We start from the raw sequence: 113006 nt of genomic DNA on the forward strand, positions 1-113006 counted from the left end.
CCCGGGTCATCGGGTACGCCTCATCGTGACCGCGACGTCCCGGAAGGCGTGCGGGATCGGGGCCTCCGGCTTGTGCACGGTCACCGTCGCGGCGGCCACCAGCGGCTCGGCCAGGCAGACCGCGAGCAGCCGGTCGGCGAGTGTCTCGATGAGGTTCACCGGCTCGCCGGTGATCACCGCGACCAGACGTTCGGCGAGTTCGCCGTAGTGCACGGTGTCGGTCACCTCGTCCGAGCGCGCGGCCGGGCCCAGGTCCAGTTCGAGCACCGCGTCGACCACGAACTCCTGCCCCTGGGCGCGCTCGAAGTCGTAGACGCCGTGGCGGCCATGCGCGCGCAGGCCGGTCAGCTCGATCCGGTCGCTCATCTGTCGCCTCCGCTCGTGCCGGTGGCCGCTTCCGCCGGCCGGGTGCCGGTCGCGGTGGCGAGCCGGGGGCTGCCGGTGGCGCGCCAGACGGCGAGCACGTCGGCGGTGGCGCGGACGTCGTGCACGCGTACCCCCCAGGCGCCGGCCGCGACGGCGAGCACGCTCGTCGCGACGGTCGCGGCCTCCCGCCCGGCGGTGGGGCGTGGTTCGCCGGCCGGGTCGGCGAGCAACCGGCCCAGGTAGGACTTGCGGCTCGCCCCGAACAGCACCGGGAAGCCCAGGTCGACCAGCTCGGGCAGGCGGGCGCTCAGCGCCCAGTTGTGCGCGGCGGTCTTCGCGAAGCCCAGGCCCGGGTCCACGATGATCCGGTCGGCGGCCACCCCGGCGGCGAGCGCGGCGTCGACGCGCCGGCTCAGCTCGTCCCGGACCTCGGCCACCACGTCGGTGTACGTCGCCAGCTCCCGCATCCCCCGCGAGTGACCCCGCCAGTGCATGAGCACCCAGGGGCAGCCGGCGTCGCGAACCACCCGGGCCATGTCCGGGTCGGCGAGGCCGCCGGAGACGTCGTTCACCACGTACGCGCCGGCGGCGAGGACCGCCTCGGCGACCCGGGCGCGGCTGGTGTCGATGCTGACGAGGATGCCGGCGGCGCTCAGCTCGCGGACCACGGGCAGCACCCGGGCGGTCTCCGTCTCCGCGTCGACCCGCTCGGCGCCGGGCCGGGTGGACTCGCCACCCACGTCGATCAGGTCGGCGCCGTCCCCCCGCAGTCGCACCCCGTGTGCGACTGCCGCGCCCAGATCGGCGTATCTGCCGCCGTCGGAGAAGGAGTCGGGCGTGACGTTGAGGACGCCCATCACCACCGGGGCCTCCGCCCGTACCAGATCGGTCACGGACCCGACAGTACCGTTCGCCGGCAGGGCTTCCGGCCACCGGGCGAGCGCGCGACGCGGCACCCCTGACGTGCGCATTGGAACAGGTGTACGATCGGTCATCCGGGCCGTCGGAGGTCGACTCTTCACGGCTTGTCGCAAAGGTGGCCGGGCCGTACGCTTTGGAATTGCCCAGCATCGAGATGGCGAAGCCTGGAGGGAGGGCCGAAGCGGGAAGAATCCCCCCAAAACTCACCACTCTGCGTGGTGGGTGACGGACTCAGCGTTGACGGCGCTGTCTCTGACGAGCACCATCCCGCCAGGCTTGCCTACTTGCACCAACGCGGCGCCGCCGGCCGCGACCTTGGGGAGGTTTCCAGTGATCGCCATCGAGCTCATGGCAACGGCGTCCAGTGCCGTCGACCACGCGCTCCACACCCTGGCGTCGACTCCACTCGCCGAGCCGGCACCGAAGGGCATCGACACCGACAACGTCGTCACCTTCTTCGCCAGCAAGATCGCGCCGATCCTGCTCGCGGTCCTCGGGGTGATCTTCATCGGCCGGGCCAGCCGGGGTGAGATCTCCAAGGTGCTGACCAGCTCGGCCATCGCCATCATCGGCCTGGCCTTCATCGCCGGAGCGGCAACACTCTTCTTCGTCGGCGACTACCTGATCAACCTGATCTTCGAGTAGGGCGCTGGGCGACGATGCGGCTGCGCACCGACGACGACATCTACCGGGCACGCCTCGTCTACCTGGGGCCGCCCGGGTACACCCTTCCCGTCCACCTGCCGTACGCCCAGTACGGCCTGTTCATGCTGCTCGTACCCCTCTACATGTTCATCCACTGGCTGTTCACGCTCCAGGTCGAGCTGTTCCCCGCATGGGAGATCTCGCTGGCGATCGTGACGACCTCGTTCATCTTCCGGTACGTCGACCCGGACCGGCCCGCGCGCATGGTCATCCGGACCGCGCTGACCGACTGGCGACGCACCCGGGAACCGGCCACCGAGCAGCGGGATCCGCGGCTCGTCGCGAGCCGGATCAGGATCCGGGAGGAACTGGCATGACCGGGCGTACGACAACCGTGCAGACGAACGACGCGGGTGAGGCGGTCGCATGAGTCGCTCTTCCACGCCGGGTTCCCCGGCCGGGCGCCCGGCCGGGCCCAACGGTAACCGTGCGCGATCGTTCGACTACCCGCCGGACGAGGATCTGGACGAGGTCGTCCTCGACAGCGCGCTCGTCACCAGCCCCGGGCACAGCCGCGTCGGCGTGTTCCAGCCGCCGCGACCGATGACCCCGCGCGAGCCGGTACGCCCCGAAGGCGACATCGACTCCCCCTTCCTCGACCTGTTCGGCGGCGCGCAGCCCCGGCGGCGGCCCGCCGCGTCCACACCGCTCCCGCCGGTCGAGCCGGTGGTGGCGCCGCCGCGCCGTGGCGTCGGCCGGGAGCCCCTGCCGATCCCGCACCAGCCCGCCGTGCCGGTCGAGCCGGCGCCCCGGGCCGAACCGGAACCGCCGGTCCGCGAGCGGGCCCCTGGGGTACGCGCGGTCGGCCGCCCCCGGCCCGAACCCGCACCGCCGCCGGTCGAGCCCTCCCTGCCCGACCCGCCCGCCGCGCTCGCCCCGCCGCCGCCGTCCCGGAGCCGGGTGCCGCAGCAGGCCGGTGACCGGCTGCCCGCGCTCCGGCCCCCGGCCGAGCCCGAGCCGGCGCTCCCGCCGCCCCCGCAGATCCACGCCCCCGCGCCTGTCCCCGCCGACCACCGGGAGCCGGATCTCGCTCCCGCCGACCCGCTCACGGCCGCGGCGGCACCGTCGCGGGAGGTCGGCCGCTCGGCGCACCGCGAGGTGGCGCCGCCCCGGCAGCGCGCGCCGGAGCGCCGCAACCGGCCGACCAAGCCGGTCCGGGTCCGCGCCCCGAAGATCAAGTTCGGTGACCGGGACCCGTCGGTCGAGCTGGCCATCACCGAGATCGCCGGCCACCTGACCTTCACCCCGAACACAGTCACCGCCTGGTACTGGCTGCCCGAGGTGCGATGGGCGTTCCGGCCGGACGCCGAACGCGAGGCGCTGCTCTCGGCGATCTCCGAGCAGTACGCCGGACTCGCCGGGTTCCGGCTGCACCTGCGCCGCACCACCCGGCCCTTCCCGGCCGACGAGTGGGCCCGCACCATCGACGCGCACACCGCCGCCCCGCTGCCCGACGTACCGGGCACCACCGGCTGGGCCGACCACCTGGTCGCCGCCCAGCGGCACCTGATGGCGGTCAACCACGCCGAGGGCCAGACCTACCTCGGTGTCACGTTCGCCCGCCGGTCGCTCGGCGACTCGCTCACCGAACGACTCCTGCGCACGTTCGGCCGGGGCACCGCCGACGGCGAGCGCCGCCGGCTGAGCCGTACCGTCGAGCAGTTCGACGAGGTCCTCGGCGCGTTCGGCATGCGCGGACGCCGGGTCACCGCACCCGAACTGGAATGGCTGCTCTACCGCTCGGTGGCACTGTGCATGGCGCCACCCGGCGTCCTGTCCCCGATCACCAACGGCCGGTGGGAACGCGGCGACCTGCTGGCCCTCACCGAGCAGGTCGAGCGCTACCGCACCCCGTACGGCTCGACGGTGAAGCTGGTCAACCGGATGACCGGCGAGGAACGCCACGTCGCCGTGCTCGCGGTCGGCCGGATGGAGCCGCTGGAGATCCCCGAACGGCACGAGCCCTGGCTGCACTTCCACGAGCGGCTCCCGTGGCCGATGGAGCTGTCCACCCGGGTCGACATCCTCGGCCCCAACGACTCCTTCCGGAACCTCGAACACCGGCTCCGGATGATCCGTTCCCAGCAGCTCGACTACGCCGAGCACGGCATCGACGCCCCACCCGAGCTGGAACGGCTGGCCAAGCGCGCGCTGGTGATCGGCGACGAGATGACCACCGGCCTGCCCGTGGACTCGGCCCGGGCACACGGCTGGCACCGGATCGCGGTCGGCGGGCGTACCCGGGAAGAGTGCCTGGAACGGGCCCGGCGGCTCATCCAGCTCTACTCCCGCGAGCTGCGGATCTCGCTCCAGCACCCGAAGAACCAGGACTGGCTGGCCCGCGAGTTCATCCCCGGCGAGCCGATCGCCAACACCGGCTACGTCCGGCGGATGCCGGTCAACCTGCTCGCCGCCGCGCTGCCGCAGGCCGCGTCCACGGTCGGCGACCGGCGCGGCGACCTCATCGGGCGCACCGCCGGCACCTGCCGCCGGCCGGTCTTCCTCGACCTGCACTTCCCGATGGAGGTACGCGAGCGCTCCGGCCTCGCCGTCTTCGTCGCCGAACCGGGCGGTGGCAAGTCCACGCTGCTCGGCGCGCTCGGCTACCTGGCCGCGCGCCGCGGCGTGCAGGTGACGCTGCTCGACCCGTCCGGCCCGCTGGCCCGGCTCTGCGCCATGCCCGAACTGGCGCCGTACTCGCGGGTGCTCAACCTGACCGGCTCGGAGCAGGGCACGCTCGCGCCGTACGCGCTGATCCCGACGCCGCTGCGCAGCGAGTTCGGCGCCGGCCCGGCGGGCGACCGCGAGTTCGAGATCGCCGTGTCGAACGCCCGCGCCGAGCGCCGGATGCTGGTGCAGGACATCTGCATGATGCTGGTGCCGCCGCAGGTTGCCCGGGAGGCGTCCACCGCCACGCTGTTCCGGCACGCCGTACGCCAGGTCCCCGCCGAGGAGACCTCCACGCTCGACGACGTGGTGACCTGCCTCCAGGGGCTCGACGACGACGCCGGGCGCGAACTGGCGCACCTTCTCCTCGACACCGCCGAGATGCCGCTGGCCATGCTCTTCTTCGGCCGGCCGCCGGAGGGACTGCTCGGCGCCGACGCGGCGCTCACCGTCATCACCATGGCCGGTCTGCGACTCCCCGACCTCAAGATCGAGCGGGAGTACTGGTCGGCCGAGGAGGCGCTCGCGCTGCCGATGCTGCACACCGCGCACCGGCTCGCCGTACGCCGCTGCTACGGCGGCTCGATGTCCTCCCGGAAGCTGGTCGGCCTCGACGAGGCGCACTTCATGGAGGGCTGGCGGTCCGGGCGCTCGTTCCTGGTCCGGCTCGCCCGCGACTCCCGCAAGTGGAACCTCGCCGCGCTCGTCGCCTCGCAGAACCCCAAGGACATCCTCGGCCTCGACGTGCAGAACCTCGTCTCCACCGTCTTCGTCGGCCGGATCGCCGAGGACAGCGAGATCGCCTCCGAGGCGCTGCGCCTGCTGCGGGTTCCTGTCGACGACGGTTACGAAGCGACACTCGCCTCGCTCTCCCAGGCGGACAGCGGATCGGCCAACCGGCTCGGCTTCCGCGAGTTCGTCATGCGCGACGTCGACGGGCGCGTGCAGAAGGTCCGGGTCGACGTGTCGTACGTCGACGGGCTGCTGGAACACCTGGACACCACCCCCGCCGCGGTCGCCCAGGCCGCCGGGATACTGCCGACCGTCCTGGCTGATCTGGAGGCGTGACATGGCGAGGGCCCGGGCACGGATCGCGGCGCTCCTCCTCGCGCTCGGCGTACTCGCCGGGGCCACGATCTCCTGGCCGGTGATCGGGGCGGCCACACCCGCATACGCCGCCGCGCCGGTCACCCAGGCGCGCGCCGAGCTGTGCAGCACCAAGGAGTGGCAGGCCGACTTCCGGTCCTGCGTCGGCAAGCTCAAGGCGGTCAGCGAGGACCAGGTCGAGTGCCGCAACGCGCCGGTGCCCGCCGCGCCGGACTCGGGACTGGCCGGCTGGTTCGCGTCCCGGCCCGACTCGGCGAAGGAGCCCGGCCCGAAGGGCCTCTACAGCGACTACGGGTACGCCGGGTACAGCTACAACACGTACGACGTGGACGGCGGCTGTGCCTCCTCGGTGCTGCATCCGGACTACCGCTTCACGACGATGGTCGCCAACGGCGAGTTCATGTTCGCCAACGCGGTGATCGGCGCCTCGAACGCGTTGCGCGAGCGCGCCTGGGATCCGCGCACGATGTGGAGCTGGGCCGACCCGCTGGTGGAGCAGGCCACGAAGGCCGTCTACCAGAAGGTGTTCAGCGTCTTCGGCATCATCACCGTCTGCGTGGTCGGCCTCTACCTGCTCTGGCGGTCCCGCCAGTCGGACATGAGCAACGCGATGACCACTGCCGGCTGGGCGCTGCTGGTGATGGTGGCGGTGACCGCGCTGGCCGCCTGGCCGGTGAAGTCCGCGAACATCGCCGACAACACGCTGATCACCACGCTGGGCGTCGTGCACGACGCGGTCGGCCCCTCCTCCAAGACCGTCCCGCCGGACAAGTGCGCGCTGCCGAACCCGAGCGCCTGTGTCGACAAGCGGCCGCCCGCCGTGCGCGCCAGCGACACGGCGACCGAGACGATGCTCTACCGGAACTGGCTGCGCGGTGTGCTCGGCTCGGCGGACAGCGAGACCGCTAAGAAGTACGGCCCGGCCCTGTACGACGCCAAGTCCCTGACCTGGGAGGAGTCGGAGAAGCTCCGCCAGAACCCGGCCACCCGCGAGGGCACGATCAAGGCCAAGCAACAGCAGTGGGCCCGTGTCGCCGAGCAGATCAAGACCGAGGATCCGGAGGCGTACGAGTACCTCAAGGGCACCAAGGACATGGACCGGATCGGTGCCGGGTTCATCGCGGTGCTGGCCTCGGTGCTGTTCGCCATGTTCGACCTCACCGCGTCACTGCTGGTGCTGCTCGGCTTCCTGATCTTCCGCTGGGCGGTGATCGCCGCGCCGATCCTCGGCACCGTCGGCCTGATGCGCCCGGCCAGCGCCGGGCTCCGGCGCCTGGCGAACGCGGTGGTCGCCGCCGTCTTCAACATCGCCATCTTCGGCACCGGCGCGGCCATCTACCTCTTCGCCGTCGACCTGATCATGAACACCGCCACGCTGCCCGGCTGGCTCCAGGTGGTCCTGGTCTGGCTCTGCGGGGTCGTCGGCTGGTTGCTGTTGCGGCCGTACCGCCGGATCACCCAGCTCGGCGGCAAGGACAGCAGCGAGGCGGTCAGCTCGGCCGGCTCCTGGCACCGCCGGTTCTTCCGGGACATGCGGATCGCCGCGCGGCTGGACGTGGCCGAGCCCGGCGGGACCAACGAGCCGGCGATCGGCAAGCGCCGCACCGTCACGGCGGACCAGCGCAGTCTCCGGCCGGAGGCCCGGCACGAGGATCCGGCGCACAGCGCCACACCCGCCGAGCGGGAAAGGCCGGACGGACGGGAACGGCCGGAGGAGGCGCCCGCGAGCGGACGGCCCGGTGAGCGTCCCGGCGCCACTCCCCGCCCCCGGCGCGCAGCGTCGACCTGGACCGAGCCGGATGTGCCGGAGGAAGCGCCCTCCTACGCCGTCTACCGGCCGGACTCGGCGGACCGCGGCACCGCCCCGGCCCGGCCGGCGCCGCGCATCCGCTCCGAGGCCCGGTGAGTCCGGTGCGACGCGCGCTGGAATTCCTCTTCACCCGGGTCCTCCGGTCCCGGATCGGTGTCGCCCTCATGATCGCCGTGCTGGTCTTCGGGGTGATCGGCGCGGCCCGCCTCGTCGCCGGCCCCGGCGATCCGGGCCTCGGCCTGACCAGCCGCCCCACCCAGCCGATCAGCACCACGGACCCGGAGGCCGGTGACGACGGCGTGCTCGCCAGCCCGCCGACCGCGGTCGCACCGAAGACCCGGCCGGGCGAGGACACGCCGGAGGAGGTCGCCGGCCGCTTCGCCACCGCTTGGTTGAGCGGCCCGGGCAGCAGCGGCGACGCGTGGCAGGCCCGCCTGCGGCCGCTCTCCACGCCGGCGCTGGCCGAGAAGATGACTGATGCCGACCCGGAGACAGTGCCCGCACGGAGGACCGCCGGCACCCCGACGCTCCGGCCCCGTACCGAGTCCTTCGTGGAGGCGGTGGTTCCGCTGGACAACGGCACGCTCCGGCTCGAACTCGTCGCACCGGACGGACCCTGGCTGGTGGACGCGATCGACTGGGAGCGGTCGTGACCGCCGGCCCGGCCGTCGCCGGGCAGGTCCGCCGGAAGCTGCGCCTGGGCGTGGTCGCCACCGCCGTCACGAGTGTGCTCGCCCTGCTCTGCTGCGTCGGCGGCGCCGGCGCCTTCCTTCTCACCGAACTCGGCGGCGACGAGGACGACCCGAAGCTCGCGGCCCTGAACTGCGACCCCACCTACCAGGTGAACCTGACCGGCGACATGCCGCGCTTCGCCGAGTACGGCGAGCGCCAACTGCGCAACGCCGCGGTCATCATCAAGGTCGGCCAGGACATGAAGCTCCCCGCGCGCGGCTGGGTGATCGCGCTCGCCACCGCGATGCAGGAATCAGCGCTGCGCAACCTCGCCAACAGCACGGTGCCGGCATCGCTGGCGCTGCCGCACGAAGGGGTCGGCGCCGACCACGACTCGCTGGGTCTGTTCCAGCAGCGGCCCGGATGGGGCAGCGTCGAGCAGCGGATGACGCCCTCGTACGCGGCCCGCAAGTTCTACCAGAAGATGGAGAAGGTGCCGAACTGGCAGCAGCGCCCGCTCACTGTGGTCGCCCAGAAAGTCCAGGTCAGCGCCTACCCCGACGCCTACGCCAAGCACGAGGAACTGGCCGGAGCCATCGTCGACGCGCTGGCCGGCGGCGCCGCCCGGACCGTGGAGATCGCCGGCAAGGCCGTGTGCGACGCCGCGGCCGGAGACCGGATCGCCGCCTCCGGCTGGACCGCGCCGCTGCCCGGCGGTGTGGTCTCCGGTTTCCGCACCACGGCCCGGCCCAGCCACCACGGCGTGGACCTGGCCGCCTCGAAGGGCACGCCGATCCACGCCGCCTCGGCCGGCCGGGTGCTGGTGGCCCGCTGCGACCCCGACCGCTCCGGGCGGCGGGACTGCGACCGGGACGGCTGGCCGAACAAGGGCGGCTGCGGATGGTTCGTGGACATCCTGCACGCCGGCGGATTCATCACCCGCTACTGCCACATGGTCGAGCGACCTCGCGTGGTGCCTGGTCAGGCGGTCGAGGCGGGCGAGGTCATCGGCCTCTCCGGCAGCAGCGGCAACTCGTCCGGTCCGCACCTGCACTTCGAGGTGCACCGCAATGGCGACCGGTCCAGCAACGGGGCGGAGAACCCGGTGCCCTTCATGCGCAAGCGGGGCGCGCCCCTCGGCGAGACCGGGTGAGGCCGGGCGGATGAGCAACCCCCTGCCCGACCCGTTCGCCGACCGGCCCGACTGGGCACCGCTGCCGCCCCGGCCGGTGGAGACCGTGCCCGCCACCGGCGGCACCGAGCTGCGCGGCCGCCGCGTCCTGGTCGGCCTGCCCGGCCTCGGCTGGCGTGGCGACCTGCGGGCCGACGAGCGGGTGGTGCAGGGCAGCCGCACCTACGTACCGGTGATCCCGGAACACGAGTGGTACCGGGCCGAGGCCGAGCAGGTGGAGGTGTTCGCGCCGCTGGTGCCTGTGGAACGGGTCTGGGTGGAGACCATCGGCGAGCGGCGTCCGGCGACCGGAGGAAGCGCCCCGGGACTCCGGCTGGTCTCGCTGGACGTGCCGAAGCGCCGGCCGCCGACGCCGGTGTTCGAGGCCGACGCGGTGACCGGGCGGCGCGTGGTACACGTGGACAACGGCGTGGAACGGCGCGACCTGCGTGCCGTCACCGAGACCTACTCCGGGGCGGACGGCGACATCTGCGTGCGGGTGGCCCCGGAACTGGAGTGGTACCGGTGGGCCTGGCGCGGCCAGGCACCGACCACGTTGGAGGTGCCGGTGCACCTGCTCTGGCTGGAATAGCCGGGAGTCAGTCGGCGCGCTGCGCCGAGCAGACGCCCCACCCGTCGTCGCGTCTCGTATCGAACCGCCACCTCTGCCGCTCACTCTGCGTGATGCCCTCAACTGAGGCGGAGATGATGAGGTCGACCTCGACCACCGCGACCTCGCCGGACTCCTGAACGGCCAGCGGACCCCAGCTCACCGAGATCGTCGTGTTGAAGCGCTGCTCCCGGGCCGCGAGGTCGTCGCGAAGCGCACGCAAGGCGTCAGCATCCGCCCTTCCGGCGCAGTCGAACTCCTCGGCTCTCGTGTCGTTACGGTTGACGAGGAAAGCTCGGAGGTAGTTGTCCACCACGACGTCGGGGGCGCTTCGGTCTGGGGCGGTTGCGCGGTCGTACAGCACGAACCCGACCACTCCGCCGACGGTGCACAACAGCGCCAGCACCCCCGCGACGACAGCGAGCACTGTGCGCACCGGACGCTTGGGGCGTACCGGTGCGGGAGCGGGCGCGGGGGGCGCCAGCTGCTCCGGCGGGGTTCGCTGCGCCGGTACTCGGGACACCTGGGAACCGGCGGGGGGCTGCACTGATTCCACCTCCTGAGGCTATCGGCTGCGCCGCGCGTACCCAATGCCTGGAACCGGCGGATCGTGGCGAACCGCCGGGCGGGCACCGACCGGCGGCGGGGTGAGGCTGCTCACCGCCGACCAGCTCACCGCGCCGACCGACATCCCGGTGGACGGCCGCCGCCTGGGTTACCGTCACACCTCGGGGAGGACATGTCGGCCTCGGAAAGAGAGGTGGACGCGGTGGTGACTCCGAAGGCGCGCGCCGGCCGGGCCGCCGCGCTGCACCGCCGGGCCGAGGCCGCCGCGACGGCGGCGGCGGGCATCCTCGACGAGATCCGGCCCGCGCCGGCCGACCATCATCGGCAGTACGAACTGGCCGAGCGCCTGCGGGCGGCGGCAGAGCTGGCGGCGCCCGGTTGGGCCGGCGCGCCACTGGACGCGCTGACCGCGACGACTCCACCGGGTGACGGTCTGCCGCCGCTGGTCCGGGTCGGTACCGCGTCGCCGCTCGACGACGCCCGCTTCCCCGCGCTGGTGCCGCTGCTCGGCAGCGGCCATGTGAGCCTCGACGCCGACGCCTCGGACGCCCGGGTGGCCGGGCTGCTCCGCGCGCTGCTGCTGCGCGTCTTCGCTGCCACGCCGGCAGGGGCGCTGCTGGCCCGCGCGGTGGACGGCGGTTCCGGTGCGACGTTCGCCGGGTACGCGCCGCTCGCCGACGCCGGCCTGCTGCCCCCGCCCGCCACCGACCTCGCCGGGATGCGCGCGGTGCTGGCCGAGGCGGAGCAGTGGGTGGCCGCCGGGACGGCCCGGCAGCGCGGGCACGACCGAACGCTGCTGCTCGTGGTTGCGGCGCTGCCCGAGGGTACGACCACCGCCGACCTGGACCGGCTCGCCGGGCTGGCCGAGGGCGGGCCGCGCGCAGGGCTGCATCTGGTGCTCGCCGGCTGGCCGGACGGCAGCCCGCTGCCGCGCGCCACAGCGGTCACCGTTCGCACCGCGTACGCGCTGGTCGGTGACCCGCCCGGCGCCGGCTTCAGCAGTCCGGGCGCCGAGCCGCCGGGCGGGTTGAACTCGCCGGTGTTCCTCGACGAGGATCCACCCGCCGACCTGGTCGCCGCTGTTTGTGCGCGGTTGGCCCAGCAGATCGAGGACGGCTCCCGTCTCTCCCTTCGTGACCTGCTGCCTGCCGACGGCTTCTGGACGACCGGCTCGGCCGACGGGCTGAGCACAACTGTGGGTGACGCCGCCGGGCGTCCGGTCAGCCTGGGCTTCACCGAGCTGACGCCACACTGGCTGGTCAGCGGCCGAGGTCAGGCGGGGCGGTCGGCGTTCCTGACCGACGCGTTGTTCGGCCTCGCCGCCCGGTACGGCCCGGACGAGCTGGCGCTCTACCTGGCCGACCTGGCCGACGGCGAGTCGTTCGTGGAGTTCCTCCAGACCGAGCGGGACCGCTCCTGGGTGCCGCAGGTGCGTGCCGCCGGGATGGCCGCCGACCGGGAGTACGTGGCCGACCTGTTCGGTGAGCTGGAGGCGGAGCTGCGCCGCCGCGAGGAGGCGTCCCGGCGGGCCGGCGGGCAGCGCTACGCCGAGCTGCGCCAGCACCAGCCGCTGCCCCGGATCGTCTGCGTGGTCGACAACTTCCCGCTGGCGCTGCGCGAGCGGGACCGGCTCGCCGCCGACCTGCTGGCCCGGCTGGACGCGCTCGCCCGCGCCGGCCGGTCGTACGGGATCCACCTGGTGCTGGCCGGCGAGGGTGACCTGGGCATCGGCGGTCCGCGTGACCCGCTGCTCGGCCAGTTCCCGGTGCGGGTGGCGCTGCCCGGCGGCTCGGCGGTGCTGGAACCGGCGAACGACTCGGCGGCCGGGCTGCCGGTGGGCAGCGCTGTGGTGAACACGGCGGGTGGCCTGGGCGGTCCGCGCGGCGCGACCCGGGGGCACGAGCGGATGATCCGTTTCCCGGATCCGTACGAGGATCCCGAGGTCCTGTCCGACCTGCGGCGACGGCTCTGGGAGGCGCGGGGCGAGTCGGCGACACCGCCCGTGGTGTTCGCCGGGTACGCCCGCCCGCTGCTCGCCAACGACCCCCGGCACCGGGCCGCGCTGGCCGGGCGGACCCACGCGCCCGCCGCGTTGCTGGGCCGGGCGGTGGACGTGCGGCGGTCCACGGTGACGGTGCCGCTGGGGCCGGGCGCGGGGCGGAACCTGGCCGTCCTGGGCCGGGACGAGGAGGCTGAGCGCCTGCTGGTGACTGCGGTGCGCAGCGCGGCGGCAGCGCATCCGGGCTCGGCCCGGTTCGTGCTGGCGCCGCTGGCGAACGGGTCTGCCGAGCCGGCCGGGGTGCTCGCCGCCGAGCTGGCCGGACGGCACCGGGTGGAGACCGTCGACGCGGCCGGGCTGCGGACCGCGATGGAGTCGGACGAGCCGGGTTATCTCGTCGTGTTCGGGCTGGACGTGCCGGACGCCACCGAACTGCCGCCGGACCTGCTGCGGACGCTGCTGCTGGAGGGCCCGCCGGCCGGGCGGCACCTGCTCGGCTGGTGGCGGACACCGGCGCCGCTGGCCGGGCTGCTCGGTCCCGAGGGCGAGGTGGACAAGCTCACCGCCGTGGCGGTCACCGACGTGCCGGGCGGCCGGCTGGAGCAACTCTTCGACCGTCCGGTCTGGTGGCGGCCCCGCCCCTGTCGCGCGGTGCTCTGGGACGGCCCGGACGAGCAGGGCACCGTCTTCGTCCCGTTCGGCACGACCGAAGTGGCGACCGCGCGGGTCGAACCGGACCCGCGGGCGACGGAGCGCACCGGGGAGGGGGCCGCATGAGCGAGACCGGCACGACCGTACCGGGGCCCCGCGCGGGTGGCCCGACAACCGTGGCGGACCCCGCCGAGTCGGCCTGGGCGGAGTACGTCGCCGCCGCGCGGGCGCTCGACGGCGTACGCCGGGCGGCGGCCACCGCCGCCGGGGAGCAGGCGCGGTCGGTGGCTGCGGCCCGCGAGGAGCTGACAGCGGTACGGGAACGGCTGGCGCCGCAGCAGTCCCGGCTGCGTGAGCTGGGCGTACCGGCGATGTCGCTGGTCCCGACGCCGCCGGAGGTGACCGAGGCGGCCCGGTCGATGGCGGGCGGGCCGTCGGCGGTGCTGGCGGCGCTGCGCGCCGCCGGGGACTGGGCGGACGCGGCGGACGACACTCTGAGCGCGCGCGGCCTGCCGCGGCTGGCTAGGTGGCCGGCCCGTCCGCGCAACCTGCTCGTGTACGGGCCGCTGGCGCTCGTGGTGCCGCTGCTCCAGCTCGTGCTGTACGCGGTCGCCGGCCCGGGGCCGGTGACAGTGCTGGCGCTGCTCGTGGGGCTGCCGCTGCCGGCTGTCGCGTTCATGCTGGGCTGGCTCGCGGTGGGGCGCGTCTTCCGCCCGCGTCCGACCGATCGGGTGGACCGGACGCCCCGATTCGGCGCCCTGGTCTGCCTGGTCCCGGCGGTGCTCACCGCCGCCGGACTGCTGCTCGCCATGCTGCCCGACTGACGACGGCCGCGCCTCCGGGCGGGAGTACGCGGCCGTCGGTGCCGGTCGAGGGTCAGCGGGCCATGATCAGTGCCATCGCCTCGGCCCGCGACTTCGCGTCGTTCTGGAGGCCGCCGCGCACGGCGGACGTGATGGTCTTCGCGCCGGACTTCTGGATGCCGCGCATCGCCATGCACATGTGCTCGCACTCCAGCACCACGATCACGCCGCGCGGGGCGAGGCTGGACATCAGCAGGTCGGCGATCTGCGAGGTGAGCCGCTCCTGCACCTGCGGCCGGCGGGCGAACACCTCGACCAGCCGGGCCAGCTTCGACAGGCCGGTGATCCGGCCGTCCGGGCCGGGGATGTAGCCGATGTGCGCGCTGCCCCGGAACGGCAGCAGGTGGTGCTCGCAGAGGCTCATCACGTCGATGTCCCGGACGAGCACCAGTTCCTCGTGGTTGGCCTCGAACGTGGTGCGGAGCACCTGGGCCGGGTCGACCCGCAGGCCGGCGAAGAGTTCGGCGTACGCGCGGGCGACCCGGGCCGGCGTCTGCTGGAGGCCGTCGCGGTCCGGGTTCTCGCCGACCGCGATGAGGATCTCACGGACCGCCTTCTCGATCCGGGCGAGGTCGACGCTGTCCTCCACCGGGCCGCCGGTGAGCTTGCCGCTGATCAGGCGTGCGGCCACGTAGTCGAGCGCGTCGTCGCCGTCGGGCTCGGTCGCGGAGACGGCCGACTCCCTGTGGTGGGAGCCGGCCGTCGTCGGATCGCTGTTCAGTGCGTACCGTCCGAGTTGTTGCTGGAACCACCGATCGAGGCGGCGGCGTCGGCGCGGGCCTGTGCGGCCAGCGCCTCCTTCTCGGCCGGGGTGAGCACCGGCGGCTCGGTGGAGGGCTGACGCTTGCCGAAGCCGTGGTACGGGGCCATCGGCGGGCGCTTGACCACCCGCGCACAGATGCGGGCCATGTCGGCGGTGGAGAGGGTCTCCTTCTCCATCAGCTCCAGGACCATGTTGTCCAGGACGTCCCGGTATTCCACCAGGATCTCCCAGGCCTCGTCGTGGGCCAGCTCGATCAGCGCACGCATTTCGCCGTCGATCTCGGCCGCCACCGCGTCGGAGTAGTCCCGCTCGTGGCCCATGTTGCGGCCGAGGAACGGCTCGTCGCCGCTGGTGCCGTACTTGATCGCACCGAGCTTGGAGCTCATGCCGTACTGCGTGATCATCGCGCGGGCCAGCTGCGTGGCCTTCTCGATGTCGTTGCCGGCACCGGTGGTCGGCTCGTGGAAGACCAGCTCCTCGGCCGCCCGGCCGCCCAGCGCGTACGCCAGGGTGTCGATCATCTCAGCCCGGGTCTGGGTGTACTTGTCCTCCGTGGGGAGCACGAGCGTGTGACCCAGCGAGCGACCCCGGGACAGGATGGTCACCTTGTGCACCGGCGCGGCGTGCGGCAGCGCCCAGGCGACCAGCGCGTGCCCACCCTCGTGGTACGCGGTGATCTTCTTCTCCTGGTCGCTCATCACCCGGGTCCGGCGCTGCGGGCCGGCGATCACCCGGTCGATCGACTCCTCCAGGGAGTCGTTGGTGATCGCCCGCTGCTCCTTACGAGCGGTGAGCAGCGCGGCCTCGTTGATCACGTTGGCCAGGTCGGCGCCGCTGAAACCCGGGGTACGCCGGGCGACCGCGTCGAGGTCGACGTCGGGCGTGAACGGCTTGCCCTTGGCGTGCACCCGCAGGATGGCCTTGCGGCCCTCCATGTCGGGGGCGTCGACCGGGATCTGCCTGTCGAACCGGCCCGGGCGCAGCAGCGCCGGGTCGAGGATGTCCGGCCGGTTGGTGGCGGCGATCAGGATGACCCCGCCCTTGGTGTCGAAGCCGTCCATCTCGACAAGCAGCTGGTTGAGCGTCTGCTCCCGCTCGTCGTGACCGCCGCCCATACCGGCGCCGCGGTGGCGGCCGACGGCGTCGATCTCGTCCACGAAGACGATCGCCGGAGCGTTCGACTTGGCCTGCTCGAACAGGTCGCGGACGCGGCTGGCGCCGACACCGACGAACATCTCGACGAAGTCGGAGCCGGAAATGGAGTAGAAGGGCACCCCGGCCTCGCCGGCGACCGCGCGGGCCAGCAGCGTCTTGCCGGTACCGGGCGGGCCGAACAGCAGCACGCCCTTCGGGATCTTGGCGCCCAGGGCCTGGTATTTCGCCGGGTTCTGCAGGAAGTCCTTGATCTCGTGCAGTTCCTCGACGGCCTCGTCCGCACCCGCGACGTCAGCGAAGGTGGTCTTCGGCGTGTCCTTGGTGATCATCTTCGCCTTGGACTTGCCGAAGTTGAGCACCCGGGAACCGCCACCCTGCATCTGCGACATGAAGAACAGCAGCAGGAGCACGAGCAGCGCGATGGGAAGCAGGTTGACCAGCAGGCTGACCCAGATGCTGTCCGACGACACCTTGGTGTCGACCGGGCCGGTGATGCGGTCCGCCGCCTCGGCCTCGCGTACCTGGTTCCAGACCTGGCCGCCGACCTCGTACGGGAACTGCGCCTCGATCTTGTCAGTGGTGGTGTCGCCGTCGAACTTGGCCTTGTCCTTCAGGTCGAGCTGGAGCGTCTGCTCCTTGTCCTGGAAGACGACCTTCTCGATGCCACCCTTGTTGAGCTGGTCGAGCGCGACGGACGTGTCCACCCGGTGGTAGCTGGGACCAGCGGTGAACAGTTGACTGAGCACAACGGCGCCGAGGATGACCAGGATGATCCAGACCACCGGTCGGCGGAAGAAACGCGTACGTTCCATGCTGTAGTCGGGTGCCGAGGCGCCCGCATCCTCCTGATCGACGTCCTGACCGTCTGAATGGTGTCGCCGCCTTGAGCGGCGGCCGGGGCCGCCGTGCGGGCCGGCCCGACCCCCGGGGCACGCAAACTGCCGCACCACGGTCATTCGACGGTACACCGTTCGGGCGACGCGTGAGCTTGCGAGCCCGGCACTTACGCGTAGGGCGAACCCGGGTTTGGAGCCGGCGTGGCGGGGAGCTCCCACCCGGCCCGCCCACACCGCACGGTCACGCGGTTCGAGGGGCCGGGCGTGGAGGGTGCCTCCACGTCACCGGCTCCTACCGTAGACCGGAAGACTGAGAGCCCGCTGAATGTCAGCTGACGAAGGGCTCGGCAGAGCCTCAGGCCCGCGCGTACACCTCGGGCTTGAGCACCCCGACGTAGGGCACCTCGCGGTACCGCTCGCCGAAGTCGAGCCCGTAGCCCACGACGAACTCGGTGGGGATGTCGAACCCGACGTACTTGACCGGGACCTGCACCTTGACCGCGTCCGGCTTGCGGAACAGCGCGACCACCTCGACGCTCGCCGCGGAGCGCGACTCCAGGTAGCGCAGCAGCCAGGACAGCGTCAGACCGGAGTCGACGATGTCCTCGACGACCACCACGTGGCGGCCGGCGATGTCCCGGTCCAGGTCCTTGAGGATGCGGACCACGCCGGACGAGGTGGTGCCCTGGCCGTAGGACGAGACGGCCATGAACTCCAGTTCGGCGGGCGGACCCTGGCGGCCCAGCGCGCGGGCGAAGTCGGCCATGAACATGACCGCTCCCTTGAGCACACACACGAGCAGCAGGCCGTCCTCGACGTGGGCGTAGTCCGCCGAGACCTGCTTGGCCAGCTCCGCGGTCTTGTCGCGGATCTGCGCCTCCGAGATGATCACGTGGTCGATGTCGGCGTCGTACCAGGAGCCGTCAGCCATGCTCCTAGCCTGCCGTACGCCCCCGCGCCGCCGTCGGCGGGGCCGCCCCTTTTGGCGCGGTCCCGCCGGGGATTTTCGGCGCGAACTGAATAAATCACCTCAGCAGGTACGGGAGCGCCAGCGTTGCCCGTCGTCGCTCGGCTTCCAGTCGGCCGAGTCGCGGGTGTCGGCGGTGAACCCGAGGGCGCTGGCGCCGACGAGGAGGAGCAGGAAGAGCAGGAGCAGCAGAACGGTCATGGCGGCGCTCACTTTCGCATGGTTGAGACTGTTTTCGCCGCCGGTGCGCACCGGACACCATTGATTCTGCGGCCCACCGACCGATCCGGACAGTGGCAGGAATGTCACCGGGCATCGATTTCCTGCCAGATGTCGGGTTACCCTCGTCACATGCTCCGCTCGGTCGCCGTCATCGTCATGGACCAGGTCGCCGCGTTCGAACTCGGCGTGCTCGCGGAGGTCTTCGGCACCGACCGCACCGCCGACGGCTTTCCCGAATACCGGTTCGACGTGTGCACCGCCGACGGCAGCGCGGTCCGCAGCCGGTCCGGGTTCCTGCTCACCCCCACCGCCGACCTGGGCGCGGTCGAGGACGCCGATCTGGTGGCGGTGCCCGCGCACGCCGACGGCACCCCGGTACCCGAACCGGTGCTCGCCGCGCTGCGCCGCGCCGCCGACCGGGGCGCCTGGCTGCTCAGCGTCTGCGCCGGCGCGTTCGTCCTCGGCGAGGCGGGCGTGCTCGACGGGCGCGACTGCACCACCCACTGGCGGTACACCGACGAGTTGCAGCGGCGCTTCCCGGCCGCCCGGGTCCAGTGCGATTCGCTCTACGTGCAGGACGACCGCCTGCTCACCAGCGCCGGCACCGCCGCCGGCATCGACGCCTGCCTGCATCTGGTACGCCAGGAGCACGGCTCCGCGGTGGCGACCCGGCTGGCCCGCCGGATGGTCGTCCCGCCGCACCGCGACGGCGGCCAGTCGCAGTACGTCGAGGCGCCGATCCCCAAGGCGCCCGAGGCGGCCACCCTGGAACCGGTGCTGGAGTGGCTGATGGGACACCTGCGCCGGCAGGTGACTGTGGACGAACTCGCGGCACGCGCCGGCATGGCCCCGCGGACGTTCGCCCGCCGGTTCCGCGCCGAGACCGGCACCACCCCGCACGACTGGGTGACCAACCAGCGGGTGCTGCTGGCCCGGCACCTGCTGGAGGACACAACGCTCAGCGTGGAGGGCGTGGCCGAGCAGGCCGGCTTCGGCGACGCGGCGGCCCTGCGGCACCACTTCACCCGCCGGGTGGGCACCACCCCGCTGGCCTACCGCACGACTTTCCGAGACCGCCAGACCACCTGACCCCCCACCCCCACCCCCACCCCCGCCCCGCCCGGGTCTGCCCCGTCGATCATGAAGTTGACCGCAATTTGCGCCTGTTTTCTCCCCGTCAACCTCATGATCGACGCCCCCGGGCGCACCCCTGGAGCGGTGATCAAGGAGTTTGCGGGCTCGAGAGGGGCGGATCGGGACCAGAAGTCCTTGATCAACGGGGCGGGGATGAGTGGGCAGGGCGGGGCGGAGGGTGCGCGGGTCAGGGCAGGAGTTGGCCTGCGTGGCGGCGTACCTGGTGGTTGCCGGGTAGGTGCACCGGGCCCTGTCCGTGCCAGGCCGTGACCAGGGCGTCCAGCGCCGCCACGTGACTGTGGGACAGCGCGGCCGGCGTCGCGCCCAGCTCACGGGCCCAGGCGTGCAGCACCCGGGTACGGACGGCGGCCGGCAACTCGGCGAGTCCGGCTACGGACAGCCCACCGTCAGCGGTCCGGACGTCGGCGAGCGCGGCGTCGGCGAGCGCGGCGAGTGCGGCGTTGTCGGCCGCGAGCAGCCCGGCGGTACGGGCCAGGTTCGCCACCACCCCCGGCCCGAGCGCGTCGACGAGTGCCGGCAGCGCGTCGGACCGGACCCGCGCCCGGGCGTACGCGGGGTCGGCGTTGTGCGGGTCCGCCCACGGGTCGAGCCCGAGCGCGGCGCAGGCGGCCCGGGTGTCGGCGCGCGTGACGTCGAGCAGCGGGCGGAGCAGGGATACCCCGTCGACGTCGCGCCGCTCCGGCATCCCGGACAGCCCGCGCGGTCCGGCGCCCCGGGCCAGCGCCAGCAGGACGGTCTCGGCCTGGTCGTCGCGCGTGTGCCCGAGCAGCACCCCGGCTGCGTCGTAGCGGCGGGCTGCCGCGATCAGCGCCTCGTACCGGGCCTCGCGGGCGGCCGCCTCGGGTCCGCCGGGCCGGCCGTCCACCCGTACCGGAAGCACCTCGACCGGGTCGAGCCCTTCGGCGCGGGCCCAGCCGGCGACCGCCTCCGCCCGGTCGGCGGACCCGGCTTGCAGGCCGTGGTCGACCGTCACCAGGCCGGCCTGCCGCCCGAGCCGGGGGGCCACGAACGCGGTGGCGGCGGCGAGCGCGAGCGAGTCGGCCCCGCCGGAACAGGCCACCAGCACCGGGCCGGCGCCGGACAGACCCGTCAGCATCCGGCGGACCGCGAGCCGCACCGCGGCAACGGCGGGAGCGGGCGACGGCGAGCGGCGCGACCGAACGCCGGAATCAGCCCGGCCCGCGGAAGAAGCCGAACCGAGCGGACCAACGGAATCAGCCGGACCGGCCGGATCAGCCGAGCCGGCGGGACCGCCCGGCACGACCGGGCCGGCCGGATCAGCCGACGGGCGGGGTGGCACCGGCGGGACCGTGTACGCGGGACACCCAGGCGTCCGGGTCGCCCAACTCGTCGAGGCGGGGCAGCGTCAGCGGGGACGAGAAGATCTTGTTGAAGCCCGCCATCCCCACCCGGTCGACGACGCCGTGCACGAACTTGCGGCCCTCGGCGTACTGGCGCATCTTGACCTCGATGCCGAGCAACCGCCGGATCGCCTTCTCCAGCGGGTTGCCGGACTCGCGGCGCCGGTTGAACGCCGCCCGGATCGACTCGACGCTGGGGATGACCTGCGGGCCGACGCCGTCCATGACGAACTCGGCGTGGCCCTCCAGCAGCGTCATCAGCGCGGTCAGCCGGTCCAGCACGGCGCGCTGGGCCGGGGTCTGCACGATGTCCAGCACGCTGGCCCGGCTCTCCGGGTCCTTCACCGCGTCGGAGAGCGTGGCGACACCCCGGCGGAGCCGCTCCAGCAGGTGCTCGCCGCCCTGGGAGGCGTCCACGAACGCCTGCACCTCGCCGAGGAAGTACGCGCGCATCCACGGCACGGCGGTGAACTGGGTGCGGTGGGTGACCTCGTGCAGGCACACCCAGAGCCGGAAGTCGCGCGAGTCGGCACCGAGCTTCCGCTCGACCTCGAGGATGTTCGGCGCCACCAGCAGCAGCTGGCCGGGGTCCCCGGCGAAGACCTCGTACTGGCCGAGCACGCGGCCGGAGAGGTACGCCAGCACGGTGCCGGCCTGCACACCTGTCACCCGGGAGCCGATCGCCTCGGTGAGCGCGCCCGGCCGCTTGTCGCCGGAGAGGCGCTCGACCAGCGGGGAGACCACCTCACGCAGCCCGGCGATGTTCGCCGCCGCCCAGTCCCGGCGGTCGACCACGCGTACCGGCGGGTGCGCGACCTGCGCGCGCAGGCCGGTGTAGTCGGCGACGTGACCGGCCGCCTCGTCGGTCAGCCGGCGCAGGTCGCCGACCACGTCGGTGGCCTCGGCGTACGACACCCGGGGGCCCGACTTGCTCAGCGCCCCCGCTGTCGCGGCGGCCAGATCCCAGTCCACGAACTGCGCCATGAACCCACCGTACCCGCGCCGGAACACCCCTACCCGGGCTCGCGCCGACCGATCGACGCCCGTCGGTCAGCGGCAGCCGCACCCGGCCAGCGCGGAACTGATCCGGTCCAGCGCCGCCCGGGTGTCGTCCAGCGAGCCCTGCGTCCGGTCGGTGAGCACGGCGAACGTGAGCAGCCGGCCGTCGGCGGTGGTCACCGTGCCGGCGATCGCGTTGACGCCGCTCAGCGTGCCGGTCTTGGCCCGGACGACGCCCGCTCCGGCGCGGGTCGCCGCCGCCCGGTAGCGCTCGTCGAGCGTGCCGGACCAGCCGCCGACCGGCAGTCCGCCGAAGATCGCCGCGAGTTCGGGGTGGCTGCCGTTGCCGGCGAGCGTGATCAGGTCGGTGAGCAGCGAGGGGCTGATCCGGTTGGTGCGGGACAGCCCGCTGCCGTCGGCCAGGCTGATCTCACCGGCCGGCAGGCCCAGCTCGCCGAGCACCTGGTCGGTCGCGGCCGCGCCGCCGACGAACGAGCCGGGCTTGCCCTTGGCGAGCGCCACCTGGCGGGCCATCGCCTCGGCGATCACGTTGTCGCTGTCGCTGATCATGATGTCGACCAGCCGGATCATCGGCAGGGACTCGACAGTGCCCAGCTCGGCGCCGGGGGCCGTACCCGTGGCGCCGGAGGCGGCCGGCGCGGTGCCCCGGGTGACCTGGGCGGCGCCGCCGGTCAGGCCGAGCAGCTTGGCGAACTGGCGGCCGGCGGTCAGGTCGGGCTGCGGCACCCGCTCGGCGGCGTGGTTCGTCTGCTCGGCGGTGCGCCGCGCCTCCGCCGGGTTCTTCCGGGCGCCGTCGGTCATCAGCGCGGTGATCGCCGCGCCGAAGCCGCCGGTGGGGATGTCGGAGTCCCAGCCGGGCTCGAAGACGGGGCCGCTGAACAGCGACGAGTCGACGATCACCTTGGTCGGGGCGGTGCCGCCGAGCGCGTCGCGCACCTGGGCGGCGAGGTCGTCCAGCCGGGCCGCGCCCGGGTAGAAGCCGTTCTTGTCCACGGCGAGCGTGGGGTCACCGCCGCCGACCAGGACCACCTCGCCCGGGTTGGCGCCGGCCACGGCCCGGGTCGGGATCCGGTAGGCGGGACCGCGCGCCGCGAGCACCGCCACCCCGGTCGCCAGCTTGGTCACCGAGGCGGGCACGGTGGGTGTGTCCTGGCCGCTGCCGTAGAGCCCCTGGCCGGTGCTCACGTCGGCCACCGAAACGTGCACCCGGTCGCCGAGCGCGGCAGCGCGGACCAGCGGGTCCAGGGCGGCGCGGATGCCGGCCTCGGTGGGCAGCGGGGCGTTGCCGTCCGGCCCGGCCAGCACGGCCGGCGGGGAGGGCTCGGGCGGCGCGGCGACCGCCGTACCCGTGCTGTCGTCGTCGCCCAGCCACCCGGCGACCGGGCCGGGGCGCAGCACGGCGAGCCCGGCCACCGCCAGGGCCAGCACGAGCACGCAGGCGAGCGCCGCGACGAGCCGCAGGCTACGTCGCGGCCGGCCCGGGGGCGGCCCGGAGGGTGCGGGCGGCGCGGCGCCGACCGGCGGGACCGGCGGGCTGACCGGGATCGAGTCCGGCGCGCCGGGCCGGTTCAGCGCAGCCGTGGGATCGTGCGGCGGCCCGACGCGGGCCGAGCCGCTCGCCGGGCCGGAGCCGTGATGCAGCGGGCCGGGGCCGTGGTGGGGCGGGCCGACGCGGGCGGACCCGGTGGCCGGAGAGGGACGATGAGGGACGTTGGCCCCCGGGACGGACACCCGTCCGGTGGCCCCGCCGGAACCGGAACCGGCGGACCCGCGCCCGTCAACCCTCTCGGGGCGGTAGTGTGAATCTTCCCTCCCCACGGCCCCCTCCTCCCCGCTCGAAATCGCCTTGGGCGACACTACTTCGGTCCGAACACTATGCGGCGGCCGGAGCCGACGGGGGGCGTTCACCCCGCGCCGGGGGTGAGCCGCTGGTTTCCGTTAGCCAGCGTGGGCAAACGAGGGAGCGTGGAAGATGGATTTCGACGTCACGGTTGAGATCCCCAAGGGTCACCGGAACAAGTACGAGGTAGACCACGCGACCGGCCGCATCCGGCTGGACCGCACCCTCTTCACCTCCACGCAGTACCCGGCCGACTACGGGTTCATCGAGGGCACCCTGGGCGAGGACGGCGACCCGCTGGACGCGCTGGTGCTGGTGCCGGAGCCGACGTTCCCGGGCTGCCTGATCCGCTGCCGCACCATCGGCATGTTCCGGATGACGGACGAGAAGGGCGGCGACGACAAGGTCCTCTGCGTGCCCTACGAGGACCCGCGTCAGGAGCACCTGCGCGACATCCACCACCTGGGCGAGTTCGACCGGCTGGAGATCCAGCACTTCTTCGAGGTCTACAAGGACCTGGAGCCGGGCAAGTCGGTCGAGGGCGCGACCTGGGTGGGCCGGGTCGAGGCTGAGGCGGAGATCGCCGCGTCGTACCGGCGCGCCAAGGAGGCCGAGGAGCGCGGCGAGACGCTGCACTGACGATCATGCTTGCCGGGGGCCCGGGTCGCGCTTCGCGACCCGGGCCTCCGCGTGTTCAGGCGAGCAGGTCGCGGGCCCGGTCGTAGAGGCCGAGCACCGCGCAGGCCACCGGCACGACAGCGACGACGAGCGCGGTGTCGGTCAGGTCGGCCAGCCGGCCGAGGTACGGGGAGACGGGCCGCCGGGCATACGTGGCGCCGGCGGTGACCGCCGTCAGGGCCAGGGCCAGCCCGCCCACAGTCAGCGCGAGCCGGGCACCCGGACCGGCTCGGCCGGCCAGCACCACCCCCAGCAGCGCGAACCCGGTCAACCCGGCGACGATCGCCGGCACCCGGTGCCGTACCGCCACGAACAGGCGGGAGCGCAGCAGCAGCACCCCGCAGGCGACGGCGGCGAGCAGCAGCCCGGCGGTCCGGCCGACGCAGACGAGCACCGCGACCGCGCCGACGGCGAGCACCGCGTGGCCGAGCAGCATTCCGGTGAGCACCTCCTCGGCGCGCGCCACTGCCGCGTGCACCCGGCCCCGGTCCGGCAGGTCCCGGGTGCCGGCCGGGCTGGGCAGGGTGAGCGGCGGCAGCGGCAGCTTGCCGACCCGGATGGCCAGCAGCGGCAGCCCGCCGAGCGCGAACACCAGCACGGCGAGCAGGACCGCGGCGGTGCCCTCCGGGTCGAGCAGCAGCCCGCCGAGCGCTGCCGCCACGCCCGCCACGCCGACAGTCACCCCGGCCACGAAGACGCGGGACCGGCTGGCCACGCCGAGCAGGCCGAGCACCGCCACCAGCAGCAGCGCCACCGAGCCGACCAGCAGTTCGGGGGCGCCCACCCAGCGCAGGCCGGGGATCGGGCCGACCGGATCGCCGGAGGCGACCGCGAGCGCACCGGCCACCGCGGCCCAGGGCAGCGCGTACCCGCCGAGCGTGGCGCCGACCGGGCCGTCGCCGTACGCCCGGGACGCCGCGGTGGCGGTGAGCACCAGGATCAGGGCGACCGCCGCGGCGACCGGCCAGCCGCGCGCGCCCGGCCCGGCCGCGACCACGGCGACCAGGCCGACGGCCAGGGGTACGGCGGCACCGGCGAGCGCCGCGGCCCGGGTGGCCCGGCCGGACCAGGCGGCACCCCGGCGCCGGGCGCCGTCCACTATCGCCTCGACCACGTCGTCGTACTCCAACTCGGGCCACTGCGCGCGAGCCGGCACCAGGTGCAGGACCTCGCCGTCGCGCACGCCCTGCGGCAGCAGCGCCTGGGCGGTGGTGAGCACCGCCCCGTCGGTCCGGCGCAGCACCCACCCGCCGTGCCGTTCCCCGTCGTCGGCCAGTCCCTCCCCGGCGTGCCGGAGCACCTCGGGCAGCAGCTCGGCCAGGGGCACCTGCTCCGGTAGGGCCACGTCGACCCGCCGCCTGGGCGCGCTGATCGTGACCCGGGCGAGCCCGCTTGTCATCGAGGCATCTCCATATCGGGCGGAAGGAGTGGGCTGACGGACGAGAGGACTTTACCTACGATGAGCCAGGCTCGGGTTACCCAGAGCCACTTCCGGGGAGGGTGAGTGTCCACTGTCGTCATCAAGCGGCCGCCACGCCGCCCGGCACCGGAGATCCCGGTCGGTGAGCTGCCCGTCGAGGCGCCGCCGGAGATCCCCGCCGCTGCGGGCGGGCGCTGGCAGCAGGCGCTGATGGTGCTGCCGATGCTCGGCGGGACGGTGGCCATGGCGATGATGTTCGGCCGCGGCGGCGGTGCCTACTCGTACGTGGTGGGCGGCATGTTCGGCCTCTCCTCGCTGGCGATGCTGGTGACCACCTGGGGCAGCGCCGGGCCGAAGAAGTCCGAGCTGATGGCCGCCCGCCGGGAATACCTGCGCCACCTGGCCACGCTCCGGCGCCGGGTGCGGGAGACGGCCGGGGCCCAGCGGGCCGGGCTGTCCTACCGCCATCCCGAGCCGGGGCGGCTCTGGTCGACAGTCGACAGTCACCGGGTCTGGGAGCGCCGGCCGGCCGACCCGGACTTCGCGGTGGTCCGGGTCGGTGTGGGCCCGCAGACGCTCGCCACCCCGCTGGTCCCGCCGGTCACCCGCCCGCTGGAGGAACTGGAGCCGATGACGGCCGGGGCGCTGCGGCGCTTCCTGGACGCGTACTCGGTGGTGCCGGACCTGCCGGTGGCGCTGTCGCTGCGCAGTTTCGCCCGGGTCTTCGTGCGCGGCCCGGCCGGCCAGGTACGCGGCGCCGGCTCGCCCGCCGGGCAGGCGCTGGCCCGGGCGGTGCTCACCCAGCTCGCCGTCTTCCACGCGCCGGACGAGCTGCTGATCGCGGTCTGCGCCGGGCCGGAACGCCGCAGCGCCTGGGAGTGGGTGAAGTGGCTGCCGCACGCCCACCATCCGGCGCGCACCGACGCGCTGGGCCCGGTGCGGCTGGTCACCAGCTCCGCCGCCGACCTGGAACGGCTGCTCGACGACGTACTCGGCGCCCGGTCCCGGTTCAGCCCGCACGGCACCGCGACCGACGGGCCGCACGTCGTGGTGGTGCTCGACGGCGGTGACCTGACCGGCGCGACCGACCTGGCCGGCGACGGCGGCATCGACGCCGTCACCGTGCTCGACCTGGACACTCCGCCGCCCCGGCTGCTCGACCGGTACGCGCTCCTGCTCGACCTGGTCGACGGCCGGCTGCACTCGCACTCCGCGGAGGGGCACGCCGAGGTGGGTGCCGCCGACGCGCTGGCGCCCGCCGACGCGGAGGCGGTGGCCCGGCGGCTCGCGCCACTACGGCTGGCCGGCACGGTACGCGGACCGGATGCGCCGCCCGGCACCGAGCTGGGCCTGCCCGAGCTACTGGGTCTGGGCGACCCGGAGAGCTTCACCGCCGAGCAGGGCTGGGCGCCCCGGGCCGCGCGGGACCGGCTGCGGGTGCCGATCGGGGTGGGCGCCGACGGCGGGGCGATCGACCTGGATCTGAAGGAGTCGGCGCAGGACGGCATGGGCCCGCACGGCCTGTTGATCGGCGCGACCGGCTCGGGCAAGTCGGAGCTGCTGCGCACACTGGTGCTCGGGCTGGCCGCCACGCACAGCTCGGAGCAGCTCAACTTCGTGCTCGTCGACTTCAAGGGCGGCGCCACGTTCGCGTCGTTCGAGCGGCTGCCGCACACCGCCGCCGTGATCACCAACCTGGCCGACGCGCTGCCGCTCGTGGACCGGATGGTGGACGCGATAAACGGGGAGCTGATGCGCCGGCAGGAGTTGCTGCGCCGGGCCGGCAACTTCGCGAGCGTGCGCGACTACGAGCGGGCCCGGGCGGCCGGATCCCCGCTGGCCCCGCTGCCGTCGCTGCTGCTGATCTGCGACGAGTTCTCCGAGCTGCTGTCCGCCAAGCCCGACTTCATCGACCTGTTCGTGCAGATCGGCCGGCTGGGCCGGTCGCTGGGTGTGCACCTGCTGCTGGCGAGCCAGCGGCTGGAGGAGGGACGGCTGCGCGGGCTGGACACGCACCTGTCGTACCGGATCGGGTTGCGGACGTTCTCGGCGCTGGAGTCCCGGACTGTGCTGGGCGTGCCGGACGCGCACGAGCTGCCGCGCAGTCCGGGGCACGGCTACCTGCGCTCGGGCACCGACCCGCTGGTCCGGTTCCGGGCCGCGTACGTCTCCGGGGCGGTCCGCCGGCGCGGCGGGGCGGCGGGCGCGTCCGGCGCCGGCGAGGCACGGGTGCTCGCGTTCTCCACCCACCTGGTCCCGGTGCCCGAGCCGCCCGCGCCCGTCGCCCCGCCCGCCGAGGACGACAGCGGCGAGACGCTGCTGGACCTGCTCGTGGACCGGCTGGCCGGGCAGGGCCCGCCCGCGCACCAGGTGTGGCTGCCGCCGCTGGACGCCTCGCCCGCCCTGGACGAGCTGCTCGGCCCGGTCGGCGCCGCCCCGGTACGCGGGCTCACTGTCGCGAATCCGGAGCTGCACGGGGCGCTGCAGGTGCCGGTGGCGGTGGTCGACAAGCCGTTCGAGCAGCGGCGCGACCTGCTCTGGCTGGCGCTGGACGGCGCGGCCGGGCACGTCGCGGTGGTCGGCACCACCCGCAGTGGCCGGTCCAGTCTGCTGCGCACCCTGGTCTGCGCGCTCGCACTCACCCACACCCCGGCCGAGGTGCAGGTCTACTGCCTCGACTTCGGCAGCGGGACGCTCGGCACGCTGCGCGACCTGCCGCACGTGGGCGGTGTCAGCGGGCGCACCGACGGCACCGCGGTGCGCCGTACCGTCGGCGAGGTCGCCGGTCTGCTGGCCGAACGGGAGCGGCGTTTCGCCGAGGCCGGTGTGGAGTCGATGGCCGCGTGGCGACGGCGGCGGGCGGCGGGCGCGCCGGACCCGTTCGGGGACGTGTTCCTGGTGGTCGACGGCTGGAACACGCTGCGCGGCGAGTACGAGGACCTGGAACCCCTGGTCACCGAGCTCGCCACCCGGGGCCTGGCGTACGGGGTGCACGTGGTGGCGAGCGCGCTGCGCTGGTCGGACTTCCGCCCGGCGATCCGCGACCTGTTCGGCTCCCGGCTGGAGTTGCGTCTCGGCGACCCGGCCGACTCGGTGGTGGTCAAGCGCGCGCTGGCGGCCACCGTGCCGGAGGAGCGGCCGGGCCGCGGCATCACCGCCGGCGGCCTGCACTTCCTCACCGCCGAGCCGCGCGTCGAGGCGCTCGGCGCGGAGACCGCCGACCTGGTCAAGGCGGTAGCCGGCGCGTGGAGCGGTCCGCCCGCGCCCCAGGTACGGCTGCTCCCGCCGGTGCTGCCGTACGCCGAGCTGGACCAGAGCGCGACGAGCGGGCCGGCGTTCCCGATCGGCGTGGCCGAGGCGGACCTGTCCCAGGTGGTGCTGGACTTCGCGACCGAGCCGAACTTCCTGGTCTTCGGCGACGCCGAGTGCGGCAAGTCGTCGTTCCTGCGGGCGCTCGCCACCTCGATCGTCAACCGGTTCACCCCGGAGCAGGCCCGGGTGATGCTCGTGGACTACCGGCGCAGCCTGATGGGCGTGATCGAGACGCCGCACCTGATCGGGTACGGCACCGCCGCGCCGCACACCGCCGAGCTGATCGAGTCGGCCGCCGGTTATCTCCAGGGGCGGCAGCCGGGGCCGGAGGTGACACCGGCACAGTTGCGCAGCCGGTCGTGGTGGACGGGACCGGAGCTGTTCGTGCTCGTGGACGACTACGACCTGGTGGCGGGCGGGCCGACGAACCCGTTGCGGGCGCTGGAGGACCACCTGCCGCACGCGCGGGACGTCGGGCTGCACCTGGTGCTGGCGCGGCGCACCGGCGGCGCCGGGCGGACCGCGTACGAGCCGATCGTGCAGCGGCTGCGCGAGCTGTCCACGGCCGGGCTGGTGATGTCGGGCGGGCCGGAGGAGGGCACGCTCGTCGGCCAGGTGAAGGCCGGGCCGCTGCCGCCGGGGCGGGCGCGTCTGGTCACCCGCCGGGAGGGGGTGCGCCTGGTGCAGCTGGCGTATCTCCCGCCCGGGTGATCAGGCTGGCCGAGTTGCCCCGTGACGGCCGGGGCAACCGGTAATCTCCGTGCAGCATGTGTCTGACGCGACCGAACGGCTGGGGAATGTGACAGGGGATCGGCAGGGACTGCCCGGTGGGCCGCCCCGGCGTCTCGCCGGACGCGCGCTGCTCGCCGCCGCCTCGGCACTGGTCACCGTGGCCGGTCCGCTGGCACCGTCGGCACACGCCGCGCCCGCCGCCTCGACCGCCGTGGCGCGGCCCTGGTCGGCCCCCGACCGTCCGCTGCGCACCGACCAGGTACGCGACGAGCAGTGGCAGCTGGAGGAGCTGCGGGCGAAGACCGCGTGGCGCACGTCGACCGGGCGCGGCGTGGTGGTCGCCGTGATCGACTCCGGTGTGGACGGCTCTCACCCCGACCTGGCCGGGCAGGTGCTGCCCGGCCTGGATCTGGTGACGCCGGACGGCTCGGACGGCGCGGACCCGGTGGGGCACGGCACCACTGTGGCGGGGCTGATCGCCGGGCGGTCCGACGACGACCGGGGCGTGGTGGGGCTCGCGCCGGACGCCAAGATCCTCCCGGTCCGGGTCCTCGACGCCGAGAACCGCTACGACGACGCGCTGATCATCGCCAAGGCGGTGCGCTGGGCGGTGGACAACGGCGCCCAGGTGGTCAACCTGTCGCTCGGCGGCAGCAGCGACAACCCGGCCCTGGCCGCGGCGCTCGACTACGCGTTCGCCCGGGACGTGGTGGTGGTCGCCTGCACCGGCAACCTGGCCACCTCGACGACCACCGAGGTCTGGTACCCGGCCCGGGAACCGGGCGTGCTCGCGGTCACCGGGCTGGAGCGGACCAGCGAGAACCTCTGGTCCGGCTCGATCACGGGTCACGAGACGGTGCTCAGCGCCCCGGCCACCGGGCTCTACGGCGCCCGCCCGGAGGGCTACTGGCGGGTGCAGGGGACGAGCTTCGCCGCGCCGCTCGTCGCCGCGACGGCGGCCCTGGTCCGCTCGCGGTATCCGAAGATGTCGGCCGGGGACGTGGTCAACCGGCTGATCAGCACCGCCCGGGATCTGGGCCCGACCGGGCGGGACGACCGGTTCGGCTACGGCCTGGTCGACCCGGTGGCCGCGCTCACCGGTGACGTGCCGCCGGTGGTCCACAACCCGCTCGACGACAACGCCTCCCCCGGCGTGGTGGGCTTCGGGCCGGCACCCGGCGACGGACCGGACACCCGGGCCGCTGCGGCGGGCCGCGGCGGCGACCCACTCGGGCGTACGGCGGAGGGCTGGACCGCCCGGCCGGCCGGGCAGACGGACGTCTCCGCCCCGGAGCGGCTCTGGACCGGCCTGGCCCTGTTCGTCGCGCTCGTCACCGGCACCGCGCTGATGGTTCGCCGGTTCCGGCAGACCCGGCGCTGAACCGGTCTGATCCCGCCCCTGGGTGGGTAGGGGAAGCCCCATGGACACCACCGAGGCGACGATCACGCACCGGTCGTGGCGGCACCGCCGCCTCGACCGCGATCACTCGCTGGGGCTGCGGCTCACCCTGACAGTGGTGGCGGCGTTCCTGGTGCTGGTGCCGTTCGCGCTGATCGCGCTGCTGGTGCTCGGCGCCTGGCCGCCCCTGCTGCGGCTGGACGCCTCGATCACCGACGCGTTCCACGGGTACGCGCAGGACCATCCCGCCTGGGTGGCGGTGATGACGGTCTGGACGCACGTGTTCGGGCCCGGCCCGCTGCGGGTGGCAGCGGTAGTGGTGGTGGTCTGGCTGGTCCGGCGCGGCGCGCCCCGGCTCGCGGTCTGGGTGGTGGTCACCGTGGTCGCCGGCGGCCTGCTCGGCGCGCTGCTCAAGCTGCTCGTCGGCCGGGACCGGCCGGATCTGCTCGACCCGGTGGCCCGGGCCGCCGGCTACTCCTTCCCGTCCGGCCATGCGCTCAACGCCACGCTCGCCGCGGGTGTGCTGCTGCTGGTGTTCCTGCCGTTCGTGCGGGACAGCCGCCCGGGCCGGATCGCGCTGTGGACCGCCGCCCTGCTGGTGACGGTGGTGACCGGGATCAGCCGGATCGCGCTCGGCGTGCACTGGACCAGCGACGTGGTGGGCGGCTGGGTGCTCGGGACCGCCGTGGTGGCCGCGACAGCGGCGGCGTTCGCCACCTGGCGCAGCGGGTCCGGACGGCCGTCCGCGCGTCCGCTGCGCGAGGGGGTCGAGCCGGAGCTGGCCGACCAGCGGCCGGAGTGCGGCCGGGCGTAGCCGGGCCCGCATCGGGGTACAGGCGAGCCCATGTCCGATGTCGTGATCCGAGTCACCCGGCGCGTCCTGCTGCCGCTGGCCCTGCTCTTCGCGCTGATGGTGGGCCTGGGCCTGCTGGTGACCCGGGTACTGGCGCACACCTGGCCGTTCACCGTGGAGGACACGGTGAACCGGGAGCTGGCCGGCGACCGGACGCCGGGGTGGAACGACGTCTCGCTGGTGTTCAGCACGCTCGCCAGCACCCAGATGATCGTCGTGGTCACCGTGCTGGCGGCGCTGGTGTTGCGGCTGGTGCTGCACCGCTGGCGGGAGCCGCTTTTCCTGTGCGCGGCGGTGACCGCGCAGGCGCTGATCTTCCTGTTCACCACGATGGTCATCGACCGGAACCGCCCGGCCGTTGCGCACATGGACGCCTCGCCGCCCACGTCCAGCTTCCCGTCCGGGCACACCTCGGCGGCCACGGCGCTCTACGTCGGCCTCGCGGTGCTGCTGGCGCTGCGGGCGCGCAGCACCCCGGCCAAGATCGGCTGGTGGACGCTGCTGGTGCTGGTGCCGATCGGCGTGGCCCTCACCCGGATGTATCGGGGCATGCACCACCCCAGCGACGTGGTCGCCTCGTTCCTCAACGGCGGCGTCTGCGTGGCGATCATGGCCCGGGCGGTCCTCGACCGCACGCTCACCTGGGGCCGCGCCCATCTGCCGCTGTCCCGCTCCGGTGACGAGGCGACACCGGCGGGAGCGTCCGCGGGCGGCTGAGCGCCGCCGGCCGGCTCAGGTGCAGTCGCCGGTCTCCACTCCCCGGGTACGCTCCGCGCCCGCCAGCGCCACCGGTCGCGCCTCGGCCGCGGTCACCGCGAAGCCGGTGTTGGGGTCGTCCGCCGCCGCCGCGAAGATCACGCCGAGCACCAGACCGTTCGAGGAGACCAGCGGGCCGCCGGAGTTGCCGCTGCGTACCAGCGCCCGGATCGTGTAGATCTCCCGGTTGACGTCACCGGCCGAGTAGATGTCCGGGCCGGTGATCCGGTCGACGTCGCGGATCCGGGCCGGGCGGGCGTCGTACGGGCCGTCGAGCGGGAAGCCGAGCACGATCGCGTCGGCGCCGGTGGCGGCCGGTCCGGCGGCGAAGCGCAGCGACGGCCCGGGCAGCCCCGGTACGTAGAGCACCGCCAGGTCCCGGTCCGGGTCGTAGACGACGACCTCGCCGTCGTACCGCTCGCCGCGCAACTCCACCGCCACCGAGCGGGTGCCGGCCACCACGTGCGCGTTCGTCATCACCCGGTCGTCGGCGTACACGAAACCGGAGCCCTCGATGCGGCGTGAGCAGCTCGGCGCGGAGCCGAGCACCTTCACCACCGACCGCCTGCTGTTCTGCACCACCTGGGAGTTGGCCAGGGCCGGGTCGGGCGGTGCGACCTGCCGGGCCCGGGTCGGCGCGAGGTCGCCGAACACGTCCGGGAAGCCGTTGGTGTCGACCGTGTCGCGCAGCGCGGTGGACAGGTCCTGCGCCTTGTCCGGCAGCACCTGGTCGACGACGGTGAGCAGCGCGCTGTTGCGGACCGAGGAGGCCAGCCACGGCACCGAGGAGGAGCCGAGCGGCACGGCGACCAGCCACGCCACGAGCATGACCGCGATGACCGAGATGAACGCGCCGCCGACGTCGTCGATCTTCCGGCCGGCCGGGCCGGTGATGGCTGCCCGCAGGTTGGAGCCGAGCCAGCCGGCCAGCGCCTGCCCCAGGACCGCGAGCCCGAAGATCGCCACCAGGGAGATCAGCACGCGTGTGCCGCTCGCCGCGAACTGCTGTGCGATCAGCGGCCCGACCTGGAGGCCGAGCAGCGCTCCGAGGAAGAAGCCGGAGAACGACAGGGCCCCGATGACGAAACCCTGGCGGTATCCGCTGATCGCGAACACGAGCATGAGCAGGAGAAGGACGAGATCCACGGCGGACACGCCCCAAGGGTACGGGCACGAGGCCCGTGCTCGGCTCAGCGCTCGCGGAACGTGACCCGGGGATGCGTACGGGTGATCACCGCACCGGGCTCTCGTCGGCCGCCTCGGTGCCCGCCGACGGAGCGGGCGTGGCGTCGACAGGCGGCAGGTCCACCACCCGCGAGTGCGGCCAGGGCCGGGACCAGCCGCCCATCTCCAGCAGCCGGTCGATCACGCCCGCGGTGAAGCCCCAGACGAGCATGCCGCGTGCGGAGAAGGCGGGACCGATCCAGCCGCTCGGGTGGCGTACCCGCATGCGGTTGTCCGGGTCGACCAGCTCGGTGACCGGCAGCCGGGCCACGTGGGCGACCTCGGCCGGCTCGCGCGGGTGCACCGGGTGCGGGTCGTGCCACCAGGCGAGCACCGGGGTGACGACGAAGTCGCTGACCGGGATCCACAGCCGGGGCAGCTCGGCCAGCACTGTGACGCTGCCGGGGTCGAGGCCGACCTCCTCGTTCGCCTCGCGCAGCGCGGTGGCGCGGGCGTCCGCGTCCTCCGGGTCGGCCGCCCCGCCCGGGAAGGCCGGCTGCCCGGCGTGGTTGCGCAGCGTCGCGGCGCGCTGGAGGACGAGCACGTCCGGCCCGGCACCGGGCTCCTCGCCGAGCAGCACCAGCACGGCGCTCTCCCGGCCGCCGCTTTCCGGCGTGACGATGCGGGTGAAGTCCTCCGCCCGCGCGGTGCCGAGCCGGCCCAGCAGCGGGTCGAACCACCCCGGCGGCCGTCGGGTCATACCCGCACCCCGAGGTGACGTTCGAGCAGCGCGGCGAGGCGGGCGTCGTCGAGCGCGCCGGTCGCGTCGGTGTGCCGGATCCGGCCGTCGGCGTCGACGAGCACTGTGAGCGGGAACGCGTTGCGTTCCAGCGCGCGCTGGAACGCGTCGCCCTGGTCGAGCAGCATCGGGAAGTCGACGCCGTAGTCCTCGCCGATGGACTGCGCGCCGCCGCGGCTGTCCCGGCTGTTCACGCCGATCACCTGGAACCGGCCGTCGGCCCGCTCGCTGAGCCGCTGGAACGCGGGCAGCTCCTTGCGGCACGGCGGGCACCAGGACGCCCACACGTTGATCACCGCCGGGCCCTTGACGTCGCGCAGGTTCACCGGCGCGCCGCCGGTGAAGCAGTTCAGCGTCAGGTCGGGGAGTTGGTCCCCGGCCTTCCCGGCGGGAGTCGGGGACGCGGCGGCGGGCGCGACGGTCAGCGGGGCGCAGTCGGCGAACGGCGAGGGGCGCTCGGCCCGGGTCGCCGGCGCCGGACGTTCCGGCGCCTCGGTCGTGGCGGTGCAGCCCGCTGCCGCCAGCAGCAGCGGGACGAGCACGTACGCGAACCGGCGCATCACGGCACGTCCGCCGCTGCCGCCTGCTGCGGCACCAGGTCGGGATCGAGGCCGACTGCGACCGCCAGGTCACGGGCCCGGGGGCCCTTCAGCAGCTTGGCCGCGGCGGCCGGCTCGGTCGGCCCGGTGCCGTACGCGGGACACAGCTTCGCCAGCGTGCACGCGCCGCAGGCGGGCTTGCGGGCGTGGCAGACCCGGCGGCCGTGGAAGATCACCCGGTGCGACAGCATCGTCCAGTCGCGCTTCGGGTAGAGCGCGCCGATCGCGTGCTCGATCTTCACCGGGTCGGTCTCGGTGGTGAGCTGCCACCGCTGCACCAGCCGCTGGAAGTGGGTGTCGACGGTGATGCCGGGGACGCCGAAGGCGTTGCCGAGGATGACGTTCGCGGTCTTGCGGCCGATCCCCGGCAGGGTCACCAGGTCGTCGAGCCGCCCCGGCACCTCGCCGTCGTACCGCTCGCAGAGCGCCCGCCCCAGGTTGATCAGGGAGCTGGTCTTGTTGCGGTAGAACCCGGTGGGCCGGATCAGCTCCTCCAGCTCGGCGCGGTCCGCCGCGGCGTAGTCGGCCGCGGTGCGGTAGCGGGCGAACAGCTTCGGCGTGACCTCGTTGACCTTCTTGTCGGTGCACTGGGCGGACAGGATCGTCGCCACCGCGAGCTCCAGCGCGTTGCCGTGGTCGAGCTCACAGTGCGCGTCGGGGTGCGTCTCGGTCAGCACGCGGCCGATGCGCCGGGCGCGGCGCGTACGGCCGAGGTCGGTCTCGGGGGAACGCGTGGTCACGTCGGCCAGCCTACGTCGCGGGGCCGACGCTCCGGCGGCTCGGCGCGGCCGGGGTGCGCTCAGCCACCCGCCGGTGCGGTGATCTTGCCGGTCCCGTCGAGCTTCGCGCCGGTGTCCGGGAAGTCGGACCGGTTCAGGTCACGGACCAGTCCGAGGCCGCGGTCCTGCCGGTCCACCGACGGACGGCCCACGCCGTTCATCACGGTGGAGGTGAACGTGCCGCCGACGAACGTCCCCTCGGCGGTGAGCGACACCTTGAGCACGCCGCCCCAGCCGAGCCGGCCCGAGCTGTTCAGCGACTTCCCGCCGCCGGCGAAGTTGCCCAGGCTGTATGCGATCAGCCGCCCCTTGTAGAACTCCATCCCGCGCAGCACGTGCGGGCCGTGCCCGATGACCAGGTCGGCGCCGGCGTCGATGACGGTGCGGGAGAAGCGGATCGGGTCGCCGCGGTTCTCGCCGAAGAACATCTCCGTGCCCGGCTTGACCCGGGTCTTGTCCGCCCCCTCGGCGCCCATGTGCACCTGCACCACCACGAGCTGGGCCTGCTCCTTGGCCATCTCGACCACCTGCTTGGCGGCGTTCAGGTCGACCAGGCTGTTGGACCAGGGGTACGACGAGAAGCCCACCACGGCGACCTTGATGCCCTTGACGTCCACCACGGTGATCTCGCCCGGCGCGCCGGTGTGCTTGAGCCCGTGCGCCTCCAGCGCCGACTGGGTGTTCTCGTAGCCCTGCCGGCCGTAGTCGTAGCCGTGGTTGTTTGCCTGGTTGAGCAGCTGGAACCCGGCCGAGCGCAGGTGCGCGGCGTAGCCGGGCGGCGCGCGGAACTGGTAGCAGTTCTTCGGCTCCGGGCCGCACTTGCCGGCGCCGGTGTCGTCGGTGAGCGGCTCCTCCAGGTTGCCCATCACCAGGTCGCCCTTGAGCGCCGACTTCACGTCGTCGAAGAAGCCCTTGCCGCCGTTGGGCGGCAGCCGGTCCGGCGCGTTGCCCATGATCACGTCACCGGTCGCGGTGAGCGAGATCGACGGCTCCTTCGACGCGCCCGGCGCGGCCGGCTGGTCACCCGTCTCGGGCCCGGCCGAGCCGGTCGACCCGCCGCCCTGTCCCGCCTGCCACCGGGGGTCGCCGCCGGACCCGCCGGCGTCGCCGCCGCAGCCGGCGACGAACAGGACGGCGACGAGCGCGGCGAACACGGCCAGGCGCCGGCCGAGCACCGCGCGACGCGGGCCGGGCACGGCGGCGGGCGGTCCGGCGACGGCGGCGCGGAGGGTACGGGGCACAGAGCGGGCGGAAGCGTACATCGTCGGCGACGCTACCGTCCCCGGAACGCCGCGACGAGGGCCGATCGGTCGGAAAACCCGGCGTGTCGCGTGTGCCGGGCCCACGTCAGCCCGCCCGCCGGTCGGACCAGGGCACCACGGTCCCGGCGCCGCCCGAGCGCACGGCGGCGTGCACGGCCCGGGCCAGCGGCGCACCCCAGGCCGACCGGGGACCGCCGTACGGGGCCGGATCGCCGTCGGCCGGGCAGAGCACCGTCACCGCGTCGGTGGGCGTGCCGGTGGCGGGCAGGCCGAGTTCCCAGATCGCCTGGGCCTTCGCCTCGGTGGCGGTGGCCACGGCGTTGACCAGGGCGGCGTCGCCGAGCCGCACCGGGACGTACACGACGATGTTGACGGTGCCTACGTGCTGCGCGGGCCGGGCCGGCTCGCTCGCGGCCGACGGCGCCGGCCCGGGGGCGGCGGCCCAGACCGGCGTGCCGAGGCCGACAGTCGCCCAGACCCGGACGCCGCCGTCGGTGCGGCGGACCACCTCGCTCACGTCCACGCCGGTCAGCAGCCCGACCCCGGGCCCGTCCAGGTCGAGGCCGTGCGCCAGCTCGGCCAGGTGCGCGGCGGGGTCGTCCCGGTCGTACGACATGGGGACCGTCGCGTTCAGCACCCACCGGCGGACGCCGATCCCCCCGCCCAGCGGCGCGGAGCCGACCGCCAGCAGCGGCGACTCGGCCCGCCAGGCCAGCAGCGGGATGTCCCAGCCGGATTCGGACCGGCTGGTCAGGAACGGCTCACACAGCACGCCGGTCACCCTACGATCACAGGTGGGAACGGGTGGCGCCGGCCCGGGCCGGAGGCGGGATCTTAGCCGCTCCCCAGGTCGGGTGGGTTACGCCCAACGATCAAGATTCCAGGGGTGCACCTCTGATTCCTGCTCATGTGCGCCTAGACTGGCGGCGCGCGAGGGATCAGCGGACGGCAGACCCGGCCGACGGACGGCACGCGCAGGCGGAGGTGCGCGATGGACGAGGTACTGGCCCGCAGCGGGATCTTCCAGGGTGTCGACCCGGAGGCTGCCGAGGCGCTCGCCAAGGAGATGGAGACGATCGAGGTCCGCAAGGGCGAGATCGTGTTCAACGAGGGCGAGCCCGGCGACAGTCTCTACATCCTCCTGTCCGGCAAGATCAAGGTGGGTCGCCGCGCGGCGGACGGCCGGCAGAACCTGATCGCCGTGATGGGCCCGTCGGACATGGTGGGTGAGCTGTCGCTCTTCGACCCCGGTCCGCGTACGGCGACGGCCACGGCGGTCACCGACACCCGCCTGGTCCGGCTGCGCAAGCAGGCGTTGCGGCCGTGGCTGAACAACCGGCCCGAGATCGCCGAGCAGTTGCTGCGGGTACTGGCCCGCCGGCTGCGGCGGACCAACGACTCGCTCGCCGACCTGATCTTCACCGACGTGCCGGGGCGGGTCGCCAAGAACCTGCTCCAGATGGCCGGCCGGTTCGGCACCCGTGACGGCGGCGTGCTGCGCGTGACGCACGACCTCACCCAGGAGGAGATCGCCCAGCTCGTCGGCGCCTCCCGGGAGACCGTCAACAAGGCACTGGCCGACTTCGCCTCGCGTGGCTGGCTGCGGCTGGACGGCAAGAGCATCATCATCCTCGACCCGGAGCGCCTGGCCCGCCGCGCGCGGGTCTGATCCTCCGTACCGGCTTCCCGGCCCGGCCCGCCACCGCGCGGAGCCGGGCCGATGCCGTCTTCTGCGCAGGCCGGGCCGGTCGCCTCTGAGCAAGCCGGCTCTGCCCGCCGCAGAATCGCTTGGTGCTCCCGCGCCGGTGCCGCCAGGCTGGGACGATGCCCGATCGCGTCGCCGTCCTCTCCGACATCCACGGTGTGCTGCCCGCGCTGGAAGCAGTGCTGGCCGAGCCGGACGTGGCAGCCGCCGACCTGATCGTCCTCACCGGTGACCTGGCGGCCGGTCCGCAGCCGGTCGAGGTGCTGGACCGGCTGACCGCGCTCGGTGACCGGGCCTGCTGGGTCGGCGGGAACGCCGACCGGGAGCTGGTGCAGGCGCGGGCCGGCAGGTCATCCCCGATCGCCGTCTCCAACTGGGCCGCCGGGCAGCTCCGCGACGACCAGGTGGCCCGGCTGGCCGCGCTGCCGCCGTCCGTCACGCTGCCGGTCACCGGTCTGGGCGACGTGCTGTTCTGCCACGCCACCCCGCGCGACGACGAGGAGGTAGTGCTCGTCGACTCGCGGCTCGACCGCTGGGCCGAGGTCTTCGCCGGCCTGCCGGTCGAGGTCGGCACGGTGGTCTGCGGGCACACGCACATGCCGTTCACCCGGCTGGTCGACAGTCGCCTGGTGGTGAACCCGGGCAGCGTCGGCATGCCGTACGGGGGCGCGGGCGCCTGGTGGGCGCTGCTCGGCCCGGGCGTGCAGATGCGCCGGACGCGCTTCGACGTGGACGCCGCCTGCGCCCGGATCGCCGCCGAGTCCACGTTCCCGGATGCGGCGGCCTGGGCCGACGAGTACGTCCGCTCCCGTCACTCCGACGCCGACGCGCTCACGGTCTTCGCTCCGCGCGACGGCCGCTGAGGCGTCACAAAGGGGCCGTTCCTCTACCGCAGGCGTCAACAAGGGCCCCCTCCTAAAAAAAGTCAGGCTTGACTGTTTGTTTTGGGCGGGGCACGCTGTCTGCGTGTCGAGCCGAGTTCCGCAGCAGGAGCGCAGCCGTGCCACCCAGGCCCGGCTGCTGGAGGCGACCGTCGAGTGCCTGGTGGAGCACGGCTGGTCCGGCACCACCACGACTGTGGTGGCGGCCCACGCCGGCGTCTCCCGGGGCGCCCAGCTGCACCACTACCCCACAAAGGCCGCGCTGGTGACCGCCGCCGTCACCCACCTGACCGAGCGCCGGGCGGCCGAGCTGCGCGCCGAGGCGGCGCACCTGCCGGTCGGCCCGAAGCGGCTCGACGGCGTGGTCGACCTGCTCGCCGCCTCGTTCACCGGCCCGCTGTTCGTGGCCGCGCTGGAGCTGTGGGTGGCCGCGCGTACCGACGCCGAGCTGCGCGCCGCGCTGGTACCGCTGGAGGCGCGGATCGGCCGCGAGATGCACCGGCTCACCGTCGAGCTGCTCGGTGTGGACGAGCGCAGGCCGGGCGTACGCGAGTCGGTGCAGGCCACCCTCGACCTGCTGCGCGGCCTCGGCGTGGCCAACCTGCTCAGCGACGACTCGCCCCGCCGCGCCGCCCTGCTGCACACCTGGAAACGCCAGCTCGCCGCGCTGCTCACCCCCGAGAGCGAGCGGCACTGATCCCCTGACGCCCCACCCCCGCCCGGAGGCACAATGGTCGACCTGACAGCCCTGCTCGCGGATCTGGCCGCCGAGTCCGAACAGCTCGACGCGCTCGTCGCGGATCTGCCGCCGGACGGATGGGAGCAGCAGACACCGGCCCCGGGCTGGACCGTCGCACACCAGGTCGCGCACCTGGCCTGGACCGACCACGTGGCCTACCTGGCGGCCACCGACGAGTCCGCGTTCTTCGCCTCGGTGATGGCCGCGCCGGACCCGTCGCGCCTGGTCGAGGACGGCGCCGAGTCCTTCCTCGCACCCCCGGCAGCGCTGCTGACCCGCTGGCGTACCGGCCGGTCGGCGCTCGCCGGGGCGCTCGCCGCCGTCCCGGCCGGGCAGAAGATCCCCTGGTACGGCACCAGCATGTCGCCCACCTCGATGGCGACGGCCCGGCTGATGGAGACGTGGGCGCACGGCGAGGACGTGGCCGACGCGCTGGGCGTCAGCCGTACCCCGACGCAGCGCCTGCGGCACATCGCGCACCTCGGCTTCCGTACCCTCGGGCACGGCTTCTCGGCCCACGGCCGCGACGTGCCCACGGTGCCGGTGCGGGTCGAGCTGACCGCACCCGCGGACGGCGAGGTGTGGGAGTTCGGACCGGCCGACGCGGCCGACCGGGTGACCGGCCCGGCGCTCGACTTCTGCCTGCTCGTCACGCAGCGCCGGCACCGCGCGGACCTGGCCCTGACCGCCACCGGGCCGGTGGCCGACGAGTGGCTGGACGTGGCCCAGGCGTTCGCCGGCCCGCCCGGCGGCAAGCGGGAACCGGCGAACGGAACCCCCTCATGAGCGTGCTGCGGATCGGGAACGCGTCGGGCTTCTACGGCGACCGTTTCGCCGCCTGGCGGGAGATGCTCGACGGCGGCGAGCTGGACGTGCTGACCGGTGACTACCTGGCCGAGCTGACCATGCTCATCCTCGGCCGGGACCGGATGCGCGACCCGTCGCTCGGCTACGCCAAGACGTTCCTGCGTCAGGCGGAGGGCGTGCTCGGCACCGCGCTGGAGCGCGGCGTCACGCTGGTCACCAACGCCGGCGGTCTCAACCCGGCCGGGCTGGCCGACGCGATCCGGTCGCTCGGCGACCGGCTCGGCCTTCAGGTCCGGGTCGGGTACGTCGAGGGCGACGCGATCCAGCGGCCGGACGCGCTGACCGCGAACGCCTACCTGGGCGCGTTCGGGATCGCGGCCTGCCTCGACGCGGGCGCGGACGTGGTGGTCACCGGGCGGGTCACCGACGCCTCGCTGGCCGTCGGACCGGCGATCGCCCGCTTCGGGTGGACCCGCGACGACCCCGACGCGCTGGCCGGCGCGACGGTGGCCGGGCACCTGATCGAGTGCGGCGCGCAGGTCACCGGCGGCAACTTCAGCTTCTTCACCGAGCTGCCGGACGGCGGGCACCGGCCCGGCTTCCCGATCGCGGAGCTGCACGCGGACGGCTCGTCGGTGCTCACCAAGCACCCCGGCACCGGCGGCGCGGTGACAGTCGAGACGGTCACCGCCCAGCTGCTGTACGAGGTGGGCGGGCCGGACTACCTCGGGCCGGACGTGGTGACCCGGCTGGACACCGTGCGGCTGGAGCAGGAGGGCCCGGACCGGGTACGCGTCTCCGGGGTGCGCGGCACGCCGCCGCCGGACACGCTCAAGGTGGGCGTCAACAACCTGGGCGGCTTCCGCAACTCGATGACGTTCGTGCTGTGCGGGCTGGACATCCCGGCCAAGGCGGCGCTGGTCCGGGGGCAGATCGAGGAGTCGGTCGGCACGGAAGGGCTGGAGTTCACGCTGGCCCGTACCGACCACCCGGACACCGGCGACACCGAGGCGGCCAGCGCGCTGCTGCACGTACACCTGCGCGACGGCGACAAGTCGCGGGCCGGGCGGGCGTTCTCGGCGGCGGCGGTGGAGCTGGCGCTGGCCTCGTACCCGGGCTGCACGCTCACCACGCTGCCCGGCGACGCGACGCCGTACGGGGTGTTCACCGCCGACGCGATCGCGCAGGACGCGGTCGAGCACGTCGCGGTGCTCCCGTCCGGCGAGCGGGTGCCGATCCCGCCGCCGACGGTGACCGGCGGTTTGCAGGGGGCCCCTGTACAACACGAGGCGTTGACAGGGGGCCCGTCCTTACCCGCAACCCGGCGGGGGCCGCTCGGTGAGCTGGTCGGGGCGCGGTCGGGCGACAAGGGCGGCGACGCCAACCTGGGCGTCTGGGCCCGTACCGACGCGACCTGGCCCTGGCTGCGCGACTGGCTGACCGTGGAGCGGCTGGCCGAGCTGCTGCCGGAGACCGCGGCGCTCACCGTCGAGCGGTACGAGCTGCCGAACCTGCGCGCTGTCAACTTCGTGATCCGTGGGCTGCTCGGGCAGGGCGTGGCCGCGTCCACCCGGTTCGACCCCCAGGCCAAGGCGCTCGGCGAGCTGCTGCGCTCCCGGGTGGTCGACCTACCGACGGAGGTTCCGGCATGACCATCGTGGACACGCCGGAACGCCGGCAACTGCGCGAGCTGACCCGCTCGTTCGTCACCCGGGAGGTGCTGCCGCACCTGTCCGACTGGGAGCGGGCGGGCGAGGTGCCCCGGTCGCTGCACGAGACCGCCGCCAAGATCGGTCTGCTCGGCATCGGCTTCCCGGAGTCGGTCGGCGGCAGCGGCGGTGACCTGCTCGACTCGATGGTCGTGACCGAGGAGATCATCCGCTCGGGCGGGTCGTCCGGGCTGGTGGCCGCGCTGTTCACGCACGGGATCGCGCTGCCGCACATGGTCGAGACCCAGGACGAGGCGCTGATCGACAGGTACGTCCGGCCGGCGCTGGCCGGGACGATGATCGGCGCGCTGGCGATCACCGAGCCGGACGGCGGCTCGGACGTGGCGGGCATCCGCACCTGCGCGGTACGCGACGGCGACCACTACGTCGTAAACGGCTCCAAGACGTACATCACCAGCGGGGTCCGCGCCGACTTCGTCACCACTGCGGTCTGCACCGACTTCCCCGGCTCGGGCTCGGTCAGCCTGCTCGTCATCGACAAGGGCACGCCCGGGTTCACAGTGGGCCGGCGGCTGGAGAAGCTGGGCTGGCACTGCTCCGACACCGCCGAGCTGTCCTTCGTCGACGTGCGGGTGCCGGTGACGAACCGGGTCGGCCCGGAGGACACCGGATTCCTCGCCATCATGCAGCAGTTCGCCAACGAGCGGCTGTCGCTCGCCACCCAGGCGTACGCGACCGCGCAGCGCTGCGTGGACCTGTCGGTGCAGTGGTGCCGGGACCGCTCCACGTTCGGCCGGCCGCTCGTCGGTCGCCAGGTCGTCCGGCACAAGCTGGCCGAGATGCACAGCCGCACCGACGCGGCGCGGGCGTACGTGCACGACGTCGCCGAGCGGGTGGCCGCCGGGCAACCGGTGGTGACCGAGGTGGCGATGGCGAAGAACGTGGCGGTGGCCACCTGCGACTGGGTGGTCGACGCGGCGCTGCAACTGCACGGCGGCTTCGGCTACATGCGCGACGCCGAGGTGGAGCGGCACTACCGGGACGCCCGTCTGCTCGGCATCGGCGGCGGCACCACCGAGATCATGAACGAGATCATCGCGAAGGGCATGGGCCTATGAGCACGACTGTCCTGCAGAGCACCATCGACCCGTCCGCGCCCGCCTTCACCGCGAACCGGGAGGCGCTGCTGGAACGCCTGGCCGAGCTGGAGTCGGCGCTCGACCAGGCCCGGGGCGGTGGCGGCGAGAAGTACGTGACCCGGCACCACAACCGCGGCAAGCTGCTCCCCCGCGAGCGGATCGAGCTGCTTCTCGACCCGGACAGCCCGTTCCTGGAGTTGTCGTCGGTGGCCGCGTACGGCACCGACTTTCCGGTCGGCGCCAGCACCGTGACCGGCATCGGCGTGGTCGAGGGCGTCGAGTGCCTGATCGTGGCGAACGACCCGACCGTACGCGGCGGTGCGATCAACCCGTGGTCGCTGGCGAAGACCCGCCGGGCGGGTGAGATCGCGGCGGCCAACCGGCTGCCGATGGTGAACCTGGTCGAGTCGGCCGGCGCGGACCTGCCCACCCAGGCGGAGATCTTCATTCCCGGCGGCCGGGTGTTCCGCGACCTGACCCGGCTTTCCGCGCAGCGGATCCCGACCGTGAGCGTGGTCTTCGGCAACGCCACCGCCGGTGGCGCGTACGTGCCGGGCATGTCGGACTTCACCATCATGATCCGGGACCGGTCGCAGGTCTACCTGGCCGGGCCGCCGCTGGTGAAGATGGCCACCGGTGAGGTCACCGACGACGAGTCACTCGGCGGCGCGGCGATGCACGCCACCACGTCCGGCCTGGCCGACTTCCTCGCCGAGGACGAGCGCGACGGCATCCGGCTGGCCCGGCAGTGCGTCCGCCGGCTCAACTGGCGCAAGCACGGCCCGCCGCCGCGCAACCCCCACCCGCTGCCACCCCGGTACGACCCGGAGGAGCTGCTCGGCATCGCCAGCGCCGACCTGAAGGTGCCGTTCGACCCGCGCGAGGTGCTGGCCCGGCTGCTCGACGACAGCGCGTTCGACGAGTTCAAGCCCGGCTACGGCACCGCGCTGGTGACCGGCTGGGGTGAGCTGCACGGCTACCCGGTCGGCGTGCTGGCGAACGCCCGGGGCGTGCTGTTCAGCGAGGAGGCGCAGAAGGCGGCCCAGTTCATCCAGCTCGCCAACGCGGCGGACACACCGCTGGTCTTCCTCCAGAACACCACCGGCTACATGGTCGGTACCGAGTACGAGCAGCGCGGCATCATCAAGCACGGCGCCTTCATGATCAACGCGGTGTCGAACTCGAAGGTGCCGCATCTGACCGTCAACCTGGGCGCCTCCTACGGCGCCGGCAACTACGGCATGTGCGGCCGGGCGTACGAGCCCCGGTTCCTGTTCACCTGGCCGAACGCGAAGTCGGCGGTGATGGGTCCGGCACAGCTCGCCGGGGTGCTGTCCATCGTGGCCCGGCAGGCCGCCGCCGCGCGGGGACGCGAGTACGACGAGGACACCGACGCCGCCATGCGAATGATGGTCGAGCAGCAGATCGAGTCGCAGTCCGGCGCGCTGTTCCTGTCCGGGCGGCTCTACGACGACGGGGTGATCGACCCCCGGGACACCCGTACCGTCCTCGGGCTGTGCCTGTCGGCGATCCACAACGGACCGGTGAAGGGCGCCGACGGTTTCGGCGTCTTCCGGATGTGACCTGTGAGCGCGAGGAACGCAGCGAAGCGGAGTCCCGCAGTCGCGAACGAAAGGCAGGCTCAGCGCCAATGATCACGAAGCTTCTGGTTGCGAACCGGGGCGAGATCGCCCGCCGGGTCTTCGCCACCTGCCGCGCCCTCGGCGTGGCCACCGTCGCCGTGCACTCCGACGCGGACGCCGACGCGCCGTTCGTCGCGGACGCCGACCAGGCCGTCCGGCTGCCGGGCAACACGCCGGCCGAGACGTACCTGCGCATCGACGCCATCCTGGACGCGGCCCGGCGTTCCGGCGCGGACGCCGTCCACCCCGGCTACGGGTTCCTGGCCGAGAACGCCGAGTTCGCGGCGGCGGTGACCGACGCGGGCCTGACCTGGATCGGTCCGTCGGCCAAGGCGATCGCGGCGATGGGCGACAAGATGGCCGCCAAGGCGCTGCTCGCCGACGCGGGCGTGCCGATGCTACCCACCTGGACCGACCCGGCCGAGGTCACCGCCTTCCCGGTGCTGGTCAAGGCCGCTGCCGGTGGCGGCGGCCGGGGCATGCGGATCGTCCGCGACGCCGCCGGCCTGGCCGAGGCCGTCGCGGGCGCGCGCCGCGAGGCGGCTGCGGCGTTCGGCGACGGCACCGTCTTCATCGAGCGGTACGTGGAACGCGGCCGCCACGTCGAGGTGCAGATCTTCGGCGACACCCACGGCACGGTGGTGGCGCTCGGGGTACGCGACTGCTCGATCCAGCGCCGCCACCAGAAGATCGTCGAGGAGGCACCCGGTGTGCTGCCCGACGACGTGCGGGCGGCGCTGCACGAGGCGGCGGTGGCGGCCGGGCGCGCAGTCGACTACGTCGGCGCGGGCACCGTGGAGTTCCTGCTCGCGCCGGACGGTCAGGTGCACTTCCTGGAGATGAACACCCGCCTCCAGGTGGAGCACCCGGTCACCGAGCTGACCACCGGGCTGGACCTGGTGCGGCTGCAACTGCTCGTCGCCGAGGGCGAGCCGCTGCCGGTCACCACCACGCCGCCGGCCGACGGTCACGCCATCGAGGTACGGCTGTGCGCCGAGGACCCGGCTCAGGGTTTCCGTCCGGCCACCGGCACGCTGCACCGGTTCGCGATCCCCGGGGTCGCCGCCGAGTTCGGCCCGGCCCGCGGGCTGCGCCTGGACTCGGGTGTGGTGGACGGCTCGACGGTGAGCGTGCACTACGACTCGATGCTGGCGAAGCTCATCGCCTGGGCGCCCACCCGCACCGAGGCGGCCCGCGCGCTCGCCGGCGCGCTGGCCCGCGCCGAACTGCACGGCGTGGCCACCAACCGGGACCTGCTGGTCCGTGTGCTGCGCAGTCCGGAGTTCGCCGCGGTGGACGTGGACACCGGCTTCCTGGACCGGCACCCGGAGGTGTTCGCGCCGCTGCTGCCTGCCGAGCAGCTTCCGGTCGCGGCGCTGGCCGCCGCGCTGGCCGGGGCCGCCGCGCGCCGGGCCGCCGCCCCGGTGCTGGCCGGGCTGCCGTCGGGTTGGCGCAACGTGCCGTCCTTCCCGCAGGTCACCCGCTTCACCGGCCCGGGCGACGAGGAGCTCGAGGTCCGGTACCGGCTCGACCGCACCGGCGGGCTCGCCGAATGGTCGGTGTCGTCGTCCGACGCCACCCCGGCCGTGACGGCCGTCGACGCCACCCCGGACCGGGTGGTGCTCGACGTGGACGGGGTGCGGCGGGCGTTCCGCGTACACCGGGCGGGCTCGTCGGTCTTCGTGGACGGCCCGGACGGGGCGGCGAGCCTCACCGAGCTGCCCCGCCTGCCCCTGCCCACCGCGGAGCTGGCGGCCGGGTCGCTGCTCGCGCCGCTGCCCGGCGCGGTGACCCGGGTGCACGTCGAGGTCGGTCAGCGGGTCGCCGCCGGTGACCTGCTGCTGACGCTGGAAGCGATGAAGCTCGAACATCCCGTGCTCGCCCCCGCCGACGGCGTGGTGACGGAGCTGCCGGTGCCGGCCGGCGGCCAGGTCGAGACGGGTGCCGTACTTGCCGTGGTGGACCCCGAGGAGGACCCGCAGTGAACTTCGACCTGACCCCCGAGCAGGACCAGCTCCGCGACGCCGTACGGGCGTTGGGCCGCAAGTACGGCCACTCCTACTTCGTCGAGAAGGCCAAGTCCGGCGGGCACACCGACGAGCTGTGGCACGAGGCCGGCCGGCTCGGCTACCTGGGCGTGAACATCCCCACCGAGTACGGCGGCGGGGGCGGCGGCATCACCGAGCTGGCGCTGGTGTGCGAGGAGCTGGCCGCGACCGGCTGCCCGCTGCTGCTCCTGGTGGTCTCCCCCGCCATCGCGGCCACGATCATCAACAAGCACGGTACGGAGGAGCAGCGCAAGAAGCACCTCCCCGGCCTCGCCGACGGCTCCCAGAAGATCGTCTTCGCGATCACCGAGCCGGACGCCGGTTCGAACTTCCACCGCCTCGCCACAGTGGCCCGGCGCGACGGCGACGACTGGCTGCTCAGCGGCCGGAAGATCTACATCTCCGGGGTGGACGAGGCCGGCCACGTGCTCGTGGTGGCACGTACCGAGGACGCGTCCACCGGGAAGCTGAAGCCGGCGCTGTTCATCGTGCCGACCGACGCGCCCGGCCTGGAGAAGTCCAAGCTGGACATGGAGATCCTGTCGCCGGAGAACCAGTTCCTGCTCTTCCTCGACGACGTCCGGCTCCCCGCCGACGCGCTCGTCGGTGAGTCGCTCGACGCCGGGCTGCCCGCGCTGTTCGCCGGGCTCAACCCGGAGCGCATCACCGTCGCCGCGATGGGCGCCGGCACCGGCCGGTACGCGATCGAGAAGGCCAGCGACTACACGTCCACCCGCAAGGTGTGGGGCGGGCGTTCGATCGGCTCGCACCAGGGTGTGGCGCACCCGCTGGCGCACGCCGCAGTGCAGGTCGAGCTGGCCCGGCTGATGATCCACAAGGCGGCCACGCTCTACGACGCGGGCCGCGACCTGGAGGCCGGCATCTCCGGCAACATGGCCAAGTACGCGGCGGGCGAGGCCGCCGCGCTCGCTGTCGACACCGCCGTCCAGGCGCTCGGCGGGGCCGGCATGACCACCGAGTACGGCGTGGCGACGCTGCTCGGCGCGGTACGCGCGGGCCGGATCGCCCCGGTCAGCCGGGAGATGATCCTCAACTTCGTCGCCCAGCACGTCCTCGGCCAGGACAAGTCCTACTGACCGAGGTGGGCCCGGGGTACGGCGGGTGCCCGATCACCCGCCGTACCCCGGGGGTCCGTCAGCGGACGGTCAGCGTGCCGACCGCCGGACGCGGCGTCGCCACCGGCGGCAGCCGCTTCGGCTCACCCCGGCTCGGCTCGCCCGCCCGGGCCAGCTCGCTCTTCGACGCGTCCGCCCGGCCGGCCGCCGCGTCCTCCTGGAACGGCTGCGCGTCACCGACGCAGAGCGTGCCCTTGGCCGGCAGCTTCCCGGTGAGCAGGTACGCGTCGATCCGGCCGGTCACGCACGCCGAGGTGCCGTACGCGGTGTGGCCCCAGCTGTCGCTGCTCAGCAGGCGGCTGTTCGGCAGCAGCTCGGCCGAGCTGACCGCACCCTGGTAGTTGGTCGCCGGGTCCCAGTAGTTGCCGACGACGAGCACCGGAGCGGCGGTGACCCGGTTGAACGGCCCGGTCCAGGCGTCCTCGTCCCGCACCGTCCAGGTGTTGCGGGCGCAGGGCGAGGTGCCCCAGGCCCACGCGCGCCCGAAGTACGGCGCCCGCTTGTCCTCCTTCGCCGACAGCGCCGGCCAGGCGTCGGCGCTCTTCGGGTGGTACGCGTCGGTGCAGTCGACGGTCAGGAACGTCTCCAGCCCGTTGTCGTACGGGAAGTCGTACCCCCGCTGTTGCCGTGCCTGCGCGGCGCGGGCGGCGAGCGCCGTGCGGGCCGACGCGGTGGCGGCCTTGCCGGCGGCCGGATCGGTGGCGGCCAGGAGCTGCACGGTGATGTCGACGACCGACTGCCAGCCGTACGGATCGTAGAGCGCGCCGAGCGTGGCACCGACGAAGTCGGCGTAGCTGACCGTGAAGGAGCCGAAGTCCGGATCCTCGATCACCACCGGCTTCTTGCGGAGTCGCTTCGCCACCGTGTCGTACGCGGCCAGCGGATTGCCGGTGGCGGCCAGCTCGCACTTCTCGGCGCCGGCCTTGCCGCACCGGACGAGGATCTCCCGCAGCGCCCGGTACGCGCCGTCGGCGCTGCGCAGCCGCGTCTCCTGGAGCTGGTTGCGGGCGCTGCCCTGGCCGACCCAGGCGTTCGGGTCGAGCACGCCGTCAACGACGAGCGCGCGGAAGCGGTCCGGGAACATGTTCGCGTAGTACTGGCCCAGCGCGGTGCCGTAGCTGAACCCGAGGTAGCTGAGCAACTTGTCGCCGACGGCCCGGCGCAACACGTCCATGTCGCGGGCCACCTCGGCGGTGGAGGCCGCGCCGGTGAGCGGCTTGCCGGTGGTGGAGCACGCCTTGCCGACCGCCTTGGACGCGGCGACGTACGCCTTCTCCTCCGCCTTGGTCCACGGGAACGCGACGTTCAACCCGGCGTACGCCCGGGTCTGGTCCTTCACCGAGCGGAAGCACTTGATGTTCTCGCTGGCCTCGACGCCACGCGGGTCGACGCCGACGATGTCGAAGCGGTCGAGCAGGTCGTCGCCGAGGAAGTAGGGCGCGGCGAGCGCGATGCTCGTGCCGGAGCCACCCGGGCCACCCGGGTTGAGGAAGAGGCTGCCGACCTTGCGCTGCTGGTCGCGGGCCTTGACCCGGAGCAGTGCGACCTCGGTGGTGGCGCCCTTCGGGTTGTCGTAGTCCAGCGGGAGCCGGACCGTGGCGCACTCGGCGTAGTCGTAGCAGGCGTACCAGTCGAGCTTCGGCGTCGGCACGCGGTCCACCCGGCGTGCCTCGGCGGCGGTGGTCCGGTCGTGCGCGGGTGGTTGCGGAGTCGCCGCCGCGGCGGGCGCGACGGCCGGTCCGGCGAGGAGGACGCCGGCGATCCCGGTTGCGGCCAGGGATCGGATTGCACGGGGCATGAGGCTGCCTTCCGTCGGGGAACAGTTCCGTCGAGGAGACCTCGACCCCCGTCACTGTAGGGATCGACGCCCACGTTAGTGGCCCCCAAACATGGATCGATACGGCAAACAACCAGATGATGTAACGATTTTTTCTCGATCGTCGCTACCTGCGACTCCGAAGTGGAGCCTCAATGACGGGAAGCTGTCTCATCCCGCCGGTTGACAGGTGGACGCGCTGGGCCATGCTTGTCGGGTGAGATCGTTCCCGAAGCCCGATGCGCGGGCGAAGGCCGTCGTCGCGTCCCTGGCGACGGTGGCGGCGGTGGTGACCCTCGCCGTGTGGCGTCCGCCCGGCATCCTGTCGGTCGTGCTGGCCCTGGTCTGCGTGCTGCTCGCCATGATCACGGGAGTGACGATCACCGCCGCGCGTCAGCCCGGCGGCACCGGCGGGTCCGCCCCGCAGGCCGAGACCTGGCCGGTCCCCCACCAGGGGTACGGAGTGGACGCCGACACGCTGGAGGCGATCGATCCGCGCGCGGTGCGGAACCTGCGCACCCCGGCGGGTCAGCCGATCGACGCGGACACGCTGGAGACGCTGGACCCGCGCGTGGTACGCGGCATGCGTGCGCCGACGGCGGTGGACGCCGACACGCTGGAGACGCTCGACCCGCGGTCGGTGCGGCAGAGCCGGACCGTGAACGGGCTCAGCGACCGGTGAGCGTGGGACCGGCGAGCGCGTTGACGCCCCGGCCGGCCAGACAGCGGTAGGTGCGGTCCGCCTCGGCCTCCGGCGGCAGCACCTCCAGGTTCCACCCGCTCGCCGACTTGCCGCCGCTGACCAGCCGGAACGTGTCGGCGTTGCACACCCTGCCGACGGCCGGGTCGGCCGCGACCGTCTCGTGCCGGGCCCCGGCGAGCGCGGCCGGCAGGTCACCGGCGGCGTAGGTCTCCCAGGTGTGCTGGCCGTCGCACGGCACCCGGCTCGCCTCGGCCCGGTCGCGGCGCAGCCGTACCGGACCGAAGCACTCCAGTTCCGTCGCGCAGCGCGCCCCGGCGGGCAGCCGCACGTCGGCGGACGCGCATCCCGGTACCGGCGCCACCCCGGCCACCCCGCTGGCCGTCGGCGTCGGCGAGGCGGCCGGAGCGTGGCCGCCGGCCACCCAGCCACCGCCGGCCGAGGCCGCAAGCGCCAGCACGCCGGCACCGCCGAGGAACCAGCGTTTGGGCCAGCGCCGGCCACGCGAGGCCACCGTCGGGTGGTCGTCGTCCGCGGGCGGTCGCGGGTTCGGCCCACCGGTGCGGTGGAACCGGTCGCCGATGCCGTCGTCGTACCGGCCGCCGGTCGCCGGGGCGCCGTCGAGCGGCAGCGAGGCGAGCAGGCCGCGCAGCTCGACCGCCGAGGGCCGCGCGCCCGGGTCGTTCGACATGCCCAGCCGGAGTACGTCGATCAGCTCGCCGGGCACACCGGGCAGACCCGGGATCGGCTGCTGGAACATCTCCAGCACGGTCACCAGACTCGGGTTGCGTTCGGAGTGCCAGCGCGGCGGACGGCCGTACATCAGCGCGTAGAGCGTGGCGCACAGCGAGTAGACGTCGACGGCAGGCGTGGGCGGGCTGTGGTTGAACGTCTCCGGCGGCGCGTACGCCGGGGTGAGCGCCTCCAGCATCACCGAGGAGTCGCGGAACTCGGCGAGCACCGCCAGGCCGAAGTCGGCCAGGACCGCCGAGTTGAACTCGGAGTGCAGGATGTTCGCCGGCTTGACGTCGCGGTGCAGGACGCCCGCCGCGTGCGAGTGCGCCAGCGCGTCGGCGATCTTCACGCCGAGGTCGCGGGTCTCCGCCGGACCCAGCGGGGAGGTGCGCATCCGCTCGGCGTACGAGCCGTCGCACAGCTCCATGATGAGGTAGGGGTGCTGGTCGACGGTGACCCCGACGTCGAACAGGTCGACCACGTGCGGGTGCGACGACATCCGCCCGGCCGCACGGGCCTCGCGCAGGAAGCGGGCCTGGTCGCGTTCGCTGTCCAGTGTGCGGTTCTCGATCTTGACCGCGACCTCGCGTCCCACCGAGATCTGGGTGGCCCGGTAGATGGTGGCGTAGCCGCCCCGGGCGAACACCTGCAGATCGGTCAGACCGGGCACGATGGGCAGCCGCAGGGCGCCGGGCGGGGTCTCGGTCACGACTCGAAAATACCCAACGATCCGGACCCGTCAGCGCGCCGCGTCGGTGGCCGGCGCCGGCTCCGGCGCGGACACGGCACCGGCGGGAGCCGCCCGGCGTGCGTCCCACCACAGGCCGGCTGCCGTGGCGAGCGCGCCCAGGCCCTCCCACGCGGCGACCGCGAAGAAGCGGTCCGGCGCGACGTCGGAGAGCACCGCGATGGTGAACACGGTGAAGGTGACCAGGCGGAACCACACGGTGAACCGGTAGAACGGCCGCCACTCGGTGGCGACGGCGAGCAGGTAGTAGACCCCCATGTTGAACGAGGCCATCGAGGACGCGGTGAGGAACGTGCCGGTGTAGTCGCCCGGAGCGCGCTCGGCCGGCACCTCGAAGCCGAGCAGGCGCAGCTGCGTCTCCGGCCAGATCAGACCGAGCGCGCCGAGCAGCAGCGCGAGGAGCCCGAAGACCGCGATCGTCCAGCCGGCGCCCGAGCGCGGCAGCCTCATCGTTCCTCCCCAGCATGAGCGCCGGTGACGCGGGCGCGCACCGGGAGGCCACAGTCGATCCACGACTGTGGCCGCCCCACGCTAACCGGCTCCACCGACGAACACATCCCCGGAACCGTCAGAACACGGGCGATCAGCCGCTGGAGAGGCGCACCCGCAAGGCGTCCGCGACGATCCGCTCACTGCGCTGCTCGGTGACGTACGCGAGGCGTACCGCCTCCTCCGCGTGCGTCAGCGCCTCGGCCCGCCGACCGCAGGCGTCAAGCGCCTCGGCCAGCACGAGCAGCGCCACCACCTGGCTGCGGACGTCCTCCGCCGGGGCGGTGATGGACCGCTGCGCCCAGTCGAGCGCCTGTTCGCGCTGGCCGTGTGCGAGCAGCGCGGCGGCGTACCGGGCCATCGTCTGCCGCCGGGAGAACAGCAGCGAGGGCGCGTTCGCCGCGCCGGTCGCCACCGGGGCGAGCAGCCCCACGGCGGTGCCCGGGTCACCCGCCGCGAGGCGGGCCATGGCGAGCAGCACCCGCGGCGCGACCTGGGCCGGCGCCTGCGGGTTGTGCGGCTCCACCCGGGTCAGCACCGACCGCGCCTCCCGCTCGGCGGTCTCGTGGTCGCCCATGTCCAGCGCCACGAAGCCGCGCAGCGTGCCGGCCATGCCGGTGAGCAGCGGGTGGGTGGTGCGGTCGGCGTACTCCAGCGCGTCGGTGAACAGGTCGGCCGCGTGTTCCGGCTCGCCCAGCCCGCGCGCCACCACCCCGCGCACCACGAGCGCGAAGCCCTGCCCCCAGTCGTCGCCCACCTCGGCGAAGTCCCGGTACGCACGCCGCGCCGCCCGGTCCGCCTCGGCCAGGTCGCCGAGCTCGGCGGTGGCGTACGCCTCGACCGCGCGCAGCGTCCCCACCGCCCACGCCTCGCCGACCCGCTCGCCGAACGGCAGGAACACCCGGGCCATCCGGCACGCCTCCCGCAGCCGGCCGGCGAGCAGCCGGGCGAACGCGGTGGTGCCGCGCAGCCAGGCCCGCCCGTACGGGTCCTTCAGCTCGGCGAAGAGCCGGGCGGCGCGGCCGAGCACCGCGTCGGTGCCGGCGAAGTCGCCCCGGGTGGTGGTCACCCAGGCCAGGTTCTGCAACGACCACGCCTGCCCGCGGAGATCCCGCGCGGCGAGACTGACCTGGTAGGACGCGGCCAGCCGGCTGCTCGCCTGCCCGAGCCGGCCGGCGATGAAGTCGGCCATGCCGAGCCGCCGCATCGCCGAGGCCCGCAGCGTGGGCAGGTCGGCGTCGGTCGCCACCTGCAACGCCTCCTGCCAGTTGCACTCGGCCCGCTCGGCGTCACCGAGGGTCTGCTGGGCCTGCCCGGCGAGCAGCAGCGCGGCGGTACGGGTGGCCGGGTCGCCGGTGTTCGCGGCGATCTTCTCGGCGAAGGCCAGCGCGTCGGCCGGGCGACCGACCTGGAGCAGCGCCCGGGCGTGCACCACCCGGTCGGCCGCGGGCACCCCGTCGCGGGCCAGCTCGGCCGCGCGTTCGGCGTACTCGACGGCGAGAGCCGGCTCCCCCGACCGCAGCGACCGGCGGGCGGCCCGGCCCAGCGCGGCCACGCCCAGCGGGGTGACCGCCCGGGCCGGCGCGTCCGGGCGCAGCTTGACCGCGTCGGCGAGCGCGGTGGCCCGCTCCACGTGCTCGGCGACGAAGTCGTCCCGGGCGGCCTCGGTGAACGCGCCACCGGGTGCGCCGCCGGTCTCGTCGACGCTCTCCGGCGCGGCCCAGCGGGCCAGCGCCGCGTGCCGCTCGGCCAGCTCGGCCTTGCTCACCCCGGCGTACGCGGCCTCCCGCATCAGCGGGGTGGCGAAGGCGAACCCGCTGCGGGTGCGGTGCAGCATGCGCCGTTGCAGCAGTTCCTCCACCGCCCGGTCCAGCTCGACGGCGGCCACCGCGGCGGGCCGCCCGTCCTGCCCGACCCGCTGCTCCCGCAGCGCCTCCAGCGCCCCCGCCGGCACGGTGTCGCCCACCACCGCGGCGTCCCGCAACGCCGAACGGGCGTTGGGCGGCAGCGCGTCGATACGCGCCGCGAGCACCGCGGCCAGGTCCCGGGAGAGCAGCCGGCTGCCGAGCGAGCCGGGGGCGAGCCGCCAGCCGACGTCGGAGCCCCGGCCCGGCCCGGCGGTGAGCGCACCGCGCTCCATCAGCAGCGTGACCAGTTCGGCCAGATAGAACGGGTTGCCCTGCGCGGTGGCGAGCAGCCGGTCCGCGTCGGTCTGCGGCATCCGGCCACCGGACAGGTAGCTGGTGAGCAGCCGGGACGCGTCAGCGCCGCGCAGCGGTGGCAGCGCGTGCACCTCGGCGTCCGCGACGCGGGTCAGCGCACCGGCGGTCCGTACCAGCTCGGGGCGGCCGAGCAGCAGCACCAGCACCGGCCCGCTGAGCCGGTTGAGGGTCAGCGCCAGCGCCTTGAGCGTCTCGGCGGTGGCGTCGTGCAGGTCGTCCACCACGATCACCAGCGGCGCCTCACCGGCGAGCGCGCTGAGCAGGTCCGCCACGGCGGTGGGCACCGCCTCGTCGTCGGGCGGGGGTCCGGCCGCGTTCCACTCGCCGTTCTCGCTGGCGGGCGGGAGTTCGGCGTACCCGAGCAGGGCCAGGAGCTGATCCACGGCGATCGGCGGCGGGTCGCCGGGGAGCCGGGACAGGCGCTGGCCGAGGCGGCGCAGCCGCTCCTCGACGGCCGGCCGGGTGACCGCGGTGGCCGCGTCGCCGGGCAGGCCGACTGCGGCCCGGACCAGGTCGGCCAGCGGGGCCAGCCGGCGCCGTTCGCCGAACGCCGCGCAGCGCACCGAGAGGACGCGGGCGCCGGTGTGCGCCGCGTACCGCCCGGCGCCGACGTCGTAGCCGGCGGCGAGGCGTTCCACCTCGGCCGCGAACCGGGACTTGCCGATCCCCGCCTCGGCGGTCATCAGCAGCACCCGGGGCTCGCCCCTGTCGATCACCTCGGCGAGCCGGCCGGCGACCCGGCCGATCTCGGTCTCCCGGCCCACGAACGGCGCCTCGTCACCGAGGCCGGACCGGGTGCCGGGCGCGTCGAGCAGGCCCAGCAGCTCGTACGCCTCGACCGGTTCCCGCTTGCCCTTGAGCCGCAGCGGGCGCAGCGCCCGCCAGGAGGCGACGTGCCGGGTGGCGGCGGAGGTGCGCGCCCCGGCGTAGACCGCGCCGACGGCGGCGGCGTCGGCCAGCCGGGCGGCGGTGTTCACCGTGTCGCCGATGACCGTGTACTCGATCGCCGCCTGGATGCCCGCGATCACGTCCCCGGTGTTGAGGCCGACGCGCAGGCCCAGCGGCGCGCCGCCGCCGCGCTCGTCGTCGAGCACCCGCCGCACCGCGCGCTGCATGGACAGCGCGGCGCGGACCGCCCGCTCGGCGTCGTCCTCGTGCGCCACGGGCGCGCCGAAGACCGCCATGATGCCGTCGCCGGTGAGCTTGTCGACGTGCCCGCCGAACGTCTTGACCGCACCCGCGAGGGCGGCCAGCACCCGGTCGGTGACCGCGCCGACCCGTTCCGGGTCAAGGTCCTCCGACCAGGAGGTGAAGTCGGACAGGTCGCCGAAGAGCACAGTCACCACGCGGCGCTCGGCGGCGGGCAGGGTGGCAGCGGCCGGGAGCGCCGCCCCGCAGTTGTGGCAGAACCGCGCCCCGGGCACGGCTACGGTTCCGCACACCGGGCAGGTCACGGCTGCTCCACTCCGAGGTGTTCGAGCTGGGCCCGGACCGACCACTCGGCGGCCCACCACAGCGACCTGTCGACGTCGGCGTAGACCACTGCGACCACCTCGGCGGCGGTGGTGGCGCCCGCGGCGACTGCGGCACGCACCTGGTCCAGCCGGGCCCGCCGGTGGGCCAGGTAGAAGTCGGCCGCCACACCGCAGTCGGCGAGCGCCGGGCCGTGGCCCGGCAGCGCCGGGATCCCCCGGTACGCGGAGAGCAGCTCCAGGCTCGACAGATAGTCGCCGAGGTGCCCGTCCGGGTGGGCGACCACTGTGGTGCCCCGGCCGAGGATGGTGTCACCGGTCAGCACCACGTGCTCGCCGTCGTGTGCGGCGACCAGGCAGACCGAGTCGGCGGTGTGCCCGGGGGTGGGCAGCAGGCGCAGGTCCAGCCCCACGTCGATGGTGGTGTCGGCGGTGAGCGGCTCGCCTCCGGCGGTGTGCGCCGGGTCGGCGGCGAGCACCGGTACGCCGTCGAGCAGCTCGCGCAACCGGGGCGCGCCCTCGGTGTGGTCGGCGTGCCCGTGCGTGATCAGCACGCATCCGATGCGTCCCTGCGCCGCGATCGCGGCCAGGTGCCCCTCGTCGGCGGGCCCCGGGTCGACCACGACGGCGGGCGCGTCCGGCCCGGCCCGCAGCACCCAGGTGTTGGTCCCGTCGAGCGTCATCGGCCCCGGGTTCGGCGCACGCAGCAGCGTCACCCACCCCGGCAGCCCGTCCGCAAGCGCCCCCGCCGCACCGGCCATACGCCCACCCATGGCTGCGATCGTACGACTCCGCCCGCCGCTCCCCGCGATCTTGCAGTTCCGGCCCGAGCTTTGTCCCCGTCTGGGGCTTCTGCCGGGGCCACAACCGCAAGATCGCGGGCTTCAGCGTTACGCGACCTCGACGATGACCTCTACCTCTACCGGGGCGTCTAGGGGGAGCTCGGCCACGCCGACGGCGCTGCGGGCGTGACGGCCGGCCTCGCCGAACACGGCGCCGAACAGGTCGGAGGCACCGTTGATCACGCCGGGCTGGCCGGTGAAGCCGGGTGCGCTGGCCACGAAGCCGGTCAGCTTCACCACCTTCACCACGTTCTCCAGCCCGACCAGCGCGTCGATCGCGGCGAGCGCGTTCAGCGCGCACCGCTCCGCCAGGTCCTTGGCCTGCTCGGCCGAGACGCCGTTGCCGACCTTGCCGGTGGCGAGCAGCTTGCCCTCGGCCATCGGCAGCTGGCCCGACACGTAGACGTGCTGCCCGGACTGAACGGCCGGCACGTAGCTGGCCACCGGCGGCACCACCTCGGGCAGTTCGAGGCCGAGCTCGGCGAGCTTCGCGTGGGGTCCGTTGCTCATCGGGGTCAGCCCTTCGGACGCTTCAGGTACGCGACGAGCTGCTCCGGGTTCGGGCCGGGGACCACGGAGACCAGTTCCCAGCCGTCCTCGCCCCAGTTGTCGAGGATCTGCTTGGTCGCGTGGACCAGCAGCGGCACCGTGGCGTATTCCCACTTCTGCATCGGAGGAGGGCTCCCTTGCCTGACTTGGACTTCGGTCAGGCACAGCCTACGGTCCGCCGCGGTCACCAGGACGCGGGACGCGGCTCCGGTGCCGGTGGCGGCTCGCCGCACGGGCCCTCGTGCTCGAAGCGCTGCGGGCACCGGCTGCGGTCGGGCAGCAGTAGGTCGCAGAAGACCCGGTGCCTGTTGTTCTGGTCGTCGGCGGTGGAGACGGTGGTCTCGCCCGCGTCCAGCTCCACCAGGAAGCCCAGCGAGGTGGCCACGGTGCCGGCGAGCGCGGTGGCCGCGTCCAGGTCGGGTACCCGGACCTGGAGGTGGATGACGTAGCCGGGCTCGTCCTCGTCCCGCCCCTTCCCGCCGGATCGGGGCAGCGTCCGGACCGCCTCGGCCGGCGGGCCGTAGGAGCGCTCGTTGAACGGCGCACCCGGCACCTCGGCCTCACCCGGCCGTCCGGCCCGGTCACCGGGGAACTGGCCTCGGGGACTGTTCTCCGCGTCACGCATCCGTCGCCTCCGGGCGTCGTACCTGTTCAACAAACACCGCCATCCGGCTCGGAGCCGTCCCCGGCCCGGCTCTCCGCGTCGGGGACGAACGTAGATCCTGCGACAAGTCCCGGCAACGGGACGCGCACTCCTCGTCACCTCCAGTCACATTTGCGACACAAGGGTGGTCGGGAACGCGCTAGCCGTGTCCGCCCGGCGGGGCGCGTACGCGGGGCTGGCAAGCGCACCGCCGACCGATACCCTTCCGGACTGGACGCGCGCCGACGCGCGCCCGCACACCTCGACCCGTGCCCGTCGCCTGGGGCGGCGACGGGAGCCGCAACCCGGGGGAGACAGATGACCCAACCGCCCGCCGGTGGCGACACCGGCACGCCCGGCGACCCGAATCCGCAACCGCCGCCCGCCGGCGGCGCGCCGCCGGGATCCGCACCCGCACCCGCAGCCGGTCCGCCGCCGTACCCGTCCGACACCCCGCCGCGAAAGCGACCGGCGGTGCTGATCGTCTCGCTGGTGCTGGCCGCCGCGGTCCTGCTCTGCGGCGGTGGGGGCACTGCCGCGTTCCTCGCGTTACGCAACAGCGAGGACGGCCAGGGCGCGAAAGAACCGCAGGTAGCCGTGGACGGCTTCCTCAAGGCCGTCTACCAGGAGCGCGACTCCGAGAAGGCGGCCGCGTTCGTCTGCTCGGCGGCCCGTGACGACGAGAAGATCGCCGCCAAGGTCACCGAGGTACGGGAGTACGTCGCCCAGTACCAGAACCCCCGTTTCCGCTGGCCCACCCCGACGGTCGACAACCAGACCGGGGACCGGGCAACCGTGTCCGCGCGGGTGACCATGACCACCGCCGACGAGAAGGTCGCCGAGCAGGCGCTGCGTTTCACAGTGGTGCGGAAGACGGGTTGGTGGGTCTGCGAGGTCGGCTGATCCCGCCGGCCGGACAGGGCTGGTCCCAACGGCTGGTTAGGCTCGACGGGTGGCAGCTAGTGAGCAGCCGGCCGAGTCCGCCGGCAGATGGCCGGCCCGCCTGCACGTGGTGACCGGCAAGGGCGGCACCGGAAAGACCAGCGTGGCCGCCGCGCTGGCCCTCGGCCTGGCCGCCGGGGGCTGGCGCACCCTGCTGGTCGAGGTGGAGGGCCGGCAGGGCATCGCCCAGCTCTTCGGCACCGACCCGCTGCCGTACGAGGAACGGCACCTCGCCGACGCGCCCGGCGGCGGTGAGGTGCGGGCGTTGGCGGTGGACGCCGAGGAGGCGCTCCTCGAATACCTGGACATGTTCTACAAGCTCGGCGCGGCCGGCCGGGCGCTGCGCAAGCTCGGCGCGATCGACTTCGCCACCACGATCGCGCCGGGCCTGCGCGACGTGCTGCTCACCGGCAAGGTCAAGGAGGCGACCACCCGCACCAGCGGGTCGCGCCGGACGTACGACGCGGTGGTGCTGGACGCGCCGCCGACCGGGCGGATCGGCCGCTTCCTGAACGTGACGGCGGAGACCGCCCGGCTGGCGAAGGTCGGCCCGATCAAGACCCAGAGCGAGGGTGTCTCCGCGCTGCTCCGGTCCCCGATGACCGCTGTGCACGTGGTCACGCTGCTGGAGGAGATGCCGGTCCAGGAGACGCTCGACGCGGTCGCGGAGCTGACCCAGCTCGGTTTCCCGGTCGGCCGCGTGATCGTCAACGGCGTCCGCCCGCCGGTGCCGGCCGGACGCGCGGTGACGGCGGCCGAGCTGAAGCGCGGGCTGGCCGCCGCCGGCCTGCCGGCCGACGGCCCGACCGTGGCCGGGCTCGTCGAGGAGGCACGTGACCAGCAGGTACGCCGTGAGCTGGAGGACTCCCTGCGGGGTGACCTGGTGGATCTGGGCCTGCCTCTGGTCGAGTTGCCGCTGCTGCCCGAGGGGGTCGACCGGGCCGGGCTGGAGACGCTCGCCGAGGCCCTCGTCCGGGCGGATTGACTCACACCTGCGGCCGGCACGGAGCAGAGAGGCCCTCGGGACCGATACGCTCGATTGGTGCCTTCCGAAGACGCGGCGCCTCCGCTTGACGTCGACCAGATCCTCGCCGACGACGGCGTACGGATCGTGGTCTGCTGCGGGGCGGGCGGCGTGGGCAAGACGACCACCGCCGCGGCGCTGGCGCTGCGGGCGGCCGAGCGGCACGGCCGGCGGACGGTGGTGCTCACCATCGACCCGGCCCGGCGGCTGGCCCAGTCGCTCGGCCTGACCGAACTGGACAACACACCCCGGCAGGTAAAGGGCATCGACGTCGAGGCCGGCGGCGGCGAACTGCACGCCATGATGCTCGACATGAAGCGCACGTTTGACGACGTGGTGCTCCAGCACACCGACCCGGCGAAGGCCGCGGAGATCTTCGCGAACCCCTTCTACCAGGCCATGAGTTCCACCTTCGCCGGCACGCAGGAATACATGGCGATGGAGAAGCTGGGCCAGTTGCACGCCCGGGGCGAGTGGGACCTGATCGTGGTGGACACGCCGCCGTCGCGGTCCGCGCTCGACTTCCTGGACGCACCGGCCCGGCTGTCCCGGTTCCTCGACGGCCGGATGCTGCGGCTGCTGCTGGCTCCGGCACGCAGCGGCGGGCGGAGCATGTTCAGCCTGGTCACCGCCAGCTTCGGGATGTTCTCCAAGGTGGTGCAGAAGGTGATCGGCGCCCAGCTGCTCACCGACCTGTCCGGCTTCGTTGCCGCCCTCGACTCGATGTTCGGCGGGTTCCGGCAGCGCGCCGAGCAGACGTACCGGATCCTGCAGGCCCGGGAGACGGCGTTCCTGCTGGTCGCGACGCCGGAGCCGGACGCGGTCCGGGAGGCCGCCTACTTCGCCGGCCGCCTGCGTGAGGAGCGGATGCCGCTGGCCGGGCTGGTACTCAACCGGGTGCACCGGCCGGCCGCGGACCTGTCCGCGGCGGAGAGCCTGGCCGCCGCGGAGCGGCTGGCCGGCGTGGGTGGGCACGAGGGCACCGTCGAGGTGTTGCGCGCGCACGCCGCGCTGGCTCAGCAGGCGGTACGCGAGGAGCAGGTGGCGGCCCGGTTCACCGAGGCGTTCCCGGCGGTGCCGGCGGTGTCGGTGACGGCGCAACCCGCCGACGTGCACGACGTCGACGGGCTGCGGACGATCGGCGAGGCGATCAGCCGGAGCTGACGGGTGCGGTCAGGTGGCCGTGGTGACCAGGACCTTGTCCTTGCCGGCCTTCTCCTTGGCGTTCTTCTTCATGGCCGCCTCGAACATCTTGCGCCAGCTGGTGACCTGCGGGTGACGGCGCAGCAACGCCCGGCGCTCGCGCTCGGTCATGCCACCCCACACGCCGAACTCGATCCGGTTGTCGAGCGCGTCGGCCAGGCACTCGTACCGAACTGGGCAGCTCCGGCAGATCCTCTTCGCCACGTTCTGCTCGGCGCCCTGTACGAACAACGCGTCCGGGTCTCCGTTCTGACACGCCGCCAGTGACGGCCAGTCAGTGATCATGCCCATCTGTACACGTCCCCCCTTGCAGTACCTACCGACTTCGCGCGAGCAGCCGTCGTACATCCCCCCGGTCGTTCGCCCCGGCCTCCCCAGGGCGGCACGAACGACTCATGGCTGCGGTCGCCGCCACCATCATGCTGTGTAGTCGCCCGATTACGCAACGTTGTCGGCGAAATCCATCATTCCGGACACTCCCGGCTTCCCGGGCTTTCGCCCCGCGACTACCCCGCCCGACTACGTGAAAACGCTGCGCCGCTCCCGGAGTTCGGCGAGACTTCCGCCGGATCCCACGCAACCTCGGACCAGGGCTCGTGCGTTTAGCACAACGAGGCCGGCGCGTGCAGGAAATGGGGAAAGTTCCCCGCGCGCCCGCCATTCCCTACTCGCGTACCCTGTCGAGGTGACCTGGATGCGGAAACGTGACCACAACGTGCTGACCAACGCCGCATCGCTGCTGATCTGCGGCCTGTTGGCCGGAGTGGTGGTCGCTGCGGCGGCCTTCCCCGTGGCGGCGATGTCGGGCCTGGCCGCGAAGGCGGGGGCGGAGACGTTCGAGGCGCTGCCCAAGGAGCTGACAGTCGCCCGGGCGCCGCAGATCACCAAGCTGCTCGCGGCCGACGGCAAGACCGTGCTGGCCACGATGTACGACGAGAACCGCAAGGACGTCAAGTTCGAGGACATCTCGCCGTACATGAAGAAGGCCATCATCGCGGCCGAGGACCACGACTTCTACAAGCACAACGGCGTGGACATCAACGGTGTGGCGCGCGCCTTCGTCAACAACCAGGCCGCCGGCTCGTCCCGGCAAGGAGCGTCGACGCTCACCATGCAGTACGTCCGGCTGGCCATCTCCTACTCGGCCACGCACCCGGCCGACGTGGTCGCCGCGACCGAGGACACCAGCGGTCGCAAGCTGCGCGAGATGAGCCTGGCGCTCCAGGTCGACAAGGAGCTCTCCAAGGACGAGATCCTCCGGCGCTACCTGAACATCGCCGCGTTCGGCAACGGCGCGTACGGCATCTGGGCGGCCAGCCAGGTCTACTTCAACAAGCCGCCGAGCAAGCTCGACATCCAGGAGTCGGCGATGCTCGCCGGCATGGTGAAGGCCCCCACCTCGTTCGACCCGACCACCAAGTCGGGCTACCCGGAGGCGGTCGGCCGGCGCGACTACGTCATCCAGAACATGGTGCAGATCGGCGCGATCACCCAGCAGGAGGCGGACGCCGCCAAGAAGATCAAGCTCGTGGTCAAGGGCAAGCGCACCCCGAACGGCTGCACCCAGACCACCACCCGCTCCTGGGGCTTCTTCTGCGACTACCTCTACCGCTGGTGGCTGCAGCAGGAGACGTTCGGCGCCACGTCGTACGACCGTGAGCGGCGGCTCAAGAGCGGCGGCTACACCATCATCTCCACCCTGGACGTCCAGGCCCAGAAGGGCGCCGACAAGGCCGTCCGCAACAAGCTCGGCGAGAGCAGCAAGGCGGCCCGCATGGTGGCCGCGGTCGAGCCGGGCACCGGCCGGGTGCGCGCCGTGGCGGTGAACCGGAACTTCAAGCTCGACGACCCGGCCGACCCGCAGAACAAGATCTCCAGCGACCCGGCCAAGGCCAAGAAGAAGATCCGCGGCAACTACCCCAACACGGTGAACCCGCTGGTCACCGGTGGTCCCGGCATCGCCGGCTACCAGGCCGGCTCGACCTTCAAGATCTTCACGCTGGTGGCCGCGCTGGAGAAGGGCTACCCGCTCAGCTACCCCATCAACGCGCAGCCGGTGTTCAAGTCGGACTACCCGGTCGAGTTCAACTCGCCCGCCGCCTGCCCGGGCACCAGCAAGTACTGCCCGAAGAACGCCAACCCGGCGATGGCCGGCATGCACAACATGTGGAGTGGCTTCGGCTACTCGGTCAACACCTTCTTCATCGACCTCCAGCAGCGGGTCGGCGCGGAGAACGTGGTGAAGGCCGCGCAGAAGCTCGGCATCACGTTCCGCTCGTCGAGCGACGCGCAGCTCGCCGCCAACCCGCACCAGTGGGGCGCGTTCAGCCTCGGCGTCTCCCAGACCACGCCGCTGGAGCTGGCGAACGCGTACGCCACGCTCGCCGCCGACGGCAAGTACTGCGAGCCGATCCCGGTGCAGGAGATCCGCGGCCCGGACGGCGAGAAGCTGGACGTCGCCAACCCGCGCTGCGAGCAGCGCGTCAGCACCGAGGTGGCCCGCGCCGCCGTGGACGCCGCGCGCTGCCCGGTCGGTGACCGCTCCTCCACCACCAAGTGCGGCCCCGCCACCGCCGGCAACGTCCGCAACATCGTCGACGCGCCGGTGGCCGGCAAGTCCGGCACCACCGACTCCGACCGCACCTCGGCCCTGGTCGCGATGACCAAGCAGTACGCGGTGGCCGGCATCATGGCTGACCCGGACTGGCCGCAGACCAACCAGAAGATGGGCCACGACGAGACGCCCCAGGGCATCAACCCGGCGGTCTACCAGACGCTGCGCGACGCCATGAAGGGCAAGGAGCGGAAGAACTTCACGCCGCCCAGCGGCAAGATCGTCCTGGGTGACCAGCGCTCCATCCCCGGCGTCAAGTGCGAGTCGATCGACACCGCGAAGTCCCGGCTGAAGGGTGCCGGCTTCGAGCCGGTGGTCTCCAGCAACAAGGTGCCGTCGGAGTGCCCGGCCGGCACCGCGGCCGGCACCAGCCCGGACGGGCGCACCATCAAGGGTGGCGTGGTGATGATCGAGGTTAGCTCCGGCCAGGGCACGGGCACCCCGGAGCAGGGCGGCACCGCGACACCGGACCGGCCGGGTGGGCCGGGCGGGGGTAACGGCAGACCGGGACGCCCGGGGAACTGATCCCGGACAGCAGACAGCGACGGCCACCTCCCCGGGAGGTGGCCGTCGTCGTTTCCGCGCTACCGGAGCCCGGGTCAGAGGCCGAGCTGGCGGCGTACCTCCGCGGCGACCCGACCACCCTCGGCCCGGCCGGCCACCGCGCCCTGGGCCGCCTTCATCGCCGGGCCCATCTGCGCCTTGCCGGTGAAGCCGCCCGCGGTGAGCGCCCCCGAGACCAGCTCGGCCAGCTCCTCGTCGGAGAGCTGCTTGGGCAGGTAGCGCTCCAGCACCTCACCCTCGGCGGTCTCCTTGCCGGCTTGCTCGGCGCGCCCGGCGTCGGCGAACGCCACCGCCGCCTCGCGGCGCTTCTTCGCCTCCTTGGTCAGCACGGCGAGCACCTCGTCGTCGCTGAGCTCGCGCTTTTCCCGGCCGGCGACCTCGGCGTTGCCCACGGCGGCCAGGGCCATCCGCAGCGTGGAGGTGGTCAGCTCGTCGCGCGCCTTGAGAGCGGCGCGCATGTCGGCGGTGAGACGGTCCTTCAGCGTGCTCATGGACGGTGAAACTACCCTGAACGCCATGCGAAAGCGCACACTATTCCGGCTCGCGGCCGGAACCGTCGCCGCCGGCGCGGCCACCCTGGCGTACGCGTCGCTCATCGAGCGCAACATGTTCACCCTCCGCCGGTACGACGTGCCGGTGCTCCCGACCGACGCCGAACCGCTGCGGGTGCTGCACCTCTCCGACCTGCACATGATGCCCGGCCAGCGACGCAAGCAGGACTGGGTGGCCTCACTGGCCGCGCTCGACCCCGACCTGGTCGTGGTCACCGGCGACAACATGGCGCACCCGGAGTCGGTGCCGGGCGTGCTGCGTGCCCTGCAGCCGCTGCTCGATCTGCCCGGCGCGTTCGTCTTCGGCTCCAACGACTACACCGGTCCGGTCTTCAAGAACCCCTTCACCTACTTCCTGCCCGACCGGGAGTACACCGACGGCGTGCCGCTGCCGTACGAGGAACTGCGCGACATCCTCACCGGTGCCGGCTGGGCCGACCTGAACAACGCCCGCACCACGCTCAAGGCCGGCGGGCGGGAGATCGAGCTGGCCGGCGTGGACGACCCACACATCGAACGGGACGACTACGACGCCGTGGCCGGCCGGGTCAGCGGCGACGCGGCGCTGTCGATAGCGGTGTCCCACTCCCCCGAGCCGATCGTGCTGGACCGGATGGCCGCCGACGGCTTCGGTCTGCTGCTCGCCGGCCACACCCACGGCGGCCAGGTCCGCGTGCCCGGGTACGGCGCCCTGGTGACCAACTGCGGGCTGCCCCGCTCGATGGCGCGCGGGCTGCACCGCTGGCCCGGCTCGGACTCCTGGCTGCACGTCTCCGCCGGCCTCGGCACCCATCCCACCGCCCCGATCCGCTTCGCTTGCCCCCCAGAGGCCAGCATCCTCACCCTGATCCCCCGCTGACCCCCCGGCAGATCTTGGTACGCGGCCGCCCCTCGGAGGGCCGATCCGTACCAAGATCTGCCGGGTACGCGGGGCGGGGGGTACCGAGTTTGACCGTGCGGGCGGGTGGGCTACTATTTGTCGGCACGCCTCGGGGTGTGGCGCAGCTTGGTAGCGCGCTTCGTTCGGGACGAAGAGGTCGTCGGTTCGAATCCGGCCACCCCGACCAGAGGTAAGTAAAGGTCAAGGCCCCTCCACGGAGGGGCCTTGATTCGTTCCCGCCGATCATTGCTCCAGCAGAGGCAGCGAGAAGGCAGCAAACGACGCGAGCACCCTGCGATCCCGGTCCAGGGTCGAGTGCGTGTACCGGTCCAGAGTCGTCGACGTCTGCTCGTGTCCCATCACCTTGGCTACGTCGTTGATCGGTACCCCGTCGGAGACGAGCCACGTCGCGTAGGAGTGCCGCAGGTCATGGAACCGGAGCCCGAGTGGCAGGCCGGCGCGTTGCAGGGAGGGCTTCCAGATCCGAGCCCGAAACGTTCCCCGCTTCAGCGGCTCGCCAGTCCGGGCGACGAAGATCAACCCGTCGGCGCCCGTTTCGAAGGACTGCCGATGGTCGGTCAGCGCCTGGACGACGAACGGGGGCAGCGGCACAGTCCGCCGGCCAGTTCGTGACTTCCTAAGTTAGGAACATCGCTGGCCATCCGAGGAAGATGGTATGCGTTCGGGGCTTCCCTCGCCGAGCAGTAATCGAAGCAGGTTCAGCGGCGAAGGCCAGCGCCGATCAAGCTGCTCGGTCCAACATGCGGGCCGCCCAGCACTACCCGACGACGGGGAGCAGCCGCAGCAGTACAGCAGCGAAGTACAGCAACCGAGCAAGCCGCACGAGCTGCCACGCGACGACCAGGAGCTGTGGGAGGTCGGGCGCGGCCACGAGAGATCGCATCGCCCGGAGCTACGGATCAGAAGGTGGCTGTACAGCCAGCCGCTGGCTGGGGCGGTCCTGGGCCGACGGTGAGCGACGCGACGAGCAGGTGGGCCGCAATCACTCCGGGATGGACTGGCCAGTCTCTTGCTCGTAGTCGTTCGTCCAGGTCCGATGAAGCAGGTGCGGGGCCTCGCACAGGTCGAGGAGGGCGGCGTAGTCCTCGAAGCGGGGCGGCACGCCCAGGCCGATGAGGTCACGCACTACGGACTCAAGCGTTACGCGACCACTCAGAATGTGCTGCTTATTCGACAGCACAGCGTCGGGTCGCAGCTGCGATGACCCGAGGTGGATATGGGGTCGCTTCTCGTGCGAGAGGCCCACGGGGTGCCAGTGGTAGTCGATGACGGCCGCCCCGTCCGTCTTGCGAACCGAGTAGTCGTAACCACGAGTGGTAACGCGGTAGGGACCGTAGCCCTCCCGCGGATCCTCAATGATCATGTAGAACATGCGGGCGCGGAACTCAAGGTCCGTGCGGGGAAGCCGCAGGAAGCCATCCGTCTCGCGCTGATGGCCCGTGAGGTAGAGGTTGTGCTTCTGGTTGATCAGCGTTTGACCGCCTGGAGAGACGGCCAGACGCGGGTGGACGACACAGTTCAGCGCGTCCGTCATTGGAGTGACGAACGCGCTGAACGCGGCATGAGGGGTGCTACCGGGCATCAGGCAGCAGCATAGCCACCTGAGTCACCTTCGGGTCGTCATTGTCGCGAAACTCGCCGGCTTCCCAGCGCTGCCGAAACTCTTCGACGTCCATGCCCAGCAGGCGGCGGGACTCTCTCTGGATGTACTCGTGCTCCTCGTCTGGGGTCAGCTCCACCACTTGGATGTCGCGTGCGTCACTTGCGGTAAGCATCGCACTACTCCTCTCGGGGGGGTGCTTGTAACGGTACCTGCCAGGTCCGACCTTTTCGCATCGGATGCTTGTCTAGACTCTCGCCGCTTCCATCTCTGTACCCGCTCCTGGCTGGCACAAGCCCCCTACCCAGCCGCTGCGAAATGCCACGGCCTGCATGGGCGCGCCAGTGTCGTTGGCGTGTCGGCTGACCTGTTTCCTCGGCCCAGCTGGCTAGCCTCCAAGACTTGGCAGCGAACGAAGGCGCCCAGAGGGGCAGAGGCCGCCTCCGCTTGCTGACCTGCCTTCGCATCCCGTCGTCTACGAGGAATGGAGCAGTACGTGATCTCCGATGAAGACTTCGAGGAGAAGATCGGCAAGTACCTGACCGACGCCTGGGCTCGCGCGCAAGCCGTCGATGATCGACGATCCCACGTCCATCCAGGCGTGGACAAACCTGAAGAAATGGCGGCATATGCAACACTCGCACATGCAGACCTCGCGTTGGCGCGGGTATGGGTTGAGATGGCCAAGGCAGCGGCGCAGGCACAGACTGCAAGGGCGTTGACCGAGTTGGCCCGACTGCAAGCCAGCCAGACGGTGGAGGGCAAAGCTCCTACCCCACGAGGGTGGTGGAAGTGAGGCGCAGCCGGGTCGTCACATGCCGGATCTGTACTTCGATCCCTGGCGCCCACTCGCGGAGGCAGCGAGAAGGCACCGCACGTACCGCGTCAGCGCGACACGTGACAACAGATTGAGTGGTCTCCGAGCTGAGGGGCACAGGATGACAACCGGCAACAGCGGTCAGTGGCATCAAGGGCTTCGGATGTGCCCTCCGCGTTTCCCCGGCACCGGTCACCGTCGCAGTAGGATCCCGCCATGCCACGGCCGGTCGTCTTCGACCTCTTCCACACCCTGGTCCACGGCGCCGATGACGAGCGGGACCGGGTGGTCGGCGAGATGGCGCTCGTCGTCGGGGTGGATCCGGCGGCGCTCGTCGCCGCGTACCACGCGACCTGGCGGGACCGCCTCGTCCGCTGGAACGCGGCGGAGACCGTCCGCATCCTCGCCGGGCGCCTCGGTGGTTCGCCCACGGATGAGCAGGTGGCCCGCGCCGCCGCGCACCGGCTGGCGCTCGCCCACCGGGTGCTGGGCCGCGTCCCGGCCGAAACCCTGGACGTGCTCGACGCGCTGCGGCAGCGCGGGCACCGGCTGGCCCTGATCAGCAACGCCACCTCGGAGACGGCCGAGGTGTGGCCGGGCGGCCCGCTCGCACGGCGGTTCGACGTCACGGTGTTCTCCTGCGAGGCCGGGCTGGCGAAGCCGGATCCGGCGATCTACCGCGCCGCCGCGCAGCGGCTGGGCGTCGCGCCGGCCGACTGCGTGTACGTGGGCGACGGCGCGGACGGCGAGCTGGCCGGTGCGGCGGCGGCCGGCATGACGGTGCTCCGGACCACCGAACACCAGGACACCGATCCGGGCTGGATCGGACCGGTGATCGCGAACCTCCGTGACCTGCCCACCCACCTGGGGCAACCGGCGTCGATCGAATAGATCCACAGGACTGCCCGAAGCCACCCCGCCACGCGCGGTTGACCCCGCTGCCTGGCAAAGTATGCGCATGCCGCCGATGATCCGATCCCGCCTGACCGATTGGACCACCGTCGCGCCCCTGGTCGCCGTGCTCGTGCTCGTGATGACCTGGGGACGGGAGCTGCCCGGCCCGCTCATCTTCGTGGTGGCGGGCCTGCTCGCGGCGGCCGTACTGGCGGCTGTCCACCACGCCGAGGTGGTCGCCCACAAGGTCGGTGAACCGTACGGGTCACTCGTGCTCGCGGTGGCGGTCACCGTGATCGAAGTCGGTCTGATCGTCACACTGATGATCAGCGGTGGCGACAAGACGCAGGCGCTCGCGCGGGACACCGTCTTCGCCGCCGTCATGATCACCTGTAACGGCATCCTCGGCCTGTCGCTGCTACTCGGCGCGCTGCGGCGAAAGGTGGCGGTCTTCAATCCGGAGGGCACCGGCGGGGCGCTCGCCACGGTGGCCACGCTCGCCACGCTCAGCATGGTGGTGCCGACGTTCACCACGAGCCGGCCGGGCCCGGAGTTCTCCCCCGCGCAGCTCGCCTTCGCGGCGGTCGCCTCGCTCGCGCTCTACCTGCTGTTCGTCATGGTGCAGACCGGCCGGCACCGCGACTACTTCCTCCCGGTCACGCAGGAGGGCAGCATCCTCGCCGAGGACAGGACCGGCGACGGGCACGCCGAGCCGCCGTCCACCCGTACCGCGCTGGCCAGCCTGGCGCTGCTGGTGGTGGCGCTCGTCGCGGTGGTCGGCGACGCGAAGACGATCTCCCCGGCGATCGAGACGGCGGTCAGCGCGGCGAACCTGCCGCAGGCGTTCGTCGGTGTGGTCATCGCGCTGCTGGTGCTGCTGCCGGAGACGCTCGCCGCGGCCCGGGCGGCCCGGCGGGACCGGGTGCAGATCAGCCTCAACCTCGCGCTCGGCTCGGCGATGGCCAGCATCGGCCTGACCATCCCGGCCATCGCGATCGCCTCGATCTGGCTGGACGGGCCGCTGGTGCTGGGCCTGGGCGGCACCCAGATGACGTTGCTGGCGCTGACCGCGGTGACGGCGGTGCTCACCGTCGTGCCGGGCCGGGCGACTGTGCTCCAGGGCGGCGTGCACCTGGTGCTGCTCGCCGCGTTCGTCTTCCTGGCCGCCAGCCCGTGAGCGGGCCCACCGCCGGGCCGCGCGCCGACAAGGACCGTCAGTCGTGCATCTCCGTCCGCGCCACCTCGGCAAACGCGGCCGTCAGGTACTCGGCGAACGGCCGCCCGTTGACCGACAGCAGGTCGGCCACCAGCAGCGGCGCGTGCCGGGCGATCGCCGCCGGGTCGGGCGGGTTCTCGTCGTCACCCGGGTCGTAGACGCCGAGCGCTCCGGCCAGCAGCACCAGCAGCACGTGCGGGTCGACGTCGGGCCACCAGGTCGCCGCCGACCGGACGCACTGCTCGAGCACCTGCCGTACGTCGTCGCCGTCCAGCCCGTCCGGGTGCCCCTCCTCCAGCAGCAGCCGGACCACGCCGCCGAGCACCAGCCCGGACCGGTCGGCGGCGGCCAGCCGCTCGACGGCCGGGGCGTACGCCTCGGCGTCGTGGGCCTGCGCGGCGCTCACCGCGTCGGTGGCCGTCTCGGCGATCTCGCGGGCCGGAGCGGGCAGGTGCCGCCAGGTCGTCGTCACCGGGTCAGCATGGCAGAGCACGTGTGCTCGCTCACCCTCCGGCCCGGCGACCGCGTGTGTAAGGGGTAAACGGGTCGCGGTCGTCGTACCCGCCGAACAGAATCCCTGCCATGCTGCGCCGCGCCCTGCCCGCCCGTCCCGAAGCCCGCCGGATCCTGCTCGGCACGTTGTTCTCCGCTGTCGGGCGCGGCCTCACCCTGCCGTTCCTGTTCATCTACCTCACCGACGTACGCGGCCTGACCGACACCCGGGCCGGGTTGGTGATCGGCTGGTTCGGCGCTGTCACGCTGGCTCTCTCGCCGCTGGCCGGCACGTTCATCGACCGGTTCGGCGCGCGCCGGGTGGTGCTGCCCTGCCTGGTGATCGAGGCGATCGGCACCGGCTCGCTGGCGCTCGTCGACTCGACCGCGTCGGCGTTCGGCGTGATGACGCTGATCGCCGTCGGCAGCTCGGCGATCTGGGCCGGGCAGAACACGATCCTCGCCTCGCTGACCGACGACGGCGAGCGGCAGCGCGTCTTCGGGCTCAACTTCGCGCTGCTCAATCTCGGTATCGGCACCGGCGGCCTGATCTCCGGCGCGGTGGTCGACGTGGCCCGTCCGTTCACCTTCGAGGTGATCTACCTGCTGGACGCGGTGAGCTACCTGACCCCCGCGCTGATCCTGCTCACGCTGCCGCACGTCGGACGCCTTCCGGCCGTGGCCGCCGGCGCGAAGGCTGACGACCGGAGGACCGGCGGCTACCTCACGGTGCTGCGGGACCGGCCGTTCCGCCGCCTGGTCGTCTTCGGCCTGGTGCTCACCACCTGCGGGTACGCGCAGATCGAGGTGGGCTTCGCGGCGTACTCGGTCCGGGTGGTCGAGGTGACGCCCCGGGTGGTGGCGTGGGCGCTGGCCGCGAACACCGTGATGATCGTGCTCTCCCAGTTGCTGGTGATCCGGCGGCTGGAGGGGCGCAGCCGTACCCGTGCACTCGCCACCGTCGGCGCTGTCTTCGCCGGCGCGTGGCTGGTGCTCGGCGCGGCGGGGGTGGTGGGCAGCGGCAACGCGGTGCTCGCGGCGCTCGGCGTGGTGGCCTGCTCGGCGATCTTCGGGTTCGGCGAGACGATGCTGTCGCCGGTCATGCCCGCGCTCACCAACGCGCTCGCCACCGACGAGCTTCGCGGCCGGTACAACGCGATGAGCTCGATGATCTTCGGAATCAGCGGTGTGGTCGGCCCGGTCACCGCCGGCCCGCTGATCGGCGCGGCGAACGGCCGGGTCTGGGTGGCTGTGGTGGTGGGCGGCTGCCTGGCCGCCTCGGTGCTCGCGCTGTCGCTGCGTCCGCTGCTCACCGCCGCACAGGACGGCCGCCTGACGGCCACCGAGGCACCCGAGCCGGCCCGGGTCGGCTGACACGCGAACGGGCCCCGGAGCGAACGCTCCGGGGCCCGTCGGCGGTGCGGTCGGCCGTCAGCCGGCCGCGACCTCGGTGGTCGTGCGGATCCGGTCCAGCGCCGGCGGGGAGACCGGCGACTTCTCGGTCAGGTACGCGGTGAAGGCGTCCAGGTCGATCTGGCCGGTCACCGCGTTGGTGCCGCCGGTCAGGACGCTGAAGCCGTCGCCGCCACCGGCGAGGAAGTTGTTCACGGTGACCCGGTAGGTGGCGGTGTCAGTCACCGGGGTGCCGTTGATGGTGAGGCTGCCCCGGACCACGCGGGTGCCGGCGCACGGGGTGCCGGCCGGCGCGGTGGTGCCGTTGACGTCGACGACGTAGTTGACGGTCGAGGACGCGTAGAGCACGCGCGCCACCGTGAACTGCTGCTCCAGCATGCAGTAGAGCTGCGCGCCGGTCAGGTCGAGCGTCACCAGGTTGTTGGCGAACGGCTGCACGGTGAACGCCTCGGCGTAGGTGACCGGGCCGGCGTCGAGGTCGGCGCGGACGCCACCGGGGTTCATGAACGCGGCGACCGCGTTCTGCTCGGTGTCGGTGGCGGCGAGTTGCGCGTCGGCGATCACGTTGCCCAGCGGCGACTCACCGGTCTGGTACGTCGGCTTGCCGTTGACGTCGACCCCGGTCTGGTACAGGTTCTCCTGGGTCTTGGTGATCGCGGCGGTGGTCTCGCCGACGACCCGGTCGGCCACCGGGCCGAGCGCGGTCTTGTACCGGTTGATCAGGTCGGTCGAGGGCTGGTCCGGCTTGACGTCCCGGGTGACCACCACGTTGTTGGCGGATGCGCTCACCACGTCGCGGGTACGCGGGTCGATCTTCAGGTCGATCTGGGTGACCAGGCGGCCGAACGAGCTGGCGCTGGTGACCAGCTTGTTGTTGATGTTGCAGTTGTACGCGGCGTGGGTGTGCCCGCTGACGATCACGTCGATGGACGGGTCCATCCGGTTGGCGATGTCGACGATCGGGCCGCTGAAGCCGGTGCAGTCGTTGATGCCGCCGCCGTTCTGCACGCCGCCCTCGTGCAGCAGCACGACGATGCTCTTGACCCCGAGCAGGCGCAGGATCTTGGCGTACTTGTTGGCGGTGTCGGCCTCGTCGGTGAACCGCAGCCCGGCGACGCCCTGCTGGCTGACGATGTTCGGGGTGCCCTCAAGCGTCATCCCGATGAAGCCGATCGGGACACCCTTGACGATCTTGATGCCGAACGGCTGCATCAGCGGCAGGCCGGTGGAGGTCTTGAAGGCGTTCGCCGAGAGGTACGAGAACTTGGCGCCGCCGAACGGGGTGCCGTCGGCGCAGCCGTCCACCGGGTGGCAGCCGCCGCGCTGCATGCGCAGCAGCTCGGCCGCGCCCTCGTCGAACTCGTGGTTGCCGACGCTCGCGAACTCCAGCCCGGCGAGGTTCATCTCCTCGATGGTGGGCTCGTCGTGGAACGCGGCGGACAGCAGCGGCGAGGCGCCGATCAGGTCACCGGCGGCGACGGTGACGGTGCCCTTGCCCTGCTTCTTGGCCTCGGCGCGCATCGACTTCAGGTGGCTGGCCAGGTATTCCGCGCCACCGGCCAGTTGGCCGTCGATGCTGCCGCTGGAACCGGTCGGCGGCTCCAGGTTGCCGTGGAAGTCGTTGATCGCGAGCAACTGGACGTCGACCGGCTTCGGGCGGGCCTCGGCCTGGTCGGGGGTGACGGCGACAGCGGTGAACGCGGTCGCGGCGAGTGCGGCCAGGCCGACGGCGGCCCGGCGTCGCATCCCGGTGACGGACATGGAACTCCTCGTGAGATGCCGGTATGTGGCGTCCGGGCGATGGTGCGCCCGGCGACCCTGGTCCGTGCCGTGACAGGTGTCGATCGCGGAGGGCGGTACTCGGGGGAACGCCGCCCCGCCGGGGTAGCTTCTCATCCACCGGCCGCCAGGTCGAACGGGGTGGCATCAGGAATCGTCGCTGCCTCGGGCGGCCCGCACCGGTCTGCCGGACGAGTCGGACATGACGGTCAGGTGAAATTCCGCGCGGCGCACGCTGCCGGTGCCCGCCGCCGTCGAAGGCGCCGGCTCCCAGGGACAGGGAGCCGGCGCCGACGCTCATGTCACGCGGAATTCGTTGCGCTGGCAACCGTCCTTGCCGGAATCACCTCCTGCCGGACACCCATCGCGGACCGAACGGTCGTTCATGTACGACGGCCCGGCATATCGAGCGAACTGTCCGAACTCGACTCACTGCCGGGCGTGCCGGTTGGAAACCCGCTGTGAGCGGCGGCGACCAACGTGCGCAACGCCGGCCGGGTCCACCGCCCGGCGACCCCCGGCCGGCCCGCCAGGTAGCCGACGGTCTGCGCGGCGTCCCAGCCGTGCGCCTCGCGCAGCCCGCGCGCCAGCATTCCGAGATAGATCGGCGCGGGGCGGGTCCACCGCACCTCCACCGCCCGGTGCGGCGCGGTGAACGTGAGCATCGGCAGGCCCTCGTGGACGCCGACGCGCAGCAGCGTCTCGTAGCGGCCCGGCCCGAGCCTCGCCCGCCCGGTCTCGACCGCCGCGAGGATCCCGGCCAGGTCGGCGCCGGGCGGCCGGTACATCTCCTGCGCGGCGATGTCCGCGAACTGCTCGACTGTCACCAGGTAGCCGCGCGCCGCCGCCCGCCCGGGCAGCAGCGGGTCGTAGAACGCCATGCCGCCGGTCCAGGCCCGCGACTCGCCGGCGAAGTAGACGCCGCCGTCAATCAGCACCGGAACCGTCCCGCGTGGCGGCCGGCGGTCCCGGCAGCCGGGGTACGTGCGCAGCCCGCCCGGTGGACACCCGCCACGCAGATACCAGTCGAGCCGCGCGGCGTACAGGTTCGAGCCGTACGCGACGTACCAGAGCATCGGCGGCGCGACTCAGAACCAGCAGGTGCGCCCGGCGGCGTGGCTGACCTGGACGGTGTGCGTCACGCAGCCGCCGCCGGCGATCAGGTGCAGCAGGAAGGCTGTGGGCTCGGCGACGAACCCCGGCTCCTCCTCCTCGGTCATGCTGAGGCTCACCTGGATCCAGGTGCTCGGCGCGGTGGTCAGCACCGTACCGGCGAACGCGCTCGTCACCTGACGGTGCAGGTGACCCGCGGCGACGCGTACGACATGGGGGTGACGGCCGACCACGGCGGCGAGCGCGTCGGCGTCGGCGAGGCCCATCGCGTCCATGCCCGGCACGCCCACGGCGACCGGCGGATGGTGCAGGCACACGACGGCGGGCGCGTCGGTGCGCCCGGCGAGCACCCTGTCCAGCCAGGCGAGCTGCTCGTCGCCGAGCCGCCCGCCGGGGCTGCCCGGGGTGAGCGAGTCGAGCACCACGAGCGTCGCGTCCGGCAGGTCGACGTGGTAGTGCGCCGAGAAGCCACCGGCCAGGTAGGGGGTGCCGCCGAACGTGTCGAGCAGCGACTCGCGGTCGTCGTGGTTGCCGGTCACCAGGTGCACAGGCAGCGGGAACGCGCCGACGATCTCGCGCAGGGCGAGGTATTCGTCCGGGCGGCCGTTGGCGGTGAGGTCACCGGTGATCACCACGCAGTCGGGCCGGGGCCGCAGCGCGAGCACCGTGCCGAGCGCCCGGTGCAGCCCGGACGCCGGGTCGGCCGCGAGCGGGCCGGTGGTCACGTGCGGGTCGCTGAGCTGGGCGATGAGCATCGGCCGCCTCCTCGGGTGCCCGGGCCTTCACGCTATCGCCGCGCGGCCTCCCCGCGCAGGCCCGATTCTGCCCACAGGCTGCGTCCACAGCCTGTGGATAGCACATGTGTACGAAGGTCGGTGGCGGTTGCGCTGAGTACGCTTGATCGCGACCCGACCCCCTCCGAGCAGGAACGACGTGGACCACGAGCGAGTCCTCCGCGACGTCACGGTGCGCCTCCCCACGGCGTCGACCGTCCCGGAGGCGTGCCAGTGGACCGTCGCCGCGCTCGCCCGGCACACCCCGGCGACCGCCACCGTCCTGCTGCGCGTCCACGACCGTCTGCGCTGCGTCGCCGCGACCGGTGCCTGGCAGGTCTTCTCGCACGTGCCGGCCACCGCCGACGGCGCCCCGCCGGGCCGCCACCGGCCCGAACCCTCTGTGGTGCGGCGGGTCTACGCCTCCGGGATCACCGCCGCCGTGCCCGACGTCGGCGCCGACCCCGACTACCTCGAGGTCCGCCCGGACGTCACCGCCGAACTCTGCGTGCCGGTACGCGACCCGGACGGCCGTCCGATCGGGGTGCTCGACCTCCAGTGGAGCGAGCCGGTCGTGCTCGCGGCGTGGCGGGAGACAGCAGAACTGGTGGCCGACCGCCTCGGCGGGCGGATCGCCGCGCTCGGCGGGCCGCCGGCCGAGAGCCGCAGCGAGAAGCTGCTCCGGCACGCCGCCGCGTTCACCGCCGCGCCGACCGACTGGGACCTGATGACCGCCGCGCTCGCCGCGGCCCGGGACGTGTCGGCGCTCTCCGCCGCCGTGCTGGTGCTCACCGGCCGGCGCGGCCCGCGCCTCGGCGCGCCCACCGGCACCCCGGGCGACCTGGAGGCACGGATCCGGGCCGAGCTGGACGAGGCCGGACCGGTAGCGCTGGACCGCATGATCGACCGGGCCCACCGGTACGGCTCGGCGTACACGCTGGGCGAGGCGGGCCACCCGCCCACCGACGAGTACCTGCCGCTGACCCGGGCCGGCGCGCGCACGCTGGTGGCGGTGCCGGTCGGCACACCGGCCTCCGGTGGCGTGCTGCTCGTGGCCGACGAGCAGCGCCTGCGACCCGACCCGACCACTGTCAACCTGATCGAGCTGCTCGCCGGGCAGGCGTGGACCTGCCTGGACCGGCTGCGTACGCTCGCCCGGCTGCGCGAGCAGGCCAGCTCGGACCCGCTCACCGGCCTGCGGCACACCGGCCCGTTCGGGCAGCGGATCGCCACCGCGACGCCGGGGCGTACCGCGCTGCTGGCGATCGACGTGGACGGGTTCAAGGACGTCAACGACACGTACGGCCACCAGGCCGGCGACCGGCTGCTGGTGGGGCTGGCCCGGGCTCTGGAGGGCGCGTTGCGCCAGGGCGACGAGCTGTACCGGACCGGCGGCGACGAGTTCGTGGCGGTGATCGAGGTGAGCCGCCCGGAGGAGGCGGTCCGGATCGCCGAACGGCTCACCGAGGCGGCCCGCCGTACCGGCCGGACGATCAGCGTCGGCGTCGCCCTGCCGCGACCCGGCGAGTCCCTCGAGCGCACCCTGCACCGAGCCGACCAGGCCCTCTACGCGGTGAAGCGCCACGGCCGAGACGGAGTCCACCTCTCCGCCGCCTGACCCACCCCGCCCTCTCCCCGCCTCCCCCCTCTCCCAGCCGTCGATCATGGAGTTGGCGGTGACAAATCGGGGGCGGGGTCAAGGGGTGAGTGCAATCGTCAGGTGGTGATGAGTTGTGCGAGGCGTTGGGCTGGGGTGTTCCAGCCCAGCGTTTCGCGGGGCCGGGTGTTGAGTTCGTGGGCGACGTGGTCCAGGCCGCGCTGGTCGATGGCGCGGAAGTCGTAGCTGCTTTTGGGGAAGTACTGGCGTAGGAGCCCGTTGGTGTTCTCGTTGGTGCCGCGTTGCCAGGGGCTGTGGGGGTCGCAGAAGTAGACCGGGCAGCCGGTGGCGACGGTGAACACCGGGTGGGTGGCCATTTCCGTGCCTTGGTCCCAGGTCAGCGACCGGCGCAGGTGTGCCGGCATGCGGGCTGCCAGGGCGGTGAGGACACCGATGACGGCTTCGCTGTCGCGGCCGTGAGGCAGCGCGCCGAGCATCACATAGCGGGTGGTCCGTTCCACCAGGGTCACGATCGCCGAGGCTCCGGCCTTGCCGATGACCAGGTCACCTTCCCAGTGCCCGGGCACCGCCCGGTCGGCAGCCTCAGCCGGCCGGTTACTGATCCGCAGGTCCCCGATCCAGGGCCGCCGACTACGGGCGGCACCCGCGGCCCGCGACTGCGGGCGCCGCTGGGTGCGACCCGAGCGCAGCGCCACCTGCCGGGTCAACTCCGCCCGCAGGCTGCCCCGCGACTGCACATAGATCGCCTGGTAGATCGTCTCGTGGGACACCTGCAACTCCGGCCGGTCGGCGAACGTGGCCCGCAACCACGCGGCGATCTGCTTCGGAGACCACCTACGCGCCAGTTTCCCCGCCACCACCTGCCGCAGCCGCGTGCCCGCCGCCAACTTCGAGACCACCGGCCGCCGCCGGGCCCCGTCAGAACGCCGCTGCGCCCACTGCGCCTGATACCCCCACCGATACGGACGCCGAGCCCGCCCGGACGGCAGTGACCGCCCGAGCGGGTTCTTCGTCCCGTGCCGCGCACTGTTGTTCCGCGCCACCTCCCGCGACACCGTGCACACCGGCACCCCGAGAACCTCCGCGATCTGCGAGATCGTCCGACCCGACCCCCACAGATGCTCCAACACCTGCCGATGCCCGAACGTCATCACACCCGGCCTCGCCACCAGCCCCTCCAGCCCAACCAAGATCAGTTGCACTGAAGCCTAGAAACCGCCGGGCGGTGATTGCCGTCAACTTCATGATCGACGGGCTCTGGGCGGGCGCGGGGCGGGGGCGGGGGCGGGGGCGGGGCTTTATGGGCGGGTCAGGTCCTTGGCCAGGAGTTCGGCTATCTGGGCGGTGTTGAGGGCGGCGCCCTTGCGGAGGTTGTCGCCGGTCACGAACAGGTCGAGGGCTCTCGGGTCGTCGACCGCTCGGCGGATGCGGCCCACCCACGACGGGTCGGTGCCGACCGCGTCGATCGGCATCGGGAACTCCCCGGCCGCCGGGTCGTCGACCAGGATCACGCCCGGCGCGTTGCGCAGCACCTCGCGGGCACCCTCGGCGTCCACCTCGGTGGCGAAGACCGCGTGCACGGCGACCGAGTGACCGGTCACCACCGGTACCCGTACGCAGGTGGCGGACACCTTGAGGTCGGGCAGCCCGAGGATCTTGCGCGACTCGTTGCGCAGCTTCATCTCCTCCGACGACCAGCCGCCGTCTGCCAGCGAGCCCGCCCACGGGACGACGTTGAGCGCCAGCGGCGCCGGGAACGGACCCAGCTCGTCACCGACCGCCTGTCGCACGTCACCGGCCCGGGAACCGAGCACCCGATCGCCGGCGATCTTGCCGAGCTGGAGGTGCAGCGCGTCCACACCGGCCTGACCCGCCCCGGAGACCGCCTGGTACGACGCGAGCACCAGCTCGCGCAGGCCGTACTCGCGGTGCAGCGGCGCGACCGCCACGATCATCGCCAGCGTGGTGCAGTTGGCGTTGGCGATGATCCCCTTGGGCCGGTTGCGTACCTGCTCGGGGTTGATCTCGGGGACCACGAGCGGGACGTCGCGGTCCATCCGGAACGCGCCGGAGTTGTCCACCACCACCGCGCCGCGCGCGGCGGCGACCGGGGCCCACTGCGCGGAGACGTCGTCCGGCACGTCGAACATCGCCACGTCGACGCCGTCGAGCGCGTCGGCGGTGAGCGCCTGGACGGTCAGTTCCTCGCCCCGGCACTGCATGCGCCGGCCGGCCGACCGCTCGGAGGCGAGCAGCCGGATCTCGCCCCACACGTTGCGCCGGGAGGAGAGGATCTGGCACATCACCGTACCGACGGCACCTGTCGCCCCGACCACGGCGAGGGTGGGCAGCGACGCCACGGCGCGTTACCGCCCGGTGCCGGCGTAGACGACGGCTTCGGTGTCACCACCCAGCTCGAAGGCGTCGTGGATGGCGCGGACCGCCTTGTCCAGGTCGGTGTCGCGGCAGACCACGGAGACCCGGATCTCCGACGTGGAGATCATCTCGATGTTCACGCCGGCCGCGCCGAGGGCGGCGAAGAAGCCGGCGGCCACGCCCGGGTGCGAGCGCATGCCCGCGCCGATCAGCGAGACCTTGCCGACGTGGTCGTCGTACAGCAGGCCCTTGAACTTGACCGACTCCTGGATCTTGCTGAGCGCGGTCATCGCGGTCGGGCCGTCGGCCTTGGGCAGCGTGAACGAGATGTCCGTGCGACCGGTGCCCTCGGTGGACACGTTCTGCACGATCATGTCGATGTTGATCTCCGCGCCGGCCACGGTGTCGAAGATCGACGCGGCGGCGCCCGGCTCGTCGGGCACGCCGACGATCGTGATCTTCGCTTCGCTGCGGTCGTGGGCGACCCCGGTGATCAGTGCCTGTTCCACAGGAAGGTCCTCCATCGATCCGGTGACCATCGTGCCGGTGTTGGTCGAGTATGACGAACGGACGTGGATCGGCAAGCCCGCGCGCCGCGCGTACTCGACGCTGCGCAGATGCAGCACCTTCGCGCCGCAGGCGGCCAGCTCCAGCATCTCCTCGTAGGTGATCTGCTTGATGTGCCGGGCGTTCGGCACGATGCGCGGGTCGGCGCTGAAGATGCCGTCCACGTCGGTGTAGATCTCGCAGACGTCCGCCTCCAGCGCGGCGGCGAGCGCCACTGCGGTGGTGTCCGAGCCGCCCCGCCCGAGCGTGGTCACGTCCTTGGTGTCCTGCGAGACGCCCTGGAAACCGGCGACGATGACCACCGCGCCCTCGTCCAGCGCGCCCTTGAGCCGCCCCGGGGTCACGTCGATGATCCGGGCCCGGCCGTGCACCGAGGTGGTGATCACGCCGGCCTGGGAACCGGTGAACGAGCGGGCTTCGTACCCCAGGTTGTGGATGGCCATGGCGAGCAGCGCCATGGAGATCCGCTCCCCGGCGGTGAGCAGCATGTCCAGCTCGCGGCCCGGCGGCAGCGGGCTGACCTGGTTGGCCAGGTCGAGCAGTTCGTCGGTGGTGTCGCCCATGGCGGACACCACGACTACCACGTCGTCGCCGGCCTTGCGGGCGGCCACGATGCGCTCGGCCACCCGCTTGATCCGCTCGGCGTTGGCGACGGAGGACCCGCCGTACTTCTGCACCACGAGTGCCACGACGGTGCACTCCCTCCCAGCGACGACCCTGAGCGTGCCGACGCCGCCGGCGCTCTCGGTCCGGCGGCGCGTGTCAGACCGCCTCAGCCTATCGGGCGGCCCGCGACGCCGGGTCGGGTGATCCCACCATCCGGCCCCGGCGTGGGGCGGCTCACCAGCCCGGAAGGACGCGACACGCCAAGCGGTACAGCCGTACGGTGGGCTGACCTGAACCCTCCCCACGACGCAGAATGAGCCGGTGCACGCTCATCGACGTGCGGCCCGCCTGACCGGCGTGCTCGCGCTCACCCTGCCGGTACTGCTGGCCGCCTGCGACGGCGGCAACCCCGAGGCGGCGCCCACCGGCACCGCCGACCCGGTCCCGGTGCAGGTCGACGCCGCCCGCGAGGAACTGGCCGGGCTGGCCGCCGCGGCGCAGGACCGCCACCTCACCGCCACGTACGCGTTCACCCCCGCCGAGGGCACGCCCCGCACGGTTGCCTTCACCAGCGCCAACGACGGCAGCTGGCGGGTCGACGTGCCCGGCTGGGGACACGCCGGCACGGTGGACGTCTCGCTCGCCGGCACCTCGGACGGGCTGTTCCAGTGCGCGCTGCCCTCGGCCGGCTGGACCCAGGCGGCGACCTGCGTGCGCCTCGGCGACGCCGACGACGCCGTGCCGCGCCGGCTCGACCCCCGGGTACAGCACCCGTTCACCGACTGGCTGGAGGTGCTGACCGACAGGCGCGCGCCGCTCGCGGTCTCCCCCGCCGAGCCGCTGCCCGGCACCGGCGGCCCGTGCTACACGGTCGACAGCACCTCGGCGTCGCTGAACGCGCCGCTCGACGTGGGTATCTACTGCTTCCGGGAGGACGGCACACCGGCGGCGGTACGGGCCGGGTTCGGCACGCTGACGCTGACCGGCGAGCCCGGCGCCGCGCCGGGCACCGTCGAGCTGGCCGGCGCGGTGACCGACGGCGAGCCGGTCAGCCGGGACGCCCCGAGCCCCGGCACGCCCTGACGCGTCCCGCTCAGCAGCCCCGCGCCGCGCGGAGCAACGCGGCACCCACCTCGCTGTTGCGGTAGAGCACGTGCCGCCCGGCCCGGGACCGGGTGACCAGACCGGCGGCGTGCAGCGCGGAGAGGTGCTGGGACACGTTCCCGGCGGACAGCCCGGTGAGCCGGGCGAGGTCCGTGGTGGTCGTCGCCGCGTCGAGCAGGTTCAGCAGGGCGGCCCGGCCGCCGCCGACCACCCGGGCGAGCGCGTCGCCGGCCGGTTCAGGTCCGCGTTCCCACAGCGTCCCGACCGCCCGCACCGGGTACGCCGCGGCGGGCAACGAGTCCTCCAGCAGGTTCCACAGCACCCGCTGGCGGCTGAACACGCTCGGGTTCAACGCCAGCCCTCGCCCCCGCAGGTCGAAGTCCCGCTCGAACGGGTCGTCGCTGACCACCCGGTCGCCGAGCCACCGCAGGTCGGGGTGGAGCCGCTCGAACAGCTTCCCCGTCCCGCCCTCGGCGAGCTGGGCCGCTCGATACGCGACGTCGGCGTCGAGCACCGCCCGCATCCGCGGCCAGTCCGGGGCGATCGCCTCGTCGTACCAGACCCGCATCGCCTCGACGAGCCGCGGCAACAGCTCGGCCGGGTCGGCGAGCAACGCCCGCCCGAACGGGCGCAGCGGCCCGCTCGGCGTGGTCGCCAGCAGGTCCCGGACCACCACGTCGGGCGGCGTCGCGGCGATCTGGTCGAGCTGGCCGTCCATCTCCACCCCCGGGCGGGCCGCCGGGGTGAGGAAGTCGGGCAGCCAGCGGCGCGGCAGGGTGAGATGCACCAGCGGAGCGACGCGCTCGGCCACCTCCGGGCGGCGCAGCGTCGCCCGGGCCCGGTCGATCCACGGCAGGTGCACCGGATAGCGGGCCGGAGCGGCGAGCGCCCACATGCTCATGACCGTCTCGTTGGCCGGCGACACACCGAACCGGACGCCCGCGACGTCGGCCGGCGTGAACCGCAACTCGGACATGCGCACCCCCCGATTCGGCTCAGCCTAAAAGGCTCGACCGGCACGTGGGGGGCACGATCTGCTCATCGGTCATGGGAGCCAGAGAGAGCATCCGCACCGCCGTCCGCGACGTCGTACCGCCGGCCGGGCTGACCCGCGTCCTGGCCGTGCAGGCGATGGTCTACGCCGTCGGCACCGGACTGTTCCAGGCGGGCAGCGCCGTCTTCTTCACCCGGGCGCTCGGGCTGAGTCCGGCCCAGGTGGGTCTCGGCCTCTCCCTCGCCGCCGGCGCGTCCCTGCTCGGCACCGTGCCGCTGGGCGGGCTCACCGACCGGTACGGGCCGCAGCGGGTGTGGATCGTCTGCCTGTTGCTGGACGCGGCGCTGTTCGCGGCGTACCCGTTCGTCGGCGGCTTCGCCGGGTTCCTCGCGGTGGTGATCGCGCTGGCCGTGACGGGCGCGGCGACCGGCGTGGCCCGCCAGGTCTACTCGATAAACGTGCTGCGCCCGGAGGAACGGGTCACCGCGATGGCCTACCAGCGCTCCTCGCTGAACGTCGGCTTCGGGATCGGCGCGCTGATCAGCGGCCTGGTGCTGGCCGTCGACACGATCTGGGCGTACCGCGGGATGGTCTGGTTCATCGCCGCGGTCTTCCTGGTGACCGCCGGTTTCGTCCGCCGGCTGCCCCGGCTGCCGGAGGTGACCCGCACGGCCGAGCCGATGAGCCGGCTGGCGGTGCTGCGGGACCGGCCGTTCATGACCGTCGCGCTGCTCTCCGGGCTGCTCACCGCGCACCAGACGCTCTACCTGACGGTGATGCCGCTGTGGATCCTCACCCACACCGACGCGCCGAAGACGATCATCGCCGCGCTGGTGCTGCTCAACACCGTGCTGATCGTGCTGTTCCAGGTACGCGCCAGCCGGGGCGCGGACGACGCGGCGGGCGCGGCCCGGGCGTCCCGTCGGGGCGCGGTTCTGATCGCCCTGTTCTGCCTGGTCCTGCCGATTTCCGGCGCGACCCGGGGAGCGCTCACCGTGGTCGCGCTGGTGGCCGCCGCGACGCTGCTCATCCTGGCGGAGCTGATCGAGTCGGCGGGCGCCTGGGGACTCACCGCCACGCTACCGCCCGCCGCCCAGCGCGGCGCGTACGTCGGCGCGTTCGGGCTCGGCTCCCAGTTGCAGTTCCTGATCGCTCCGGCCGGGCTGACCGCGCTCGGCGTGAGCACCGGCGGCTGGGGCTGGTACCCGGCCGCGGCGATCTTCATCCTGGTCGGACTGGCGATCGTGCCCGCGGTGACCCGGGCGGAACTGACGCCTCGGCTACCGGGCGTGGCGAAGCCCTCCGACTCCGTGACTCTGGTCCCATAGTCCGGACCAGCCTTCCCACCGCCCGTCCCACCACGTAGGGTGACCTTGTCATGTGGCGCGCGTACCTTCTCCTTGGCTGCCGCGACGAGGCCTGACCGGCCGGCACCTCGTCGCGGAGTAGAAACGCGCCGTCCAGCACATCCGATCTTCTTCTCGGCACCGCCGCGCACCGTCGCCCGGCAACTCGCCGACACCTTTCCGATCTGCTGACGCCACATGTTCCAGGGAGCACTCCGAGATGGCTCAACCTGTCACCGAGACCGATCCGTTCGCCCGCCAGCGCCCCAGCCGGATGCCGGTCCACCGCTACGTTCCGTACGACCGTGAGTTCGGCGTCGACCTGCCGGACCGCGCCTGGCCGACCCGCCGCGTCGAGGCCGCGCCCCGCTGGTGCGCAGTCGACCTCCGCGACGGCAACCAGGCCCTGATCGACCCGATGTCGCCCGAGCGCAAGCGCCGGATGTTCCAGCTGCTGGTGCAGATGGGCTACAAGGAGATCGAGGTCGGCTTCCCGTCGGCGAGCCAGACCGACTACGACTTCGTACGGCAGCTGATCGAGCAGGACCTGATTCCCGAGGACGTCACCATCCAGGTGCTGACCCAGTGCCGGGAGCACCTGATCGAGCGGACCTTCGAGTCGCTGCGCGGCGCCCGCCGGGCCATCGTGCACTTCTACAACTCCACCTCGACGCTGCAGCGCCGGGTGGTCTTCGGTCTGGACCGCGACGGCATCACCGACATCGCCACGCAGGGCGCGCGGCTGTGCCAGAAGTACGCGGAGATCCACACCCCGGACACCGACATCCACTACGAGTACTCGCCGGAGTCGTACACGGGCACCGAGCTGGAGTACGCGCTGGAGGTCTGCTCGGCGGTCATCGACGTGATCGACCCGACGCCGGACCGGAAGCTGATCATCAACCTGCCGGCCACCGTCGAGATGGCGATGCCGAACGTCTACGCCGACTCGATCGAGTGGATGCACCGGCGCCTGCCCCGGCGGGACAGCCTGGTGCTGAGCCTGCACCCGCACAACGACCGGGGCACCGGCGTGGCGGCCGCCGAGCTGGGCCTGCTGGCCGGCGCCGACCGGATCGAGGGCTGCCTGTTCGGCAACGGCGAGCGCACCGGCAACGTCGACCTGGTGACGCTGGGCCTGAACATGTTCTCCCAGGGCATCGACCCGATGATCGACTTCTCGAACATCGACGAGATCAAGCGCGCCGTCGAGTACTGCAACCAGCTGCCGGTGCACGAGCGCCACCCGTACGCGGGCGACCTGGTCTACACCGCGTTCTCCGGCTCGCACCAGGACGCGATCAACAAGGGCTTCGCCGCGCTGAACGCCGACGCGACGGCGGCCGGGGTGCCGGTCGACGACTTCACCTGGGCCGTCCCCTACCTGCCGATCGACCCGAAGGACCTGGGCCGCACCTACGAGGCGGTCATCCGGGTCAACTCGCAGTCCGGCAAGGGCGGCGTCGCGTACATCATGAAGACCGAGCACCAGCTCGACCTGCCCCGCCGCCTCCAGATCGAGTTCTCCGGCGTGGTGCAGCAGGTCACCGACCACGACGGTGGCGAGGTCGAGCCGGGCGCCATGTGGGAGATCTTCGCCCGCAACTACCTGGTCGACCACCAGGTCGACCCGGCCGTGAAGCTGGCCGACTACACCATCGGCACCGTCGACGGCAAGGTCGAGATCGACGCCCGCGTCGGCTTCGGCGGCGAGACCCGCGCGCTCACCGCCGTCGGCAACGGCCCGATCGACGCGTACGTCAACGCGTTGCAGTCCCTGGGCGTGGCGGTACGGGTGCTCGACTACCACGAGCACGCGCTGTCCTCCGGTGGGGACGCGCAGGCCGCCGCGTACGTCGAGTGCGAGGTGGACGGCCGTACGGTGTGGGGCGTCGGGGTGGACGCCAACATCGTCACCGCCTCGATCAAGGCGGTCACGAGCGCGGTGAACCGCACCCGCGCCTGATTCCGGCGACGCGGGGGCCCGGCTTCAGGCCGGGCCCCCGCGCTGCTTCGGCGGGCGGTGAATCAGCACGGCGGCGAGCACCGCGCCGGCGAGCAGCAGCCCCGCGCACCACGCCAGCGCCCCCCGGTACGCGTCGGCGAGCGCGCCCTTCTGCTCGTACCCGGTGCCCGACAGCCCCACCAGCAGCGGCAACGCGGCCACCGCGAGCAGGCCACCGGCCCGGGAGGCGGCGTTGTTGAAGCCGCTCGCCACCCCGGCGAACCGGTCCGAGACGGCGCCGAGCACCGACGTGGTCAGCGGCGCCACCACGAGCGTGAGCCCGGCGCCGAACAGCGCCACGCCCGGCAGCACGTCCACCCAGTACGACGCACCCGGCCCCACCCGCCGCAACAGCAGCAGGCCCACGGCGGCGATCACCGGGCCGACGGTGAGCGGCAGCCGGGGGCCGATGCGGGCCGACAGCGCGCCGGCGCGCGGCGAACCGACCAGCAGCAGCACCGTCATCGGCACCGTGGCCAGGCCGGTGAGCAGCGCCGACCAGCCGACCACGTTCTGCAGGTAGACGGCGAGGAAGAAGGTGAACCCGCCGAGCGCCGCGTACACCACCACGGTGAAGACGTTCAGCACCGAGAACAGCCGGCTGGAGAACAGCCCGGTGGGCAGCATCGCGGTGTCACCGCGCCGCCGCTCGACCAGCACGAACACCACCACGGCGACCACCCCGAGCACCGCCGCGACCAGCACCGCCGAGGAGTCCAGGCCGCGCGCCGGCGCGTCGATCAGCGCGTACGTGACGCCGCCGAGCGCGAGCGCGCCGAGCAGCGCACCGGCCACGTCGAACCGACGCCCCTCCCCGGTACGCGACGCCTCCTCGTCCCGGCTCTCCGGTACCCAGCGCAGCACGGCGAGCACCACGCCGACTGCGAGCGGCAGGTTGACGAAGAAGATCCACCGCCAGGAGAGCGCGTCGATGAGCCATCCGCCGAGCAGCGGGCCGAGCGCGGTGGACACCCCGGACAGTCCGGACCAGGTGCCGATGGCGCGGCCCCTGTCGTCCGGGTGGAAGCTGGCCTGGAGCACGGACAGCGAGCCGGGGGTGAGCAGCGCGCCGCCCGCCCCCTGGAGGAAGCGGGCGGCGACGAGCCAGCCGGTGTCCTGGGCCAGCCCGCAGAGCACCGACGCGACCGCGAACCAGACCACGCCGAGCAGGAAGACGCGCCGCCGGCCGAACCGGTCGCCGAGCGCGCCGCCGAGCAGCACGAACGCGGCGAGCATGAGCAGGTAGCCGTTCACGGTCCACTGCAGACCGGCGACTGTGGCGTCGAGTTCGGCGCCGAGGCGCGGCAACGCGACGTTCACCACGGTGCTGTCGAGGAACACCATGCCGGAGGCGAGGATCGCGGCGAGCAGTGTGCCGCGTCCGGCGGCGGAGCCGGTACGCAGCGCGGGAGCGGGTGCGGTCACGTCTCACCACTCTGCCCGCCGCCCATCCTCGACGCCACGAATCGCGGAAACCGCCGCCGGGTACTGTGCGGACTCGCCCGGAGCACGCAAGCTGGAGAGGTGTCGTCTGTGCGTACGAGATCAGGAGCCCGAGCCGGGCTGGCGGCCGCGCTGAGCGCGGTGCTCGCCCTCGGCGTGGCCGGCTGCGACGTGTCGGTCACCGAGCCGGAGGCGCCACCGAGCGCCGCCGGGAACGTCAACAAGCAGCTCGGTGAGCTCACAGTGGCCACGGCCGGGTCGATGAAGGGCTACAGCCGTTCCCGCTTCCCGCACTGGCGCGGCACCGGCAAGAACTGCGACGTACGCGACAGCGTGCTGCAACGCGACGGCGAGGGCATCAAGCTGTCCGGCTGCAACGTGGTGGGCGGCCGGTGGGAGAGCGTCTACGACGGTGTGGTGCTCAACGATCCGTCGGACGTGGACATCGACCACACCGTGCCGCTGGCCGCCGCGTGGCGGTCGGGTGCGGACGAGTGGGACGACTCGAAGCGCGGCGACTTCGCCAACGACCTGACCCGGCCGCAGCTCATCGCGGTTTCGGCGCGGTCCAACCGGGCAAAGGGTGACCAGGATCCGTCCCAGTGGAAGCCGCCGAACCGGTCGTCCTGGTGTCAGTACGCGGCGGACTGGGTGACGGTCAAGCACTACTGGCGGCTGACTGTGACAAGTGCCGAGAAGGCCGCTCTCACCGACATGCTGGAGGGCTGCACATGGGCGAGCAAACCGTGACCGGGCCGGACGCCACACCGGCCCCGGCGGCAGGCGGCGCACCGGCCCCGGAGTCCGCACCCGCCGGTCCGGCCTCGGCCGGGATGACGGCGGACGGCCGGCAGCCGGCGTCCGCCGACGTGGCCGGGGCGGGCATGACCGCCGACGCGGTGCCGGGTGCTCCGGCCGGGGGCGCGCCGGCCGGTCCGTCGGACCGCAGCACCGACATCACCGCCGGTCCGGGCGGGGTCATGACGGACGAGGTGGGCGTGGTGACCGGCGAGTTGACGCTGCGCACCGAGCACGCCGACGGCCGGGTGACGTTGCGGGTGCAGTACAAGGACGCCGACGAGTGGTACGCGGTCACCGGCGGTTCCGCGCCGCTGGCCGACCCGGCCGCGCTGGACGCCGTGCACACGATCGCGGTGGGCCTGCTCAACCGCCCCGAGGGCTGACCGACGGACAAGCGCGTCCCCAACCCGGGTCGGGTGGGGACGCGCTTCGTCGTGTCAGACGTACGAGCCGGGCTCGCTCGGCGCGGAGACCACGCCCGGCTCCTCGCCCTCGCCCTCCGGCCGGGTGATCTTCGCGGTCACCTCGTGCGGGCGCAGCTCGCCGGCGGCGATCTGCTCGGCCCAGTGGCAGGCCACCCGGCTGGCGCCGATCTGGCGCAGTTCCGGCCGCTCGTCGGCGCAGCGGGTCGGCTGCGCCCACGGGCAGCGGGTGTGGAACCGGCAGCCCGACGGCGGGTTCGCCGGCGAGGGCAGGTCACCGGCGAGCAGGATACGCTCACGCCGGTCCTCCACGTCCGGGTCCGGCACCGGCACCGCCGACATCAGCGCCCTGGTGTACGGGTGCATCGGCTCGATGTAGAGCCGGTCGCTCGGCGCCTCCTCCACCAGCGCGCCCAGGTACATCACGCCGACGATGTCGGAGATGTGCCGCACCACGGCCAGGTCGTGCGCGATGACCAGGTAGGTCAGGCCGAGGCTGTCCTGGAGTTCGTCGAGCAGGTTGACCACCTGCGCCTGGATCGACACGTCCAGCGCGGAGACCGGCTCGTCGGCGACGATCAGCTCCGGGCCGAGCACCAGGGCGCGCGCGATACCGATGCGCTGGCGCTGGCCGCCGGAGAACTCGTGCGGGTAGCGGGACAGCGCCCACTTGGGCAGGCCCACCGCGTCGAGCGTCTCGCCGATGATCCGCCGCCGGTCGTCCCGGTTGGCACCGATGCCGTGGGTCTGGAGGCCCTCGGTGAGGATCGACTCGACGTTCTGCCGCGGGTCCAGGCTGGACATCGGGTCCTGGAAGATCATCTGCATCCGGCGGCGCATCGTGCGCAGCTTGCCGGCTGGCAGCGTGGTCAGCTCGACGCCGTCGAACTTCACCTCGCCGCTGGTCGGCGGGTTGAGCTGGAGCAGCGCCCGGCCGAGCGTGGACTTGCCGCAGCCCGATTCGCCCACCAGCCCGTACGTCTTGCCGCGCGGAATGCTCAGGTCGACCCCGTCGACCGCCTTGACGTGCCCGACGGTCCGGTCGAAGAGCACACCCCGGCGGATCGGGAAGTGCACCTTCAGGTCGCGGACCTCGACGAGGATGTCGTTGTCGCTCATGGGGTCTCCTCCTCGCGCGGAGCCGGTCCGAAGCCGGGCACGGCGGGCGGGTCGGCCGGTTCGGCCTGGGCCGGCACCGCACCCGGTTCGGTGGTCGTCGGCGCGGTCGCGCGGGCGTCCGCCTCCGGGGTCAGGCCGGGAACCGGCACCGGGTTGACGCAGCGGTAGCTGCGGGCGTCGTGGGTGATCACCAGCTCCGGCGGCTCGCCCACGCAGGCGTCGACGCGGCGGGCGCAGCGCGGGGCGAACGCGCAGCCGTCCGGCCAGGGCAGCACGTCGCGCACCGAGCCGGGAATGGGGTTGAGCCGTTCACCGCGGCCGGCGTCCAGGCGCGGCACCGAACCGAGCAACCCCTCGGTGTACGGGTGCCGGGGCTGGCGGAACAGCGGACGGCGGGTGGCCGTCTCCACCACCCGGCCGGCGTAGAGCACGTTGATGGTGTCGCACATGCCGGCGACCACGCCCAGGTCGTGGGTGATCATCACCAGTGCGGTGCCGGAGTCCCGGACCAGGTCCTTCAGCAGCTCCAGGATCTGCGCCTGGATGGTGACGTCGAGCGCGGTGGTCGGCTCGTCGGCGATCAGCAGTCGGGGCTGGCAGGCGACAGCCATGGCGATCAGCGCCCGCTGCCGCATGCCACCGGAGAGCTGGTGCGGGTATTCCTTGAGCCGGCGCCGCGGGTCCGGGATGCCCACCCGGTCGAGCAGGGCGGCCGCCTCCTTGGTGGCCGCCTCGCCCTTCATGCCCCGGTGCCGGGCCAGCACCTCGGTCACCTGGAGCCCGATCGGGATGACCGGGTTCAGCGAGGACAGTGGGTCCTGGAAGATCATCGCCACGTCCCGGCCGCGGATGTCGCGGCGCGACCGGTCGTCGAGCTGGAGCAGGTCGGTGCCGTCGAAGACGGCCTTGCCGCCCACGCGCAGGCCCGGCTGCTTGGGCAGCAGGCCCATGATCGCCAGCGACGTGACGCTCTTGCCGCAGCCGGACTCGCCGACCAGGCCGACCACCTCGCCGGCGTCGACCGAGAAGGACACCCCGTCCACCGCGTGCACGGTGCGCTGCCCACGACGGGCGAACGTGACGGAGAGGTCGTCCACTTCGAGCAGTGCCATTTCCGACCTACTTCCGCAGCTTCGGATCGAGGGCCTCGCGCATCGCCTCACCGAGCAGGGTGAACCCCAGCGCGGTGATGATGATGCCGAGCGCCGGATAGATCGCCAGGCCCGGCCGGATGCCCAGGTACGGCTGCGCGTCGGCGAGCATGACGCCCCACTCCGGGATGGCCGAGTCGGGGTTGCCGAGACCGAGGAAGGACAGCGCGGCCGCCTCGATGATCGCGGTGGCCAGCGTCAGCGTGGCCTGCACGATGACCGGGGCGATCGAGTTCGGCACCACGTGGGTGAGGGCGATCTTGGACCGCTTCACGCCCAGCGACGTCGCGGCCAGCACGTAGTCGCTGTTGGCCTGCGCGATCATCGAGCCGCGCAGCAGCCGGGCGAAGATCGGCACCGACACCACACCGACGGCGATCATCACGGTGGTGAGGCTGGCGCCGAGCAGCGCCGCGATGCTCACCGCGAGCAGCAGGCTCGGCATGGCCAGCAGCATGTCGATGAAGCGCATCAGGGTGGTGTCGATCCAGCGGCCCCAGCGCCCGCCGAGGCCGGCTGCGGCACCGGCGACGCCGCCGATCAGCGCGCCGACCGCGAGGCCGATCAGGGTGGAGACCACGCCGACGAGCAGCGTCTGCCGCGCGCCGACGATGAGCCGGCTGAACTCGTCCCGGCCCTGGTGGTCGAAGCCGAGCCAGTGGTCGGCGGAGGCGCCCGGGATGATGCCCTGGCCGGACTTGACCAGCCCTTCCCGGATGCCGACGGAGTCCGTCGGGCTGTACGGGACGAAGAACGGCCCGATGACCGCGACCAGGACGAAGACGGCCAGGATGACCACGCCGATGATGGCCGCCGGGTTGCGCCGCAGGCGGCGGAACGCCTCCTTCCAGAGGCTCACCCCCTGCTCGTCCTCGCGGGCGGACAGCTCGGCGAGCCGGTCGATCTTCTCGCGCTTCTTTCCTCCGGTGATGGTCATCGCACCCTCACCCTCGGGTCGATCACGCTGTAGGAGAGGTCGACCAGGAGATTCACCAGCACGTACACCACCGCAATGATCATGATGAAGCCCATCAGCACCGGGTAGTCGCGCTGGCTGATCGACTCGGCGACGAACGCGCCGATGCCACTGAACGCGAACACGGTCTCGGTGAGCACCGCGCCGGAGAGCAGGAGACCGGTCTGGAGACCGATCGAGGTGGCCACCGGCAGCATGGCGTTACGCAGCACGTGCCGGCGGCGGACGGTCCGTTCGGTCAGGCCCTTGGCCTCGGCGGTGCGGACGAAGTCCTCGTTCAACACCTCCAGCACGCTGGCCCGGGTGATCCGGACGATGATCGCGAGCGGGATGCTGGCGAGCGCGATACCGGGCAGCACGAGGTGCCAGAGCGCGTCGGCGGCGGCGTCCCACTCGCGGGTCATGAGCCCGTCGAGGACGAAGAAGTTGGTGACCCGGGTCGCCCCGATGGTCGGGTCCTGCCGGCCGCTGGAGGGGAACCAGCCCAGGTTCTCCGCGAAGATCGCCTTGAGCACGTACGCCAGGAAGAAGACCGGGATGCAGATGCCGATGAGCGATCCGCCGACCGAGGCGTGGTCGAGGAACCGGCCCCGGCGGCGGGCGGCCAGGTAGCCGAGCGGGATGCCGATGCCGACCGCGAGGATCATGGCCATGATCGTCAGTTCGACGGTGCCGGGGAACCGTTCCACGAACTCCGTGGTGACGGCCCGCTTCGTACCGGTCGAGGTGCCCAGGTCGAGCCGGATCATCCGCCGCAGGAAGCGCGCGTACTGGACCAGGATCGGCTCGTCGAGGCCGAGGTTGCGCCGGATGGCGGCGCGCGTCTCGGGCGTGCCCCGTTCACCGAGGATCGCGGTCTCGGGCCCGCCGGGAAGTCGGTGGAGCCAGATGAACAGCAGGACGGAGAGCCCGAACAGCGTGGGTATCAGCTGTAGCAGGCGTCTGATGATGAACCGGAACACGGGCGCCTCGGAGGGTGTGCGGAGGGGTGCGGGCGGGCGCTGTGGTCACAGCGCCCGCCCGCGTACGGTGCCTTCAGATCACTTGAACTCTGCGGTCGCGTACCGCTCGTCGGTGAGCGGGCTCGCCTTGATCCCGGTCACGTCCTTGCCGAACACGATCGCCGGCGGGGAGTGCGAGATCGGCACACCCGGCAGGAAGTCCATGATCGACTTGTTCAGTGCCTTGTACTTCTCCGTACGGGCCGCCGCGTCGGCGGTGGTGTCGGCGTCCTTGAACTGCGCGAAGAGCGCGGGGTTGTTGAAGCCCCACTCGTCCTTCGGGCGGTCGAAGAAGGTGCCGATGAAGTTGTACGCGTCGCCGTAGTCACCGGTCCAGCCGAGGAAGTGCAGGTCGTGCTTGTTGCCGGAGGTGGTGGCGTTGAGGTAGTCCGGGCTCCACTTCAGCGGGATGGCCTGGACGTTGATGCCGACCGCCTTGAGGTCCGCCGAGAGCAGCTCGAAGATGTCCTTCGGGTTCGGCATGTACGGCCGGGTGACCTCGGTCGGGTAGTGGAACTTCAGCGTCAGGTTCGACGCGCCGGCCTCGGCCAGCAGGGCCTTCGCCTTGGCGGGGTCGTAGTCGTACTTGGTGACGTCGCCGTTCCAGCCCTCGACGGTGTCCGGGAAGAAGTTCATCGCGACCTTGGCGCCCGGGGGCAGCTTCGAGTCGACAAGGGCCTGCCGGTTCAGCGCGTGCGCGATGGCCTGCCGGACCTTCAGGTCGGCCAGCTTCGGGTTCCCCTTCTGGTTGATCGCCAGGTAGAGGATGTTGAAGGCGGGCCGGGTGAGGACGTTGAAGCCCTCCTTCTTCAGCGGCTCCACGTCCGCCGGGCCGACCAGGTCGTAGCCCTGGATGTCACCCGAGCGGAGCGCCTGCTTGCGGGCGTTCTCGTCCGAGATCGTCTTGAAGATGATGGTCTTCAGCTTGGCCTTGTCGCCGTGGTAGTCGTCGTTGCGCTCGATGGTGAGCGTCTTGTTCGCGACGTCCCACGCCTTGAACTTGAACGGGCCGGTGCCGGTCGGGTGCTCCATCGCGTACGCCGGGTACTTGATGTCCTCGGCGGTGCCGGTCACGTTGCTGGCGTCGTACTGCTCCATCGCCTTGGGGCTCTGGATCGAGAACGACGGCAGCATGAGCGCGGCCGGGATCTTGCTGGAGACCCGGGTGAACGCTAGATCCACAGTGGTGGCGTCCTTGGCGGTGCAGGACTTGAAGAGGCTCGGCGGCAGGTCCGGGTTCTCGTTCTTGGCGAACCCGCCCATGACGTCCTGCCAGTACGCGGTCACGTCCGGGCTCTGCATGAGGCCCTTGGCGTTGTACCAGCGGTCGAAGTTGGCGCAGACGGCCTCGGCGTTGAAGTCGGTGCCGTCGTGGAACTTGACGCCCGAGCGGAGCTTGAAGGTCCAGGTCGTGCCCGCCGCATCCGGCGTCCAGGACTCGGCGAGGCCCGGCGTCACCTTGGTGCCGCCCTCCTCCGGACGGACCAGGGTCTCGAAGACCTGGCGCGCCACGCGCAGCGACTCACCGTCGCTGGCGAAGCTGGGGTCGAGCACCTTCGGGTCTCCGGCGACGCCGAAGACGAGGGTGTCCTTCTTGCTATCTCCGGAGCCACTCTCACGGTCGCTCTCGGCGCAGCCTGCAACCGCGAGGGCCGCGACCGCGACGGCCGCGATTGCGACCTTCGGCCTGGATGCACGCATGGTGCTTCACCTCGTCCTTGGGGGTACGGACAACGTGGTGACAGGGTCACCGATGTGCGCAGACCTTAGCCCTCGGGTGGACGGCGCGGAAACGGGCGGGGGGCGGGTTGGTATCGAATCGTGTCTGTTCCGCAACGAGGCATACGAATCGAAGGAGAATCACTTACACTGCCGAGGTTTCGTCGGCCAGAAGGCCGAATTTATTACGTCGATCCGGTCCCGGACGCACGTTCCTGTCAGATCGACGGACATCCCGGTCCGGCCCGGAGACACGTCCGGCGGGCACCCCGCAGGGCACCCGCCGGAGGCGGCACGGCTCGATTCAGACGGCCCGTCGGCCCTCGAAGGCCCGGCCCAGCGTGATCTCGTCGGCGTACTCCAGGTCGCCGCCGACCGGCAGTCCACTCGCGAGCCGGGTCACCGCGATCCCCATCGGCTTGACCATCAGCGCCAGATAGGTGGCCGTCGCCTCGCCCTCGGTGTTCGGGTCGGTGGCGAGGATCAGCTCGCGGACCTCGCCGCCGCCGAGGCGGGTCATCAGCTCACGGATCCGCAGGTTGTCCGGGCCGATGCCCTCCAGCGGATTGATCGCGCCGCCGAGCACGTGGTAGCGCCCCCGGAACTCGCCGGTCCGTTCGATCGCCACCACGTCCTTCGGCTCCTCGACCACACAGAGCACCTCGTCGGTGCGCCGTGGGTCGCGGCAGATCCGGCACTGCTCCGACTCGGCCACGTTGTAGCAGGTCGTGCAGAACCGGACCAGGTCCTTGACCTTGCGCAGCGCGCCGGCCAGCCGGTTCACGTCGGCCGGATCCGCCGACAGCACGTGGAACGCGATCCGCTGGGCGCTCTTCGGGCCCACGCCCGGCAGCCGGCCCAGCTCGTCGATCAGATCCTGGATGGCACCCTCGTACATCTGCCGGCTCAGAACCCGGGCAGGCTGAGGCCGCCCATGCCGCCCGCGACCGGGCCCATCTTCTTCTCGGTCAGCTCGCGGGCCGCCTCGGCGGCGTTGTGCACTGCGGCGACCACCAGGTCCTCGAGCGTCTCGACGTCCTCCGGGTCGACCGCCTTCGGGTCGATCTTGATCGCCTTCAGCTCACCGGTACCGGCGACCGTAGCGGTGACCAGGCCCCCGCCGGCGGTGCCGGTCAGCTCCGCCTCGGCCAGCTCGGCCTGGGCCTTCGCGATCTGCTGCTGCATCTTCTGCGCCTGCTTCAGCATCTGCTGCATGTTCGGCTGTCCACCTGGGCGCACGGACCGCTCCTTCTTCCACTCGTCTGGTCGGCCGCGCCCAGCCTAGTCGGGCCACGGCACCGCTGAATCGCGGTCGGCGCGCGCTCAGCGCGCGTCCACCTCGTCGATCTTCTCCGCCCCGAACGTCTCGCGCAGCAGCTGCACCGCCTGCTCCTCGCTCGACTGCCGGGCGGTCCGCTCGTCGATCACTTCGTCGAGCGGCTCGTCGCCCGGATCGAACCCCTCGTAGGCGGGCGCCGCCGCGGGCGCGCCCCCGCCCCGCACCGGGCCGTCGAAGTCCGGGTCGTAGGGCGGCTCGCCCGCCCACTCGGCATCGGCAGTCTTCCGCGCCGGCTGCGCCGCGCGCGGCCCCTTGCCGGCACCACCGCCCGCGGCAGCAGCCGCCGCGGCCGCCCGCGCCGCCGCGATCGCGCTGTTCTTCGGCCCCGCCGGCCTCGCCCCACCGGCAGGCGCCGTCGCAGGTCCAGCCGGCTTGGGTACGACGACGGGGGCGGTGGCGGTCGCCGTGCCCCCGCCCGGACGGGCAGCCGCCGGCCAGTCCTCCGCATCCCCGGTGCCCGCCGCCGAGGCGGTACCGGTGGCCGAGGCGGTGGCCGCGCCACCGGGTCGGGCCGGCTCCGGCCAGTCCTCCTCGCCGGCCCGGCCAACGGCAGCGGTCGCCGCCGTCCGGTGCGAGGCGCCGACCGAACCCGCGTCGGCCCGGCCCGCCGGTCCTCCGGCCTGGCCTGCGGCGCCTTGGCTACCGGTGGCCGGGGTGCCAGTGGCTCGGCCACCAGTGGTGCCGCCCGAGCCGGACACCGGCTGTCCGGGGCCGCCCGCCGACGCCGGGTGCCCGACGGCGGCGGAATCCGGACGGCCCGGACCGGAGTGGGCGCCGGCGTCCGGGCGGACACGCCCCGCGTCGGCGTCCGGACGGCCGTGAGCAGTACCTACCGCCCCGGAAACCGGCCCGCCGGACCCGGCATCGGCCGCCGGGCGGGCCGGAGCGCTGTCGGACGGGGTGCGCCCCGGTGCGGCGTCGGCCTGCGGGCGGCTCGCGCCGGACGGGCGGGACGGGCCGCCGAGCGAGGCCGCGCCGCGCTCACCGGCCACCTCGCAGCGGATCTGCCACCGACCGCCCAGCTCCTCGTAGAGCGCGTCGGTCAGGACTGCGGCGTGGTCGGCCATCATCTTCGCCAGCACCGTCGACTTCACGGTCAGCACCAGCGTGTCGCCGTCCAGGTCGCGTACCACCGCGTCCCGCATCAGCGCGGCGATCCGCTTGTTGCTGCGGTTGACCTTGCCGACCACCTCGGGCCAGACGCGGCGCACCGCCACGGCGTCGAGCGCGCCCGGATTCGCCGCGCCCGGGCGGGGCGGCTCGGGCGTGGCCGGGTCGGGCATCACCGCGGACGGCGGTACCGGGCGTCGGGCAGCGGCCGGACCGGACGTCGCCGACCCGGCGGCGGCTCGCTCGGCGGCGGCCGACGCGGGGAACCCGGCGTCCGTGTCGGAGTGGACCCCGGCAGCCGCGGCCGCTTCGGTCGCCACCGGAGCGGAACGCGGGCCGGACTCGGCAGATGCCGAACCGGACTCGGGAACCGCACCGGCCGCGGGACGGGAATCGATGCCCGCACCGTTCGGGGCCGGACGGGTGCCGGTGGCGGGGCCGACCGGACGGGAGCCGGGTGTGGTGCTCCGGGCACCCGCCGCAGCGGCTGCGGCGGCACGTGCGGCGGCGGCACCGGTCGGGGCACCGGCAGCCGCCGGCGTGCCGGCGGAATCCGGGTGGACCGCGGCGGCAGCCGCGCCCGGGGCGGGAGCCGCCGGGCGTACCCCAGGGGTCTGGGTGGGATGCGCGGAGTCGGCGGCGGCCGGCGGCAGCTCGGCGCCCCCGAGCGCCAGCCGGCGCTCCATCCGCTCCAGGCGCTGGAGCAGGCCGGCCGAGGAGTCGTCCGCGCCGGGCAGGAGCATGCGCGCGCAGATCAGCTCCAGCAGCAGCCGGGGCGCTGTGGTGCCGCGCATCTCGACCAGGCCGTTGTGCACGATGTCGGCGCAGCGCGACAGCGTGGCCGGGCCGAGGCGCTGCGCCTGGGCGGCCATCCGCTCGATCTGGTCGGCCGGGCCGTCGATGAGGCCCCTGGCGGCGGCATCGGGCACCTGCTGCAGGACGATCAGGTCGCGGAGGCGTTCCAGCAGGTCGGAGGCGAAGCGGCGCGAGTCGTGCCCGGCCTCGGCGACCCGGTCGACTGTGGCGTACGCGGCGGCGCCGTCACCGGCGGCGAGCGCGTCGCACATCTCGTCGATCAGCGCGGCGTCGGTGACCCCGAGCAGCGCGGCGGCCCGGGCGTAGTCGACGCCCTCCGGGCCGGCGCCCGCGATGAGCTGGTCGAGCACGGAGAGGCTGTCGCGCATGCTGCCGCCGCCGGCGCGCACCACCAGCGGGAAGACCGCCGGCTCGACCTTGACGCCCTCCGCCTCGCAGAGCTGCTCGAGGTAGGGGCGGACCACCTTCGGCGGGAACAGCCGGAACGGGTAGTGGTGGGTCCGCGACTTGATCGTGCCGAGGACCTTCTCCGGTTCGGTGGTGGCGAAGATGAACTTGACGTACTCCGGGGGCTCCTCGACCAGCTTGAGCAGGGCGTTGAAGCCGGCCGACGAGACCATGTGCGCCTCGTCGATGATGTAGATCTTGAAGCGGCTGCGGGCCGGGGCGAAGAACGCCTTCTCGCGCAGCTCACGGGCGTCGTCGACACCACCGTGGCTGGCCGCGTCGATCTCGATGACGTCGATCGAGCCGCCGCCGTCGGGCGCCAGCCCGCGGCACGAGTCACACTGCCCGCACGGCTCGGGGGTGGGGCCCTGCTCACAGTTGAGGGAGCGGGCCAGGATCCGGGCGCTGGAGGTCTTGCCGCAGCCCCGCGGACCGGAGAAGAGGTAGGCGTGGTTGAGCCGCCCGCTGCGCAGCGCCTGCGACAGCGGCTCGGTGACCTGCTCCTGGCCGATCATCTCGGCGAACGTCCGCGGCCGGTACTTGCGGTAAAGGGCCAGTGCCACCCGTCCCGCCTCCTCTCGAGGAGAGCCATTCTGCGCCGGTCGGCCCCGGGTGACCACCCACCACCCCGTGACCCGACCCGCAGCGACGTTACCCGGCCCGGGAGACAGAAAGGCCTCCCGTGCACCCGGCAGAGCTCGCTTATCCTTGCTGCCTTCCGGCCCTGGGGAGGTTCACGAGATACCGCCGCACGGGAGGTGACGCCAAGCCTACCCGAAGGGTTGTGGATCTTCCGGGAGGGTGGGGTGGCCCGCCGTCGGGAGACCTGTATCCTGGCTCGCGGAGGATTCGCCTAGAGGCCTAGGGCGCACGCTTGGAAAGCGTGTTGGGTTCACACCCTCACGAGTTCGAATCTCGTATCCTCCGCTCGCAGACGACAGGGTCGGCTCCCGCACGGGACCGGCCCTGAGTCGTACCGTGCGGCGAGACTCACCGGCCGCCCAACTGGTCCCGTCGCCGCGTCAGGTACGCCGTCTCCGCGCTGTTCCCCGCCAGCTTGATCGCCCGGTCGTACGCCTCCCGCGCCTCTCCGCCTCGCCCCATCCGGCGCAACAGCTCGGCGCGCGTCGCGTGGTACGCGTGATAACCCTCCAGCGGCAACCCGTCCACCTCCGCCAGCGCGACCTGCGGCCCGTCCAGTTCGGCGATCGCCACGGCCCGGTTGAGCCGCACGATCGGCGACGGGTCGACGCGTACCAGATGGTCGTAGAGCGCGGCGATCTGCGCCCAGTCGGTGTCCCGCGCGTCGCGGGCGTCGGTGTGTACGGCGTTTATCGCGGCGAGGATCTGGTAGCGGCCCGGCGGGCGGCCGGCGGCGATGCACGCGCGGACCAGAGCGTGGCCCTCGGCGATGAGTTCGTGGTCCCAGGCGCTGCGGTCCTGCTCGGCGAGGACGACGAGTTCGCCCGTCGCGGAGACCCGGGCGGGGCGGCGGGCCTCGCTGAGCAGCATCAGCGCCAGGAGTCCGGTGGCCTCGTGGTCGTCGGGCAGCAGCGTACGGACCAGGCGGGTGAGCCGGATCGCCTCGGCGGTCAGGTCGGCGCGCACCGCCTCCTTGCCCGGGTCGGAGGCGAGGTAGCCCTCGTTGAAGATCAGGTACAGGACGGCGAGCACACCGCTGACCCGGGCCGGCAGGTCCTCGCGGGACGGCACTCGATACGGGATCCCGGCCGCCTTGATCTTCGTCTTGGCCCGGGTGATCCGCCTGCTCATGGCGGCTTCCTGGACCAGGTACGCCCGGGCGATCTCCGGCACGGTGAGCCCGCCGACCAGGCGCAGCGTCAGCGCCACCCGCGCCTCGATGGCCAGCGCCGGGTGGCAGCAGGTGAAGATCAGGCGGAGCCGGTCGTCGTCGATGACACCGAGCGGTTCCGGGACGTCGGCCAGCATCAGCGCCTCCCGGTGCTTGTCGTCCCGCCGGCTCTCGCGCCGGATCCGGTCGACGGCCCGCCGGTACGCGGTGGTGGTGAGCCACGCGCCGGGGTTCGGCGGTACGCCGTCGGCCGACCACCGTTCGACTGCGGCGGCGAACGCCTCGGCGGTCATCTCCTCGGCCACGTCGAGATCGCCGATGCGCCGGGCGAGCGTGGCGACGACCCGGGCCCACTCCTCGCGGTGGACCCGGGTGAGCGCTTCGCCGACGTCTGTCACGCGCTCAGGAACGGCCGCAGCTCTACCCGCCTGTTGCACCGCTCCGAGGCCAGCGCGGCGAGCGGCAGCGCCACATCGAAGTCCGGTGCCTCGATGATCCAGAACCCGCCGACGTACTCCTTCGTCTCCACGTAGGGCCCGTCGGTGAGCAGCGGACTCCCGCCCCGCGCGTCCACGACGGTGGCCGTCTCCGGCGCCGCGAGCCCACCGGCGAAGACCCAGTGGCCGTCGGCTCGCAACTGCTCGTTGAACTCACCGATCGCGGCCATCTCCGCGTCGGTGGCCGAGCCGGTCTTGTCGTCGAGTACGGAGATCAGGTACTGCGCCATCGGTTCCTCTTTCGCTCTCGTCGGCTGTCGGCCGGGCCGCCGTCACCCCGGCTACGAACGCCGCCACCCCGATCCGACAACCGTGCAGTGCGAGTATCGGGCGCGATGATGCGCGAGCGCTGCTCCGCCCGTACGTTGGGCATCGGTCGCGTCACTCGTCGAGCGCGCCGAGAGGCCCATAATCCGTCGTACACATGTTCCATCCACAGCCTGTGGACGCCGAGAGGACCGGATGAGTTACCAGCTCAGCGCCGTGGTCGCCGACGTCGAGCTGCTTCGCGAGCAGACCGCCGACCTGGACCACGCGGTGCTCGCCGCGCTCCGCCAGGACTTCGCGCTGCTGCCTGTCACCCCGCAGCTCGTGCAGGAACTGACCGGCGGCCTGCCGGACTACGCCACCGACGAGCCGCACGCCGAGCGCCCGTTCCGGCTGGTGCTCTCGCCGCCGCTCGCGGAGGTGCTGGCGCGCTGGTCGAGGAGCGGCCCGGTGGCGTACCTGGAGGCGGAGTTCGCGGGCGGCCTGGGCCACCAGTCGGCGGTGGTGTGGCTCGGCGGCGAGGTGAGCTGGGGCCCGCGGTACGACGCCGCGCTGGACCGGCCGCGTACCGAGTGGCCGATCAACACGGCGCTCGCCCGCCTGGGCGCGGAGCCGGGCGCGTGGATCGACCCGTTCGCCGAGCTGGGCCTGCACCTGGAGCGCGACACGGACGGCTGGCTGATGCACGGCCGGCGCGGCCTGTCCGCCGACTACTGGGACGAGCTGGCCGAGGAGTGGGAACTACGCCAATCCGACAAACAACAGCAACCTCATCGCCCCGGTCCCGTTGGTGACTGGGGGATTGCATGAAACTACGACAATTCGGCTTTATTGCCGCACTGCTCGCTGCCGCGTCCGCAGCCGGCAGCGGCGTTCATCCACAGTGGCCCACCCGCCCGGTCGGCGCCGCTCAGGTGGTCAGCCTGGAGGGCCTGCGCAACGCGGAGTTCGGCGACACCGAGGCGGACCTGACCCGGCGCGGCGTACTGCGCGCCGACGAGGAGGCATGCGGACCCGCGCTGGTCGGGCACGGTTCGGTCAGCCCGATCTTCGTCGACGACCGGCTCGTCCTGCTCTGGCTCGACGACCCGATGAGCACGCCCGAAGGCATCAGCGCCGGCGCGCCAGTCGGCGAGGTCCGCGCCGCGTACCCCGGCGCCGTCGACCTGCCGGCACCGCCCGGCAGTCACCGCTTCGCCGGGCTGCTCGCCCGCGACGGCGACCGCGCGTACCTGTTCCTGCACGACGGGGTCACCGTCCGCGAGATCATCGCCGGGTACGCGGACTGGGCCCGCCGCCTCTTCGACGAGGGCTACGGCCCCTGCTGACCGTCTACCGGTCCTAGAGATGACGAGCGACAAATCAGGCTGGCGGCCTAAGCACTGCAAGCCGGGCCACTGGACTACGAGTCAGAAAGCGGTGCCGAACTTGACGCGCTCCATGATGTCGATGACGTAATGGACGATGTCGTCGACGGCGTTGGTGTAGGCGAAGATTCCAGGATGAACGCCGATCTGCGGATCGAAGTTCGATGCGGCGATGATCACAGGGCTTCGGTCTCCCTGACGCTCAAGGGCGTCGAGCAGAGTGATGCCCGCGCTCTGCGCCGGATGTTCGGTATCCCTCCGCATATCGCTGAGGATCAAGTCGTAGCGGCGGCTCCGAAGGTTGGCGATCGCCTCGTCCGTGGAGCGCGACGTGTCTACGGTCATGCCCAGTCGCCGAAAAAGCTGTATCAGAGGCAGGTTCCATTCGGGGTTGTCATCAACCCAGAGAATTCGGCCACCTCGCAGGATTTCGGCCGCGTGTTGCAGCCGTGAGACGGCTGCGCGCTGCTCACTGACGGAAGGTGGCGCGCTTGCCTCGGACCGGGCCGCCGCTTCGACCAGTAACTGCTCGGCGAAGCCGAGCTCGATCATTGGCGTCTTCACGCTGTGAAGGCGGCTAATCTGCGGGATGATCGCGCTCCGAAGAGAAAGGTAGACCAGCGCGGCGAAGGCAACCCAGAGAATCGCGGGCACAGCTTTGATCAACTCAACAGTGATGGTCTGGGACATCTGCCCTCCGTCCATCTCTGAGACAGCCCATCGAAGGGTACCGTTCACTGCGGAGTTCCGTCGATGTCTGCAACCCCCCTTTCAGGAAGAGGCGTAGCAGATTGCCGACTCATTCCGACCGCCCACAGGTCGCCCCCAGATCGCGCTTTCGTGCCCGCTGGATCCGGCGTCTACCCGGAGCTGCCACCATTGCCTCCCCGACGCCGAACGGGCAGGCTTTCGGCCATGACTCCGGAGGAGCGACTCCAGCAGATGATTGAGGATCTTCGGCGAATGCGGCTGCAGTGCGAGCCCAAGTCGAACCAGAACCCTCGCTACCTGCGGTACTCCGCGGCCGTCTCGGCGTTGCGATGGATCATCGACGAGCTGGCCAAGGAGGCAACCACCCGGCGGCGAAGTGACTGACGAGCGTCACCGAACCGGTGCCTCGCCGCCTACCAAGCGGCATCAGTCGGACGGCGACTCGAGAAAGCCGGAAACGACGAAGCGCCCGGATCAGTCCTCCTGGACTGCCGGGCGCTGCGCCTCTTCAAAGGCGGTGGCGGCGGGATTTGAACCCGCGGAGGGCGTAAACCCTCACACGCTTTCGAGGCGTGCTCCTTAGGCCACTCGGACACGCCACCGCCGACGAGGGTACAGGACCGCCGGCTTGGACGCCGAACCGGTATCCCTCGGCCCGGCCTGGCAGGATCTTTGCCATGAGTACGCACATCGGCGCTGAGCCGGGAGAGATCGCCGAGCGGGTCCTGATGCCGGGCGACCCGCTGCGGGCCAAGTGGATCGCGGAGACCTACCTGGAGGGGGCCCGCTGCTACACGACGGTGCGCGGCATGCTGGGCTTCACCGGGAAGTGGAACGGTGTCGACGTGTCCGTCCAGGGCTCCGGCATGGGCATGCCGTCCGCCTCGATCTACGCCCACGAGCTGGTCAACGAGTACGGCGTGAAGTCGCTGATCCGAGTGGGCTCCTGCGGCGCCCTGACCGAGGATCTGCAGCTGCGGGACGTGGTGGCGGCGATCGGGTCGTCCACCGACTCGAACATGAACCGGATGCGCTTCGACGGGCTGATCGACTACGCCCCGGTGGCCGACTTCGGCCTGCTGCGTACCTCGGTCGAGGTGGCCGAGCGGCGCGGCATCAGCATGCGGGTTGGGCCGATCCTGGCGGCGGACGCCTTCTACACGGACCGGCCTGACCTGTACGACCGGCTCGCCGACTACGGCGTGCTGGCGGTGGAGATGGAGTCGGCGGCGCTGTACACGATCGCGGCGCGTTTCAAGGCCCGTGCGCTGACCATCCTGACCGTCAGCGACCACATCAAGACCGGCGAGAAGACCACGTCGCAGGAGCGCGAGCAGACGTTCGGCCAGATGGTCGAGATCGCGCTGGACACCATCATCGCCTGACCCCGACCGACCTGGACCGCCCCGTCACCGCTCGGTGGCGGGGCGGTCCGCGTTACCGGCGTCACAAAAATAAATACGACCGGTCGTGCTTGTTTCCCCTAGGCTGAGCGCATGACCTCCGACGGCCGCGTCGCCCGTGGCGACCGCACCCGCACCGCGGTGCTGGACACCGCAGTGGCGCTGGCGACCGAGGTCGGCCTGCACGGTCTGTCCCTGGCCCAGCTCGCCGATCGGCTGGAGGTGAGCAAGTCCGGCCTCTTCGCGCACTGGCGCTCCAAGGAGGCACTGCAACTCGCCACCGTCGACCGCGCGGTGGCGCAGTGGCAGGAGATGATCGTCGCTCCCGCCCTGCACGCACCCCGGGGCGTACGCCGGCTGCGCGCGCTGCACGAGGCCCGGATCGACTTCTACGCCGCCCGGGTACTGCCCGGCGGCTGCTTCTTCGCCAACACCGAGTTCGAGTACAACGCCCGTCCCGGCCCGGTCCGGGACCGGCTCGCCGACGCGTTGTCCCGCTGGACCGCACTGCTGGAGCGCCTCGTCCAGGAGGCGGTCGACCTCGGCGAACTCCCCGCCGACCTGGACGTGTCGCTGCTCGCGTACGAGATCGACGCGCTGGGGATCAGCGCGGTGATGCGGTCCCGTCTGCTCGACCCGGACGCCTCCTACCGGCACGCCCGCCAGGGCCTGCTGAACCGGCTGCGGGCGCTCTGCCCGGATCCGGCCCTGCTACCGGAAGGCCAGTCATGAGCCACGCCACCACCGACCGGCCGGTCGCGGAGTTCGGGCACGTCGAGCACGTGCCTGTGCACTTCGACGACCTGGACGCGATGGGCATCCTGCACAACGCCCGGTACGCCGTGCTGCTGGAACGCGCTTTGACGCCCTACTGGGCCGAGCGCGGCGTCGCCTTCCGCGGCGACGTGCACGCCGCACCCGACGTGTTCCACGCGGTCCGCGAGTTCACCATCACCTACCAGGCGCCGGTCGTCGGCGTCGGCACGGTGGCCGTGCACTTCTGGCTGGAGCACTTCGGCACCAGCAGCGCCCGTTACGCCTTCGAGTTCCGCTCGACCGACGGCGCCAGCGTGCACGCCACCGGCACCCGGTCGATCGTCCGGCTCGACCCGGCCACGCTGCGTCCGACCGCCTGGACCGAGGTCGGCCGCGCGATCGCCGCGACGCTGCTGCGCCCCGCACCGGCCGGCGCCTGAGACAAAACCAGAACCCCTCAGCGGAAGAAGGCGCGCAGCACCGCCGCGCTCTCGCGTTCCAGCACGCCTCCGTACACCTCGGGGCGGTGCGTGACGCGGCGGTCGCGCAGCACGTCCCAGAGTGACCCGACGGCGCCGGTCTTGGGTTCCCACGCGCCGAACACCACTGTCGAGACGCGGGCCAGGGCGATCGCCCCGGCGCACATGGTGCACGGTTCGAGCGTCACGACGAGCGTGCAGTCGTCCAGCCGCCACCGGCCGAGCCGCTGCGCGGCCCGCCGCAGCGCCAGCACCTCGGCGTGTGCGGTCGGGTCGCCGGTCAGCTCCCGCTCGTTGCGCCCGATCGCCAGTTCGGTGCCGTCGGGGCCGTAGAGCACCGCGCCGACCGGCACGTCGTCGGCATCTGGGGTCGCACCGTCCGGGCCGGTCACCGCGACCTCGAGGGCCCGGCGCATCCACAGCTCGTGCCGCTGCCGGCGGCCCACAGCGCCCGGGTCGGCGAGCGCCTCGTCGGCGCCGGGACCGACGCGCGCGGCCCGGCCGCGGGTGGGCTGCCCCGGGCGTACGGTCTCCAGCGACGGGTCGGTCGCGTCTGCCGGTTCGGCGGCGCCGGGCGTCACTGACTCCCCGGGCTCAGACCTCACGCAGCTCCTCGACCTCGTCCACGCAGCCGAGCACCTGGCAGATCTCGGCTGTCACGTCGGCCGGCATGGAGCCCTCGTGCGCGCAGAGCGCCAGCAGCTTCTGCGCCGGGATGCCCAGATCGGCGAGGAGATCCGCGTCGCCGACCGGGTCGGCCTCCGGGTCCACGGCGGGCTGCTCGGTGTCGTCGTCGCCGGTGGAGGTGCGCGGTTCGTCGACGTCCTCCAGCCCGGTCACCGAGGTCTTCAGGTCGCCGACGAGCAGCGCGCCCAGCCGGGACTCCTCTGCGTACGCCGAGTCCGAGCCGAAGACCCGCAGGTCCTCCCCCTCGTCCAGGCGCAGGATGACCAGGTACGTGTCGTCGGCCTCGACGAACAGCAGCGAGAGGTCGGCGTCCGGCTCGACGTCGCGCAGCCGGTCGGCCACCTCCTCGATGTCGGTGACACCGCGCAGGCTCACCTCACCGGCGGTCCAGCCGCCGTCGACGCGCGCCACGGCAGCAGCGAAGTACGACACGGTCCCCCCAAATCAGCCTCGGCAGCACGCCGACACGTCACGCGATGCACGTTAACCGGTCGGGTCGGCGGGCGAGCGGTCAACGCCCCGTATGGGCCGGCCGTTCCTGAAGAGAAAGCCGGTCAGCCGACGACGCGCCGGCGGGTGGCGATGAGTTGGCGCAGTCGCTCGGTGCGGGCCCGCTGCGGCCGTTGCCGCTGCTGTACCGCACGGGCACCGGCCAACTCGGCGAGGAGTTGCAGGCGACGGCGGCTCCGCTCGGGGTCGAGCCGCGGCGGTGTGGTCCAGGCCATACCGCGAGCGTGGACCGTCCTCAGGCGTACGTCAAGGTGGCCTTCGCTACGCAGCGAAACCGGCACCGAAGGTCACCAGAGCGGCCAGTCCCCGGTCTGCGCCCAGCGCATCGCGACGATCGCGGCGGCGATGCTCCAACCACCGGCGGTGACGATCGCGACGCCCGTCGCCACCCCCCGGTCGCCGTGACGGACCAGCACCGCGGCGGCCATCCACGCCAGGCCGCCGGCCAGCAGCGTCCACCAGGCGTATCCGGCCACGCCGCCGCCGAGCAGCCCGAACAACAGCAACCAGGCGAACGCGACGAGCGCGCCGGCTGCGACGCCGGCGCCGGTGATCGGGTACGGCTCGCGATAGCTGGGCCGCATCGACGTGCTCGACGGGAACAGCCCGGAGGGTGTACGCGGTGGCGGGAACGCCCCCGGACCGGTCCCCTCGGGTCCGCCGTGCCATCCGTGCGTCACCGCCGCCCCTTCCCGGATCACCCGTCCCGTGCTCGGCATTCGTCCCTACGGTAGTGGTCTGTCAGGATGACCGGATGCGCTCGCCATCGATCGGACGCCGGACGCGGCCGGCGTACCCGGTCCTGCTGCTCGTCGCGGCGCTCGCCGCCGCCGGGTGCGGCGCCACCACCGGGCGCGCCGACAGGTGGCAGGAGCCGAGCCCGATGACGACGGCCGCGCAGCCCGCCGACCCGGCCCCGCCACCAGCCGCCTCCTCGTCCGCCGCGCCGTCGCCGGCCCGCACGGACCTGAAGCGGGTCTTCCCGGTGCGGGCCGGCAACGTCGACTACCACCCGACGCACGGCGGCTACCCGGGCACCGACGTGTTCGCCGACTGCGGGGAACCGGTGGTGGCGGTCACCGACGGCGTGGTGCTGGAGGTGAGCCGCGTCGACAGGTTCGACAAGCGCGGGCCGCTGGGCCCGAACAACGGCGGGCTCTCGGTCTCGCTGCTCGGCGACGACGGGGTGCGCTACTACGGCTCGCACCTGAGCGCGATCGCCGCCGGGGTCGACGCCGGGGTACGCGTACGCGCCGGGCAGCAGCTCGGGAAGGTGGGCCGCACCGGCAACGCCAACAACGTCTGCCACCTGCACTTCGGGCTCTCCCCGAAGTGCACGGGCGCTGACGACTGGTGGATCCGCCGGGGAGTGGTCTGGCCGGCGCCGTACCTCAACTCGTGGCGCAAGGGCGGCAACCGCTCCCCGGTCACCGAGGTCACCGCCTGGCAGCGCAAGCACGGCTGTCCGGCCGCGCCCGGCCGGTAGGCGCGCGGCGGCTGACCGGCTCGCGGTGCGGGGTCACCCGGCGGGCGACGAATGCGCGTAGGTTCCAGGACATGACTGCCCGGGATCCCATCGCCGACCTGCGCCGGATCGCGTTCCTGCTGGAACGGGCCAACGAGGCCACGTACCGGGTCCGGGCGTTCCGGTCGGCGGCGAAGACGCTGGGCGCGCTGCCCGCCGCCGAGGTGACCGAGCGGGCCCGCACCGGCAAGCTGACCGAGCTGTCCGGCGTCGGTGACGTCACCGCCCGCTGCGTGGCCGAGTCGCTGGCCGGCGAGGAACCGGTCTACCTGCGCCGGTTGCTGGCGACGGAGGGCACCGACCTGGACGAGGCGGCGGCGAAGCTGCGGGACGCGCTGCGCGGCGACTGCCACACCCACTCGGACTGGTCCGACGGTGGCTCACCGATCGAGGAGATGGCGCTGGCCGCGGTCGAGCTGGGTCACGAATACCTCGTGCTCACCGACCACTCGCCCCGGCTGACTGTGGCCCGCGGCCTGACCGCGGCGCGGCTGCGCAAGCAGCTCGACCATGTCGCCGCCGTCAACGAGGCGCTGCCGAAGGGCTTCCGGATCCTCACCGGCATCGAGGTGGACATCCTCGCCGACGGCTCACTCGACCAGGACGAGGACCTGCTGGCCCGCCTGGACGTGGTGGTCGGCTCGGTGCACAGCGGCCTGAATGACGACCGGGCGAAGATGACCCGCCGGATGCTGACCGCGATCGCGAACCCGCACCTGGACATCCTCGGCCACTGCACCGGCCGGATGGTCTCCTCCCGGCCCGCCGGGGTGACCGGGCCCGGCGACAAGGGGCACCGGGCGCGTACCCGCAAGGAGAGCGAGTTCGACGCGGACGCCGTCTTCGCCGCCTGCGCCGAGCACGACGTGGCCGTCGAGATCAACTCCCGGCCGGAGCGGCAGGACCCGCCGAAGCGTCTGATCCGCCTCGCGCTGGAGGCCGGGTGCCGGTTCGCGATCGACACCGACGCGCACGCGCCTGGCCAGCTCGACTGGCAGCGCTTCGGCTGCGAGCGGGCCGCGCTGTGCGGCGTACCGGCGAAGCGGGTGGTGAACACCTGGACGGCCGACCGTCTGGTGAAGTGGACGGCCGGCCGCGGCTGACGGTCAGCCCCTGGTGGCCGCTTCGGCCGGACGGGTGGTGGGTGTCACCGCGTCCGGGCGCGGGCGGCGCCGCCCGAACAGGCCCTGGGCGACCGCGACGCCGACGAGCACCACGAACGCGCCGACCGGTTGGTGCCAGTTCATCCGCTCGCCCAGCACCACCGCCCCGACGAGCACCGCGAACACCGGGATCAGGTAGGTCACTGTGGACGCCGTGCTGGCCCCGGCCAGCCGGATGTTGCGCATGTTGATGACGAAGGCGAGCCCGGTGCCGAGCGCGCCGAGCGCCAGCACGCTCGCCGCCACGCGCGGGGAGAGGTCGAGCGGTGACGGCGGCGTGCCGACGAACGGCGCGACCAGCGCGAGCTGCGCGGTCGCCACCAGCAGCTGGGCCGCCGACAGCGAAAGGCCGGAGTACGCGCTGCCCGCGACGAACTTCTTCTGGTACGGGATCGCCAGCCCGTAGCAGGCCGCCGCGCCGAAGCACATGAGCTGGCCGACGAAGTGGGCACCGCCCACGCCCTCCCAGACGCCGAGCACCACCAGGACGCCGACGAAGCCCAGCCCCAGCCCGACCGCCCGCCGGGCGGTCAGCCGCTCGGTGCGGAACACCAGCACCGCCAGCGGCAGCACGATCAGTGGCGTGGTGGCGTTCCAGATGCCGGCGAGCATCGACTCGACCCGCTGCTCGCCGTAGCCGAACAGCGTGAACGGCACCGCCACGCCGAACGCGGCCACCACGAGCATGTGCGCCCAGACCCGGGGCTCGCGGGGCAGCCGGTCGCGCAGCACCGCGAGCACCACGAGCAGCGTCAGCGCGCCGGTGGCCACCCGGTAGAGGGTGAGGTGCACGGGGTGCAGCTCGGCCACGCCCACCTTGATGAACAGGAAGCTGGAACCCCAGATGGCGGCGAGTGCGACGAACCCGGGCAGCCAGCTGCGCACCGGGGCCCGGTCAGGAGTGATCTCGACGGTCACCCATGACACTCTGCCGCAGAGGTACGACGAAGTCGCGCGGTATTCCGGATGCGGGGTCACGTAGGGTCGCCTCGTGGGACGAATCGATGACCTCGCCAACCGGTACGTGGCCGAGTGGGCGCCGCTGAGCCCGACCGGCGCCACCTACGTCGGCATCGCCGGCTACGACGACCAGCTCGACGACCTGTCGCCCGAGGGTTACGCCGCCCGCGCCGACCTGGCCCGCCGCACGCTCGGCGAACTCGACGTGACCGAGCCGGAGACCGAGGCGGAGCGGACCGCCCAGGAGGCCATGCAGGAGCGCCTCGGCCTGGAGCTGGCCCGCTACGACGCGGGCGAGACCGGCAGCGAGGTCAACGTGATTGCGAGCGGACTGCACGAGATCCGGATGGTCTTCGACCTCATGCCGACCGACGGCGAGGAAGCCCGGGCGAACGTGGCCGCGCGGCTCAACCGTTTCGCGTCCGCGCTGGACGGCTACAAGCGGACGCTGCGCGAGGCCGCCGCCGCGGGACGGGTCAGCTCGCGGGTGCAGCTCGTCGAGGTCGCCAAGCAGTGCGACGTCTGGGTCGACCCGGAGGGCGACAACTTCTTCCACGGGCTGGTCGAGCGGATCGACGCCGACGGCGCGCTCGGCGCGGAGCTGCGCAAGGGCGCCGCCGCCGCGACCGCCGCCACCGCCGAGTTCGGGCAGTTCCTGCGCACCGAGCTGGCGCCGGTGGGCCGGGAGAAGCAGGCCGCCGGGCGGGAGCGCTACGAGCTGGCCTCGCAGTACTTCCTCGGCGCGACTGTCGATCTGGACGAGACGTACGCCTGGGGTTTCGCCGAGCTGGCCCGGCTGGAGGCCGAGATGCGCGCGGTGGCCGCGCGGATCGCCGGGCGCGGCGCC

The 113006-nt window shown here is 72.9% G+C and carries 105 protein-coding genes, 3 tRNA genes and 1 other RNA gene (2 of these 109 running past the window's edge); 51 read left to right on the forward strand and 58 right to left on the reverse strand.

What is annotated here, in order from left to right; genetic code table 11:
* The 3 genes in view from folK to folP are tightly spaced (each overlapping or abutting the next) and all read right to left on the reverse strand, a layout consistent with a single transcriptional unit that may run on beyond the window.
* On the reverse strand, nt 1-10 hold the start of the coding sequence (folK, locus tag O7611_RS26770; protein ID WP_194801953.1) for a 2-amino-4-hydroxy-6-hydroxymethyldihydropteridine diphosphokinase. 518 nt of this gene lie to the left of the window's left edge; 10 of the gene's 528 nt are visible here — the first part of the coding sequence; its start codon is at nt 8-10; its stop codon lies beyond the left edge, outside the window.
* Nucleotides 7-366: a dihydroneopterin aldolase gene (gene folB, locus O7611_RS26775; RefSeq protein WP_013288974.1), complete on the reverse strand. Its 360-nt coding sequence runs from the start codon at nt 364-366 to the stop codon at nt 7-9. The genes folK and folB overlap by 4 nt, the downstream gene beginning before the upstream one ends.
* Entirely contained in the window at nt 363-1259 is an 897-nt protein-coding gene (gene folP / locus O7611_RS26780; protein WP_269697772.1) for a dihydropteroate synthase, read from the reverse strand. Before folP ends, folB begins: the two co-directional genes overlap by 4 nt.
* Nucleotides 1260-1617: 358 nt before the next feature.
* Here folP and O7611_RS26785 point away from each other — a divergent pair, with 358 nt between their 5' ends.
* The 7 genes from O7611_RS26785 to O7611_RS26815 are packed head-to-tail and all read left to right on the forward strand — an operon-like array spanning nt 1618 to nt 10011.
* Nucleotides 1618-1932, forward strand: a complete 315-nt coding sequence (locus tag O7611_RS26785) for a hypothetical protein (RefSeq protein ID WP_013288976.1) — start codon at nt 1618-1620, stop codon at nt 1930-1932.
* 14 nt (nt 1933-1946) lie between these two features.
* A complete protein-coding gene (locus O7611_RS26790; RefSeq protein WP_013288977.1) occupies nt 1947-2309 on the forward strand; it encodes a hypothetical protein in 363 nt (120 codons plus the stop codon).
* Nucleotides 2310-2358: 49 nt separating this feature from the next.
* Nucleotides 2359-5727 carry an ATP-binding protein gene (locus O7611_RS26795; protein WP_269697773.1) on the forward strand — a complete coding sequence of 1123 codons (3369 nt, stop codon included), beginning with the start codon at nt 2359-2361 and terminating at the stop codon, nt 5725-5727.
* A 1-nt stretch (nt 5728) separates the two neighbouring features.
* Nucleotides 5729-7672: an MFS transporter gene (locus O7611_RS26800; RefSeq protein WP_269697774.1), complete on the forward strand. Its 1944-nt coding sequence runs from the start codon at nt 5729-5731 to the stop codon at nt 7670-7672.
* Nucleotides 7669-8229, forward strand: a complete 561-nt coding sequence (locus O7611_RS26805; protein WP_194801957.1) for a hypothetical protein — start codon at nt 7669-7671, stop codon at nt 8227-8229. The genes O7611_RS26800 and O7611_RS26805 overlap by 4 nt, the downstream gene beginning before the upstream one ends.
* Nucleotides 8226-9401, forward strand: a complete 1176-nt coding sequence (locus O7611_RS26810) for a M23 family metallopeptidase (RefSeq protein ID WP_269697775.1) — start codon at nt 8226-8228, stop codon at nt 9399-9401. The genes O7611_RS26805 and O7611_RS26810 overlap by 4 nt, the downstream gene beginning before the upstream one ends.
* A 10-nt stretch (nt 9402-9411) precedes the next feature.
* A complete protein-coding gene (locus tag O7611_RS26815; protein ID WP_269697776.1) occupies nt 9412-10011 on the forward strand; it encodes a hypothetical protein in 600 nt (199 codons plus the stop codon).
* A 7-nt stretch (nt 10012-10018) separates the two neighbouring features.
* Here the strand turns inward: O7611_RS26815 and O7611_RS26820 are convergent, their stop codons facing one another.
* Complete coding sequence (locus tag O7611_RS26820) at nt 10019-10576, reverse strand: hypothetical protein (RefSeq protein WP_269698170.1); 558 nt, start codon at nt 10574-10576, stop codon at nt 10019-10021.
* A 213-nt stretch (nt 10577-10789) separates the two neighbouring features.
* On the opposite strand from O7611_RS26820, the gene O7611_RS26825 reads away from it, so the two are divergent.
* Both O7611_RS26825 and O7611_RS26830 read left to right on the forward strand, forming a co-directional pair.
* Complete coding sequence (locus O7611_RS26825; RefSeq protein WP_194802010.1) at nt 10790-13372, forward strand: FtsK/SpoIIIE domain-containing protein; 2583 nt, start codon at nt 10790-10792, stop codon at nt 13370-13372.
* A complete protein-coding gene (locus tag O7611_RS26830; RefSeq protein ID WP_269697777.1) occupies nt 13369-14070 on the forward strand; it encodes a hypothetical protein in 702 nt (233 codons plus the stop codon). Before O7611_RS26825 ends, O7611_RS26830 begins: the two co-directional genes overlap by 4 nt.
* A 52-nt stretch (nt 14071-14122) precedes the next feature.
* On the opposite strand, the gene folE is transcribed toward O7611_RS26830, so the two are convergent.
* The 4 genes from folE to O7611_RS26850 form a co-directional block, all read right to left on the reverse strand.
* Nucleotides 14123-14740 (reverse strand): GTP cyclohydrolase I FolE, encoded by a 618-nt coding sequence (folE, locus tag O7611_RS26835; RefSeq protein ID WP_269697778.1) that lies wholly within the window; start codon nt 14738-14740, stop codon nt 14123-14125.
* Between the two features lie 86 nt (nt 14741-14826).
* A complete protein-coding gene (gene ftsH / locus O7611_RS26840) occupies nt 14827-16839 on the reverse strand; it encodes an ATP-dependent zinc metalloprotease FtsH (protein ID WP_135242355.1) in 2013 nt (670 codons plus the stop codon).
* Between the two features lie 379 nt (nt 16840-17218).
* The gene (hpt, locus tag O7611_RS26845) at nt 17219-17794 is read right to left on the reverse strand and encodes a hypoxanthine phosphoribosyltransferase (protein WP_013288988.1); all 576 of its coding nucleotides are present in this window, start codon (nt 17792-17794) and stop codon (nt 17219-17221) included.
* Nucleotides 17795-17893: 99 nt separating this feature from the next.
* Complete coding sequence (locus O7611_RS26850) at nt 17894-18043, reverse strand: hypothetical protein (RefSeq protein ID WP_194802014.1); 150 nt, start codon at nt 18041-18043, stop codon at nt 17894-17896.
* A gap of 138 nt (nt 18044-18181) precedes the next feature.
* On the opposite strand from O7611_RS26850, the gene O7611_RS26855 reads away from it, so the two are divergent.
* Nucleotides 18182-19141, forward strand: a complete 960-nt coding sequence (locus tag O7611_RS26855) for a GlxA family transcriptional regulator (RefSeq protein ID WP_194801961.1) — start codon at nt 18182-18184, stop codon at nt 19139-19141.
* A gap of 232 nt (nt 19142-19373) precedes the next feature.
* Here O7611_RS26855 and tilS read toward each other — a convergent pair whose 3' ends face one another.
* The 3 genes from tilS to dacB form a co-directional block, all read right to left on the reverse strand.
* The gene (gene tilS / locus O7611_RS26860; RefSeq protein WP_269697779.1) at nt 19374-20303 is read right to left on the reverse strand and encodes a tRNA lysidine(34) synthetase TilS; all 930 of its coding nucleotides are present in this window, start codon (nt 20301-20303) and stop codon (nt 19374-19376) included.
* Between the two features lie 181 nt (nt 20304-20484).
* Nucleotides 20485-21552, reverse strand: a complete 1068-nt coding sequence (locus tag O7611_RS26865; protein ID WP_091426057.1) for a zinc-dependent metalloprotease — start codon at nt 21550-21552, stop codon at nt 20485-20487.
* A gap of 66 nt (nt 21553-21618) precedes the next feature.
* Nucleotides 21619-23049, reverse strand: coding sequence for a D-alanyl-D-alanine carboxypeptidase/D-alanyl-D-alanine endopeptidase (gene dacB, locus O7611_RS26870; RefSeq protein ID WP_194802011.1), 1431 nt, complete (start codon nt 23047-23049; stop codon nt 21619-21621).
* A gap of 511 nt (nt 23050-23560) precedes the next feature.
* On the opposite strand from dacB, the gene O7611_RS26875 reads away from it, so the two are divergent.
* Nucleotides 23561-24067 (forward strand): inorganic diphosphatase, encoded by a 507-nt coding sequence (locus O7611_RS26875; RefSeq protein WP_013288994.1) that lies wholly within the window; start codon nt 23561-23563, stop codon nt 24065-24067.
* Between the two features lie 55 nt (nt 24068-24122).
* Here the strand turns inward: O7611_RS26875 and eccD are convergent, their stop codons facing one another.
* Nucleotides 24123-25505 carry a type VII secretion integral membrane protein EccD gene (gene eccD / locus O7611_RS26880; protein WP_269697780.1) on the reverse strand — a complete coding sequence of 461 codons (1383 nt, stop codon included), beginning with the start codon at nt 25503-25505 and terminating at the stop codon, nt 24123-24125.
* Between the two features lie 105 nt (nt 25506-25610).
* On the opposite strand from eccD, the gene eccCa reads away from it, so the two are divergent.
* The 4 genes from eccCa to O7611_RS26900 all read left to right on the forward strand — a co-directional run bounded on the left by eccCa (nt 25611) and on the right by O7611_RS26900 (nt 32539).
* On the forward strand, nt 25611-29549 hold the full coding sequence (gene eccCa, locus O7611_RS26885; protein WP_194801964.1) for a type VII secretion protein EccCa: 3939 nt from the start codon (nt 25611-25613) through the stop codon (nt 29547-29549).
* A gap of 88 nt (nt 29550-29637) precedes the next feature.
* Nucleotides 29638-30951, forward strand: coding sequence for a type VII secretion-associated serine protease mycosin (gene mycP / locus O7611_RS26890; RefSeq protein ID WP_194801965.1), 1314 nt, complete (start codon nt 29638-29640; stop codon nt 30949-30951).
* Between the two features lie 40 nt (nt 30952-30991).
* Complete coding sequence (locus O7611_RS26895) at nt 30992-31783, forward strand: phosphatase PAP2 family protein (RefSeq protein WP_194801966.1); 792 nt, start codon at nt 30992-30994, stop codon at nt 31781-31783.
* 30 nt (nt 31784-31813) lie between these two features.
* Nucleotides 31814-32539 carry a phosphatase PAP2 family protein gene (locus O7611_RS26900; protein WP_194801967.1) on the forward strand — a complete coding sequence of 242 codons (726 nt, stop codon included), beginning with the start codon at nt 31814-31816 and terminating at the stop codon, nt 32537-32539.
* Between the two features lie 15 nt (nt 32540-32554).
* Here the strand turns inward: O7611_RS26900 and O7611_RS26905 are convergent, their stop codons facing one another.
* From O7611_RS26905 to O7611_RS26930, 6 genes are all read right to left on the reverse strand, one after another.
* Nucleotides 32555-33733, reverse strand: coding sequence for a MarP family serine protease (locus O7611_RS26905; protein WP_194801968.1), 1179 nt, complete (start codon nt 33731-33733; stop codon nt 32555-32557).
* A 76-nt stretch (nt 33734-33809) separates the two neighbouring features.
* The gene (locus tag O7611_RS26910; protein WP_194801969.1) at nt 33810-34502 is read right to left on the reverse strand and encodes an NUDIX hydrolase; all 693 of its coding nucleotides are present in this window, start codon (nt 34500-34502) and stop codon (nt 33810-33812) included.
* Complete coding sequence (locus O7611_RS26915; protein ID WP_370584980.1) at nt 34499-35104, reverse strand: TlpA family protein disulfide reductase; 606 nt, start codon at nt 35102-35104, stop codon at nt 34499-34501. The genes O7611_RS26910 and O7611_RS26915 overlap by 4 nt, the downstream gene beginning before the upstream one ends.
* Complete coding sequence (gene nth / locus O7611_RS26920; protein ID WP_370584984.1) at nt 35101-35943, reverse strand: endonuclease III; 843 nt, start codon at nt 35941-35943, stop codon at nt 35101-35103. The genes O7611_RS26915 and nth overlap by 4 nt, the downstream gene beginning before the upstream one ends.
* On the reverse strand, nt 35940-37160 hold the full coding sequence (locus O7611_RS26925) for a CapA family protein (RefSeq protein ID WP_370584981.1): 1221 nt from the start codon (nt 37158-37160) through the stop codon (nt 35940-35942). The genes nth and O7611_RS26925 overlap by 4 nt, the downstream gene beginning before the upstream one ends.
* A 106-nt stretch (nt 37161-37266) precedes the next feature.
* On the reverse strand, nt 37267-37953 hold the full coding sequence (locus tag O7611_RS26930) for an adenosylcobinamide amidohydrolase (protein WP_194801972.1): 687 nt from the start codon (nt 37951-37953) through the stop codon (nt 37267-37269).
* A 219-nt stretch (nt 37954-38172) separates the two neighbouring features.
* Here O7611_RS26930 and O7611_RS26935 point away from each other — a divergent pair, with 219 nt between their 5' ends.
* The 9 genes from O7611_RS26935 (at nt 38173) to O7611_RS26975 (ending at nt 48910) form a co-directional block, all read left to right on the forward strand.
* Nucleotides 38173-38850 (forward strand): Crp/Fnr family transcriptional regulator, encoded by a 678-nt coding sequence (locus O7611_RS26935; RefSeq protein WP_007466162.1) that lies wholly within the window; start codon nt 38173-38175, stop codon nt 38848-38850.
* A gap of 155 nt (nt 38851-39005) precedes the next feature.
* On the forward strand, nt 39006-39749 hold the full coding sequence (locus O7611_RS26940) for a metallophosphoesterase family protein (protein ID WP_269697781.1): 744 nt from the start codon (nt 39006-39008) through the stop codon (nt 39747-39749).
* Between the two features lie 103 nt (nt 39750-39852).
* The gene (locus O7611_RS26945; protein WP_194801974.1) at nt 39853-40464 is read left to right on the forward strand and encodes a TetR/AcrR family transcriptional regulator; all 612 of its coding nucleotides are present in this window, start codon (nt 39853-39855) and stop codon (nt 40462-40464) included.
* Nucleotides 40465-40497: 33 nt separating this feature from the next.
* Nucleotides 40498-41292, forward strand: coding sequence for a TIGR03084 family metal-binding protein (locus O7611_RS26950; RefSeq protein WP_194801975.1), 795 nt, complete (start codon nt 40498-40500; stop codon nt 41290-41292).
* Entirely contained in the window at nt 41289-42965 is a 1677-nt protein-coding gene (locus O7611_RS26955) for an acyclic terpene utilization AtuA family protein (protein WP_269697782.1), read from the forward strand. The genes O7611_RS26950 and O7611_RS26955 overlap by 4 nt, the downstream gene beginning before the upstream one ends.
* On the forward strand, nt 42962-44101 hold the full coding sequence (locus tag O7611_RS26960) for an acyl-CoA dehydrogenase family protein (protein WP_194801977.1): 1140 nt from the start codon (nt 42962-42964) through the stop codon (nt 44099-44101). Before O7611_RS26955 ends, O7611_RS26960 begins: the two co-directional genes overlap by 4 nt.
* A complete protein-coding gene (locus O7611_RS26965; protein WP_269697783.1) occupies nt 44098-45705 on the forward strand; it encodes an acyl-CoA carboxylase subunit beta in 1608 nt (535 codons plus the stop codon). The genes O7611_RS26960 and O7611_RS26965 overlap by 4 nt, the downstream gene beginning before the upstream one ends.
* A gap of 68 nt (nt 45706-45773) precedes the next feature.
* Nucleotides 45774-47750, forward strand: a complete 1977-nt coding sequence (locus tag O7611_RS26970) for an ATP-binding protein (protein WP_269697784.1) — start codon at nt 45774-45776, stop codon at nt 47748-47750.
* A complete protein-coding gene (locus O7611_RS26975) occupies nt 47747-48910 on the forward strand; it encodes an acyl-CoA dehydrogenase family protein (RefSeq protein WP_262013423.1) in 1164 nt (387 codons plus the stop codon). Before O7611_RS26970 ends, O7611_RS26975 begins: the two co-directional genes overlap by 4 nt.
* Before the next feature lie 58 nt (nt 48911-48968).
* Here O7611_RS26975 and O7611_RS26980 read toward each other — a convergent pair whose 3' ends face one another.
* On the reverse strand, nt 48969-50747 hold the full coding sequence (locus tag O7611_RS26980) for an alpha/beta hydrolase (protein WP_269697785.1): 1779 nt from the start codon (nt 50745-50747) through the stop codon (nt 48969-48971).
* 235 nt (nt 50748-50982) lie between these two features.
* Here O7611_RS26980 and O7611_RS26985 point away from each other — a divergent pair, with 235 nt between their 5' ends.
* Nucleotides 50983-51447, forward strand: a complete 465-nt coding sequence (locus O7611_RS26985) for a hypothetical protein (RefSeq protein ID WP_194801982.1) — start codon at nt 50983-50985, stop codon at nt 51445-51447.
* Here the strand turns inward: O7611_RS26985 and O7611_RS26990 are convergent.
* The 7 genes from O7611_RS26990 to O7611_RS27020 form a co-directional block, all read right to left on the reverse strand.
* A complete protein-coding gene (locus tag O7611_RS26990) occupies nt 51434-52909 on the reverse strand; it encodes a serine/threonine-protein kinase (protein ID WP_194801983.1) in 1476 nt (491 codons plus the stop codon). The two genes, O7611_RS26985 and O7611_RS26990, sit on opposite strands and share 14 nt — an antisense overlap.
* A 30-nt stretch (nt 52910-52939) precedes the next feature.
* Nucleotides 52940-53398, reverse strand: coding sequence for a hypothetical protein (locus tag O7611_RS26995; RefSeq protein WP_194801984.1), 459 nt, complete (start codon nt 53396-53398; stop codon nt 52940-52942).
* Nucleotides 53399-53531: 133 nt separating this feature from the next.
* Complete coding sequence (locus O7611_RS27000; protein ID WP_194801985.1) at nt 53532-57113, reverse strand: adenylate/guanylate cyclase domain-containing protein; 3582 nt, start codon at nt 57111-57113, stop codon at nt 53532-53534.
* A complete protein-coding gene (locus tag O7611_RS27005) occupies nt 57110-57904 on the reverse strand; it encodes an MBL fold metallo-hydrolase (RefSeq protein WP_370584982.1) in 795 nt (264 codons plus the stop codon). Before O7611_RS27005 ends, O7611_RS27000 begins: the two co-directional genes overlap by 4 nt.
* 117 nt (nt 57905-58021) lie before the next feature.
* Entirely contained in the window at nt 58022-58483 is a 462-nt protein-coding gene (locus tag O7611_RS27010; protein ID WP_135242382.1) for a RidA family protein, read from the reverse strand.
* 5 nt (nt 58484-58488) lie between these two features.
* The gene (locus O7611_RS27015) at nt 58489-58644 is read right to left on the reverse strand and encodes a DUF4177 domain-containing protein (protein ID WP_013289021.1); all 156 of its coding nucleotides are present in this window, start codon (nt 58642-58644) and stop codon (nt 58489-58491) included.
* Nucleotides 58645-58706: 62 nt separating this feature from the next.
* On the reverse strand, nt 58707-59147 hold the full coding sequence (locus O7611_RS27020; protein WP_194801986.1) for a hypothetical protein: 441 nt from the start codon (nt 59145-59147) through the stop codon (nt 58707-58709).
* Between the two features lie 336 nt (nt 59148-59483).
* Between O7611_RS27020 and O7611_RS27025 the strand changes: the two genes are divergently transcribed.
* Genes O7611_RS27025 through O7611_RS27035 form a run of 3 tightly spaced genes read left to right on the forward strand, consistent with a single transcriptional unit; the run spans nt 59484 to nt 62295 of the window.
* Nucleotides 59484-60068 (forward strand): Rv0361 family membrane protein, encoded by a 585-nt coding sequence (locus O7611_RS27025; protein ID WP_194801987.1) that lies wholly within the window; start codon nt 59484-59486, stop codon nt 60066-60068.
* A 49-nt stretch (nt 60069-60117) separates the two neighbouring features.
* Complete coding sequence (locus tag O7611_RS27030) at nt 60118-61092, forward strand: ArsA family ATPase (RefSeq protein ID WP_194801988.1); 975 nt, start codon at nt 60118-60120, stop codon at nt 61090-61092.
* 54 nt (nt 61093-61146) lie between these two features.
* A complete protein-coding gene (locus O7611_RS27035; protein WP_194801989.1) occupies nt 61147-62295 on the forward strand; it encodes an ArsA family ATPase in 1149 nt (382 codons plus the stop codon).
* Nucleotides 62296-62304: 9 nt separating this feature from the next.
* Here the strand turns inward: O7611_RS27035 and O7611_RS27040 are convergent, their stop codons facing one another.
* Nucleotides 62305-62625 (reverse strand): WhiB family transcriptional regulator, encoded by a 321-nt coding sequence (locus tag O7611_RS27040; protein ID WP_043327856.1) that lies wholly within the window; start codon nt 62623-62625, stop codon nt 62305-62307.
* A gap of 403 nt (nt 62626-63028) precedes the next feature.
* On the opposite strand from O7611_RS27040, the gene O7611_RS27045 reads away from it, so the two are divergent.
* A complete protein-coding gene (locus O7611_RS27045; RefSeq protein WP_194801990.1) occupies nt 63029-65473 on the forward strand; it encodes a transglycosylase domain-containing protein in 2445 nt (814 codons plus the stop codon).
* Nucleotides 65474-65547: 74 nt separating this feature from the next.
* On the opposite strand, the gene O7611_RS27050 is transcribed toward O7611_RS27045, so the two are convergent.
* A complete protein-coding gene (locus O7611_RS27050) occupies nt 65548-66003 on the reverse strand; it encodes a GatB/YqeY domain-containing protein (protein WP_194801991.1) in 456 nt (151 codons plus the stop codon).
* A 25-nt stretch (nt 66004-66028) separates the two neighbouring features.
* Here O7611_RS27050 and O7611_RS27055 point away from each other — a divergent pair, with 25 nt between their 5' ends.
* Complete coding sequence (locus O7611_RS27055) at nt 66029-66922, forward strand: metallophosphoesterase (protein WP_194801992.1); 894 nt, start codon at nt 66029-66031, stop codon at nt 66920-66922.
* Nucleotides 66923-67053: 131 nt separating this feature from the next.
* Nucleotides 67054-67130, forward strand: a tRNA-Pro gene (locus tag O7611_RS27060).
* A 56-nt stretch (nt 67131-67186) separates the two neighbouring features.
* On the opposite strand, the gene O7611_RS27065 is transcribed toward O7611_RS27060, so the two are convergent.
* The 3 genes from O7611_RS27065 to O7611_RS27075 all read right to left on the reverse strand — a co-directional run bounded on the left by O7611_RS27065 (nt 67187) and on the right by O7611_RS27075 (nt 68739).
* Complete coding sequence (locus O7611_RS27065) at nt 67187-67555, reverse strand: tyrosine-type recombinase/integrase (RefSeq protein WP_194801993.1); 369 nt, start codon at nt 67553-67555, stop codon at nt 67187-67189.
* Between the two features lie 391 nt (nt 67556-67946).
* Entirely contained in the window at nt 67947-68546 is a 600-nt protein-coding gene (locus O7611_RS27070) for a hypothetical protein (RefSeq protein ID WP_269697786.1), read from the reverse strand.
* Nucleotides 68536-68739 carry a hypothetical protein gene (locus O7611_RS27075; protein WP_194801995.1) on the reverse strand — a complete coding sequence of 68 codons (204 nt, stop codon included), beginning with the start codon at nt 68737-68739 and terminating at the stop codon, nt 68536-68538. Before O7611_RS27075 ends, O7611_RS27070 begins: the two co-directional genes overlap by 11 nt.
* A gap of 309 nt (nt 68740-69048) precedes the next feature.
* Between O7611_RS27075 and O7611_RS27080 the strand changes: the two genes are divergently transcribed.
* From O7611_RS27080 to O7611_RS27090, 3 genes are all read left to right on the forward strand, one after another.
* A complete protein-coding gene (locus tag O7611_RS27080; RefSeq protein ID WP_269697787.1) occupies nt 69049-69360 on the forward strand; it encodes a hypothetical protein in 312 nt (103 codons plus the stop codon).
* A 237-nt stretch (nt 69361-69597) separates the two neighbouring features.
* Nucleotides 69598-70272, forward strand: coding sequence for an HAD family hydrolase (locus tag O7611_RS27085; protein WP_194803326.1), 675 nt, complete (start codon nt 69598-69600; stop codon nt 70270-70272).
* 76 nt (nt 70273-70348) lie between these two features.
* Nucleotides 70349-71452: a calcium:proton antiporter gene (locus tag O7611_RS27090; RefSeq protein WP_228533023.1), complete on the forward strand. Its 1104-nt coding sequence runs from the start codon at nt 70349-70351 to the stop codon at nt 71450-71452.
* A gap of 37 nt (nt 71453-71489) precedes the next feature.
* On the opposite strand, the gene O7611_RS27095 is transcribed toward O7611_RS27090, so the two are convergent.
* Nucleotides 71490-71963, reverse strand: a complete 474-nt coding sequence (locus O7611_RS27095; protein ID WP_269697788.1) for a hypothetical protein — start codon at nt 71961-71963, stop codon at nt 71490-71492.
* Between the two features lie 110 nt (nt 71964-72073).
* Between O7611_RS27095 and O7611_RS27100 the strand changes: the two genes are divergently transcribed.
* Nucleotides 72074-73357: an MFS transporter gene (locus O7611_RS27100; RefSeq protein WP_194803323.1), complete on the forward strand. Its 1284-nt coding sequence runs from the start codon at nt 72074-72076 to the stop codon at nt 73355-73357.
* A gap of 57 nt (nt 73358-73414) precedes the next feature.
* On the opposite strand, the gene O7611_RS27105 is transcribed toward O7611_RS27100, so the two are convergent.
* The 3 genes from O7611_RS27105 to O7611_RS27115 all read right to left on the reverse strand — a co-directional run bounded on the left by O7611_RS27105 (nt 73415) and on the right by O7611_RS27115 (nt 77043).
* Nucleotides 73415-75157, reverse strand: a complete 1743-nt coding sequence (locus O7611_RS27105; protein ID WP_194803322.1) for a bifunctional metallophosphatase/5'-nucleotidase — start codon at nt 75155-75157, stop codon at nt 73415-73417.
* A 401-nt stretch (nt 75158-75558) separates the two neighbouring features.
* Nucleotides 75559-76251, reverse strand: a complete 693-nt coding sequence (locus O7611_RS27110) for a histone deacetylase (protein ID WP_269697789.1) — start codon at nt 76249-76251, stop codon at nt 75559-75561.
* A gap of 12 nt (nt 76252-76263) precedes the next feature.
* Nucleotides 76264-77043, reverse strand: a complete 780-nt coding sequence (locus tag O7611_RS27115) for a phosphodiesterase (protein ID WP_269697790.1) — start codon at nt 77041-77043, stop codon at nt 76264-76266.
* 178 nt (nt 77044-77221) lie between these two features.
* Here O7611_RS27115 and O7611_RS27120 point away from each other — a divergent pair, with 178 nt between their 5' ends.
* On the forward strand, nt 77222-78679 hold the full coding sequence (locus O7611_RS27120) for a GGDEF domain-containing protein (protein ID WP_269697791.1): 1458 nt from the start codon (nt 77222-77224) through the stop codon (nt 78677-78679).
* A gap of 98 nt (nt 78680-78777) precedes the next feature.
* On the opposite strand, the gene O7611_RS27125 is transcribed toward O7611_RS27120, so the two are convergent.
* From O7611_RS27125 to O7611_RS27135, 3 genes are all read right to left on the reverse strand, one after another.
* Complete coding sequence (locus O7611_RS27125; RefSeq protein WP_194803567.1) at nt 78778-79881, reverse strand: IS30 family transposase; 1104 nt, start codon at nt 79879-79881, stop codon at nt 78778-78780.
* 96 nt (nt 79882-79977) lie between these two features.
* Nucleotides 79978-81039, reverse strand: coding sequence for an aspartate-semialdehyde dehydrogenase (locus tag O7611_RS27130; RefSeq protein WP_194803318.1), 1062 nt, complete (start codon nt 81037-81039; stop codon nt 79978-79980).
* 6 nt (nt 81040-81045) lie between these two features.
* Nucleotides 81046-82311 carry an aspartate kinase gene (locus O7611_RS27135; protein WP_135242401.1) on the reverse strand — a complete coding sequence of 422 codons (1266 nt, stop codon included), beginning with the start codon at nt 82309-82311 and terminating at the stop codon, nt 81046-81048.
* 238 nt (nt 82312-82549) lie between these two features.
* On the opposite strand from O7611_RS27135, the gene O7611_RS27140 reads away from it, so the two are divergent.
* Complete coding sequence (locus tag O7611_RS27140) at nt 82550-83311, forward strand: hypothetical protein (protein ID WP_269697792.1); 762 nt, start codon at nt 82550-82552, stop codon at nt 83309-83311.
* 10 nt (nt 83312-83321) lie between these two features.
* Here the strand turns inward: O7611_RS27140 and O7611_RS27145 are convergent, their stop codons facing one another.
* Entirely contained in the window at nt 83322-84308 is a 987-nt protein-coding gene (locus O7611_RS27145) for a DUF5937 family protein (protein ID WP_269697793.1), read from the reverse strand.
* Nucleotides 84309-84379: 71 nt separating this feature from the next.
* Here O7611_RS27145 and O7611_RS27150 point away from each other — a divergent pair, with 71 nt between their 5' ends.
* The gene (locus tag O7611_RS27150) at nt 84380-85654 is read left to right on the forward strand and encodes an MFS transporter (protein ID WP_194803316.1); all 1275 of its coding nucleotides are present in this window, start codon (nt 84380-84382) and stop codon (nt 85652-85654) included.
* A 238-nt stretch (nt 85655-85892) separates the two neighbouring features.
* The gene (leuA, locus tag O7611_RS27155) at nt 85893-87638 is read left to right on the forward strand and encodes a 2-isopropylmalate synthase (RefSeq protein WP_194803315.1); all 1746 of its coding nucleotides are present in this window, start codon (nt 85893-85895) and stop codon (nt 87636-87638) included.
* 24 nt (nt 87639-87662) lie between these two features.
* Here leuA and O7611_RS27160 read toward each other — a convergent pair whose 3' ends face one another.
* Complete coding sequence (locus O7611_RS27160) at nt 87663-89102, reverse strand: MFS transporter (protein WP_269697794.1); 1440 nt, start codon at nt 89100-89102, stop codon at nt 87663-87665.
* A 108-nt stretch (nt 89103-89210) separates the two neighbouring features.
* On the opposite strand from O7611_RS27160, the gene O7611_RS27165 reads away from it, so the two are divergent.
* Both O7611_RS27165 and O7611_RS27170 read left to right on the forward strand, forming a co-directional pair.
* On the forward strand, nt 89211-89870 hold the full coding sequence (locus O7611_RS27165; RefSeq protein ID WP_013474959.1) for an HNH endonuclease family protein: 660 nt from the start codon (nt 89211-89213) through the stop codon (nt 89868-89870).
* Nucleotides 89852-90304, forward strand: a complete 453-nt coding sequence (locus tag O7611_RS27170) for a hypothetical protein (protein WP_194803313.1) — start codon at nt 89852-89854, stop codon at nt 90302-90304. Before O7611_RS27165 ends, O7611_RS27170 begins: the two co-directional genes overlap by 19 nt.
* A 54-nt stretch (nt 90305-90358) precedes the next feature.
* Here the strand turns inward: O7611_RS27170 and O7611_RS27175 are convergent, their stop codons facing one another.
* The 9 genes from O7611_RS27175 to ffs all read right to left on the reverse strand — a co-directional run bounded on the left by O7611_RS27175 (nt 90359) and on the right by ffs (nt 100782).
* Nucleotides 90359-91462, reverse strand: coding sequence for an ABC transporter ATP-binding protein (locus O7611_RS27175; protein ID WP_269697795.1), 1104 nt, complete (start codon nt 91460-91462; stop codon nt 90359-90361).
* Entirely contained in the window at nt 91459-92574 is a 1116-nt protein-coding gene (locus O7611_RS27180; RefSeq protein WP_194803311.1) for an ABC transporter ATP-binding protein, read from the reverse strand. The genes O7611_RS27175 and O7611_RS27180 overlap by 4 nt, the downstream gene beginning before the upstream one ends.
* A gap of 7 nt (nt 92575-92581) precedes the next feature.
* Nucleotides 92582-93550 (reverse strand): ABC transporter permease, encoded by a 969-nt coding sequence (locus tag O7611_RS27185; RefSeq protein ID WP_269697796.1) that lies wholly within the window; start codon nt 93548-93550, stop codon nt 92582-92584.
* Nucleotides 93547-94551, reverse strand: a complete 1005-nt coding sequence (locus O7611_RS27190; protein ID WP_194803309.1) for an ABC transporter permease — start codon at nt 94549-94551, stop codon at nt 93547-93549. The genes O7611_RS27185 and O7611_RS27190 overlap by 4 nt, the downstream gene beginning before the upstream one ends.
* A gap of 78 nt (nt 94552-94629) precedes the next feature.
* Complete coding sequence (locus O7611_RS27195; protein WP_194803308.1) at nt 94630-96291, reverse strand: ABC transporter substrate-binding protein; 1662 nt, start codon at nt 96289-96291, stop codon at nt 94630-94632.
* Nucleotides 96292-96613: 322 nt separating this feature from the next.
* The gene (recR, locus tag O7611_RS27200; protein WP_013289050.1) at nt 96614-97207 is read right to left on the reverse strand and encodes a recombination mediator RecR; all 594 of its coding nucleotides are present in this window, start codon (nt 97205-97207) and stop codon (nt 96614-96616) included.
* Between the two features lie 8 nt (nt 97208-97215).
* Nucleotides 97216-97524 (reverse strand): YbaB/EbfC family nucleoid-associated protein, encoded by a 309-nt coding sequence (locus tag O7611_RS27205; protein ID WP_228533033.1) that lies wholly within the window; start codon nt 97522-97524, stop codon nt 97216-97218.
* A gap of 108 nt (nt 97525-97632) precedes the next feature.
* Nucleotides 97633-100584, reverse strand: a complete 2952-nt coding sequence (locus tag O7611_RS27210) for a DNA polymerase III subunit gamma and tau (protein WP_269697797.1) — start codon at nt 100582-100584, stop codon at nt 97633-97635.
* Nucleotides 100585-100692: 108 nt separating this feature from the next.
* Nucleotides 100693-100782, reverse strand: an RNA gene (gene ffs, locus O7611_RS27215) — signal recognition particle sRNA small type.
* An 81-nt stretch (nt 100783-100863) separates the two neighbouring features.
* On the opposite strand from ffs, the gene O7611_RS27220 reads away from it, so the two are divergent.
* Nucleotides 100864-100948 (forward strand) — tRNA-Ser (locus O7611_RS27220).
* Nucleotides 100949-101011: 63 nt separating this feature from the next.
* Here the strand turns inward: O7611_RS27220 and O7611_RS27225 are convergent.
* Both O7611_RS27225 and O7611_RS27230 read right to left on the reverse strand, forming a co-directional pair.
* Complete coding sequence (locus O7611_RS27225; protein WP_194803305.1) at nt 101012-102232, reverse strand: RNA polymerase sigma factor; 1221 nt, start codon at nt 102230-102232, stop codon at nt 101012-101014.
* Entirely contained in the window at nt 102229-102561 is a 333-nt protein-coding gene (locus tag O7611_RS27230; RefSeq protein ID WP_194803304.1) for a YciI family protein, read from the reverse strand. The genes O7611_RS27225 and O7611_RS27230 overlap by 4 nt, the downstream gene beginning before the upstream one ends.
* A gap of 232 nt (nt 102562-102793) precedes the next feature.
* On the opposite strand from O7611_RS27230, the gene O7611_RS27235 reads away from it, so the two are divergent.
* Both O7611_RS27235 and O7611_RS27240 read left to right on the forward strand, forming a co-directional pair.
* Nucleotides 102794-103408, forward strand: a complete 615-nt coding sequence (locus O7611_RS27235; protein ID WP_194803303.1) for a hypothetical protein — start codon at nt 102794-102796, stop codon at nt 103406-103408.
* Nucleotides 103405-103926, forward strand: coding sequence for a hypothetical protein (locus tag O7611_RS27240; protein WP_194803302.1), 522 nt, complete (start codon nt 103405-103407; stop codon nt 103924-103926). Before O7611_RS27235 ends, O7611_RS27240 begins: the two co-directional genes overlap by 4 nt.
* 81 nt (nt 103927-104007) lie before the next feature.
* Here O7611_RS27240 and O7611_RS27245 read toward each other — a convergent pair whose 3' ends face one another.
* Nucleotides 104008-104655 (reverse strand): response regulator, encoded by a 648-nt coding sequence (locus O7611_RS27245; RefSeq protein WP_194803301.1) that lies wholly within the window; start codon nt 104653-104655, stop codon nt 104008-104010.
* A 273-nt stretch (nt 104656-104928) separates the two neighbouring features.
* Between O7611_RS27245 and O7611_RS27250 the strand changes: the two genes are divergently transcribed.
* Entirely contained in the window at nt 104929-105060 is a 132-nt protein-coding gene (locus tag O7611_RS27250) for a hypothetical protein (protein ID WP_269697798.1), read from the forward strand.
* A 131-nt stretch (nt 105061-105191) separates the two neighbouring features.
* Here O7611_RS27250 and O7611_RS27255 read toward each other — a convergent pair.
* Nucleotides 105192-105278, reverse strand: a tRNA-Ser gene (locus tag O7611_RS27255).
* 75 nt (nt 105279-105353) lie between these two features.
* Between O7611_RS27255 and deoD the strand changes: the two genes are divergently transcribed.
* From deoD to O7611_RS27270, 3 genes are all read left to right on the forward strand, one after another.
* Nucleotides 105354-106061 carry a purine-nucleoside phosphorylase gene (gene deoD / locus O7611_RS27260; protein ID WP_047891806.1) on the forward strand — a complete coding sequence of 236 codons (708 nt, stop codon included), beginning with the start codon at nt 105354-105356 and terminating at the stop codon, nt 106059-106061.
* A gap of 111 nt (nt 106062-106172) precedes the next feature.
* Nucleotides 106173-106811, forward strand: coding sequence for a TetR/AcrR family transcriptional regulator (locus O7611_RS27265; RefSeq protein WP_269697799.1), 639 nt, complete (start codon nt 106173-106175; stop codon nt 106809-106811).
* Nucleotides 106808-107275: an acyl-CoA thioesterase gene (locus O7611_RS27270; RefSeq protein WP_269697800.1), complete on the forward strand. Its 468-nt coding sequence runs from the start codon at nt 106808-106810 to the stop codon at nt 107273-107275. Before O7611_RS27265 ends, O7611_RS27270 begins: the two co-directional genes overlap by 4 nt.
* 17 nt (nt 107276-107292) lie before the next feature.
* On the opposite strand, the gene O7611_RS27275 is transcribed toward O7611_RS27270, so the two are convergent.
* From O7611_RS27275 to O7611_RS27290, 4 genes are all read right to left on the reverse strand, one after another.
* Complete coding sequence (locus O7611_RS27275) at nt 107293-107760, reverse strand: nucleoside deaminase (protein ID WP_332367434.1); 468 nt, start codon at nt 107758-107760, stop codon at nt 107293-107295.
* A 148-nt stretch (nt 107761-107908) separates the two neighbouring features.
* Nucleotides 107909-108433: a tRNA adenosine deaminase-associated protein gene (locus O7611_RS27280; protein WP_194803298.1), complete on the reverse strand. Its 525-nt coding sequence runs from the start codon at nt 108431-108433 to the stop codon at nt 107909-107911.
* Between the two features lie 122 nt (nt 108434-108555).
* The gene (locus O7611_RS27285; protein WP_166457820.1) at nt 108556-108726 is read right to left on the reverse strand and encodes a hypothetical protein; all 171 of its coding nucleotides are present in this window, start codon (nt 108724-108726) and stop codon (nt 108556-108558) included.
* Between the two features lie 72 nt (nt 108727-108798).
* Entirely contained in the window at nt 108799-109230 is a 432-nt protein-coding gene (locus O7611_RS27290) for a hypothetical protein (RefSeq protein WP_332367427.1), read from the reverse strand.
* Between the two features lie 164 nt (nt 109231-109394).
* Here O7611_RS27290 and O7611_RS27295 point away from each other — a divergent pair, with 164 nt between their 5' ends.
* Together O7611_RS27295 and O7611_RS27300 are read left to right on the forward strand one after the other, a co-directional pair.
* Nucleotides 109395-109997 carry a M23 family metallopeptidase gene (locus O7611_RS27295; protein ID WP_442929398.1) on the forward strand — a complete coding sequence of 201 codons (603 nt, stop codon included), beginning with the start codon at nt 109395-109397 and terminating at the stop codon, nt 109995-109997.
* A 71-nt stretch (nt 109998-110068) separates the two neighbouring features.
* Nucleotides 110069-111139 carry a PHP domain-containing protein gene (locus O7611_RS27300; protein WP_194803296.1) on the forward strand — a complete coding sequence of 357 codons (1071 nt, stop codon included), beginning with the start codon at nt 110069-110071 and terminating at the stop codon, nt 111137-111139.
* Nucleotides 111140-111142: 3 nt separating this feature from the next.
* Here O7611_RS27300 and O7611_RS27305 read toward each other — a convergent pair whose 3' ends face one another.
* Nucleotides 111143-112117 (reverse strand): DMT family transporter, encoded by a 975-nt coding sequence (locus O7611_RS27305; RefSeq protein WP_194803295.1) that lies wholly within the window; start codon nt 112115-112117, stop codon nt 111143-111145.
* Between the two features lie 73 nt (nt 112118-112190).
* Between O7611_RS27305 and O7611_RS27310 the strand changes: the two genes are divergently transcribed.
* Nucleotides 112191-113006 carry the 5' end (the start) of a DUF885 domain-containing protein gene (locus O7611_RS27310; RefSeq protein ID WP_194803294.1) on the forward strand. 855 nt of this gene lie beyond the right edge of the window, so 816 of the gene's 1671 nt are visible here — the first part of the coding sequence; its start codon is at nt 112191-112193; its stop codon lies off the right edge, out of view.

Origin of the sequence: Micromonospora sp. WMMC273 (assembly GCF_027460285.1) — a bacterium.
Classification (GTDB): domain Bacteria; phylum Actinomycetota; class Actinomycetes; order Mycobacteriales; family Micromonosporaceae; genus Micromonospora; species Micromonospora aurantiaca.

What these genes read in the sequence shown, in the direction of transcription:
- ftsH (WP_135242355.1), bottom strand. Translation starts at nt 16,839, where the DNA reads ATGGAACGTACGCGTTTCTTCCGCCGACCGGTGGTCTGGATCATCCTG.
- O7611_RS27025 (WP_194801987.1), top strand. Translation starts at nt 59,484, where the DNA reads ATGACCCAACCGCCCGCCGGTGGCGACACCGGCACGCCCGGCGACCCG.
- O7611_RS26980 (WP_269697785.1), bottom strand. Translation starts at nt 50,747, where the DNA reads ATGCCCCGTGCAATCCGATCCCTGGCCGCAACCGGGATCGCCGGCGTC.
- O7611_RS27300 (WP_194803296.1), top strand. Translation starts at nt 110,069, where the DNA reads ATGACTGCCCGGGATCCCATCGCCGACCTGCGCCGGATCGCGTTCCTG.
- O7611_RS27050 (WP_194801991.1), bottom strand. Translation starts at nt 66,003, where the DNA reads ATGAGCACGCTGAAGGACCGTCTCACCGCCGACATGCGCGCCGCTCTC.
- O7611_RS27110 (WP_269697789.1), bottom strand. Translation starts at nt 76,251, where the DNA reads ATGCTCTGGTACGTCGCGTACGGCTCGAACCTGTACGCCGCGCGGCTC.
- O7611_RS27090 (WP_228533023.1), top strand. Translation starts at nt 70,349, where the DNA reads ATGATCCGATCCCGCCTGACCGATTGGACCACCGTCGCGCCCCTGGTC.
- O7611_RS27005 (WP_370584982.1), bottom strand. Translation starts at nt 57,904, where the DNA reads ATGGGTGGGCGTATGGCCGGTGCGGCGGGGGCGCTTGCGGACGGGCTG.
- O7611_RS26800 (WP_269697774.1), top strand. Translation starts at nt 5,729, where the DNA reads ATGGCGAGGGCCCGGGCACGGATCGCGGCGCTCCTCCTCGCGCTCGGC.
- O7611_RS27265 (WP_269697799.1), top strand. Translation starts at nt 106,173, where the DNA reads ATGACCTCCGACGGCCGCGTCGCCCGTGGCGACCGCACCCGCACCGCG.
- O7611_RS27070 (WP_269697786.1), bottom strand. Translation starts at nt 68,546, where the DNA reads ATGCCCGGTAGCACCCCTCATGCCGCGTTCAGCGCGTTCGTCACTCCA.
- O7611_RS26900 (WP_194801967.1), top strand. Translation starts at nt 31,814, where the DNA reads ATGTCCGATGTCGTGATCCGAGTCACCCGGCGCGTCCTGCTGCCGCTG.
- O7611_RS26895 (WP_194801966.1), top strand. Translation starts at nt 30,992, where the DNA reads ATGGACACCACCGAGGCGACGATCACGCACCGGTCGTGGCGGCACCGC.
- O7611_RS27080 (WP_269697787.1), top strand. Translation starts at nt 69,049, where the DNA reads ATGGAGCAGTACGTGATCTCCGATGAAGACTTCGAGGAGAAGATCGGC.
- O7611_RS26875 (WP_013288994.1), top strand. Translation starts at nt 23,561, where the DNA reads ATGGATTTCGACGTCACGGTTGAGATCCCCAAGGGTCACCGGAACAAG.
- O7611_RS26830 (WP_269697777.1), top strand. Translation starts at nt 13,369, where the DNA reads ATGAGCGAGACCGGCACGACCGTACCGGGGCCCCGCGCGGGTGGCCCG.
- tilS (WP_269697779.1), bottom strand. Translation starts at nt 20,303, where the DNA reads ATGCTGACGGGTCTGTCCGGCGCCGGCCCGGTGCTGGTGGCCTGTTCC.
- O7611_RS27115 (WP_269697790.1), bottom strand. Translation starts at nt 77,043, where the DNA reads ATGCTCATCGCCCAGCTCAGCGACCCGCACGTGACCACCGGCCCGCTC.
- O7611_RS27230 (WP_194803304.1), bottom strand. Translation starts at nt 102,561, where the DNA reads ATGGCGCAGTACCTGATCTCCGTACTCGACGACAAGACCGGCTCGGCC.
- O7611_RS27150 (WP_194803316.1), top strand. Translation starts at nt 84,380, where the DNA reads ATGGGAGCCAGAGAGAGCATCCGCACCGCCGTCCGCGACGTCGTACCG.
- O7611_RS27145 (WP_269697793.1), bottom strand. Translation starts at nt 84,308, where the DNA reads ATGTCCGAGTTGCGGTTCACGCCGGCCGACGTCGCGGGCGTCCGGTTC.
- deoD (WP_047891806.1), top strand. Translation starts at nt 105,354, where the DNA reads ATGAGTACGCACATCGGCGCTGAGCCGGGAGAGATCGCCGAGCGGGTC.
- O7611_RS26965 (WP_269697783.1), top strand. Translation starts at nt 44,098, where the DNA reads ATGAGCACGACTGTCCTGCAGAGCACCATCGACCCGTCCGCGCCCGCC.
- O7611_RS26955 (WP_269697782.1), top strand. Translation starts at nt 41,289, where the DNA reads ATGAGCGTGCTGCGGATCGGGAACGCGTCGGGCTTCTACGGCGACCGT.
- O7611_RS26855 (WP_194801961.1), top strand. Translation starts at nt 18,182, where the DNA reads ATGCTCCGCTCGGTCGCCGTCATCGTCATGGACCAGGTCGCCGCGTTC.
- O7611_RS26960 (WP_194801977.1), top strand. Translation starts at nt 42,962, where the DNA reads ATGACCATCGTGGACACGCCGGAACGCCGGCAACTGCGCGAGCTGACC.
- recR (WP_013289050.1), bottom strand. Translation starts at nt 97,207, where the DNA reads ATGTACGAGGGTGCCATCCAGGATCTGATCGACGAGCTGGGCCGGCTG.
- O7611_RS27250 (WP_269697798.1), top strand. Translation starts at nt 104,929, where the DNA reads ATGCGGCTGCAGTGCGAGCCCAAGTCGAACCAGAACCCTCGCTACCTG.
- O7611_RS27290 (WP_332367427.1), bottom strand. Translation starts at nt 109,230, where the DNA reads ATGCCGAGCACGGGACGGGTGATCCGGGAAGGGGCGGCGGTGACGCAC.
- O7611_RS27055 (WP_194801992.1), top strand. Translation starts at nt 66,029, where the DNA reads ATGCGAAAGCGCACACTATTCCGGCTCGCGGCCGGAACCGTCGCCGCC.
- O7611_RS26950 (WP_194801975.1), top strand. Translation starts at nt 40,498, where the DNA reads ATGGTCGACCTGACAGCCCTGCTCGCGGATCTGGCCGCCGAGTCCGAA.
- O7611_RS27235 (WP_194803303.1), top strand. Translation starts at nt 102,794, where the DNA reads ATGAGTTACCAGCTCAGCGCCGTGGTCGCCGACGTCGAGCTGCTTCGC.
- O7611_RS27175 (WP_269697795.1), bottom strand. Translation starts at nt 91,462, where the DNA reads ATGAGCGACAACGACATCCTCGTCGAGGTCCGCGACCTGAAGGTGCAC.
- O7611_RS27040 (WP_043327856.1), bottom strand. Translation starts at nt 62,625, where the DNA reads ATGGGCATGATCACTGACTGGCCGTCACTGGCGGCGTGTCAGAACGGA.
- O7611_RS27010 (WP_135242382.1), bottom strand. Translation starts at nt 58,483, where the DNA reads ATGAGCAACGGACCCCACGCGAAGCTCGCCGAGCTCGGCCTCGAACTG.
- O7611_RS26970 (WP_269697784.1), top strand. Translation starts at nt 45,774, where the DNA reads ATGATCACGAAGCTTCTGGTTGCGAACCGGGGCGAGATCGCCCGCCGG.
- O7611_RS27020 (WP_194801986.1), bottom strand. Translation starts at nt 59,147, where the DNA reads ATGCGTGACGCGGAGAACAGTCCCCGAGGCCAGTTCCCCGGTGACCGG.
- O7611_RS26940 (WP_269697781.1), top strand. Translation starts at nt 39,006, where the DNA reads ATGCCCGATCGCGTCGCCGTCCTCTCCGACATCCACGGTGTGCTGCCC.
- O7611_RS27295 (WP_442929398.1), top strand. Translation starts at nt 109,395, where the DNA reads ATGACGACGGCCGCGCAGCCCGCCGACCCGGCCCCGCCACCAGCCGCC.
- O7611_RS26795 (WP_269697773.1), top strand. Translation starts at nt 2,359, where the DNA reads ATGAGTCGCTCTTCCACGCCGGGTTCCCCGGCCGGGCGCCCGGCCGGG.
- O7611_RS27100 (WP_194803323.1), top strand. Translation starts at nt 72,074, where the DNA reads ATGCTGCGCCGCGCCCTGCCCGCCCGTCCCGAAGCCCGCCGGATCCTG.
- eccD (WP_269697780.1), bottom strand. Translation starts at nt 25,505, where the DNA reads ATGACAAGCGGGCTCGCCCGGGTCACGATCAGCGCGCCCAGGCGGCGG.
- O7611_RS27085 (WP_194803326.1), top strand. Translation starts at nt 69,598, where the DNA reads ATGCCACGGCCGGTCGTCTTCGACCTCTTCCACACCCTGGTCCACGGC.
- O7611_RS27185 (WP_269697796.1), bottom strand. Translation starts at nt 93,550, where the DNA reads ATGACCATCACCGGAGGAAAGAAGCGCGAGAAGATCGACCGGCTCGCC.
- O7611_RS27285 (WP_166457820.1), bottom strand. Translation starts at nt 108,726, where the DNA reads ATGGCCTGGACCACACCGCCGCGGCTCGACCCCGAGCGGAGCCGCCGT.
- O7611_RS27180 (WP_194803311.1), bottom strand. Translation starts at nt 92,574, where the DNA reads ATGGCACTGCTCGAAGTGGACGACCTCTCCGTCACGTTCGCCCGTCGT.
- leuA (WP_194803315.1), top strand. Translation starts at nt 85,893, where the DNA reads ATGGCTCAACCTGTCACCGAGACCGATCCGTTCGCCCGCCAGCGCCCC.
- O7611_RS27195 (WP_194803308.1), bottom strand. Translation starts at nt 96,291, where the DNA reads ATGCGTGCATCCAGGCCGAAGGTCGCAATCGCGGCCGTCGCGGTCGCG.
- O7611_RS27045 (WP_194801990.1), top strand. Translation starts at nt 63,029, where the DNA reads ATGCGGAAACGTGACCACAACGTGCTGACCAACGCCGCATCGCTGCTG.
- O7611_RS27205 (WP_228533033.1), bottom strand. Translation starts at nt 97,524, where the DNA reads ATGCAGCAGATGCTGAAGCAGGCGCAGAAGATGCAGCAGCAGATCGCG.
- O7611_RS27015 (WP_013289021.1), bottom strand. Translation starts at nt 58,644, where the DNA reads ATGCAGAAGTGGGAATACGCCACGGTGCCGCTGCTGGTCCACGCGACC.
- O7611_RS27270 (WP_269697800.1), top strand. Translation starts at nt 106,808, where the DNA reads ATGAGCCACGCCACCACCGACCGGCCGGTCGCGGAGTTCGGGCACGTC.
- O7611_RS26910 (WP_194801969.1), bottom strand. Translation starts at nt 34,502, where the DNA reads ATGACCCGACGGCCGCCGGGGTGGTTCGACCCGCTGCTGGGCCGGCTC.
- O7611_RS27105 (WP_194803322.1), bottom strand. Translation starts at nt 75,157, where the DNA reads ATGTCCGTCACCGGGATGCGACGCCGGGCCGCCGTCGGCCTGGCCGCA.
- O7611_RS26790 (WP_013288977.1), top strand. Translation starts at nt 1,947, where the DNA reads ATGCGGCTGCGCACCGACGACGACATCTACCGGGCACGCCTCGTCTAC.
- hpt (WP_013288988.1), bottom strand. Translation starts at nt 17,794, where the DNA reads ATGGCTGACGGCTCCTGGTACGACGCCGACATCGACCACGTGATCATC.
- O7611_RS26935 (WP_007466162.1), top strand. Translation starts at nt 38,173, where the DNA reads ATGGACGAGGTACTGGCCCGCAGCGGGATCTTCCAGGGTGTCGACCCG.
- O7611_RS26865 (WP_091426057.1), bottom strand. Translation starts at nt 21,552, where the DNA reads ATGGCGCAGTTCGTGGACTGGGATCTGGCCGCCGCGACAGCGGGGGCG.
- O7611_RS27245 (WP_194803301.1), bottom strand. Translation starts at nt 104,655, where the DNA reads ATGTCCCAGACCATCACTGTTGAGTTGATCAAAGCTGTGCCCGCGATT.
- O7611_RS27240 (WP_194803302.1), top strand. Translation starts at nt 103,405, where the DNA reads ATGAAACTACGACAATTCGGCTTTATTGCCGCACTGCTCGCTGCCGCG.
- folB (WP_013288974.1), bottom strand. Translation starts at nt 366, where the DNA reads ATGAGCGACCGGATCGAGCTGACCGGCCTGCGCGCGCATGGCCGCCAC.
- O7611_RS26995 (WP_194801984.1), bottom strand. Translation starts at nt 53,398, where the DNA reads ATGAGGCTGCCGCGCTCGGGCGCCGGCTGGACGATCGCGGTCTTCGGG.
- O7611_RS26815 (WP_269697776.1), top strand. Translation starts at nt 9,412, where the DNA reads ATGAGCAACCCCCTGCCCGACCCGTTCGCCGACCGGCCCGACTGGGCA.
- O7611_RS27170 (WP_194803313.1), top strand. Translation starts at nt 89,852, where the DNA reads ATGGGCGAGCAAACCGTGACCGGGCCGGACGCCACACCGGCCCCGGCG.
- O7611_RS27075 (WP_194801995.1), bottom strand. Translation starts at nt 68,739, where the DNA reads ATGCTTACCGCAAGTGACGCACGCGACATCCAAGTGGTGGAGCTGACC.